The sequence below is a fragment of the Bradyrhizobium sp. CCBAU 11361 genome (assembly GCF_028128935.1).
In the GTDB taxonomy this organism is placed as follows: domain Bacteria; phylum Pseudomonadota; class Alphaproteobacteria; order Rhizobiales; family Xanthobacteraceae; genus Bradyrhizobium; species Bradyrhizobium niftali.
Genome location: NZ_LBJZ01000199.1, coordinates 301588 through 407510, shown reverse-complemented (window position 1 = coordinate 407510; position 105923 = coordinate 301588). Strand labels below are relative to the sequence as shown.

Genomic DNA, 105923 nt, shown 5'->3' with positions numbered 1-105923 from the left:
TGATCGGGTTCAAGCGGCCGATTGCGTCGTCGAAATCCAGCTCTCGTTTTCCTGCACCACTGTTGCTCCGCCGATCGCCGTCCCCGCCGCGACCTCGCGCGTGAGGCTCTGCCCCAGTTCACGGGCCAATACCTCGCGATCGCAGGCATCCTCCCACAGCGAAATGGTGATGGCCGCGACACAGTTGCTGATCATGCTGGTCAGCGCCCGCGCCTCCGACATGAACCGGTCGATGCCGACGAGCAGCGCCACGCCGGTCACGGGCAGATCCGGCATGACGGAGAGGGTCGCGACAAGCGCAACGAAGCCGCTGCCGGTGACACCTGCCGCCCCTTTGGACGTCAGCAGCATCAGTCCGAGCATCGCCGCGATCTGCCCCCACGATAGATGAATGTCGCAGGCTTGCGCGATGAAGATGGACGCCAGGGTGAGGTAAATGGCGCTGCCGTCCAGATTAAAGGAATAGCCCATCGGCAACACGAGCCCTGACACGCCTTTCCGGCATCCGAGCTGCTCCAGCTTGCGCAACGCGCCCGGCAGCGCCGGCTCCGACGACGACGTGCCGAGCACGATCAGCAGCTCTTCCTTGAAGTAGCGGATCGTCTTCCACAGGCTGAAGCCGTTCAGCCGCGCCAGCGTCCCAAGCACGACGACCACAAAGACGGAGCAGGCGATATAGAAGGTCAGAATCAGCAGTCCGAGCGAGCCGATCGATCGGATGCCGTAGCGCCCCACGGTGAACGCCATCGCCCCAAAGGCGCCGAGCGGAGCGAGCTTCATGATGAAGCCGAAGGACACAAACAGAACTTGTGAGAACGACTCGACCGCCTTCGTCACCACAACGCCGCCATCGCCGACGCGGCTCAGGCCAAAGGCGATCAGGATGGAGACGAGCAACACCGGCAGCACGTCGCCATCGGCGAACGCTCCAAAGAAGGAGTGCGGGATGATGTGCAGCATGAAGTCCGCAAATCCGGTCGCACCTGCCTGCTTAGTAAATTTCGCGGCCACCGACGGATCCAGCGTATTGACGGACACATGCATGCCAACGCCCGGCTGGATCAGTGACACGGCGATCAGCCCGGCCAGCAACGCGAGCACGGTCAGCAGGTAGAAAAGCGCCATGGATTTCACCAGCGTGCGGCCGACCTCGCGGGAATCGCTGATGCTGTTGATGCCGCTCACGATGGTGCAGAATACGATCGGCGCGATCATCATCTTGACCAGCTTGACGAAGCCGTCGCCAAAGGGCTTCAGCGCGGCGCCGAATTCGGGCCAGAAATGGCCCGTGAGGACACCCAGCATGAGACCGATCAGCACCTGGACGTAGAGAATCCGGTAGAACGGCTTTCGCGGCTCGCTGCTCGCGGACCCAGCCGGCGCTCGCATCTGCATTCTCGTTTCTCCCTTGTGTTATTCTTGCGGTTTAAGAGCAGTCCGGCTTCAGGCCGCCAGCACCAAATGAGGCACGTGCGATCGACGGGCGAAGACGTGGCCCTCGAAGATTCGGCGGGCCGTCCGCAGCACCCGGGCGACCGGGCCGGGCTCCAGCAGAACCACGAGCTGGCCGGAGGGATGGGCGAGGGTGATCGGCACCGGCGGCGCCAATGGTCCGACCATCTCTGCCGCGATCGTCCCGGGCGTGACGCATGCCGTCGCGATCGCGACAGCGCCGGTCACCGCCAGCGCGTTATGGCACTCATGCGGCATGAAATACCTGGTGTTCAACGTCGCCTCGCCTCCGCGCGCAATCAGAACCGGCTTCGGAATCACCATGGTCGCGGAATTTGGAAAGCCCATCCGGCGTCCGGCCTCGATGCGCAAAGCTTCGAGACGCGCGCGAAAGCCGCCGTCGGCGAAGTCGGAGGGAGCCTCACGGCCGGACCACCCCAGATCCGCCGCGCGGACCAGCATGACGGGCATCGCCGCGTCGATGCAGGTCACATCGATCCCTTCGATGCGATCGACCGGTCGTCCGGTGGGCAGGAGACAACCAGTGAGTGCGCCGGCCGCGTTGGGAAACGACAACTCGATCGGCGCGGCCGTTCCCGGTACGCCGTCGATCCGCGCCTCACCGTCGTAAGTCACGCGCCCTGCGGGGGTCGGAACGGTCGCGTCAATCAGCTTGCCGGTGTTGACATTGTGAATCCGCACATGGGTGCGATCCGCGGCGGCGGCGACCAGGCCGGCTTCGATTGCGAATGGCCCCACCCCCGCGAGCATGTTTCCGCAGTTCGGGGAGGTATCGACGATGCCTTCACGAACACGCACCTGGGCGAACAGGTAGTCGACATCGGCGCCTGGCACCGATGCCGGTCCAACGATCGCGACCTTGTTGATAACGGCATTGCCGCCGCCGATCCCGTCGATTCCAAGATCGTGCCCCCCTCCCATCACAGATAGCAGGATCGCGTCGCGCAGTTTGGGGGCGGCCGGAAGATCGCGGGCCAGGAAGAACGGTCCGCGCGAGGTGCCCCCGCGCATGACCACACAGGGAATGGCAATCTGATCGTTCATGGTGCTGTTCCGTTCGCGACAACTTCGCTCAATCCGGAGCATCCCTCGACCGAACTATTTTGTGAAATGCAAATATCTGATGTATTATTCCGATTATCGATACAATGGAGCGTGCCATGAACGCAGAGCTTCTCGACCTCAAGGCGTTCATCACCGTGGCGGAGACGGGAAGCTTCGTGCGCACCGCCAGGGCGCTGAACCTGTCGCAGCCTGCGCTGAGCCGACGCATACAGAAGCTGGAAGAAAGTCTCGGTGCGCCGCTGCTCGAACGCTCGACGCGTCACGTCAATCTCACCATGACCGGCCGCGATTTCCTGCCGAAGGTGCGCCGCCTCATCGACGAGTTCGAGACCTCGGTGCTCGCCATCCACGATATCGGCGCGCGAAGTTCCGGCCTGGTCTCGGTGGCTGCGGTGCCGACAGCCGTGTTCTATTTCCTGCCGCGTGCGATCGGCAGGTTTGCCGAAGCGTATCCGCGCATTCGCATCCGGATCCTGGACATCGGCGCCAATGAGGGATTGGAGGCGGTCGCGCGCGGAGAAGCCGACTTCGGCATCAATTTCATCGGTGCGTCGCATGCCGAAATCGAATTCGAGAAACTTGTTGAGGATCCCTTCGTCCTGGCCTGCCGCCATGACCATCCGTTGGCGTCGCGCAAACAGGTCAGCTGGTCGGAGATCCTGTCGCACCGGGTCATCACCGTCGGTCGCAACAGCGGCAATCGCGCGCTGATCGACAATGCGCTGGCGCGACACGGCCTGCAGCTGAACTGGTCCTATGAAGTCGCTCACCTCTCCGGTTCGCTTGGCCTCGTCGAAGCGGGACTCGGCATCGCCGTGCTTCCGAGGCTCGCGACGCCGGCGGCCGGTCACCCCATCATTCACACCGTTCGTTTGATCGAGCCGGAAGTGTCGCGGACGATCGGAATCGTGCGCAGGCACGGGGCGACGCTATCTCCCCACGCCAGCCAGTTTCTCAAGATGCTCCTCGAGGCGTGGCACACGCCTTCCGGGGCGCGCAGGCAAGACAAGCCGAAGCCCCGATCCGCTCAGGCCAATTCGAACGCCGTTTCGGCGGGCCTGAAGAGGAAGAGCTGATAGCTCAGCAACGCAGCGCTGCAAGACCGTTCCCCTGTCGAACCGGAAGTTCCTCGGATCAGCCCCGCCGTGTTTTCAGAGGCATTTTGGGTCCTCCGGCCGCAGCACCGTGGTGTGGCCGGCCGACTGCGCTGCGTTCAGTCCTCATACCGCTTGCAAAGCCGGGCTTCGCCAGTCCCGAGCAGGTACGGATGCGCATGGTCAGGCGATCAGAACGCAGAACCCGAATTGATTGCCGCGAATTGATGCAGCGATTGGATCGATGCGCACATTAAGCATCTCCTCCGGTGCAAGGCCCACGACCTAGGTCTGACAAGATGCCGCTAGATCGGCTGGCGGCCATGCGCTAGTGTTTTATACGACCGGTTAAAAACACCGGCCGTTTGAGGGAGAAAAACGTGAGATCCAAGGTTATTGGCGCAGTTTCACTGGCGGTCGCTGCGGCGGGGCTGTTCGCAGCCGCTGCACCCGCATTTGCGCAGCAGAAGACGATTACGGTCTGGTGGGGCAAGGGATTTTATCGGTCCGAAGACGACGCGCTCATCGAGACGATCAAGAAGTTCGAGGCCAAGACCGGCATCAAGGTCGAATTGTCGCAGTACGCGATCCAGGACATGATTCCGAAGACGGTCGCCGCGCTCGACTCGGGCACCGTGCCGGACGTTGCCTATGCCGACACCTACGACGTGCAGGTGCAGGGCAAGTGGGCCTATGAGGGCAAGCTCGAGGACCTCACCGACATCATGGAGCCGATCAAGGATCGGTTCGTGCAGAACACGCTGGATGCGTCGATCCTCTATAACGACGTCACCAAGAAGAAGGCCTATTACGGCTTCCCGCTGAAGCAGCAGAGCATGCACGTCCAGATCTGGAACGACATGCTGGACAAGGCCGGCTTCAAGCAGAGCGACATCCCGAACGACTGGGAAGGCTACTGGACGTTCTGGTGCGACAAGGTGCAGCCGGGGATCCGCAAGGCCACCGGCCAGCGCATCTACGCCGTCGGCCAGCCGATGGGCGTCGAATCCACCGACGCCTTCCAGTCGTTCTACACCTTCATGGACGCCTACCACGTCAAGCTGGTCGACGACGACGGCAAGCTCCTGGTCGACGATCCCAAGGTTCGCGAGAACCTGATCAAGGCGATGAAGGACTACACCGACACCTACATCAAGGGCTGCACCCCGCCCTCGTCCACGACCTGGAAGGATCCGGACAACAACGTCGCGTTCCACAACAAGACCATCGTGATGACCCACAATTTCACGATCTCGATCGCGGCGAAATGGTTCGAGGACTCCAACAACCAGACGCTGACGCCCGAACAGCGCGCGGCCGGCAAGAAGGCGTATGAGGAAGACATCATCACCGCCTCCTTCCCGAAGGCGCCGGACGGCACGACGATCCGCTACCGCTCCGACGTCAAGACCGGGCTGGTCTTCAACGTGGCCAAGAACAAGCCTGAGGCCAAGCAGTTCATCGCCTTCCTGCTCCAGGAAGAGAACGTCCGGCCCTATATCGAGGGTGCGCTTGGCCGCTGGTTCCCGGTGACCAAGGAAAGCCAGGAAAGCCCGTTCTGGCAGGCCGACCGGCATCGCAAGGCGGTCTATGCGCAGTTCAAGGGCGGCACCGCCGCGTTCGACTTCACCAAGAACTGGAAGTTCACGATCCTGAACAACGAAAACGTCTGGGCCAAGGCGATGAACCGCGTGGTCAGCGAGAAGGTGCCGGTGGACAAGGCGGTCGACGAGCTGATCGCCCGCATCAAGCAGGTCGCGGGCTAAATCATCCTTCCCCTCTCCCCGCTTTGCGGGGAGAGGTATAAGAACAACACCGGCCGCGTTTCGCGGCCGGCATCTCTTTGAAGAGTTCGAAAAGAATGGCGATCACGCTCTCTGGCGATCAGGCAATCCCCGCGCCGCCCTTGTCGTCGCGGCTGACCCCGGCGCAGGTCTGGGGCATCGTGCTGCTCGCGCCCTATCTGCTGGTTTTCCTCGCCTTCGTCGTCTATCCCGTCTGCTACGGGCTGTGGCTGGCGCGGGCGCCGGCGAACTATGTCGCGCTCTACAACGACCCGATCTTCGCGCGCGCCGCTGTCAACACGCTGATCTTCCTGGTCATCGGCATCAACATCAAGATGCTGATCGCGCTGTTCCTGTCCGGCTTCTTCGCCCAGCAGCGCACCTGGATCAAATGGCTCTCGGTGATCTTCATCCTGCCTTGGGCGGTGCCGTCGATCCCGACCATCCTGTCGGTGCGTTTCATGCTCAATCCCGAATGGGGCGTGATCAACCACCTCATCTTCTCGTTCACCGGTGACGACGGCCCGAACTGGCTGAACGACCCGACGGTGGCGCTGACCATGGCGATCGGCGTCCACATCTGGAAATCGCTGCCGTTCTGGACGCTGATCCTGATCACCGGACGCCTTGCGATACCGCACGATCTGTTCGAGGCCGCCGAGGTGGATGGCGCGAGCTGGTGGCAGAAGTTCCGCTTCATCACCTGGCCGTCGATGCAGACGCTCTATGTCACCTGCACGCTGCTCTCGATGATCTGGACGCTAGGGGACTTCAACAGCGTCTATCTGCTCACTGGCGGCGGCCCGGCTGACCTGACGCATGTGCTGTCGACGCTCGGCATCCGCTATCTCCGGCTCGACCAGCTCTCGCTCGCGATGGCTTCCATCGTCGTCGCGATGCCACTGGTGCTGCCGCTGGTCTATTTCATGATGAAACGGTTGTCGCGATGAAGCTTCCCACCCTCCGCGAAGTTGGCAACGAGGCCAAGCTGCTGCTGATCGGCATCCCGGTCTTCATCTGGACCATGATTCCGATCTACCACATGTTCCTGTTCGCGATCTCACCGAAGGAGGACGCGTTCTCGGGCAAGCTGTGGCCGGATCATCCGACGCTGCACAACTTCCACATTGTTTTCTACCAGGAGCACTATTTCCTGCGCGACTTCTGGATTCAGTTCTGGAATTCGACCGTGATCGCGCTGGCCGCAGGCGGGCTGACCTTGTTCATCGCGACCGCCGCCGCATTCTCGATCTCGCGGCTCAAGGTGCCGGGCGGCCGCTGGGTGATGAACCTGGCGCTGTTCACCTATTTCATCCCGGCGGCGTTCCTCGCCGTGCCGATGTACCGCACCATGGGCAATTACGGCCTCCTGAACAATCACTGGGCGCTGATCCTGGCCATGGTGACGATCGCCAGCCCCTACGCGATCTGGGTGCTGAAGCAGGCCTCCGACAAGCTGCCGGTCGAACTGGATGAAGCCGCCGTGATGGACGGCGCGACCACGCTGCAGCTGTTCCGCCTGGTCTATCTGCCGTTGATGATGCCGTCGCTGGTCGCGATCGGCACCTATGCGGTGCTGCTCGCCTGGAACGAGTATCTCTACGCATTCCTGCTGCTCTCCAAGGACACCAACATCACGCTGCCCGTGGCCCTCGGCAACTTCCTCGCCGCAGACGACTCGCCGTGGGAGCTCTTGATGACCACCGGCTTCATCTACGCGCTGCCGCCGGCCGCGATCTATTACGCCTTCAAGCGCTACATGGTGGGCGGGCTCACGGCGGGTGCGGTGAAGTCCTGAATGTCAGATGCGCGCTTCCCGCGGTGCGCCCGTAGAAGGGCAGCCGCGGGGAGATGCTCTCACCCCGCCTTGCGCACGGTCTGCAAAAACTCTGCGACGTCTTTCTTGAGCGCACGTGCCTGATCCTGCAAGGCCGAGGCGGCCGTGAGTGCGGCTTCGGCGCCGGCATCGGTCTCGCCGGCGACGGTGCGGACGGCGCCGATCTGGTCGGTCACGGCCGATGTCCCGTTCGCGGCCTGCTCGACATTGCGCGCGATCTCGCTGGTTGCCGCTCCCTGCTCCTCGACGGCTGAGGCAATCGTCGTCGCGATCTCCGTCATCTCGGCGATGGTTCTGCCGATCTGGCCGATCGCAGCGACCGACTGTCCGGTCGAGCCCTGTATCTCGGCAACGAGCCCCGCGATCTCCTCGGTGGCGCGCGCGGTCTGGGTTGCGAGGCTCTTCACTTCGTTGGCGACCACGGCAAAGCCCTTGCCGGCATCGCCGGCCCGCGCCGACTCGATCGTGGCATTGAGGGCCAGGAGGTTGGTCTGGCTCGCGATCGCCTGGATCAGCTGGACCACCGTCCCGATCCGCTCGGCAGAATCCGACAGCGCGCGCATCAGCGCCTCGGTCCGCGACGCTTCACCCTTTGCCTGATCCGACACCGATACGGAGCGCGAGACCTGGCTCGAAATCTCCTTGATCGAGGCGGCGAGTTGATGCGTCGCCGCCGCAACGGTCTGCACATTCGAGGATGCCTGGGCCGATGTCGCGGCGACCTGCTCGGCAAGCGAGCGACCCCGCTCCGCGATGCGAGCAAGACTTCCGGCGCTCTGCCCCATCTCTTCGGCACGACTCGAGACGCCGCCAATGACGCCCTCCATGCCGCGATCGAAGCGGTCGGCGAGTTGCGTCATCATCGCCGCGCGTTCCGTCTCGGCTGCGGCGCGCTGCGCCGCAGCGTCCTGCTCCATGCGCCGGACGGTCTGCGCGCTCTGGCGGAACACCTCGACCGCGCCGGCCATGTGACCAATTTCGTCGCCGCGCTCGCCGCCCGGAATCGCCTCGTCGAGCTCGCCCGCCGCAAGGCTCTGCATGCGCAAGGTCATCTGGCCGATGGGGCGCGACACGCTGCGTCCGATCAGCCAGGCCAGCAATGCGCCCAGGACGAGCGCGGCAGCGGCCACCGTGAACACGAGATTGCGGGTTTGATCGACCGACCCAGCCGTCAGCCGGCTCTGCTCGGTGCGCGTCGCGCCGAGCGCCCGGCTGATCTCCGCAACCTTGGCATCGATCGTGCTGCTGGATTTGACGAGATCGGCCTGCGCCTTGCGCAGCTCGCTCATCGCGGCGGACAGCTCCGTCAGCGTCGCCGATTGATCGGCAAGCACCTTCTTGAGGGCCGCGATCAGATTCTTCAGTCGCGGCGCCTCGATATCGGCGATCTCCGCCTCGCTATCGGCCACCGCGGCCAGCGCATAGCCGATCGTCATCCCAGCATCGTCGGCGTCTACCTGGGCCTGAGTAGTGGTGAAACGCAGCATCGAGACGCGCATCGCATCGACCGTACCGGCCAGACGCAGCGGCTGGAGCAGACGGTCGGGCTGGTTGGCAAGCGCGACGTTGATCGCGCCGACGTCGAGGCCTGCCGAGGCGCCGAGGGCCTCGCTCTTGGTGCTTGCGCTGCGCAGGCGATCGACAGCGGCGGCGACCGCCGTGAAGGATTTTCGATAGGTCCCGAGCGCATCCACCAGCGCGCTACGACCGGCGGCAATCGCCGGCAGGCGGGCGAATTGCTGGTCGACCTGGTCAAAGGTCTGCCCAAAGCCGTCGATCGCCTTCATGGCGCTATCGCGGTCGCCGAGATTGCGCGTGCGGATGAATTTTTCGACGGTGACATTCGACGAAAGCAACGCGGCGTGCACCCTCGCCATGCCGGCATCGCCATCGGCGCTGGTGACGAGATCACCGACGGTGCCGCCGATCTCGGACAGCCGCATGACGGCAAGCAGCGCCAGCACGCAGAGGAAACCCAGGACCAGCGCGAAGCCGCCGAAGATGCGCGGGCGGATGCCGATGCGCGACAGGAGCAATGACAGGTTCATGATGTTTCCCGCGATTACGGCGTAGCCCGGATCCGGGCGAGCAGATCCTTGCCGAAGCGCTTCTCGAATTCGGGCTCCAGGGGCTTCACGGCCTCGATGAATGGCTGGCGATCCACCTTCTCGATGATCTCCATGCCGGCCTTGCGCAGCTCCTCGAGCTTCTTTGTCTCCTCCGCGACGCCACTCTGCCAGGTCGCCTCCGCACCAGCCTTGGCTGCGGCGACGATGGCGGCCTGGTCGGCGGGCTTCAGGGCCTGGAACACGTCGCGATTGGCGACGAAGGCGATCGGCGCGAAGAAATGCCCGGTCAGGCTGGCGTATTTCTGCACCTCCTCGAGATGGCTGGTGGCAATCGTCATGACCGGGTTCTCCTGCCCGTCGATGCGGCCATCCTTCAGCGCAGAGTACACCTGCGTGAACTCCATCGGCACGACCTCGGCGCCGAGCGCCTTGAAGGTCATCTGATAGACGTCGTTCGGCAGCACGCGGATCTTCAGGCCGCGGAGGTCAGCAGGAGAGTGAATCGGCCGCTTCGAATTGGTGACGTTGCGAAAGCCCTGCTTGCCGATCGCGAGCAGCACCAGCCCCTTGTCGGCAAAATGCTTGGCGAACAGTGCGCCGACCGGCCCCTCTGCGACCGCCTTGGCCTGCGCCGCATCGCGGAACAGGAACGGCACGTCGAAAACACCGAATTCAGGCACGGCCGAGCTGACCACCGAGCCGGACAGCGTCGCCATGTCGACTACACCACTGCGCATCGCGGCAAGGATCGCCGTCTCGCTGCCGAGCGCGTTGCCAGCGCGCGCATCGAGGATGATGCGGCCTTGCGCAGTCTCGGCGAGCTTGCGGCGGAATTCGTCAGAGCCGATCTGCTGCGGCGACTGCGGCGAGCCATTGTACAACAGCGACACCATCTGCGTCGCACCGGCCGAAGGCTGAACAGCGAGACAGAGTAACGCCAGAACCGTGCTGGCCACACCAATATAAAGCCGCTTCATCGCCCTCTTCCCCAAGCGAGGCGACGATAGCGAGATAAGCTATATGAATTGTTAACCTAGATTCCGGGCGGTGCCCGGGCGCCATACACGAAACGTCGGATGGCTACAACGGCGCCGCGCTCTCGCCCTGCGAGCTCGACAGCTTCGAGGCGAGCGAGGCGATGACGATGACCACCGCAATCAGGCCGATCACCAGCGTGCAGATCGCGTTGATCTCGGGCTTCACGCCCAGCCGCACCTCGGAATAGATTCGGATCGGCAAGGTCGCCGAGCCGGGACCGGTGGTGAAGCTCGCGATCACGAGATCATCGAGCGACAGCGTGAAGGCGAGCATCCAGCCCGCGACGATCGCGGGCGCGATGAGCGGCAGCGTGACGGCGACAAACGCGCGCACCGGGTTGCAGCCGAGGTCCATAGCAGCCTCCTCCAGCGAGCGGTCGAGCGAGCCGAGGCGGGACTGCACGACCACGGCGACGAAGCACATCGTCAGCGTGGTATGGGCGATCGTCACCGTCCAGAAGCCGCGCTCGGCGTTCAGCGCGACGAACAGGAGCAGCAGCGACAATCCGGTGATCACCTCCGGCATGACCAGCGGCGCGTAGAGCATGCCGGAGAACAGCGTCCGGCCGCGGAACCTCTCGCCGCGCGACAGCGCCACCGCGGCGAGCGTGCCGAGCAGCGTGGCGATGGTCGCCGAGGAGACCGCGACCCGCAGGCTCATCAAGGCCGCCTCGATCATCGCGCGATCATTGAAGAACTCGTGATACCAGCGCAGCGACCAGCCGCCCCACACCGTCACCAGCCGCGAGGCGTTGAAGGAATAGATGACGAGGATCAGGATCGGCAGATAGAGGAATGCCAGCCCCAGCGCGAGCGAGGCGACGTTGAAGCGGGACAGGCGAGAGACCTTGCGCATCGGCTCACCGTCCCTGTTCCAGTTGCCGCTTCTGGAGCCGTTCGTACAGCAACAGCGGCACCAGCAGCACCACCAGCAGCACGATGGCTGCGGCGGACGCGACCGGCCAGTCCTTGTTGGTGAAGAATTCAAGCCACAGGGTCTGGCCGATCATCAGCGAATTGGAGCCGGCCAGGAGGTCGGGGATCACGAACTCGCCGACAATGGGGATGAAGCACAAGAGCACGCCGGCGCCGACGCCGGGCAGCGACAGCGGGAAGGTGACGAGCCAGAACACCCGCCAGGGCGGCGCGCCGAGATCGGAGGCCGCCTCCTCCAGTGCCGGCTCCATCTTGGCGAGCGTGGCATAGAGCGGCAGGATCATGAACGGAAGATAGGAGTAGACGATGCCGATATACATCGCGGTATCGGTGGAGAGCCACACCACCGGCTGGCTGACCAGATGCAGCGCGAGCAGGATCTGATTGAGCAGGCCGTCGTGCTGAAGGATGTTGATCCAGGCATAGATGCGGATCAGGAACGAGGTCCAGAACGGCACGATCACCAGCACCATCGCCACCGCCTGCCAGCGCTTCGGCAACCGCGCCATGCCATAGGCGACGGGATAGCCGATCAGGAGCAGCAGTGCCGTCGCCGTGACCGCGACGGTGAGGCTGCGCACATAGGCGTACACATAGATGTCATCGGAGCCGAGCAGCCTGAAATTGTCGAACGACAGCGCGGCAAAGGCCGTCTTGAGCGATTCCCACCCCGCCGTCAGGTCGAACACCGGCTCGTAAGGCGGCTGCGCGATCGCGGTCTGCGACAGGCTGATCTTCAGCACGAAGCCGAACGGCACCAGGAAGAACAGCGCCATCCAGACATAGGGAGCGATCGCGGCAAAGCGCGCCGGCCGCGCGAAGATGCGGCGGGTGCTCATGACGGCAGCACCATGCAGTCGTCAGGCGTGAACCAGGCGACGACGTTCTGGTTCACGCTGTAGGCGTCGACGTCGAGGCGCGCGCTGTTGGCGACGGACGCCTGCACGATCCCGCCGGTGTCGAGCTTCACCTTGTAGGTGGTGGTGCCGCCGAGATAGCAGATGTCCGCGATCACCCCGTCCAGCCGGTTGATTGCCGTTTCACGGCCGGCCTCGCTCACCGGGCCGCGGCGCGACAGCTTGACCTTCTCGGGACGGATCGCGACCGACAATTTTCCCGCGCCGACCGGCTCGCGCGGCTCGGCTACCACCAGCGTACCCGCATCACGCGTGCCGATGACCAGACGATGGCCGTCGCGCAATCTGGACTCCGCGTCGAACAGATTGACGTCGCCGACGAACTCCGCGATCCAGCGCGAGCGCGGCGCCTCGTAGAGCTCGCGGGGGCCGGCGACCTGAGCGAGCTTGCCGGCCTTCATCACGCCGATCCGGCTCGCCATCGTCATCGCCTCCTCCTGATCGTGGGTGACGATGACGAAGGTCATGCCGAGCCGGCGCTGGAGCTCCATCAATTCGCCTTGCGTGCTCTCGCGCAGCTTCTTGTCCAGCGCTGCAAGGGGCTCGTCGAGCAGCAGCAGTTGCGGGCGGCGTGCCAAAGCACGGGCCAGCGCCACGCGCTGGCGCTGGCCGCCGGAGAGCTGGTCGGGCTTGCGCTTCTCGAGCCCCTCGAGCTTCACCAGCGCAACCATCTCCGCAACGCGCGTGGCGATGTCGGCGCGCGCCATGCCGGCACGCTTCAGGCCGAAGGCGATGTTGTCGCGCACCGAGAGGTGTGGAAACAAAGCGTAGTTCTGGAACATCATGTTGATCGGGCGCTCGTGCGGCAGCGCCTGCGCGATGTCCTTGCCGCCGAGCAGGATGCGCCCCTCGTCCGGCGCCTCGAAGCCGGCGAGCATGCGCAGAAGCGTGGTCTTGCCGCAGCCGCTCGGGCCAAGCAGGGCAAAGAACTCGCCGGCCTTGATGTCGAGTGACACGCCGTCCACGGCCCGGAACGTCCCGAACGCCTTGGCGACGCCCTCGATGCGCAGCAAAGGCTGACCCGCTACGGGAAATGCATCTCCGGCGGCCGTATCGGCCGCGACGTCCGTTCCGGGCAACTCTTCCGCCATGGTCCCTGCCAACCCCGATTCCGCAGCACGCTAGCGGCCGATCGGCCTTTGCTCAACCGGTTCGGGCCGATCGTTCACATCCGCCATGAACGCGGCCAGCGCGTCGCGGTCCGCTGCCGGCATGGTCAGACCGAGCTTGGAGCGGCGCCACAAGACGTCCTCGGGGAAGCGTGCCCATTCGTGGCCCATCAGATAGCGCACCTCGGCGCCGGTCAGTTCGGGGCCGAAGGCGGGACCGAGTTCGTCACGGCTCTTTGCCTCGCCGAGCACCATCGGCAGTCGCGAGCCGTAGGCCGCGACCAGGCGCTGGGCCTCCGGCTCCGAGAGAAAGCGCCAGCGGTCGCGTGCGAGGTCGACTTCAGTATCGAATCGATCCCAGGCGAAATCGCCGCCGGGCAGCGCCGCCCCGGCGGTCCAGCGCGGCGACATCGGATAGAACGGCGTCAGCCGCGTCACCGCCCGCTCCGCGCGCAGGCGCGAGGTGGTGACATCACCGCCGAACATCGTGATCAGCGGCGCCTTGCGCCGGCGCGCATGGAACAGCGTCGTGCCGTCGCGTCCTCGCGCGGACGCCAGCGTCAGGTTGACGCCCGAGACCGTGCGGACCACGTCGGTCGGGGCGACGCGCTCGCGGAAATAGCGGCTGGCCGCTTCGCAGAGATAGCTGACGTCGGCGCCCGCCATCGCGACGATCGCTGGATCTCCGGTGAAAGCATGCGTGACCGTGCCGATCAGCGTGAAGTCGCGTTCGAGGGGCCGGGCGAAGATCAGCCGTCCATCATTGTTCTGGAAGACGTAGACGTTCTCGGAATCGAACAGCCGCGGCACGATGATCTGGCTCATCTGCATGGCGGCCATGGCGGGCAGCGGCTGCCGCAGCACGGTGTCCGCCACCATCGACGTCCAGCCGCCCGTGGCGCTGGCGAGCGCCCGGGACGTAATCGTGCGGCGATGGCCGCGATCGACCACCGCAAGGCGCCATGTGTCGGTTCTGTCAGCGCGCACGCAGCGTGCCCCGGTATGGATCGCGGCGCCGCGTTCGGCGGCATCCAGCGCCGTGAGCACCACCAGCCGGCAATCATCGACGACGCAGTCCGAATATTCGAAGGCTGTTCCGAACGGGCGCTTCAGCGCGTTGCCGACCGGATGATGCGTGATGTCGAGGGTCGCTGATGGCGGCAGGCCACCCCGGTTCGTGAGGCCGTCATAAACATACAGGCCGGCCCGCAGCAGCCAGGGCGGGCGCTCGTCGGAATGGGCGGGAATCACGAAGCGCATCGGCCGGACCAGATGCGGCGCGATCCGGAGCCAGGTGCGGCGCTCGGCCAGCGCCCGGCGCACCCGCCAGAACCCGCGGCGCTCCAGCACCGACAGATCGCCATGGATCAGCCGCGGTGTCGCCGACGAGGCGGCACCACCGAGATCGCCCTGTTCGAACAGAATGACCCGCAGGCCGCGGCCGGCCGCATCGCGCGCGAGGCTGACACCGTTCAGGCCGCCGCCGATGATCGCAAGGTCGTAATCCGCCATGAAGCCGTCGAGAAGGAGCGAAACGAAGCGCTCTCATCACTAGAGCCATTTCCGTTCCGATGGTATCGGAACGCGGCTCCGGATTCCTGTTTTGACGCGTTTTCTTGACGCGAACCGGTGTCCACTTCGCTCGAAAACGCCCTAGCCGGTCTTGAGCGCGAGCTCCACGGCTTCGGCGCGGCCGACGAGGCCGGCATACTTCCCGATCGGCAGCGGCTTGCCGAGCAGATAGCCCTGCACGCCATCACAGCCCTCCTTGGCGAGGAAGGCCAGCTGGTCGAGCGTCTCGACGCCCTCGGCGATGATGGACATTTCGAGGCCGTGGCCGAGATCGATCACGGCGCGCACGATCGCCGCCGATTGCGGGTTGCGGCCGAGATTGATGATGAAGGCGCGGTCGATCTTGATCTTGTCGAACGGGAACGCCTGGAGATAGCTCAGCGAGGAATAGCCGCTGCCGAAATCGTCCATGGAGATGCGCACGCCGAGCGCCTTCAGCCGGCGCAGCAGCGCCAGGCCCCGGTCGAAATCCTCGATCAGCACACCCTCGGTGATCTCCAGCTCGAGCCGGCCGGGTGCCAGCCCCGTCTCGATCAGGATCGAATGGACCAGCCCGACCACGTCGCCGTGCATGAACTGCGCCGGCGACAGATTAACCGCGACCTGGAGCGGCTTGGGCCAGGACGCCGCCTCGCGGCAGGCCTCGCGCAGGATCCACTCGCCCATCTCGACGATCAGGCCGCTTTCCTCGGCGATCGGGATGAATTCGGCCGGCGAGACCTGGCCGCGCACCGGATGCTGCCAGCGCGCCAGCGCCTCGAAGCCGATGATCTCGCTCTCGGCGACACTATGGCCGGCGGCGCCCTGCGGCTGGAAGGCGAGCGAGAGCTCACCGTTCTTGATCGCCATCGACAGGTCCTGATGCAGCACGCGGCGATCGCGGATCTGCTGGTCCATCTCCGGCTGGTAGAGGCTGATCGTACCGCGCGATTTCTGCTTGGCGCGGAACAGCGCCGCACCGGCATTGGCGAGCAGCGAGGCGCCGTCGGCGCCATTGTGCGGGAAGATCGACATGCCGGTGGTGACGCCGGCGCGGACCGGCCGGCCGTCGATCTGGAATTCCTGCGCGACGGCCTCGCCGAGCTGCTGCGCCAGCGCAAGACCCGCCTCCGGCTGCTTGCCGTCGATGATCAGGCCGAACTCGTCGCCGGACAGGCGTGCCACCACCCCGCCGCGCGCGGAATCCTGGAGCCGCTGGGCGACCTCGACCAGGAGCTTGTCGCCGAGTGCATGGCCGAAGACGTCGTTGACCTCCTTGAGGCCGTCGAGGTCGACGCAGAGGACGGCGAACTCCTCGCCGGTGCCTTCGCAGGCCTCGATCATCTGGGTCAGCGCCTGAAGGAAGGCGGCGCGGTTCGGCAAATCGGTCAGGCCGTCGTGATAGGCCATGTGCGCCATGCGCGACTCGGTCTGCCGGCGGTCGGTGACGTCTTCGTGGGTCTTGATCAGATATTGCGGCTCGCCGGCATCGCTGAGCACGGTGGCGCGGCGGGTCAGGAACAGCCGCAGGCCGTCCTTGGTGGAGATCGGATGCTCTTCGGTGATCATCCCGCGCTTCTTGATCGCGGCCTCGTCGCGCGCGATGATCAGCTTGGCTTCCTTGGGATTGAAGATGTCGGACGCGGTCAGGCCCGTCGCTTCCTCGCGCCTGCGGTTGAGGATCGACTCGGCGCTGCGGTTGGCGAGCAGATAGCGGCCGTCCTTGACCTGCTCCACGATCAGCGCCACCGGGATGTTGTCGACGACGAGTTCGAGGAATTTCTTGGTGCTCTCCAGCTCCTGCGACAGCGAGCGGCGGTCGGTGATGTCCTCGAACACGAGCATCAGGAATTCGGGCTTGTTGTTCTCGTTGCGGACCACGATCCGGATCGAGGCTACCATGCGCCGTTCACCGCCGCGGTCGACCTCGAACTCGTTGCGGAACTGACCGTCCGGCGAATTGAGCGCGGCCTGGTCGGTCGCCTCGATTCTGTCCGCCGAGACGGGGGCAAACAGCTCGCGCGCGTTCTTGCCGACGACCTGGTCCCGCGAGAAACCCCAGAACCGCTCATAGGCGCTGTTGGCGAAGATGTAGCAGCCGTCCTCGATGTTCTTCGCGGCGACGCAGGCCGGCACGTTGTCCAGCACCGTTTCAAGAAACTGCTTGGTCGAGGCGAGTTGCCGCGACAGCCTGCGCTCCTCGCTGACGTCAAGATGCGTCGCCACCGAGCCGCCGTTCGGCAGCACGAAATATTTCACCAGGATGGCCCGGCCATCAGGCAGTTCGGCGATCAGACCGTTGGCGCTTGCCGCCTTCTCGTAGAACTCCTTGTCGGAGACGCCACCGAGGACCCCGCGCTTGCGTCGCAGCTCGAGGAGGTCGTGGCCGTTCATGTTGGCCCACAGATCCGACCGTGACAGGCCATAGATCTCGAGATAGCGGTCGTTGCAGAAGATGACGCGCCGCTGCGCATCGGTCATCACCACGCCCTGGTTGAGATTGTTCATGGCGGAGGAGACGAAGGCGTTGCGCCGCAGCTGCAACCGCCTGGTCCGGCGCAGCGCGGAGTGGATCCACAACGCGATTGCCACCAGGAACGCGCAGACGACGATGCCCCCGATCAGGGCTTCCCAGATCAGATTGGGATCGAGGTTGTCGAGCGAGCTCGGCGGAGCGAAGCTGTCCGACAGCGCAAAGGCACGCGCAGGCGCGACCGTGCCGATCAGGCACACGACGGCCTGCACAGCAATCGGCATCGTGCTGTCCGCGTGCCAGTTCTTCTCAGCCATCAGCCACCCGCGATTTCAACGTCGGATTGTCTGGCTTCACGGGTTTGGATCGGGTAAACGCCTGTACGCGCAACAGAAAAAATCTGACGTGAAATACGGCAATTGCCCTGACATGATAAATGCTTCCTTAACGGAAAATGCCCCCGCGCCGTCGTTCTCAGGCTTGATGCCACCGGCGCTTCCAGCGGACCTCCTGCACAACCATGGATAGGGTCGACTGCATCGTCATCGGAGCCGGCGTGGTCGGGCTCGCGGTAGCTCGAAAGCTGGCCCAGGCCGGGCGCGAGGTCATCGTGCTCGAGGAAGCCGAGGCCATCGGCACCATCACCTCCTCGCGCAACAGCGAGGTGATCCATGCCGGCATCTACTACCGCGCCGGGAGCTGGATGGCACGCATGTGCGTCAGCGGCAAGCACGCGCTCTACCGCTACTGCGGCGAGCGTGGCATCCCGCACAAGAATTGCGGCAAGCTGATCGTCGCGACCAATGCGAAGGAAACCGAGAAGCTGCAATCGATCAAGGCGCACGCCGAAGCCAATGGCGTGCTCGACATGCAGTTGCTCACCGGTGAGGCCGCATGCGCGCTGGAGCCGGCGCTCGCCTGCGACGCCGCGCTGCTCTCGCCCTCGACCGGCATCATCGACAGCCACGCCTACATGCTCTCGCTGCGCGGTGAGGCCGAGGAAGCCGGCGCGGCCTTCGCGTTTCACACCCCGCTGATCCGCGCCAAGGCGGCCGCCGGCCTGATCGAGGTCGAGGCCGGCGGCGAGGCACCGATGGCGCTGCAATGCGGCCTGCTCGTCAACGCTGCGGGCCTCGCGGCGACAACGGTCGCACGCAACATCGACGGCATGCCGCTGGACCGGATTCCGCCGGCCTATCTCGCCAAGGGAAATTACTTCAGCTGCAATGCCAAGGCGCCGTTCTCGCACCTGATCTATCCGGTGCCCGAGCCCGGCGGCCTCGGTGTGCATCTGACGCTGGACATGGCTGGGCAGGCGCGCTTCGGCCCCGACGTCGAGTGGATCGAGACGATCAACTACGAGGTCGATCCGTCACGGGCCGAGCGCTTCTATCCGGCAATCCGGCGATACTGGCCGACGCTGCCTGACGGCGCGTTGATGCCGAGCTATTCGGGCATCCGCCCGAAGATCGTGCCACCGGCAGTCGCCACGCAGGATTTCCTGATGCAGGGCCCGCGCGATCACGGCGTCGCAGGCCTGATCAACCTGTTCGGTATTGAATCGCCGGGACTGACGTCCTCGCTCGCGATCGCGGATCACGTCGCCGAGCTCGCAGGAATCTAGGGCGCCGCGCAATTGTCTTCGCGGTTTTGCACCTTCCAACAGGGATGAGCGCAACGGCTCTCACCCCTGCCTGAAAGGGTAAGATCAAACTTTACACTGTTACGGGGTTTACTAGTGAAGCGTGTCGCTAGTTTGCTTCAGACGTTCGATCTGGTCCTTGACCATCAACTTCCGGCGCTTCAACTCAACAATTTGCAGGTCGTCTGTTGAAAGGTGCACGAGAGCTTCGTGCAATTCGTTTTCGAGAGTTTTGTGCTTCCGTTCCAATTCAACCAGATGTGCCTGAATTGTCATTCGAAACCTCCTCGGTAGGGGTGACCTTGGATTCGATCCGGACGAGCAAGTGTACATCACCGATTCGTTCTGTCGACGAATATCCGTCGTCGCAATGTCATTTTTGAAAATTCATATGTAACGAAGCGTGAGTAAGGAACCACGCTGGGAAAAATCCATGATATCAATGTGCTTGCGCAGCGCCGCAGCGAACCGTTGAAAATATCTTGCGAGAGATCGGTGAGCGACGGCCCGAGATCGCTTGCGGTCACGGCGCGCAAGGACGATAATTTCCACAGGGCATCCACAGCCTTAAATCTCACGCCATCGGTTTTTCGGCCACCGCAGACATGACCCATGAAGACGAGCGCGAGCTCGAAGCCGAGCTCGCCCGGTTGCAGCAGGAACACCGAGATCTCGATGCCGCGATCGATGCGCTGCATCAATCGCCTGCCCCCGACCTATTGCGGTTACAGCGGCTGAAGAAGCGCAAGCTGTTGTTGCGCGACCGCATCGCCTTCATCGAAGACCAGATCACGCCCGACATCATCGCCTGATCCCCAGCGGGCTTTTCGCGGCAGGGCGCCGCAGGTGAATCCGCTTGACTCCAAAAGAACAAAATAGGAACATTCCGACATCCAACGCCCCCAGGAAACGCCCAGAGAAGCGCCCAAGGAACCAGCAAGGACAACGCAGATGTCGGCAACCGCCCTTTTGGACAACAGCCATTATGAACAGGCCTGCGATCAGGCGATCGCGATGTGCGACGGCAATCTGCGCAGCACCATCAAGGCGCTGATCATGGCCAACGAATATCTGGAGGCGGAGCTCGAGGAATTGCAGGCGGCGATTTCAGCCGGCTGCATTCCGGAGACCTCTCGCAGCAAGGCGCGGAGCAGCGCCGCCTAATGTTGATGACCGGAGCAACGCCATGTCGGACGTCACCTACTACGTTGCAATGCCCTTCCTGATCGATGACGACGGATCACCGGTCGCGGGCGCCGCGGAGGAATGTCAGTCCTCGACGGCCGCGCTGCGGCGCGCCGAGATTCTGGCGCGCGGCGCCGGCCACATCGGCGCGATCGCGTTTTGCCGCAGCGGTGATCCCATGACCGGCGAATTCGGTGACGCTACGCTGCTGCGCAAGTTCGGCAACGTGCCGGAAGATCTGGCCACGTTGTAGGGCATTTATTGTTTGAGCATGATCTCCGCGCAAACGCGTTTCGCGTTTGTCGCGAGGAAAACCGCTGCACACTTTGCGCTAACGCGGCCCTTCCGGTCCGGATCATGCTCAGTTGCTGACGAGCCTGATCCGCGGCTCGTGCCGCCGGCACGCCTTGCGCACATACATTGCGGCGTCCGCCTCCTCCAGGGCGCGGCCCGCGTCGGATTGCGCCCCCAGCAATGCGACGCCGGCAGAGGCGCCCGCGGTCACATGCTGGCCGCGGAAGACGAAGGATAATTCGTCGATCGTCTGCTCGAAGACCGCGGCCTTCGCCTTGGCATCGGTCTCGTTGAGATTCCATAGCAGCAGCGCGAACTCGTCGCCGCCGAGCCGGCCGACCACGTCGGAGGCACGGACCTGCCGCGTCAGCGCGCCGACGATCGCCTTGAGCACCTCGTCGCCGGCGGCGTGGCCGAAGGAATCGTTGATCGGCTTCAGCCGATCGACATCGAGGACGATCAGCGCGCCGCTGGCGTGATATCGCTTCATGTAGGCAATGGCGCGCGTGAGCTCGCGCTCGAAGCCGCGCCGGTTCGGAATCTCGAGCAGGAAATCGGTGTCGGCGGCCGCCTCGAGTTCGGCAACGCGCTGCAAGGCCTGCTTGAGCTTGGACCGCAGGCCGCGGATGACCTTGGCACCGTCGTTGCCCCCATCATCGGCCGACGCTCCGCGCCGCGGCGCCTTGACCCCACGCCTGACTGAACGCTTGGGGGCGGCTTTGGATCGGCTGGCACTGGTCTTCCGGCCCTTTTTGGCCTTCGCAGCGCTTGCCCTTTTTGGTTTCTTCATGGGCATCCTGCTCAATGAAGGCTTGCGGGGATTCACCAAGACAGGATAGTGCATTCCCTTCTCCTTGCCACCGCCTTGCGAGCCGCCGGCCGGAACCGTTAATCTGGCCTATGTTTCTGTTTTCCCGAGCACAATTAACGTCATGACCGCGCCGATCGCCATCATCATGGGAAGCCAGTCGGACTGGGACACGATGCGGCATGCCGCCGACACGCTTGAAGCGCTCGGCGTTGCCGCCGAGACCCGCATCGTTTCGGCCCACCGCACCCCCGACCGGCTGGTCGCTTTCGCCAAGGGCGCCAAGGCGGCGGGTTACAAGATCATCATCGCCGGCGCGGGCGGCGCTGCACATTTACCGGGCATGGCGGCGGCGCTGACGGAACTCCCCGTCTTCGGCGTTCCCGTCGAATCGAAGACGCTCAAGGGCGTCGATTCGCTCTATTCGATCGTGCAGATGCCCGCGGGCATCCCGGTCGGCACCCTTGCCATCGGCAAGGCTGGCGCGATCAACGCGGCGCTGCTGGCTGCCGCCGTGCTGGCATTGTCCGACCCGGCCTTGTCCGACCGCCTCGCCGCATGGCGCAAGGCGCAGACCGAGGCGGTTGCCGAGCGCCCGGAGGACAAGGCGTGACTGACGCAAAGCAGGTGAAGCTGAAGCCCGGCGACACCATCGGAATCCTCGGCGGCGGACAATTGGGGCGGATGCTGGCGATGGCCGCGGCGCGGCTCGGCCTGCGCTGCCAGGTGTTCTCGCCCGATCCTGACTCGCCGGCCTTCGACGTCGTGCTGAACGCGACCTGCGCCGAATATGCCGACGTCGAGGCGCTCGAGCTGTTCGCCAACGACGTCGACGTCATCACCTACGAATTCGAGAACGTGCCGGCCGCGGCCGCGATGGTGCTGGATGCGCGCCGCCCCGTGCTGCCCAACCGCAAGATCCTGGAGACGACCCAGGACCGGCTCGCGGAGAAGGATTTCGTGACGCGGCTCGGCATCGGCACCGCAGCCTATGCCGACGTGACCTCCGTCTCCTCGTTGCGCGAGGCGATTGTGAGGATCGGTCTTCCGGCCGTGCTGAAGACCCGCCGCTTCGGCTATGACGGCAAGGGCCAGGCCATCATCCGCGAGGGCGACGACATCGCCAAGGTCTGGACCAGCCTCGCCACCAAATCGGCGATCCTCGAAGCCTTCATCCCCTACGAGCGCGAGATCTCCGTGATTGCGGCGCGGTCGGCGACGGGCCAGGTCGAGTGCTTCGACGTCACCGAGAACGAGCACCGCGACCACATTCTGAAGATATCCCGCGCCCCCGCACTGATTCCGGATGCGCTCGCGGAAGAAGCGCGCAGCATCGCCGGCAAGATCGCCGGCGCGCTCGATTATGTCGGCGTGCTCGCGGTGGAAATGTTCGTGCTCGCCAACGGCACCGGGCCGAAGGTGCTGGTCAACGAGATCGCCCCGCGCGTGCACAATTCCGGACACTGGACTCTCGACGGCGCCTCCATCTCGCAGTTCGAGCAGCACATCCGCGCCATCGCCGGCTGGCCGCTCGGCAAGCCGGTCCGCCACGGCGAGATCGTCACCATGACCAATCTGATCGGCGACGAGATCAACGATTACGAGAAGTGGCTGAGCGTTCCGGGCGCGACCATCCACATCTACGGCAAGGGCGGACCGCGCCCCGGCCGCAAGATGGGCCATGTCACCGAAGTCCGGCCGCCCCGGGAGAAGTGACGGGACCGCGGCAACCGCCGCGATCCCGTTTGCCGACTAGGTTTGTTTTGACGCGTTTTCCTGACGCCAACCGGTATCCACTTCGCTCGAAAACGCTCTAGGCCGTCTTCACGCCTGCGACGACGCCGGCGGGCTCCTCGCTGAGCCAGCGATAGATCACCCCGCCGAGCGCGCCGCCGATCAGCGGCGCGACCCAGAACAGCCAGAGCTGCGCCAGCGCCCAACCGCCGACGAACAGCGCGGGGCCCGTGCTGCGCGCCGGGTTCACCGACGTGTTGGTGACGGGAATGCTGACGAGATGGATCATCACCAGCGCGAGCCCGATCGCGAGCGGCGCGAAGCCCGCGGGCGCGCGGCCGTGAGTTGCGCCCATGATGACGAACAGGAACATCATGGTCATCACCACCTCGGTGATGAAGCAGACCACCATGCTGTACTGGCCGGGCGAATGCGCGTCGTACCCGTTCGACGCGAAGCCCTTGGTGACGTCGAAGCCTGGGGCGCCGCTGGCGATGACGTAGAGCAGTTCGGCGGCAACGATCGCACCGCAGACCTGCGCGATCACGTAGGGCAGGATCTGGCCGGCCGGAAAGCGCCCGCCGGCGGCAAGGCCGACCGTGACAGCCGGATTGAGATGACAGCCCGAGATGTGACCGATCGCGTAGGCCATGGTGACGACGCTTAAGCCGAACGCCAGGGACACGCCGACCAGGCCGATTCCGACCTGCGGGAAGCCGGCCGCGATCACCGCGCTGCCACAACCTGCGAATGTGAGCCAGAAGGTGCCGATGGCCTCGGCAGCATATTTCTTCATATCCATGTGTCGTCCCCTGATTTCAAAGTTTCCGGAACGAAGCTCCGGTCGCAGCCCCGTCAAAGACGCCAAATCTCCCAAATCGGGGCCACACAGAGGTCTTTTCGCCTTATTTAATGGCTGAACTTGGCCCGAAACCCCGCTTGGCAGGTGGACATCCAGGGTTTTGTCTGATACATCCGCGCGCTCAAGGCTAAGGGCTTGTGCGTTTTGCCATCCCCTTTGGCTTACCAGAATTCAAATCCTGTCCACTGAAGAGGATGCCGCGTGCAGGTTCTCGTTCGCGATAACAATGTCGATCAAGCCCTCAAGGCGCTGAAGAAGAAGATGCAGCGCGAGGGTATTTTCCGCGAGATGAAGCTCCGCGGTCACTACGAAAAGCCCTCTGAGAAGAAGGCTCGCGAAAAGGCCGAAGCCGTGCGCCGCGCGCGCAAGCTGGCCCGCAAGAAGCTCCAGCGTGAAGGCCTGCTGCCGATGAAGCCGAAGCCGGTGTTCGGCGCTGGCCCCGGTGGTGAGCGCGGCGGCCGTGGCGGCCCGGGTGCAGGTCCGCGCGGACCGCGCTGATTTGCCGAGTTTTTAAGACCTCAGTTTTCGATAACGCGGGCCGCTGGCCCGCGTTATTGTTTGTGAGCGGTGCCTTTCTGGGAAGGGGCACTACCGATGCGGCGCTAAAGCGCGATGAGGTTGGTCATCGCGCTTTAGATTGTTGTTTGAGCATGATCTTTTCGGAAAACCGCGGCACACTTTTCCGGATCATGCTCTAGCGCGAGCGAACCGTAGATGGCCTCCCCTTTCCCCGAGCGTGGCTTGGCGCGACTGCGCCAGATCTGGCGGCAGCCGCTCGCGCTGGCCTTGATGGGGATCGCACTGTGCGGCTGCTCCTTCGATCTGGGATCGCTGATGCCGGAGAAGGAAAAGCCGCAGGAGGCGCCCAAGCCGGCGGTCGCCACGGAGAGCGCGGTCAGCCCCGGCAACGTCACTGAGGCCCAGGCCCGCACCGCAAAGGCCCAGACCCTGGCCAAGTCAGGCGAGACGGCAGCAGCGCTGGACGAATTCAATCGCGCGGTCGGGCTGGATCCCTACAACGCGCAGGCGCTCTATGGCCGCGCGTTGATCTATCAGGGCAATAACGAGCACAATTTCGCCATCGCCGATTTCACCGCCGCGAGCGGGCTCAACCCGCAAAAGGCCGAGCCGCTGCTCGGCCGCGCCATCAGCCATCTCGCCCTCGGCAAGATCAGGGAGGCTGCGGCCGATCTCGACGAGGCTTCCGAGGCCGATCCGCACAACGCCCAGGTCTGGACCGCGCGGGGGCAGGCCTATGAGCGGCTGGGCGACAAGGCCAAGGCGGCGGCCTCCTACACCAAGGCGGTCGCACTTCGTCCACGCGACGATGCCGCCCGCAGCGGCCTCGCCCGCGTCGGCGGCTGACAAGCAGCTATCGCTTCGGTTCTGACTGGATCAGACCCCGTGGGATCTCGGTTTGAGGGGTTTTCTTCACGCGGACCGGTGGTCCACTTCGCCCGAAAACGCTCTAAGCCACCACCCTAATCGGGGGTGGAGCTCTTCGGCAAGACGGAGTGGAACATCGACTTCATGCCAGACAGCATCTCGTCCGCGACGTTGGTCTTCTTCGGCCGGGGCATGGTTGCGCCGGCATCGGCACGCAGGTCGAGCGGCGGCGCGATCACCGGCACGGGAATGTCAGCCGGAGGCGTGATCCGGTTCGGGTCGTCATTGCCGACCGAGGCCGTGTAGGACGGCGACGAACCGCCATTGCCATACGCCTCGGTTGAGGGCGTGGACACCGTGATCGGCGGCGGCAGCGGACGGACCGCGGACGGCTCCGTCGTGACGACACGCGGGGCCTCGGGGACGCGGGTGGCTTCGCGAACCGCGGGCTCGGGGGTCCGCTCGACCGGCTTGGTCTCGGCGGCTTTGGCTTCGGCAGCCTTTTCGGCAGCCTTGCCCTCAGGCGACTTGCGAAGACGCTCGATGGCGGCACGCGCCAGATCGTTGGCGTCGGGGGTCGCAGCCGGGGACGCCGCGGCCGGCGCAGAATTGGCCTCCACCACCGGGGCGGTAGCTGCCGGGATCGACTTCGCGGCCGCCTTCTCGCGCGCCGGGGGGCGGCCATGCGAGGCGGTGTCGGCGGGAGCGACGTCCGCAGCCTTGGTCTCAGGCTTGTCGGCCGCAGCCTTCTCCGTCGCACTCTTCTCGGAAACGCTCTTTTCGGAGACGCCCTTGGCCTTGACGCCGGGCGCCGGCAGGTTGGCGACGTCGGCGGGCTTGCCGTTCTTGCCGGCCTCGGCAGGTGCCACCACGGCCGCAGGGGTATCGGCCGCCGGCTTGGCGTTGATGTAGTGGTTAACGATGTACGCCCCGATGATCGTCGCGAGCACCGAGGGGAAAATATCCATCGAGATTTTAGCGAGGTATTTCAGCATTTCTCGGCCACTCCCCGCGCGATCTGATGCGGGAACTTTGGGGCATTGTAAGGGATCAACTGCGACGGATCGATGGCAAACGGTAAGCCAGACTTACGGCTTCAGCTCGATCTCAAGGAACACGATCTCAGTTGAGGTTTCGTTAAGTACGTCGTGTTGGACGCCGGCCTTGCGAAAGTAGGATTTTCCGGCCGCAAGCTGCGCCTTGGAGCGCTCGCCGCCGGGTGCCACGATGGTCATTTCGGCGGCAACGACGGGAACAATCACATAGTCCATCCCGTGGGTGTGGTGCCCGGTCGCGCTGCCCGGGGCGAGCCGCCATTCGGTCACCCGGACCTCTTCGTTGTCGATCTGAACCTCGGACTTGGCGGCAAGCATCGGAAATCTCCTGGAGAATCGCTTCAGGGCACGAAAACCATGAACACGTAGACGGCAAATACCACCATATGGACCAGGCCGAACAGGACATTGGTCCTGCCCGTGCCGAAGGTCAGCATGCTCAAAAAGAAGGTCAGGAGCAAAAGGACGCTGCCCTGGCCGCTGAGGCCGAGCTCGAGCTCCTTGTCGAAGGCGTAGGTGGCGATGCCGACGGCCGGGATGGTGAGGCCGATGGTCGCGAGCGAGGAGCCCAGCGCCAGGTTGATGCTCTTCTGGAGATCGTTCTTGCGGGCCGCCGCGATGGCCGAGACACCTTCAGGCATCAGGATCAGGAGTGCGACCAGAAGCCCGGCGAAGGCCGGCGGCGCGCCGATCCTAGCGGCCACGGCATCGACCACGAGCGAGAACTTCTTGGCCAGCAGCACGACTGCCAGGAGCGAGACCAGGAGCAGCCCCACGGTGAGCGCAAGCGCCCCGACCGACAGGTGCGCCTCGCCGCCCTCGCCCTTCGCCCGTTCATGAACGAAGTAGTCCTTGTGCAGGACGGTCTGGGTGTAGAGAAACACCGCATAGAGCGCGAGCGTCACCACATCGACGAAGCCGAGCTGAACCGCCGAATAGACTGGGCCCGGCGTGGTGGTCGTGTAATTCGGCATGATCAGCGTGATGGTCGCGAGTGCGAAGAGGACGCTGAGATAGACGTTGGCCCCGGAGAGCTGAAACCCCTGCTCGCGATAGCGCAGGCCGCCGATAAAGATGCAGAGCCCGACGAGGCCGTTGCAGACGATCATGACGACGGCGAACACGGTGTCGCGCGCCAGTTCCGGCGCCGGCTTGTCGCCCAGCATGATCGTGGTGATCAGGGCCACCTCGATGATCGTCACCGAGAGCGTCAGCACCAGCGTGCCATAGGGCTCGCCAACCCGCTCGGCGATCACTTCGGCATGATGAACGGCGGCAAACACCGTGCCGAACAGGATGACCAGAAGGACGACGGCGAAGACGAGCCCGCCCAGCGAGAGCGTGAAGACGTAGCCCGTCGCACTGACGGCCGCGAACATCAGCACGGCCAGCGCCGGAAATATCCAGGCCGACCGGGGCATCGGATTATGCGCGCTCATCCACCGGCTCCAATTGTCAGCCGAGCAGTAGCAAGCCCGCAGATTCAATGCCAGTGCAGGAACGGCGCGACCGGCAGCACGGTCAGCAGCAGGAACAGCGGGATCAGCACGGCGCCGGCGCGCAGGAAATAGCCGAAAAAGCTCGGCATCTCGACGCCGTTCTCGCTGGCGATGCTGGCGACCATGAAGTTCGGCGCATTGCCGATATAGGTGAGCGCCCCCATGTAGACCGCGCCCATGGAGATGGAGGCGAGCGTGCCCGAGAGCGTATGCATCAGCACCTGCGGGTCGCCGCCGGCGAGCTCGAAGAACAGCAGGTAGGTCGGCGCATTGTCGAGGAACGCCGACATCATGCCCGTGAACCAGAAATAGGCGACCTCGCGCGGCGTTCCGTCCGGTGCCGTGACGGCGGACAAAAGCCAGGCGAAGGCGCCGTGATGCCCGGCATCGAGCATGGCAATGACCGGGATGATGGCGACAAAGATGCCCGCGAACAGCTTTGCGACTTCGCGGATCGGCTCCCAGGTGAAGCCGTTGGCCAGCCTGTGCTCCTCCGGCGTCAGCCACACCGACAGGGCGGCAATGGCGAGCAGCGCGACATTGCGGGCGATGTCTTCCAGCTCCAGCTTCGTTCCGAGAATGTCGAAGGCTATGCCGGGCTTCCACATCGCGGAGGCCAGCAGGCTCGCGACGATGGCGGCGATCAGCACGAGGTTGATGAGGCCGCGAATCCGCAGCGGCTTCGCGGGGCCGGCGTCTCCCCGCACCGGCTCGCTACGGAAGCGCCAGACGTCGATGACGACGAAGATCGCCAGCAACAATCCGGCAACGATCGCCGTCTGCAGCCAGATGGTCCGGGTGGTCCAGAAGAAGTCGACGCCGTGCAGGAAGCCGACGAACAGCGGGGGATCGCCGAGCGGGCTCAGCGCACCGCCGACATTGGCGACCAGGATGATGAAGAAGACCACGACGTGGGCGTTGTGGCGCCGCGGCCGGTTGGCGCGGATCAGCGGACGGATCAGGATCATGGCGGCACCCGTGGTGCCGACGATGCTCGCCATGAGCGTGCCGAGCGCGAGGATGCCGGTATTGGCCGACGGCGTAGGCCTGATGTCGCCCGTGATGAGAATGCCCCCGGCCACGACATAGAGCGAGAACAGCAGCACGATGAAGCCGAGATATTCGGCAAGCATGGCATGGACCAGTGCGGCCAGCGTCGCCATGCCTCCTGCGAGCCAGACCAGCGAGCCGAGCGCCAGCAGCGACCAGGCCGCGGCGATCTTGCCGTAATGATGGTGCCAGAATTTTGCAAACAGCAGCGGCCCGAGCGCGATCGACAGCAGGAGGCCGGCAAAGGGCAGCGCATAGGGCCAGCGCATCGCCGCGCCGTCGAGCCCTGCCGCCGCCCATGCGGGCTGCGGCAACATCGCCAGGATCGCGGCGGCGGGCACGCCGCCGCGCAGCGTCACGAGCCGTCTAGGAAGCAATGAAGCGCTTTGCTGTTTCGATCGCACCGAAAGCATCAAGGTTGTCGTGTCCGCCGCCCGCCAAGCGAACGAACTGCTTCGGTTCATGCGCGAGCGCGAACAGACGCTCTCCGAACCCGATCGGAATGGCAAGGTCATTGGTGCCATGCATCACCAATAGCGGCACCGTGACGCGCGCAATCCGCTCGTCGGAGCGAAACTGATCGCGCATCAGGAGGCGAACGGGAGCGAAGCGGTACAGCGAGGCGGCGACATCGACCGCCGACGTGTATGGCGCCTCCAGGATCAGTTTGCGGACCGGATGTTCGGAGGCGATGGCGACCGCAACGCCCGTTCCGAGCGAAAAGCCCCAGACGACGATTCGTTCCGCCGCGTAGCGCGCCGTGGTGAAGGCGTAAGCCGCTGCCGCATCGCGCAGCAGACCCTCCTCGCTCGGCGCGCCGGAGGAGCCGGCATAGCCGCGATAGGACAGCGCGACGAGGCCGGTGCCGTCTGCCGTCATCGCCTTGAAGCGGCTCACACAGCCTGCGAGAGAATCACCATTACCAGGGAAATACAGGATCACGGGGCGGCCGGGCCTGGCCGGCACGTGCCAGACGATGACCTTCTCGCCATCGGACGTGGTCAGGACATGCTCTTCCGCCTCGGGCAGGCCTGCGGCATCCGGAGCGGTGCGACCGACGGGCGGGATCGGAAACAGCATCTCGCGCTGCCGGACATACAGCACGACGAGACCGGCGCAATAGACGGCCGCGAGCAGGATGGCGATCCACTTGACTATGGTCATGATGATGCGGCCGGTCTCCGGCTCAGGGCTTGCGCCGGCTCCGCAGCAATTTCATGACGTCGAGCCGGATGCTCGCGGGGACGTCGCGGCAGCCGCACGCCGCCGCATGCGCGGCGTGCCATTTGACGCGCTGCCCGCGCGTCGCTTTGGGCGGCATGCGATGGGACCGGTGCCATTCCTTGTTGATGGCCACGGTCCCACTTCCTTCGCGCGCTACATCGCCTTGACGATGTTCTCGGTGACCTTCTTGGCGTCGCCGAGCAGCATCATGGTGTTGTCGCGATAGAACAGCGGATTGTCGATGCCGGCATAGCCCGAGGCGAGCGAGCGCTTGATGAACATCACGGTGCCGGCCTTCCAGACCTGGAGCACCGGCATGCCGTAGATCGGCGAGGTCTTGTCCTCTTCCGCGGCCGGGTTGGTGACGTCGTTGGCGCCGATCACGAAGGCGATGTCGGCCTGCGCGAATTCGGAGTTGATGTCCTCGAGCTCGAACACCTCGTCATAAGGCACGTTGGCTTCGGCCAGCAGCACGTTCATGTGGCCGGGCATGCGACCGGCGACGGGGTGAATGGCGTACTTCACCTCGACGCCTTCCTTCTTCAGCATGTCGGCCATTTCGCGCAGCGCGTGCTGGGCCTGCGCCACCGCCATGCCGTAGCCCGGCACGATGATGACCTTGGAGGCGTTCTTCATGATGAAGGCGGCATCGTCCGCCGAGCCGAGCTTGGCGGGCTTCTGCTCGCCTGTCGCCCCGCCGGCCGCGGCGGTCTCGCCGCCGAAGCCGCCGAGGATGACCGAGATGAAGGACCGGTTCATCGCGTGACACATGATGTAGGACAGGATCGCGCCCGAGGAGCCGACCAGCGCGCCGGTGATGATCAGCGCGGAGTTGCCGAGGGTGAAGCCGATGCCGGCCGCGGCCCAGCCGGAGTAGGAATTCAGCATCGAGATCACGACCGGCATGTCGGCGCCGCCGATCGGGATGATCATGAGCACGCCGAGCGCCAGCGCCAGGATGACGATCATCCAGAAGTCGAACGCGCTGCCGGTCAGGACGAGACCGACGATGAAGAACACCAGCGCCACGGCGAGCGCGATGTTGATGATGTGGCGGAACGGCAGGATGATCGGTGCGCCGCTCATCCGCGCGGACAGCTTGAGGAACGCGATCACCGAACCGGTGAAGGTCAGCGCGCCGATGGCGACGCCGAGCGACATCTCGACCAGGCTCTGCGCATGGATGTTGCCGGGCGTGCCGATGTCGAAGGCCTCGGGCGCGTAGAACGCGCCGGCGGCGACCAGCACCGCGGCCATGCCGACCAGCGAGTGGAAGGCGGCGACCAGTTCCGGCATCGAGGTCATCGGCACGCGGCGCGCGATGACCGCGCCGATGGCGCCGCCGATGGCGATGCCGACGATGACGAGCACCCAGGCCAGGCCATCGGCCGGCGGATGGTTGGCGAGCGTGGTGGCGACCGCGATCGCCATGCCGATCATGCCGAACAAATTGCCCTGGCGCGAAGAGGCCGGGCTCGACAATCCCCGCAGCGATAGGATGAACAGCACCCCCGCCACGAGATACAAGAATGCAGAGAGATTGGCGTTCATCTCAGGTCCCCATTGATCCCTTCAGCCCGAGGTGGCCGCTTACTTCGACTTCTTCTTGTACATCGCCAGCATGCGCTGGGTGACAAGGAAGCCGCCAAAAATGTTCACGCAGGCGAAGACCAGCGCCACGAAGCCGAAGGCGCGTGCCCAGCCCGAGCCGCTCGAGACGTTCGCGACGCCGCCGGCGAGCAGCGCGCCGACCACGATCACCGAGGAGATCGCGTTGGTCACGCTCATCAGCGGCGTATGCAGCGCCGGCGTCACCGACCACACCACGAAATAGCCGACGAAGACGGCGAGGACGAAGATCGACAGCCGGAAGACGAAGGGGTCGACGACCTGTGCTGCATGCTCCATGGCGGTTCTCCTTAGACCTTCGGCTGGAAGTTCGGGTGGATGACGGCGCCGTCCCTGGTCAGCGCGGTGGCCTTGACCAGTTCGTCGTCCCAGTTCACGGCAAGGGCCTTGCTGCCCTTGTCGACCATGGTCTCGATGAAATTGAACAGGTTGCGCGCATAGAGGCTGGAGGCGGATGCCGCGACGCGGCCGGCCACGTTGGTGTAGCCGACGATCTTGATGCCATCGAGGTCGACGACCTCGCCCGGCTTCGCGCCCTCGACATTGCCGCCGCGCTCGACCGCGAGATCGACCAGCACCGAGCCGGGCTTCATCGACTTGACCATCTCGCCCGAGACGAGCTTGGGCGCCGGCCGGCCCGGAATCAGCGCCGTGGTGATCACGATGTCCTGCTTCTTGATGTGCTCGGCAGTGAGCGCGGCCTGCTTGGCCTGGTACTCTTTCGACATTTCCTTGGCGTAGCCGCCGGCGGTCTGCGCGTTCTTGAACTCCTCGTCCTCGACGGCGAGGAATTTTGCGCCGAGCGATTCGACCTGCTCTTTCGTCGCGGGCCGCACGTCGGTCGCGGTGACGATGGCGCCGAGACGGCGCGCGGTCGCGATCGCCTGAAGACCGGCGACGCCGACGCCCATCACGAACACCTTGGCGGCGGGCACGGTGCCGGCCGCGGTCATCATCATCGGGAAGGCGCGGCCGAAGGCTTCGGCGCCCTCGATCACGGCACGGTAGCCGGCGAGGTTGGCCTGCGAGGACAGCACGTCCATCACCTGCGCGCGCGTGATGCGCGGCATCAATTCCATCGCGAAGGCGGAAACGCCGGCATCGGCCATCGCCTTCAGCGCGGCATCGTTACCGTAGGGATCCATGATGGCGATGACGAGCGCCCCACGCTTGTACTGCGCAAGCTCCGACGCCTCGGGGCGCTTCACCTTGATGATGATGTCGGCGTCCTTCAACGCATCGGCGCTGACGGTGGCGCCGACCGCGGTGAACTCGGAATCCGGCAGCCCTGATTTGAGGCCGGCGCCCGGCTCGACGGCGATCTCGGCGCCGAGCGCTTTGAACTTCTTCACCGTATCAGGCGAAGCGGCAACGCGCGGCTCCGACGGATCGATTTCCTTGGCAACGGCGATCTTCATAGGCCCTCCGGCGACGCGGGAAAAAGCGCGCACGCGAACTTAGCGTTACTCCCGCAACGTTGGATACCGGTTTTCAATCCGGCTTGAATGCAAATTTTATGGGCACCGACGACGCTGGCGGTGCGGCAGTCGATGGATCAGGTGAGGAAGATCGCCATCAGGATCACGATGAGCGCGACCGAGGCCGTGCCGTATTTCACCAGCTTGATGAAGCCCTCATAGGTCTGCTCGTGGGCAACGTAGTCGTTGCCGTCGGCAGTGGTGTACGCCACTTCGCTATGGTCAGCCATGGATTGTCCCCAGTCGAAAGTCGAATTCCCGGCTGGCAATAGCGCAAACCGCCGGGCAGGGCAACGGCAGGCAGGCGCGGTTTTCCCGCAAATCAGGTCATTTGGAATTCCGATTGCCGGGAATCCGGCTCTGGCGCCGCTCAGCCCTGGTCGATCATCGTGGTGGCGGCGCTCGCGGTCGGTCGCCGGGGTTCCGGAAGACCGAGCGCCTCGCGGACCGCGTCGATCGCCTTCTCGCCCGCCTCGGTAAATCGCGCCATGCGCGGATTCGTGCCGGGACCGACCGCGACGGAATGGTCGCCGGCCAGGAAACCATGGGTCATGTGGAACCCCAATGCACGATAGACCTCGAACTGCTCCTCCGAGAAGAACTGATCGCCGGTGGTCTCGTGGGGGAAGGTGTCGTTACGCCGCGCGTAGTCGAGGATGTAGTCGTTCTCGTCGCGGGAGAGCGAGGACTTGATATAGACGAGATAGCCCTTGTCATCGCCGCCATAGTCGATGATGCCGATCGCCACGTGAACATGGTCCTTCGCGGCCTCGTCCGATGTATCGGGGGATGCTTGTGCGGACTTCCCGGCATTCTCCGCCATGATGGCGCGCGTGCGGTCGCGGATCGGCGTCCAGGGCAGATCGATCCGGACGCCGAGGTCGATGCGCGCATAGCGCTGGAGCTTCATCAGCGAGGAGAAATTCATCGGCGCGTCGGCTTCCGCGTCGACCGCGACGATCACCTTGCAGCGCCGGCGGAGCAGCTCGTAGACGCCGAGATTTTCGATGTGGCCGCCGTCGGTGAGATAGACGCCGTCACTGTTCTCGTAGAGACGGCCCGAGATTTCCGACCACAGGAACAGCGGCGTGGAGCGGCGCTGCGGCCGGGCGGTGGCCCCGACATAGCGCGGGTTGCTCAGCCAGTAGCCCAGCCGCACGTTCAACAGCGCCAGCGTCGGCGTCAGCGCCCTGATCGAGTTCGAGCCCATGTTTGACGACGCCGCCGCCCCCGAGATCGCCATGGCGGTGGCGAGGTCGAGGCTTTGCTCCAGACGCTCGACCGCCGGGGTCCTGGCGTAGCGCGTCGCCTCGCTGCCGACATAGAGCGGCGAGAAGACGAAGAAGTCCGCATTGCGACCGCGCCGGTTGGCGAAGTCCGACCCCTGGATGTTGAGCGCCGTGTTGATGAGATGATAGGGCGCCCGCAGCTTCGGCGCGGCCGGCCCATCGTTCGTCGTGGCGCCATCGTCGGCGACCACGAAGAGCTCGCTCAACTTCATGCGATCGAGCGGCTTGAGATCGCGCCCCTGGTCGAGGCTCGCCTCGGCGCGGGCGATATTGCCGTCTGCCGAGCGGCCGGGGTCGAACAGGAAAGCCTTGCTCAGCCGATCGCGGTACAGGCGATGCAGCGAATTGGCATTCGGCGTCAGCGACCAGGAGATCGCAAACAGCAACATGCCGACGAGCGTATACAGGATCACCACGGGCAGGCTGTGCGCGTAGCCGGAGCCTCGATCCGTCCAATCGAATTGTCTTGCGACATTGCCCGCGGCAAATACGAGCCAGGCCGGAACGTGGGATACCGGCGTCAACCAGTCCGTCGCCGCCGTCGTTACGGCGGGCCTTGGCGTGATCTCGGCCGTGAAGGTGCTGGCAGCAGCGTCAAACTCGATCTTGCCCGACAGGTTTCCCGACACGGGCACGGTCGATTTGTTGGCGGCGAGACAGCCTTTCTGCGCAATCGCGGTCAGGGGCGCCTGACATTTTTCGATCGGATCGTTGGCGATGCCCCAATAGGACAGATAGAGATAGGCGACCCAGATGATCAGCGGCAGCGCCAATCCAGCGATCCACAGCGCGATCTTGGCGATGATCGCGAGCACCAGCGAGCCCCATTGCGAAGAAACGCTGTTGCCCTTCAGGAATTCGGCGAACTGCTGCCTGAAGGCAGTGACGAATACGCCGATCGGCGCGGCAATTGCGGCGAGCGATTTGATCCAGGTGACGGCGACGCCGCCGACCGGCCCGCCGATCGTGTTGCTGTCGACGACATCGAACATCTGCGACAGCATGAAGGGCTGGAACTCGAAGAACGCGATCACGGCAAGCAGCACCAGGAAGGTCGCGCCGGCGGTCGGCCAATGCGAGCGAAACTCCTGGCGTTTCTCGGGACTTGCAAACGACTGCTTGAGCGCCCAGCCGAAGAACAGGGCGACGCCGATGATCGCCGTTGCCAGCGTCAGCGCGAAATTCCTGATCTGAAGGATGCGGGCGAAGTCGCACGCGATGCCGAGCAGGAACGCGATGCCCGCGGCATAGGTCAGGAAGACGGTTGGGCCGATGCCCCGCTCCGCCCGTGAGCGCAGATAGGCAATTCCGCCGCAGGCAAGCAGCGCCAGCGCGACGATCGCGCCGATCGAGGTGAAGCCGAAACGGTCCGCGATCCAGCCGAAATGGTGCAGCTCGCATTGCGGCGAAGCGCCGTCGGCAAGATCGACACCGAAGAAGTTCGCGACGGTCAGGCAGCTCCGGAGCGGCGTCGACCAGATGGTGACGGCGGCGAGCAGCAGCACGGCCGGCAGCGTCAACCCGATATTGGCGATCAGGCCGCGCGCCACGATTGCAATCCCGGTCAGGAGATCGCGGAAGCCGGCCGGAACCAGGTAGTTGGAATAATTCCTGATGTGCCCGACCGAGGGCGTATCGCTGATCTCGCTGGCGGTCACGGTGTCCCCGGCCGGCCGCTCGCCGAATACGAAACGCCCTGTCACCGTCATGGTCGTGCTGAGCGAGGTGCCGATGTAGCCGCCGCCCGATACGGTGGAGAGATAATCGATCCGCCTGATCAGATCGTGGTGGTTCAGCGCCTGGAGCACGCCGAGACACATGGCCGAGGAGCGGATGCCGCCGCCGGACAAGGCGAGCCCGACGACGTCGAGCATCTGGCAGGCGACGATGCCGTCGGGGTCGAGCTGCCGGGCTTCTTCGCGGCGCGTGTTGATGGCCTCGATCTCGTCGCGAACGATCTGCTGATGCTTCTCGCACCAGGGCGTTTCCTCCTCGAAGGCTGCCGCGTTCCGCGCCGCTCCAGGTCGCGGGACCTGTCCCTGATCCGGCATGCGAGCCTCCCCCGAGCAATAAAAGGCAATCGGCAATCAGCGGTTGAAAAAGTCAATCAAGTATCTACAGGATTAGTCTTGCCTCTGGTTCGAACGTTCAATGCCGGCGAGCAGGATCTCGAGGCCGGTCTCAAACGTCGCGTCAAAATGCGCAGGCTGAAAATACGGCGCAGCGGCCGCAAGATGCTTGAAGTTCGCGGCGATGGTTTCGTCCGGGACCGGTTCGGCCGAGGAAGGACCGCGGGCGTAGCCCGCCGTCTCATCAAGCGCCGCACCCGTGAGGTAATAGCCGAGTTCCCGGAAATAGATGGCCGCCTCGCGGTCGGAAAAGCCGGCGTCGCGCAGGATGCCGATGATGCCGTCGATATAGGCGACACCGGCAGCCGTGTTGAGCCGATGCACCGCGAAGAACGGGAAGAACGCAGGGTGCTTCAGCGCCATGGCGCGGAAGCCGTGGGCGGCTCGGCGCAGGCGCTCGCGCCAGTCCCATTGCGGCTCCATCGCAACCTGCGCCTCCGCAAGCATCAGGTCTACAAGCGCATCCATCAGGTGCGCCTTGCTCGGGAAGTGATGATAGATGCTCATGGCCTCGCAGCCGAGCTCCTCGCCGAGCCTGCGCGTCGAGAATTGGGCCAACCCGTCGCGATCGACCAGCGCCATCGCGACGGCCGCAATCCGCTCGCGCGACAGTCCCCGGCCCCCGTGGCCCGCGGCGCGACGCTTGCGCGGCGCAGGCGGAGCTTTCCGGCGCGCTTTGGCTTTCTTGATCATGACATCCGAATCGAACCCGCTTGCAACCTTACACCGAAAGGCTGTATTGTGAAGTATGGCTTACACTGTAAGGTTGGAGCTGAGGCGATGTCTGCGATTGACCTGTTCAGCCTGCTGGTGCCGGTGACCTATCTCGTGATGCTCGGAATCGAGCGTCTGATCCCGGCGCGGCAATTCCCGGATATTCCCTATTGGCGGCTCAGGGGCTTCTGCTTCCTGACCGTGCAGGGCCTGCTTGCTACGTTGACCCCATTACTGATCCCGGAAGCCTGGCTGGAGCGGCACAGGCTGATGGACCTCACCGGCCTTGGCGTCGCCGGCGGCGCGGTGCTCGGTTATGCCGTGCTCTCGCTCGTCAATTACGGCTGGCACCGCAGCGCCCACACCTTTCCCCTGATGTGGCGACTATTCCACCAGATCCATCACAGCCCGCAGCGCATGGACATGTCGGGCGCGGCGCTGTTCCATCCGCTGGAGACGATCGCATTCTTTGCGATCGCATCCGTGGTCACGACGCTGGTGCTCGGGCTCGATCCGGTCGCAGCCGCCGCGACCGGCTACATCGCCGCCTTCTACGGGTACTTCCAGCATATGAATGTGCGCACGCCGCAATGGCTCGGCTTCATCATCCAGCGGCCGGAGGCGCATTGCATCCATCACCAGCGTGACGTGCACGCCTTCAACTATGGCGACCTGCCGATCTGGGACATGCTGCTCGGCACCTTTCGCAATCCCGCGAGCTTCGAGGGCGCGGTCGGCTTCGACAAGCCGGCGACCGACCGGTTTGGCGCGATGCTCGCCTTCGCCGACGTGAACGAACCTGCGGCCGGGCAGAATAGCCTCGGCCGCAGGGCCAACCCGACCAACTAGCGGGAAGCGTCCGCGCCGCTCAGCCCATCGCCTCCAGCTCGTCGATCATGCCGGCGATGACCGAGAGGCCGCCGTCCCAGAATTTGGGATCCTTGGCATCGAGCCCGAACGGCCGCAGCAGCTCGGAGTAATGCTTGGTGCCGCCGGCGGCGAGCATGTCGAGATAGCGCTCGGCAAAGCCCTCGGCCGCGTTCTCGTAGACCGCGTAGAGCGAGTTCACGAGGCAGTCGCCGAAGGCATAGGCATAAACGTAGAACGGCGAATGGATGAAGTGCGGGATGTACATCCAGTAGTTCTCGTAGCCGGCCTTGATCTCGATCGCCGGCCCCAGGCTCTCGCCCTGTACCGACAGCCAGATCTCGCCGAGCCGCGTCGCGGTGAGCTCGCCGTTCTTGCGCTCGGTGTGGACCGCGCGCTCGAAGGAATAGAAGGCGATCTGCCGGACCACGGTGTTGATCATGTCCTCCACCTTGCCGGCGAGCAGCGCCTGGCGCTGCTTGGCGCTCCTGGTCTGTGCCAGGAGCCGCCTGAAGGTGAGCATCTCGCCGAACACGCTCGCGGTCTCCGCGAGCGTCAGCGGCGTCGGCGCCATCAGCGCGCCGTTCTTGGCCGCCAGCACCTGATGCACGCCATGGCCGAGCTCATGGGCGAGCGTCATCACGTCGCGCGGCTTGCCCTGGTAGTTCATCAGCACATAGGGGTGCGCCGACGGCGTGGTGGGATGCGAGAACGCGCCCGGCGCCTTGCCCGGACGCACCGGCGCGTCGATCCAGCGGTCGGTGAAGAAGCGCTCGGCGATGTCGGCCATTTTGGGCGAGAAGCCACGATAGGCCGTCAGCACCATGTTGCGGGCATCGGGCCAGCCGATGACGTCGGTCGCCGCAAACGGCAACGGCGCGTTGCGGTCCCAATAGGCCAGCCGCTTCTTGCCGAACCACTTCGCCTTCAGTGCGTAATAGCGATGCGACAGCCTTGGATAGGCCGCGCGCACCGAGGCGACCAGCGCATCCACCACCTCGCGCTCGACGCGGTTGTTGAGGTGGCGGGAATCCGCGACATCCTTGAAGCCGCGCCAGCGGTCGGAGATGTCCTTGTCCTTGGCCAGCGTGTTGGTGATCAGTGCGAAGGTGCGCTCATTGGCCTTGAAGGTCTTCGCCAGCGCCTCTGCCGCGCTCTTGCGCTTGGCGCCGTCGCGGTCCTGCAACAAATTGAGCGTCGGCTCGATCGCGAGCTCCTTAGGCCCGACCTTGAAGCGCAGGCTGGAGATGGTCTGGTCGAACAGCCGGTTGAAGGCGGAATAGCCGGTCTGCGCCTTCTCCAGGAAAAGCTGCTCGAGCTTGTCGTCGAGCTGATAGGGCTTCTCCTTGCGCAGATCCTCGATCCAGGGGCGGTAATACGCCAGCTCCGGCGCCTGCATCGCGCGGGTCAACAAATCGTCATCGACACGGTTGAGCTCGAGCGCGAAGAACAGAAGATGGGTGGACGCCGCCGTCAGCCGCTCGGAGACATCGCCGTAAAACTTTGAAATCTTGGGATCAACGCTGTCGCCGGCATGGACGAGGCCGGCATAGGAGCCGAGACGGCCGGCGAGATCGTCGATCGCCTCATAGCGTCGCACCGCCTCGGCGAGCCATTTTCCGCCATCTTCGTTTGCTGTCCCTGTCGCGAGCTTGCCCTTGTAGTCGGTCGCGAACGCGACGCAATCGGCATCCATCCTTTCGAGATCGCGCGCCACTTCCGGCGCGTCGATCCCGGAATAGAGATCGGCGAGGTTCCATTCAGGAAGCCTGCCGGCCTTGCTCGCAGGCTTGGCGGGTGAAGACTTGGCAAGTGACGACTTGGCGAGTGAAGACTTGGCGAGTGAAGACTTGGCGAGTGAAGATTTGGAGGGCTTTGCCTTGAGGATGGATTTCTTGGCGGCGGATTTCCTGGTGCTCGGCTTGCGGAGAGCGGGTTTGCTGGGAGCGGGCTTCTTCAAGGCAGATTTGGAGCGCGAAGTCATTCTGTGGGAAACCTGTGTTCAACAAGCGCGACGGCGGGCGGGGGCATCAAGGTTTAAGAGTGCGTTAATCGGCTTCGGCCAGAGTGCCCCGATTCGAGACAGATAGTAGTAGCGTGCGGGGAACACCATGGCTGCCAGTATTTTGATCGCCGACGACGACGCTGTAGCCCGCCGGCTGATCGAGAACATGGTGCAGAAATGCGGCTATGAGACGGTCGTCGTGGACTCCGGCGACGCCGCGATCGCCGCCCTCACCGCCCCCGATGCACCTGCTATCGACGGCGTCATCCTCGATCTCGTGATGCCCGGCCTCGACGGCATGGGCGTGCTGGCGAAGATCCGCGAAGCCGGCCTCAGCGTGCCCGTCATCGTGCAGACCGCCCATGGCGGCATCGACAACGTGATCTCGGCGATGCGTGCAGGTGCTGCCGATTTCGTGGTCAAGCCGGTCGGCATGGAGCGGCTCCAGGTCTCGCTTCGCAACGCGCTCAACGCCTCCGCGCTCAAGGGCGAATTGCAGCGCATCCGTCACAGCCGCGAGGGCCGGCTGACCTTCTCCGACATCATCACCCGCGCGGAAGCAATGGCGGGCGTCATGCGCACCGCGCAGAAGGCGGCGAACTCCTCGATCCCCGTGCTGATCGAGGGCGAGTCCGGCGTCGGCAAGGAGATGTTCGCACGCGCCATCCATGGCAGCGGCGAGCGCAAGGCCAAGCCGTTCGTCGCGGTCAATTGCGGCGCGATCCCCGACAACCTCGTCGAGTCCATCCTGTTCGGCCATGAGAAGGGCGCCTTCACCGGCGCCACCGAACGCCACACCGGCAAGTTCGTCGAGGCCCATGGCGGCACCCTGTTTCTGGACGAGGTCAGCGAGCTGCCGCTGGCTGCACAGGTCAAGCTGCTCCGCGCGCTGCAGGAGGGCGCGGTCGAGGCCGTCGGCGGCCGCAAGCCCGTGAAGGTCGACGTCCGCATCATCTCGGCAACCAACCGCAGGCTGCTGGAACGGGTGAAGCAGGGCCATTTCCGCGAAGACCTGTTCTATCGCCTGCACGTGCTGCCGCTGACGATCCCCTCGCTGCGGACCCGGCGCGAGGACATCCCGCATCTGCTCCGGCATTTCCTGGCGCGCTTTGCCGCCGAGGAGAACCGCCACATCACCGGCATCAGCGGCGAGGCCGTGGCGCACCTCGCCCAGCTCGACTGGCCCGGCAACATCCGCCAGCTCGAAAACGCGGTCTACCGCGCGGTGGTGATGAGCGAGGGCGACCGGCTTGACCTTGCCGACTTCCCCCTGCTCACCTCGCAGCCGCATCCCGCGACCGACATTCCGACCGCGCCGCTGATGCTCGAGCCGATCGCGGCGCCTTCGGTCGTGTCGTCGGGTAGCGAAATACCGATTGCACCGCTTCCCTCGGTGGGAACTCTTCCCATGCTCACCGCGACCGGCGACGTCCGCCCGCTGGAGGACATGGAGAACGAGATCATCCGCTTCGCGATCTCGCATTATCGCGGGCAGATGTCCGAGGTCGCCCGCCGCCTCAAAATCGGTCGGTCCACGCTCTACCGAAAACTCGACGAGGCCGGGGTTCCCGGACATGGCGGGAAAAGCGGTGAGGAGACGCACTGAGCCTGATGCGAACGGAGGTTCGCGCGACGGCACGGTGACGCTGTAAGCCGTTCGCATGACGACAGAATTCGACTGCGATTTGAACCGTGACCTGGAAGTGACAGACAGAGGGAAAAGCGTGTGGCCAAGGCCCACAATCCGTTGCCAAGAGGCTCCCTTGAAGTCAGTTTGTCGTGAGTTGTCCCGGGTAGCGCTGGCTGCAAAACCGGGGCCTGTATATCGTCTGCGTATGAATCGTCGCGTGCAGGCGTGCAACTTTCGAGAGGCCGGCGCGGTTTAGCCGAAGCTCAATTAGGCGATAACAAAGCTGTTCCACGAGGGACAGTTCACCCGAGGGGTGCGACACAATGCGTGACTGTTTGAACCACCGTGCAGGCTTCGACCGTGTCTTGATGACGGTCGCGGCAACCTTCCTCACGGTGTCGGCCAGCTCAGCCCTGGCGCAGGATCAGGTGCGCAGCAGCGCCGCCGAGCTGGCGATCGAAGCCGCGATCCCGCGTCCCGAGCCCGCCAACGTCCCGCCCCCGACCGCGTCCGACATCAAGCTCGACACCACCGCCACGGTCCAGGATTCCGCGAAGGAGCCGGCCAAGGAAGCTGCGAAGGCCGAAGCCGCACCTGCGCCCGATAAGGTCGGGACCAAGCCTGCCGACGTCGCCACCACGCCCGCCAGCGAGGCGCCGAAGAGCGAGACGGCCAAGACCGAGCCGGCCAAGGCCGATACTGCGACGGCCCCCGCCGCCGCAGCGACTCCGGCCGAGCCGCCAAAGGACGTCGCAAAGGAGCAGCCGGCCTCCGAGCCCGTGAAGGCCGCGAGCGCCGTTCCCGCCGCCGACCAGCCGGTCGCGGACAAGCTCAAGGACATCATCGGCGCCAAGACCTCGCGCCATTTCGACCGGAAGAACGAGCGCGCCGCCATCGAGAAGTTCTACGGTGCGCGCGACTTCGCCCCGGTCTGGACCCAGGGCGGCAGCCTGACCGCCGCGGCCAAGGGCGTGATCGCGCGGCTGAAGGATGCGGCCTCCGACGGCCTCAATCCGGCCGACTATCCGGTGCCGGATTTCGCCGCCGCCACGAACCCCGATGCGCTCGCCGACGCCGAGCTCAAGCTCACCGCCAGCATGTTCGACTATGCGCGCCAGGCGCAGAGCGGCCGCATGCACTGGTCGCAGGTCAGCGCCGACATCCTCTATCCCGAGCACCCGGTCGACCCGAGCGAGGTGCTCACCAAGGTCACGACCGCGGCTGACGCCTCCGCGGCGCTCGACAGCTACAACCCGCCGCAGAAGCTCTACAAGGAACTGAAGGCCAAGCTCGCGGAGCTCCGCGGCCAGGGCAACGGCCCGGTGATCGAGGTCGCCGACGGTCCGGCGCTGAAATATACCCCCGCCGGCAAGAAGCAGGCTGAGGTCGTCGTTGAGGATCCGCGCGTGCCGCAGCTCCGCGCCAAGCTCGGCATCACCGAGAATGCCAGCGACACCCGCTATGACGCCACGGTCGCCGAAGCCGTGCGAAAATTCCAGAACAGCGCCGAGCTCAAGGCGACCGGCGTCCTCGACGACAAGACGGTCAAGGCGATCAACACGCCGAAGCGTGACAGGCAGATCGACACGGTATTGGTGAACATGGAGCGCTGGCGCTGGCTGCCGCGCGACCTCGGCGTGCCCTCGCTGGGCGATGCCTATGTCATCCTCAACATTCCCGACTACACGCTGAAGGTGATGCAGCGCGGCCAGCAGGTCTGGACCACCCGCGTCGTCACCGGCAAGCCGGGCCAGCACGCGACGCCCCTGCTCACCGAAACGATGAAGTACATCACGGTCAACCCGACCTGGAACGTGCCGCCGTCGATCGTCTACAACGAATACCTGCCGGCGCTTCAGCAGGACCCGACCGTGCTTCAGCGCATGGGCCTCAAGCTCGAGCAGAACCGCGACGGTTCGGTGCACATCTCGCAGCCGCCCGGTGAAGCCAACGCGCTCGGCCGCATCCGCTTCAACTTCCCGAACAAGTTCCTGGTCTATCAGCACGACACGCCGGACAAGAACCTGTTCGCCCGGGACGAGCGCGCCTTCAGCCACGGCTGCATGCGCGTGCAGAACCCGGATCAGTACGCCTCCGTGCTGCTCAACATCGCCATGCCGAACGAGAAGTACACGCCGGAGCGCGTGCGCAGCATGTACGGCAAGAGCGAGATCGACCTGAAATTCCCGACGCCGATCCCGGTCAACATCACCTACCAGACCGCGTTCGTGGACGATGGCGGCAAGCTGCAATTCCGCAAGGACGTCTATGGCCGCGACGCGACCATGATCAACATCCTGAAGAACGGCCGCGGCAAGGACCTCGAGAACATCGTCGCCCACTCCCAGCCGAGCTATTCGCGCCCGGCGACGACGCTGCCCTCGGGCGTGGCGGTGGCCAACAATGGCGGCGGCTTCGGCTCGTCCGGTCCGAACTTCTTCGAGCGGCTGTTCGGGGCCCCGACCCCGCCGCCGGCTCCGGTCGGCCGCCGGCCGCCGCAGCGGGTGTTCACCCGCTGAGCCTGGTCCGGCCGCTTGTTTCCTAAAATTATGCAATGAAATCAGCGACCCCGTCCCCTGGATGGGGTCGCTTAACGTTAACCACTCCCCCACCTGGCCTCCGGCAGCGGGCGTTTTTTTGCCACACTCAACCGGTTAGGTTTGTATTCTGACTTGGTTTGGGCGCGGGAAGGTCAACCTCGAATTAACCTTCTCGCTTTAAGAAAGCGTTCATCCTCTTTCGCGCGCTAACGGGGTTGGCGGGAGAGTCCATTTGAACGCTCGTCGACTGGGTGGGCTCATACGTGCTGTCTGGACTCGCACGCCAATTCGCTGTGCTGTCGTCGTCCCATGCGGGAGTGAAGGCCGGATCCCGGATCGGCCTCGCTGCCGTGTGGCTGCTTGCTGCCGCGGGTTCGGTCCATAACGCCGCCGCGCTGAACGAGACCAAGACGCTCTCCTTCCACCACACCCATTCCGGCGAAGACCTCACCGTTACCTTCAAGCGCGACGGCCGCTACGACGAGGCGTCGCTGAAGCAGCTCAACCACTTCCTCCGCGACTGGCGCACCCAGGACGAGACGGTCATGGACCGTCACCTGTTCGACATCCTCTGGGAAGTCTATCGCGACGTCGACGGCAAGCAGCCGATCCAGATCATCTCCTCCTACCGCTCCCCCGCCACCAACGCGATGCTCCGCCGCCGCTCCTCCGGCGTGGCGCGCTTCAGCCAGCACATGCTGGGGCATGCGATGGACTTCTACATTCCGGGCGTGCCGCTGGAGCAGATCCGCTTCGCCGGCCTGCGCCTCCAGCGCGGCGGCGTCGGCTTCTACCCGACCTCCGGCTCGCCCTTCGTGCATCTGGATACCGGAAGCATCCGGCACTGGCCGCGCATGACGCATGACCAGCTCGCCCGCGTGTTCCCGGACGGAAAGACGGTACATCTGCCGACCGACGGCACGCCGCTGAGGGGCTATGAGCTCGCCAAGGCCGAGATCGAGCGCCGCGGCAACGGTGACGATTCCGGCAGCAAGCCGAACTTCTTCGCCGCCCTGTTCAAGAGCAAGTCGGCCCCGCCCGCCGCCACCAGCGACGAGGATGACGAGGGCGCACCTGCCCCGGCCGCCAAGCCCGTGGCGCCCACCGTGGTCGCCGCCGCGGCCAAGCCGGCCGATCCGGTGCCGACACCGCGCGCCAAGCCGCAGATCGCCGCTACGCTCCAGCTCGCCTCGGCCGATGCGCAGATCGTTGCGCCACCCAAGCCGAAGCCCGTGGCCGACAAGCCGGCCGCCGGCAAGCCTGAAACCCCGGCTGACATCATCAATGCCCGCGGCTTCTGGGACATCCCGGCTACGCCGCAGCAGGCGACACCGGCGCAGGTCGCCGCGTTGAAGGCCCGCCAGGCGCTTGCGGCCGCGACCGATCCGCAGCCGACCGCGAGCGTCTCCAACGCAGCCTATCAGGCGCTGGCCTATGCGCCGGCCGCCGCCTCCCCGGTCGACCGCGCCAACGTCGTCGCCGCCTCCGCACCGATCCCGCGCTCCGCCCGTCCCGCCGCCGCGTCGCGCAACCTCGCTCAGGCAACCGAGATCAACACGGTGGTCGGCAAGAGCGTCGACGGCATGGTCGCAACCGCGACTCGGCTCTCCGCAGCCAAAGGTGAGAGCATCTGGCTCAAGATCGTCATGCTGTCGCCGAGCGCCAGCCGCGCGATGTCGGTGACGCTGATGGGCGAGCTCGATATGGCCGCGATGCGCGGCTATTTCGTCAAGCCGCAGGCCGTGATCGCGATGGGCTTCACCGACGATCCGATGCAGGGCCTGTCCTGCGACAGCTTCTCGGGCGCCGCAACCGCGAAGCTCGAGACGACCTCCTTCGTCATGCGCACGGCGGCGTTGCGCTGAGGCCGATAACCTCCGTCGCTTCCAGGAATTCAGTCTCGTAGCCCGGATGGAGCGCAGCGCAATCCGGGAACGGTGCCGTGTGGCGAGACATCCCGGATTTCGCTGCGCTGCATCCGGGCTACAGTCACCTCCTGGCTTTCGCCAGGACGACGACGCTATTTCCGACCCCGCCGGTCCAGATGATAGCGCAGCGCCGCGACAGGCAGATCGACAGCGGCTGCTTTGGCAGCGCGCCGGATACGGGCAACAGCAATGCCCTCGTCTGCCGGTATTCGAACTGATCGGGAAAGCGCTCGCGGAACGTGTCGACCAAGGTCGTCTTGCAGTTGAACAGAATGGCCGGCTGCTCGGCGCCCTTCACGCGCCCGAGCCGAATCGTAGAGCCGCTGCCGGTCTCATCGGTCAGGTAAGCGGGCTCGCCCCATTTCAGCGTCTCGGTGAGCCGGCCGACGTCGTCATGCGCCGCAGCGGTCGCGAAGATCAGCGCACGCACCTGAAGCAGCCGCTTGCCGATCGACGCCGGAAGAGCGTCGAAGGCGCAGCTCACCTCACGCGGCAGCGGCGGCGCGGTCACGACGGTCTCCCTCGATGGACCCACAACACCGGTGTCGTCCTGGCAAAAACCAGGACCCATACCGCGGAATCTATCGGTGTCGCGCGCTACCGATCGCGCACGACGATAATGCAACTGCCGGCCTTCGCAACAACCACATCCTGTGGCGATGGGTCCTGGCTTTCGCCAGGACGACAGCACAGGCCTTAGATCATCCCCAGCGCCTGCATGTAGGTCTCGAGAATGGTCTCGGCCTCGGCGCGCTCGTTGGGGTCCTGCTTGCGCAGGCGCACGATGGTACGCAGCGCCTTGACGTCGTAGCCATTGCCCTTGCTCTCGGCATAGACGTCGCGGATGTCGTCGGAGATCGCCTTCTTCTCTTCCTCCAGCCGCTCAATGCGCTCGATGATGGATTTGAGCTGGTCCTTGGCAAATTTCGTCGCGGGCTCGTCGTCGCGGACGGCGGCGGAGGTGGCCATCTTGGTACTCCCAATGGAACTGGCAAAACGAGGTGACGCCGGCATCCCTCACCGCGCGTGCTGGAAGACCCTTAGGGTTGGTGCCCCCCGCGTTCAAGCAAGCATCACGCTCGTCCACAGCGCGCCCACACCTTCGTGCGGCTGCTCGAAGAAAGCTGTTGTGTGGTGCGACTCAGCCGATGCGCGCCGGCGCCGTTCAGTGCCCGTGAGGATGGACCTTCTTCATGGCCTCGAGCTGCTCCGGCGTGGCCCTGCCCTGGTATTTCGATTTCCAGGTCTCATAGGGCATGCCGTAGACAGCCTCCCGGCTCTCGTCCTTGCTCAGGGCGACGCCTTGGGCGTCGGCGGCGTCCTTGAGCCAGTTGGACAGGCAGTTGCGGCAGAAGCCGGCCAGATTCATCAGGTCGATATTCTGGACGTCCGTCCGCGTCTTCAAATGATCGACCAGGCGCCGGAAAGCGGCCGCTTCGAGCTCCGTTCTGGTTTTGTCGTCGATTGCCATAGCTGAATTCCTTACGCTCCGACCCGGCTCTGACCCCGATGGCGGTTACCCTTACGGAATCAGGTGGGGTCCTGTCACAGATTTTGCCACATCGCGGCGCAAACGGGCGCAAGCCCGGCTTTGGGGCAGTTCCCCGCCTCTACGCCAAATCGTCAATGATCTGATATAGCTTCCGCGACAATGATCGCCGAATCTCCCCGCGCTCCCCTTCGCCTGCTCGCCCGGTTGGTCCCGGTGCTGGCGATTGCCGTGCTGTGTCTCTGGACCAGCCCGGCCTCCGCCGATTTCCGCCTGTGCAACAACACCTCGAGCCGGGTCGGCATTGCGCTCGGCTACAAGGACGCCGAGGGCTGGACCACCGAGGGCTGGTGGAACATCTCCTCCCGCTCCTGCGAGACCCTGCTGCGCGGAACGCTGGTCGCCCGCTACTATTACATCTACGCGATCGACTACGACCGCGGCGGCGAATGGTCGGGCCAGGCCTTCATGTGCTCGCGCGACAAGGAATTCACGATCCGCGGCACCGAGGATTGCCTCGCGCGCGGCTACGACCGGACCGGCTATTTCGAGGTCGACACCGGCGAGCAGCGCGCCTGGACGGTTCAGCTCACCGACGCCAACGAGCAGCCGTCACAGCAGCAGCGCGTACCCGGCCTGCCGGGCCCTGTCGGCCCGGGTGGTGGCGTTCCGGGTTTGCCCAATAGTCCGCCCGGTGGTACGCCCCCCGCCGCGCCTGGCCTTCCGCCAGCCCCCTCGCCACCGTCTGGAAATAAGCCATGAGGCGTCTTCGCCGTATCAAGATTCTCGCGACCCTGGGACCTGCCTCTTCGGACCTCGCGATGATCCGCCGCCTGTTCGAGGCCGGCGCCGACCTGTTCCGCATCAACATGAGCCACACCCCGCATGACAAGATGCGGGAGCTGGTGGCGACGATCCGCAATGTCGAGAGCAGCTACGGCCGGCCGATCGGCATCCTGGTCGATCTCCAGGGCCCGAAGCTCAGGCTCGGCGCCTTCGCGGAAGGCGCGGTCCAGCTCCAGAACGGCCAGATCTTCACGCTCGATTCCGACAAGACGCCGGGCGATGCCACGCGCGTCAATCTCCCGCATCCGGAGATCCTGGCTGCGCTCAGGCCCGGCCATGCGCTGCTGCTGGATGACGGCAAGGTACGGCTGATCGCCGAGGAGACCTCCAAAGAGCACGCGGTGACGCGCGTCGTGGTCGGCGGCAAGATGTCCGACCGCAAGGGCGTCAGCCTGCCCGACACCGACCTGCCGGTCTCGGCGATGACGCCGAAGGACCGCGCCGACCTCGAGGCGGCGCTGGTCACCGGCGTCGATTGGATCGCGCTGTCCTTCGTGCAGCGCGCCGACGACGTGATCGAGGCCAAGAAGATGATCCGCGGCCGCGCCGCCGTCATGGCCAAGATCGAGAAGCCGCAGGCGATCGACCGCCTCGCCGACATCATCGAGGCCTCCGACGCGCTGATGGTGGCGCGCGGCGACCTCGGCGTCGAGCTGCCGCTGGAGCGCGTGCCGAGCCTCCAGAAGCAGATGACGCGCATGGCGCGCCGCGCCGGCAAGCCAGTGGTGATCGCAACCCAGATGCTGGAATCGATGATCCAGTCGCCGGTGCCGACACGCGCCGAGGTCTCGGACGTCGCCACCGCCGTCTATGAAGGCGCCGACGCCATCATGCTGTCGGCGGAATCGGCGGCCGGCAAATTCCCGGTCGAGGCGGTCTCGACCATGAACCGCATCGGCGAAGAGGTCGAGCGCGACCCGATTTATCGTTCCGTGCTCACCGCGCAGCGCCCCGCGCCGGAATCCACTGCCGGCGACGCCATCGCGGACGCCGCGCGCCAGATCGCCGAGACGCTCGACCTGCCGGCCCTGATCTGCTGGACCAGCTCGGGCTCGACCGCGGTGCGCGTCGCGCGCGAGCGACCGAAGCCGCCGATCGTGGCGATCACGCCCAACATCGCGGCCGGACGCCGGCTGGCGGTAGTCTGGGGCGTGCATTGCGTGGTGGCGGAAGACGCGCGCGACCAGGACGACATGGTGAGCCGCGCCGGCCAGATCGCGTTCCGGGACGGCTTCGTCCGCGCCGGCCAGCGCGTGATCATCGTCGCTGGCGTGCCGCTCGGCATCCCCGGCACCACCAACATGGTGCGCATCGCCTCGGTCGGCCCCGAGGGCGGCGCGGATATCTAGGTCCGCGGGCGTTCGGCAAACAAAAACGTCGAAAACAACCCCATGCACAGTAGCCGGCCGGTCCGGCGAACCTGCTCGGATTGTTCGAAAAGGCGCGTTCGGACAACGGCCTGAGCGCGATCAATCCGCCGCCCCGGCTGCACCCTCGATTTAAGCCCCAACCAGCGCCTTCGTGGTCGGGAGCAGCGTCTGCTGCACCACCAGGCCGCGGGCGCGGGCGTCCATGACGCCGACCGCGCGCAGCGCGAGCAGCGTCACGGTCTGCACCGCATCGCGCATCTTGACGGGATCTTCGAGATTGTCAGGCGCGAGCGGCCCGACCAGCGCCTCATGCAGCGCACCGAGCAGCGCGGTGGCGGCCAGCGCCGTGTCCTGCGCCGGCAGGTGACCGGCGCGCACGGCCGCATCGATCCGGCCTGCGATCTCGCCGGCGATCTCGCGCCGGCTCGCCAGACGCGAGGCGCTGACATCGACATCGACCGGCTCGGCCAGGATGCCCCAGGCCAGCCTGCGCTGCGACAGGGTATGAACCGCCACCGTGGTGACGGCGGCAGCCAGCGCCGAGGACGGCCCCGGCGCGGCATCGGCCGCCCTGCGGATCGCTGCGAGCTCGTCGCGGGAGACCTCGGCGATCAATTCGGAGATCAGCTCGGCCTTGGAGGGAAAGTAGCGGTAGACCGTGCCGGCTGCGACATTGGCCCGGACCGCGACCGGCGCAATCTGCACCGCCGCCATCCCGCCTTCCGCCGCGGCCTCCCGCGCCGCCGCCAATATCGCGCTGCGCCGGGCCGCAAGGCGCTTAACCACTTGATGCGTCCGCCGATAAACCATGGCGCGCTTCCTGTCCCACACGCCTGCCGCACGCCCTGCGGCCGAACGCTTCGTCACTGCAGTAATTGCAAATCGCCCCGCAAGGACTGAACAACTATTCAGGGGGGATGACAAGATGCATTTGCACGAAGCGTCATACCAAAGCGGCGAGACGGATTCGCTCAAATGCACAGAGCCGGTTGGCAAACGGCTAACCACAATTGTTACCGCGATCTTAAAGCAGCCCGGCGACTGTACCGCAGTACTGCGATCCCTCCTCGGTGCAGCATGATCGACCCGGACGCCCGGACCGCCTGGCAACTCTTCAATCTGAATTGGCTTCCTGTCGCGGCCATGGGCGCCCTGCTGGCGCTCGGCCTGCCCCTCACCGGTCTGAGCCTCGAGCCTGTTGCCTACGGCATCACGGTGGCGATCGCGGCCGTCCTGGTTGCCGTCGCCTATGGCTACCGGCTCGCCAAGGGCGAGTTAGCCGATCCGAAACTGGTGTTCTCGCTGGGCACGATCGGACAGGTCATTCTCACCTGCGCCATCGTCGGACCGCTCAGCTATGTCGCGGGCAAGCTGAACTGGCCGCTCCAGGACGACGCACTGCTGGCGATCGACCGGGCGCTCGGCCTCGATCCCGAAGCGATCGCGCGCTACGTCAACGACCATCCCTGGCTCGCCGACTGCCTGGCTCGCGGCTACGGACTGATCAAATGGCCGCTGCTCGGCATCCCCGTCGTGCTGACCCTGACAGCGCGCCACGTGCGGCTGCAGGTGTTCATGCTCGCGATGAGCCTTGCGCTCGCGGTCACCATCGCGATCTCCGCCGTCGTGCCGGCGATCGGCACCTATTACGGGCTGCAACTGCCGGCCGCGCATTTCCCCGAGATCAACACCGCAGTCTATGCCGGGCAGTTGCGCGACATCCTGGCACTGCGCGACGGCAGCCTGCACGAGCTCCGGCTGTTCTTCCTCTCCGGCATCGTCTCGTTTCCGAGCTTTCACGCCGCATCCGCCGTGCTCTACATGTGGGCGCTGTGGCCGGTGCGCGGCATCGGCGGCATCGCGGCCGCGCTCAACCTCCTGATGATAGCGGCGACGCCGGCGATCGGCGCGCATTACCTCATCGACGTCGCCGGCGGCATCGCGGTCGCCGCCGCATCGATCTGGGTGACGACATTCTATGTTCAACGGCTCGGCCGCACGGCGCCCGTGTCTGCCGCACCTGAGCTATCGCCAGTCTGGCAGACCAGCCTCGCAGAATGACGGCGCGATCGTCGCGGTCAGAAACGAGTTGCCCTAGGGCGGGCAAAGGCGCGTAGCGCCGTGCCCACGAGCAATTTTCAATATCCCGAAGTCTCGATGGTGGGCTCCGCCTTCGGTCTTCAAGCCATGACGGAGCTCTGCCCATCTCCGAACTGAAATCGCCGACCAAAAGAAAAGAGCCCCGTCGAGGACGGGGCTCTCAGAATTCTCAGGTCGTCCGGCCTTACTTGAGGCTGGTCGAGATCGAGGTGAACTTGGTGTTCAGCGTGGTGCCGAGGTTGTTGACCACGGTGATGATGGCCAGCGCGATGCCGGCAGCGATCAGGCCGTATTCAATGGCGGTGGCGCCGGATTCATCCTTCACAAAGCGCGCAACGAGGTTCTTCATAGAGTGCTCCAAATGGGTACACGAGGCTACAACTGATCTGGTCTTTTCGGCTTCCCAGCGCCGCCCGACCATGGAACCGAACGTAGTGGCAAAGAATTGCGCCGCAGTTAATTCGACTGCGTAAACACAGAGCGGTTTGCACGTATTCGCCGATGGTAAACCGAAATCCAAAACAATCCGTTAAATTGTCCGGACATGAAACGGCGCCCGCCGCCGGTTTACCCGAAGTTATGACCGCCGTGGTCCAATGCCCGCCGCTCGGCCAACCGACAAGAACAACAGGACGACGAGGCGGAATGTCCCTTTCCTTTGCCAACAGCATCGCGATGCAGAGCCGCGCGCGAGCCCTGGTGCCGCTCTGCGTCGGTGTCGGCGCCTATCTCTTCTTCCTCCATGTCGGCGACACGCTGCTTCAGGACTCCGACTCGTTCTGGCAGATCAAGATCGGGCAATGGATCCTCGATCACGGCACTGTCCCCACCACGGACTTCTATTCGTTCACGCGGACGGGCGCGCCGTGGATTTCGACGTCGTGGCTGTCGCAAGTGCTGTTCGCCTTCTCCCATGCGCAATGGGACTGGGCAGGTCCCGTCATCCTCACCGCGATGGCGGTCGCGCTCACGGCCGCTGTCTTCGTCTATCTGCTCGACGCGCAGATCGAGGCGCCGCGTGCAGTGCTGTTTACGATGCTGGCGCTGCTGCTGTCGCTGCACCACGTCCTGGCGCGTCCGCATATTCTGGCGCTGCCCGTCATGGTGGCGTGGGTCGGCCTGCTGATGTCGGCTGCCGACCGCAGGCGTGCGCCGTCCTGGTATTGGCTGCCGCTGATGGCGCTATGGGCGAACCTGCATGGCGGCTTCGTGCTCGGCCTGGCGCTGATCGGTCCGATCTCGCTCGAAGCCGTCGAGCACGCGGAAAAAGGACGGCGGCTTCAGCTGTTCATGCGCTGGGTGCTGTTCGGCATCGGCGCGCTGATCGCGAGCTGCTGCACGCCCTACGGCTGGAAGACGCTGCTGGGCGCGACCAACATCCTCAGCCTCGGCGAGCTGCTGTCGCTGATCTTCGAATGGATGCCGGCGAACTTCGCCACGTTCAGCTCGTTCGAAGGCGCGCTGCTCGGCCTGATCGCATTCGGTTATTATCGCGGCCTCGTGCTCTCGGCGCCGAGGATCTTCCTGATCCTGTTCCTGACCTGGAGCGCATTGACCCATGTCAGGAGCATCGAGGCATTTGCCTTCCTGGTACCGCTGGTGCTCGCGAAGCCGCTCGGCCAGATGGTTCCGCGCCCGCAGCCGGACGCCACCGGCACCGACCGCTGGCCGGCCCGCTATGTCACCGCGCTTGGCGCATTGATGATCGTGGCCGCGGGCTGGACCTCGACCTCGCTCTACATGGGGCACCACCGCTTCACCTTCACGATGACGCAGACGCCGGTTGCCGCCGTCGACCTGCTCGAGCAACGCAAGGCCCAGCGCATCTTCAACGCCTATCAGTTCGGCGGCTATCTGATCTCGCGCGACATCCCTGTCTACGTCGACGGCCGCGCCGAGCTCTATGGCGAGACATTCGTCATGGACTTCTTCAAGGCGACGGAGGGCAAGAAGCCCGAGCTGCTTCCGCGCCTGCTGGATGAGTACAAGATCGACGCGACGCTCCTGGTCGCCGATGCGCCGGGCCCGCAGATCCTCGATCAGCTCAAGGGCTGGAAGCGGATCTATGCGGACGACATTGCGGTGATCCATGTGCGAACCGCCGACGCACAGGCCGGTGCGGCGCCGCAAGCGGAAACATCGAGGGAAGCTTTCAAGTGAGCGTGTCCGTTCAGCGGCCGATGCCCGGACCATCGCGCAGCTGGAGCGGGATTCCCCTCATGCTCCTGCCGGCGATGGCGATCGCAACGCTGTTCGGCTGGGGTATCCTGATCTCCACCCTCGTCCATCCCGGCTGGATCGGCCTGAACCACATCGGACCCGGCACCGACTGGATGGTGTTCTACGGCGCCGTCAGGTCGATGCTCGCCGGCAATCTTGCGCTGGTCATCGATGGCGACGCGTTCACCGCCTATCTCAACCGGTCGTTCGCGTCATGGCTGACGGTGCCGCTGGAGTTCCGTCCGTGGTTCTATCCGCCCAGCTTTCTGGTTCTGCTGCTGCCCGTCGCGCCGCTTGGTTTTGTCGGTTCCTATGTCGCATTCCAGGCGGCGACCGCAGGCTTCCTGGCCTGGGCGCTTCGCAACCGGGCCGATCAGCCGCAGCTGACGCCCTACATCATCGCGGCGGTTCTGGTCTCGCCAGCCGCAGCCCTCAACCTGGCCGATGGACAATGCGCCTTTCTCGTTGCCGCGCTGCTGGTCGCGGGTGTCAGGCTGCTCGGACCGCGGCCGCTCCTTGGCGGCGCAATCCTCGGGCTCCTGAGCTTCAAGCCGCAATTCTTCCTGCTCGTCCCGCTCGCGCTGTTGGGTTTGCGCCAATATCGCAGCCTGTGCGCTGCTGCATGCTCGGCATTCGCATTGGCGGTTGCGAGTGCCATGATTTTTGGCGTCGAATTGTGGCTGTGGTGGATGCCGCAGGCGCTCAACAATCTGGTCAGCCCCGATGCGAAATGGCTGGGCTATGGCCGCATCTGGGGTCACAGCGTCTGGGCCTGCGCGGTGCTGCTGGGCCTGCCGGAACGGCTGGCCTCGATGCTGCAACTGGCCGCGATCCTCTCGAGCGCGGCGGCGACCTTGGTGGCGTTTCGCTCCTCGCTCAGCACCGACAACAAGCTGATCGTATTGCTTGCGGCAACCGTGCTGGCGGCCCCGCATTCGGGCCCCTATGATGCGACGCTACTGGCGGTCGCCGTCGTGCTGTGGCTTGCCCCGTCGATCGATGCTTCGCGCCTTCGCGACTGGCTGATCGGGCTCGGCATCTGGATGGTGCCATTGCTCAGCCCGGCCGTCTATGTCCCGGCGGGACGGCTATCACCGCTCCTCACCGTCGCTCTCATTGGCCTCGTCTTCGGCGCGCTGCGCAGCCCGGCGAGATCCGGCGGGCCGGCAATTCCCGCGTCGACGCGGGGAGCGTAAGGCTGAGGCGCGTCCCACCCTCGTCCCCGGACGTGCTTCACCGCGTTGGGAAGTGACGCACCCGTCTGCCGTGCGGTAATAGCCGATGGTTGAACAGGAGAGCACGTCATGCTGCTTCGCAGTCTCGTCATTGCGCTTCTCGTCACGGTCTCGCTCAGCGCCGCCGACGCGGCGCCACGATGGCTGAACCTGCCGCCGACACCGACATTGCCCAGGGCAACGCAGAGCGGCTTCGCGCCCGTCAACGGCATCAAGGTCTGGTACGCAATGTTCGGCCGGGGTCAGCCGGTCCTGCTGCTGCATGGCGGCCTCGCCAACGGCAACTATTGGGGCCACCAGGTTCGCGCGCTGCAACGGCGCTATCAGGTCATCGTCATGGAAAGCCGCGGGCACGGGCGCAGCAGCCGCAACCAGGAGCCGTATGGCTACGATCTGATGGCTTCGGACGTGGTCGCGCTGCTCGACCATCTCAAGATCAAGAAGGCGGCGATCGTCGGCTGGAGCGACGGCGCGATCATCGGCCTCGACATCGCCATGAAGCACCCGGAGCGGGTGAGCAGGCTGTTCGCCTTCGCCGCGAACTCGGACCCGTCAGGCGTTGCGGATATCGCGACGAGCGACGTCTTCAACACCTACATCACCAGGGCGGGAGACGAATACAAGCGCCTCTCGCCGACCCCGACCGAGTACAAGAGTTTCGTCGCCGAGATCACCAAGATGTGGGAGAGCCAGCCGAAATGGACGGCGTCGGACCTCGCGACGATCAAGGTCCCGACCTGGATCGTGGATGGCGATCACGACGAGGCGATCAAGCGTGAGAACACCGAGTTCATGGCGGCGAACATTCCGGGCGCCGGCCTGCTGATCCAGCCGGAGGTCAGCCACTTCTCGTTCCTGCAGGATCCGGAGCAGTTCAACGACGATGTGATGCGTTTTCTTGAACGTGGCGGTGAGGGGGCCGCGAAGTGAGAAGATCGTAGGGCGGACAAGGCGCAAGCGTGCCCACCATCGTCAGCACGGGCACGGCGCAACTACAACGTCATTGCGAGCGCAGCGAAGCAATCCAGAGTCTTTCCGCGGAGACATTCTGGATTGCTTCGCTGCGCTCGCAATGACGGAGCTTGCGGCTATAGCGCGCCTCTCTCTCGTAGCCCGGACGCGCCGTAGCAAGGGTGGGCGCGGCGCCGGTGCTATTTCGCCCCCCTGACGCGATCCTTCACGGGGATCACGAGCTTCAGGCCGGACCAGACGTCGTCGACGGCGCAGACCTTGATGTCGACGAGACCGTTTGCGAGCGCGGTCTCGCGCACCAGCGTTTCCGTCACGTCCGTGACGACACCTGAGGCCTTCTTCGGCCATGATGCCCAGATCATCCCGTCGGGTGCGATCGCCTTGCGGTAGCTGCGCAGCTTGACCGCAAAGCCCTTCGCTTCGGTCGCGAAGACATGCACCATGTCGAGCGGCGCCTTGGCGGTCCTTGCGATCTTCACGTCATCAGGCAATTCACCGACGACATCGCGATAGGCCGTCGAAAGGCCGTCCACAAAAATACAAAAGCCCGGCTTGATGCCGAGCTTTTGCACTAACGGTTTGCCGGAATAGCCGGCCACGGCGCGAAAGGCTTTACGCCTGCGGCTGCGGCTCCAGGCCCGGATCCGGATCAGGCCGCGGGCGCGACTTGCCGGCCGGGGGCACCGCGGAGGCGCGCGGCGTGGTCGGCTCGAGCACGGACTCGCGGTTCGGCTTCTTGCCCTTGAGCAGATCGACGATCTCGTCGCCGGAGAGCGTCTCGAACTCGAGCAGGCCCTTGGCCAGCGCCTCGAGGTCGGCATGCTTCTCGGTGAGGATGCGGGTCGCTTCCTTGTAACCTTCCTCGACCAGACGCCGGATCTCGGAGTCGATCTTCTGGACGGTCGCTTCAGAGGCGTTCTGCGTGCGCGACACCGACATGCCCAGGAAAACCTCGTCCTGGTTCTCGCCATAGGAGACGGTGCCGAGCTCTTCCGAGAGGCCCCAGCGCGTCACCATCATGCGGGCAAGGCGCGTCGCCTGCTCGATGTCGGAGGCGGCACCCGAGGTCACCTTCTCGCGGCCGAAGATCAGCTCTTCGGCGACACGGCCGCCCATCATGATGGCGAGGCGCGAGGTCATCTGCTCCAGCGACATCGACAGCTTGTCGCGCTCCGGCAGCTGCATGACCATGCCCAGCGCGCGGCCGCGCGGGATGATCGTCGCCTTGTGGATCGGATCGGTCGCGGGCACGTTGAGGCCGACGATGGCGTGGCCGCCCTCGTGATAGGCCGTCAGGAGCTTCTCTTCCTCGGTCATGACGAGCGACTTGCGCTCGGCGCCCATCATCACCTTGTCCTTGGCCTCCTCGAACTCGGCCTGGGTCACCATCCGCTTGTTGCGGCGGGCGGCGGTGAGCGCGGCTTCGTTGACGAGGTTCATCAGGTCGGCGCCGGAGAAGCCCGGGGTGCCGCGCGCGATGGTCTTGAGGTTGATATCGGGGGCCAGCGGCACCTTGCGGACGTGGACCTTGAGGATCTGCTCGCGGCCGACGACGTCAGGATTGGGCACCACGACCTGACGGTCGAAGCGGCCGGGACGCAGCAGCGCGGGATCGAGCACGTCGGGACGGTTGGTGGCGGCGATCAGGATCACGCCCTCGTTCGCCTCGAAGCCGTCCATCTCGACCAGCAGCTGGTTCAGCGTCTGCTCGCGCTCGTCATTGCCGCCGCCGAGACCGGCGCCACGGTGACGGCCGACGGCGTCGATTTCGTCGATGAAGATGATGCAGGGCGCGTTCTTCTTGGCCTGCTCGAACATGTCGCGGACGCGGCTCGCGCCGACGCCGACGAACATCTCGACGAAGTCGGAGCCCGAGATGGTGAAGAACGGCACGTTGGCTTCGCCCGCGACCGCACGCGCGATCAGGGTCTTACCGGTGCCGGGAGGGCCGACCAGCAGCACGCCGCGCGGAATGCGGCCGCCGAGGCGCTGGAATTTGCCGGGGTCGCGCAGGAATTCGACGATCTCCTGCAGGTCCTGCTTGGCTTCGTCGACGCCGGCGACGTCCTCGAAGGTGACGCGGCCATGCGCCTCGGTGAGCATCTTGGCGCGCGACTTGCCGAAGCCCATCGCCTTGCCGGCGCCGCCCTGCATCTGCCGCGACAGGAAGATCCAGACGCCGATCAGCGCGATGAAGGGCAGCCAGGAGACCAGCAGCGAGACGAACCAGGGCACGTTGTCGCCCGGCGGCTTCGCGGTGATCTGGACCTTGCTGTCATAGAGGCGCTTGACCAGCGTCGGGTCGTTCGGCGCATAGGTCTGGAAGCTGGAGCCATTGGTGAAGGTGCCGTGGATGTCCGGCCCCTGGATCACGACGTCGCGCACATTGCCGCGGTCAACCTCGCTCAGCAGCTGGGAGAAGGCGATGTCCTGCGAGGAGGCGCGCTGACCCGGATTCTGGAAGAGCGTGAACAACGCCAACAGCAGCAAGACAATGATGACCCAGAGGGCGAAATTGCGCAGATTGGCGTTCATCGATCTTCCTTCGTGGTCGCGCGGATCGCGGCCTGAATCCTTGGGCAGTACGAGGAAATCCCCAAGGAATCCTCTCGGTTAGACGCATACAATTTAGGTGCCGCCCCGGTCGCTGCCAAGGGAACGAGATGGGACTATTTATCCCATCTTAGGGCGATTCCGCTGAAATAATGGCGACCTACCCGGGGTTTTTCCTGCCTGGTTAAGGTGACCTGACGGCGCTGCCTCGAAACAGCCGGTGTCATGATCCGCCCTCATCTGTCCCTGCGCCGCCGGGCCGGCGCCGGTGCGATCTGGATACGCCCGCCGGCAAGGCTGATCAAGGCTCCCGCAAGGGTCTGCTTCAGGACCGGGCGGCCGTTTGCGGCTGCGCGGGGGCTCGCGGCCATGTCCTGATCAAGGATGGCTTGATCGAGCACGGCCATCAGGGTCTCGACCTTGCCGAGTTCCGCCGGCCCTTCGTGCCCGAGCGCGTTGATGGCCCGCAGCAGGAGCCGCAGCCGGACCTCCTCCGGCAGGGTGGCGAAGGCACCAGCCTCGAAACTTCGCATGCCCGGCCCATGCGGCGCATCGTCGCGATCCCTCAAGCGAAGGAAGCGCTCGGCCCCATCGGTCAGCACCTCCACCGCCGCATTGGCGCGCGCCAGCCTGCCTGCGAGCCGCGCCAGACTGCGGGCGTCGCCGCCCTCGGCCGCAAGCTGCGGCAGCAGCGCACGCAGCCGCGGCCGGGTGAAGGTCGTGTCGCGGTTGGTGGGATCATCGGCAAAGTCGATCTTCGCGCGCTTCAGGGTCGCGATCAGCTGCGCCTTCGGGACGTCGAGCAGCGGGCGCGCCAGCACGATGCCGTCGCGTGGCGTGAGGCGTGCCATCGCCGACAGCCCGGCAAGTCCGCTGCCGCGGACGAGGCGCATCAACAGGGTCTCGGCCTGGTCGTCGCGGGTATGGGCGGTCAGCACATGGCTCGCACCGGCGCTGCGCGCGGCCTGCACGAGCAGGCGGTAGCGGGCCTCGCGCGCGGCCGCGGGCAGTCCCGTCTTCGGCTTGGCGCCGCGCCAGCGCAGGGTCCGGTGCGGCAAGCCGAGCTCGGTGGCGAGCCGCTTCACCTCGCGCGCCTCGCGTGCAGCCTCGGATCGCAGGCCATGATCGACGGTGACGACGGTGAGAAGCGGGCCGCGCGCGAGGCTGCGCCGCCAGCGCGCCGCGAGCCACATCAGCGCGATCGAGTCAGGACCGCCGGACACCGCGAGCACCAGTGCGGGCGCACTTTTCAACTCGGCGAAGAGCTGCTTCGCCTCGCGCACCGAGATCGGAGAATTATCGTCGTCTGACATGGCGCTGCCCAGCAATCACCACCGAATGGCGGGCACGTTTTAGCGCAGCGCCGTCCGCGTTGTCAGCGAGCAACGCCGCGTGGTCAGCACTTCACCCGCTTCTGCTCGCGGTCGACGGCGGCTTTGACGCCGGCGGAGGCGCGCGGATATTTGCGGCCGACCTCGCCGAAGGCGGCGCAGGCGGCCTCCTTCTCCTTCAGCGCCGCCAGCGACTGGCCGAGCCGCAGCAGCGCGTCCGGCGCCTTGGCCGACTTCTCGTATTTGGTGGTGACGGCGAGGAAGGCTTCCGCGGAGTCGCGATATTGCTGGCGCTGGAAGTAGCTCTCGCCGAGCCAGTATTGCGCGTCCCCGAGCAGCGGGTCGCTCGGATATTTCTGCGCAAAGTTCTTCATGGTCTGCTCGGCGAGCGCGTAGTCCTTGCGCTGCATGTAGCCGATGCCGAGATCGAACTCGTCGCGCGGCGTTGCCGAGGGCGGCAGCGTGGTCAGGCCAGCGCCTGCGGCAGGCGCGGGATAACCCTGTTGGGCCGGCGGATAGCCGGGTTGGGCTGCGGGGGGCGCGGCCTGCGGCTGATAGCGCGGGCTGGTATTGGCGAGATCGAGCGGCTCGCCGGCGTTGCGCCCGCCGGGGGCTCCTCCCTGCATCGGCTGCTGGCCGCCGCCGAGGGCGCGCGGCGCGCCGGGCGCGCTCGGATTCTGGCTGGGGTCAAAGGCATCGCCGCGGCGGCGCGAGCCGGGAGCGCCGGGCGCCGGCTGCTCCTGAACGATCGGCGCGGGAGAAGCGATCTGCGGCTGCTCGTAGTTCGGCTGGCCGGGCTGCTGCTGCTGGCGATAGCCCGGCGCGCCTTGAGAGGGCGAAATTTGGGCGGGCGGCACGGCTGCGACATTGGGCTGGACCGGCGCCTGCCCGGGTGCGGCTTGCGCACCGCCTTCGAGCGCCCGCAGGCGCTCCTCGAGCTGGCGGTTGCGGTATTGCAGTTCTTCGTTCTGGCCGGTGAGCTGGCGCAGCTGGTTCTCCAGCCGCTCGATCCGCATCTCGGGATCATCGTCCGTTTGCGCGAAGACGGGCGAGCACAAGGAGAGCAGCGCGGCGGTCGCCACGGTGCCGGTTAATACCTTAAATCTGGATGACATCTTGCCCTGACGACGAAAGCGAAATGGCCTGCGACGGAACATTCGACGCGCCACACATTGAAGGGGAGTACGCCAAAAATGTGACTGCTACAAAGGGGTTTCTGTCACAGATCGCTGAAACGAAACCGGCGCCCGTGAGGGCGCCGGCATGATCGATTCCTGAAGATGAACGGCGCCTGACTGAACGTCAGGAGCTCGCGTTCAGCACGGTCACAGCGCGACGATTCTGCGACCAGCAGGAGATATCGTTACAGACGGCGACCGGGCGCTCCTTGCCGTAGGAGATCGTGCGCATGCGGTTCGGATCGATGCCGCGCGAGGCGAGGAACGAACGCACCGACTGGGCTCTGCGGGCGCCGAGGGCGATGTTGTATTCGCGGGTGCCGCGCTCGTCGGCATGACCTTCGATGGTGAAGCTGTAGCGCGCATAGGTCTGCAGCCACTGCGCCTGCTTCTCCAGCGTCACGATCGCCTGCGGGGTCAGATCGGTCTGGTCGCTTTCGAAGAACACGCGGTCGCCCACGTTGACGACGAAGTCCTGCTGGCTGCCCGGCGTCGCCGCGTTGGCCATCGCATCCGTAGCAGAGTTCTTGTTGGCGCAGGCGCCCATCGACAGCGCGACAGCAAGCACCGCGGCCAGCTTCAATCCCTGGAGGATACGCATAGGATGTTTCATTCCGGAGCCTCCACGCTCACGTTAGTCCACTGCTGTCCGGTCTACAGGGGGTTGGTTAAGCGAACGTTCCGTCAACCTTGATGGGATGTTGCCAGAGCCGGTCAAATGCCCCCCACCGGCCAAAAGCACCCGTCATGGTTAATGGGTTGTAAATGTGGCGCGAGGGTGAAGGCAAGCCGCGTTAACCGGCAAAATGGCTGGACTTGCTTGAATTTTGGCCTGAGTCCGGGAAATCCCGGAGCGCCTTCGATCAGTCGGCCTCGCCGGAATCAGGCGTGAGCGGCATCCGGCACCAGCAGCGGCTGCTGCTGCGGCGGCAGCTGGCGCTGCGCGCTGCGCCCGAACAGCATCCGCCGCTCGAAGGCGGTGGACCGCATGATCGGATAACGCTCGAACACCTTCTTGCGGAAGGTCGGGAAATCCGCCGCCATCAGTCCGAACGGCTTGGTGAGACCGGGAACCAGCCTCGGCTCGGCGATGGTCTCATGCAGAAACACCCGCCGGTAGAAGGCCTGATGCTCGGGACGCACGATCGCGAGGCCGAGATCGGCATTGAAATGCTCGCAGGCCATGTAGGCGAGCCGGGTCGTCAGATAGGGCAATTCCGGAACCCGCTTCACCTGGTCGGGATCGGCGACGAACCGCGTGGGGTCGATCATGACCTCGCCGCGATCGAGTCGCGGCAGCAGGATCTCGGGAAAGACATCGGCCGAGGTCGACTGCCGCCATTCCGACGTCAGCACGCTGATGCGCACGGAGCTGCAAAGCTCGCCGTGGAGATAGACGCCGAAGGTCCACGCGTTCGGCAGTTCGTCATACTGGTCGGTGACGCGCGCGTCCGCAGATTCCTTGACGGCACCTTCGCGCAGATAGGCGCGGTAGCGGAGATTGTAGATCTTCTCCTTCTCGGCCGCCGTGTCGGCGAGATGATAATCGACGTCGGTCAGGAGCTCTGCACCCCGTCCAACAGCCGAAATGATCGCTCTGGCTGAGGACTGCATTCCAACTCCTTACCCATCACCACTCAACGCATGCGCGCGGAACAACCTCCACGCGCGTGATGATTTATTAACAGCTTCTTAACAATGAAGCAAAGCAATCGAAAGGTTAGGGTTAACTCCCCGTAGCACTACGGTGCCGGCAACAGACTGAAATGACGGGAAAATCTTGGAAGCGGCGTTAGGCGAAGGAACGCGAGCCGACGACCTGGAGCACGGGTTCGTCGCGCCGGCCATGCGAGGCGTTGAGGAGCTGGCGCATCCGCACGGCGGGCACCGGACGGCTGAACAGATAGCCCTGCGCCTCGGAGACGGTGCCGTCGGCGCTGATCAGCTCGAGCTGCTCGTTGGTCTCGATCCCCTCGACCACGACCGCCATGCCGAGGTCGGCGGACAGCCGCGCCACGCCGCGCAACAGCGTCAGCGGCCGGTCGGTGTCGATGCCTTCGAGGAAGGAGCGGTCGATCTTCACCTTCTGCATCGGGAAATTATGCAGGTAGCTGAGGCTCGAATAGCCGGTGCCGAAATCGTCGAGCGAGATGCGCACGCCGAGCGCATGCAGCTGCGACAGGATGTCGTGAGTGAGCTGGGTGTTGCGCAGCAGCGAGGATTCGGTGATCTCGATCTCCAGCCGATGCGCCGGCAGGCCCGAGACCTCCAGCGCGTAGCGGATCTCGCTCAGCACGTCGCGCTGGTGGAATTGCTGCGGCGAGAAGTTAACGGCGACGCTGACGCCCTCCGGCCACTTCATGCATTCCATGCAGGCGCGGCGCAGGATCCAGCGGCCGAGATCGACGATCAGGCCCATGTCCTCGGCGACCGGGATGATGTCGACCGGCGACACCGTGCCGCGCACCGGATGATTCCAGCGCAGCAGCGCCTCGCAGGTGGTGATCTTGCCGGACTTGAGATTGACCAGCGGCTGGTAGAACAGCTCGAACTCCTCGTTGGCGAGCGCCTTGCGCAGGTCGAGCTCGAGGATGCGGCGGGCCTCGACGGTCGCCGCCATCTCGTCGCGGAAGAAGCAGAAGGTGCCGCGGCCGTCGGCCTTGGCGCGATACAGCGCCATGTCGGCGTTCTTGAGCAGCGTATCGGCGCTGATGCCCTCCGGCGAGGTCAGCGCGATGCCGACGCTGGCGCCGATCTCGACCAGGTGATTGTCGATGCGGTAGCGCTCGCTCAGCCGCTCGACGATGCGACGGGCAAGGCTCGCGGCATCCTCGGGCGTGCTGATGTCCTGCTGGAACACGACGAACTCGTCGCCGCCGAAGCGGGCGACGAAATCCTCCGGCCGCAGCATCTCGCGCAGGCGGTTGGCGACCGCGCACAGCAGCTGGTCGCCACAGGGATGACCGAGCGTGTCGTTGACCTGCTTGAACTGGTCGAGGTCGATGAACAGCAGCGCGGAGAGCCGTTCGGCATGGTGCGAAATCGCCAGCAGCCGCTCGATCTCGTCGCGGAAGGAGACCCGGTTGGGCAGCGCGGTGAGCTCGTCATAGCGGGCGAGATGGCTGATCCGGGCTTCCGCGTTGGTGCGTTCGGTGATGTCTTCCAGCAGCAGCACGGTGCCGCCGCCGGTCATCGGCTGGAAGGTCCAGGAGAGGGAGCGGCCGCGCGCGGGATTCGGATCGGCGGTGACGATCTCGCGGATCCGCGCGTGCTCGATCTCGGCCAGGATCTGCTTGCCGCTCTCCGCCGAGATGGAGCCGGCGGCGACGCAGGCCGACACGATGTCCGCGGCGGTGGCGCCGCGCTTGACCAGGTCCTCGGGCAAGCTCATCAGTTCGCCGAAACGATGGTTCATCACCGCAAGGCGCCCGTCGGCGCGAAACATGCAAAGGCCGTGCGGCATGTTGTTGAGCGCGGTATCGAACTGGCTCGCCAGCGCGGATTCGCGGAAGCTCGAGGTCAGCGCCTTGACGAAGATCGCATGCAGGCTGAGGTTGATGTTCTTCAGGCCGATGAAGAAGAACACGAGCAGAATGGCAAGACCGATGTGATAGAAGCCGCCGTGCAGGAGCAGCGCGAGCGACATCGGACCGCAGGCGAGCGCGACGTGCCACTGGATCACCCGGGGCTGGCCGTAATTGCGGGCGGCGCCGCCGGCGGTATAGCCGATGCCGATGGCGACACAGAGCATGTCGGCCACCGGATCCTCGTTGTTGTAGATGACGACGAAGGCCCAGATGCCGAGCACCGCCGCATAGCTGAGCGCGCCGATCCAGTAGCGCGGCTCCAGATGCTTGGCTTCTTCGAATGACAATGGGCGCGTACGGTTTTCGTATCCGCGCATCTGGAACGCGCGCGCGGTGCCGATGGCGATCAGCAGAAATGCGAGCGGCCACAGCCAGACATCGCCGGTCTTCAGCGCAGTCATCACCGCGGCCACGGCCGCGGAGGCCGAGCCCAGGAAAATCGCCCAGAAATTCTGCACCATAGAGTTGATGAGAGCGGCGTAGAGAATCGGCTCCAGCTCGTCTCGATCGCTCTGCTTCTGGTCGGCCAGCTGCATCGGCTTGTTACGCGTCCTGTTTAGCGCGTACTTTTACCCAGCCCAGGTGAAGCTTTCCTGAGGGAACATCGTTAAAGGCGGGTTGTTTTTCGGCAATAGCGAACCTGTTTCTGCTGAAATATCAATCAACTAGGCAAGCCTTGCCGGGCGCAAGGTGAAGGAAAGCTTGCCGTCCGCCCAGAAACCGAAAAAATCGGTGTGATTTTTCGAAAAGATCGCGCGTCCGAAGACGCGATCTATTGACCCGCCGTCGAAGACAATAGCGGCGACCATGCCGGGTCGGAGGCGAAGCCCGGCGTCGGCACCTTCAGCTCGTTGCGGCCGGAGATGTCGACGGAGTACAGCGATGGCCCGCCATTGCCGCCGGGATCGCGGAAGAACATCAGCACGCGGCCGTTCGGCGAGAAGGTCGGGCCCTCGTTGTGGAAGCCGGAGGTGAGGAGCCGCTCGCCGGAGCCGTCCGGCTTCATGACGCCGATCGAAAACTGCCCGCCGCCTTGCCTGGTGAAGGCGATGTAATCGCCACGCGGCGACCATACCGGAGTCGAATAGCTGGCGTTGGTGTCGTCCTTGGAGAAGGAGATGCGCTGCGCAGCTCCCCCGCCCGCACCCATCACGTAGATCTGCGACCTGCCGCCGCGATCGGACTCGAAGCAGATGCGGGTGCCGTCCGGTGAGTAAGACGGAGAGGTGTCGATCGCCGGCGTGTCGGTGAGGCGCGTGGTCGAGCGCGAGCGCAGATCCATCACGAACAGGTTGGAATTGCCGCCCTGCTGCAGGCTCATGATGACGCGCTGGCCGTCGGGCGAGAAGCGCGGCGCAAAGGTCATGCCGGGGAAGTTGCCGACGATCTCGCGCTGGCCGGTCTCGATGTTGAAGAGATAGACCTTCGGATCGCCCTGGCCGAACTCCATATAGGTGATCTCTTGCGAGTTCGGCGAGAAGCGCGGCGTCAGCACGAGGTCGGAGCCGCGGGTCAGATAGCGCACATTGGCGCCGTCCTGGTCCATCATCGCGAGCCGCTTGACGCGGCGCTCCTTCGGCCCGGACTCGTCCACGAACACCACGCGGCTGTCGAAATAGCCCTTCTCGCCGGTCAACTTCTCATAGATCTGATCGGAGATGATGTGGGCGATGCGGCGCCAATATTCCGGCGAGGTGAAATATTGCTGGCCGGCGAGCTGCTGGCCGGTGACCACGTCCCACAGGCGGAATTCGGCCTTGAGGCGGCCGTCCGGCTGCCGCGTCATGCGGCCGGTGACGAGCGCCTGCGCATTGAGGGTCTTCCAGTTCTCGAATTGCGGCGCGACGTCGATGTTGCTGATGCGCTCGATGAAGGCGGCCTGGTCGATCGGGGCAAACAGGCCCGAGCGCTTCAGATTGTTGGTGATGACCTGCGTGACGCCGTTGCCGACGTCACCGTCGGCGGGCGAGCCCGGCACAAAATTGCTGATCGCGATCGGGATCGGCCGAAACTCCGTGGGATCGATGCGAAGCCGTCCCTGCGGCTGCTGAGCGAAGGCCTGTCCGCCCCCGAGCATCGCGAGCGTCGATCCTGTCAGGGTCATGAAGCGGCGGCGGTTCATCGAGCAGACGTCATTCATTGCAAAGTTCTTTTGTTCGGATGTCACAACATATCTTTCAGGCCGAAAGTCATCGGAATGAGCTTCCAGCTCTCGTACTGCTGCTTCGGCATGAATGAATAGACCTGGCACTGCACGATGGCGCGCTTGGCGCTCTCGGCCACCGCCTGGGCGATCGAGCGCGACGGCCCCCGCACCGCGACGACGACGGGCTCGGACGCGAGCGAGCCGTCGATCTTCATGGGAATGTCGATGTCGGCTTCGTACTGGTCGGCGTCCTGCCCGTTATAGGTCGGCGTGAAGCAGCGCTTGACCGCGCCCTGGAATGCACCTCGCCAGGTCGCGACGTTGTTGGCGGCCGTCCCGGTCGCCGATCCCAGCGCGGCGGACGCATTCAGCGCCGAGCCGGTGAGCTCGTGCCGGGTCGCAGCGCGCTTGTCGAGATCGCGCTGGATCTGCGCGGGATCGAAGCTGCGCTCCTTGGGCTTCGGCTGCTGCTGCGGCTGCACCGCGGCGACCTTCTGCTCCACGGGCTTGGGCGGCGGCTTCTTGGTGTCCAGCTTCTTCTGGAGCTCGGCGATCGGATCTTCCTTGGCCGGATCAGGCTTCTTTTCCTGCGGCTTCGGCTCTTCCTTCGGTTTCGCCTCGGCCACGGGCTTCGGCGGCTCGGGCTTCTTCTCGACCGGCTTCTCGACGGGTTTGGGCGGCGGCTCGGGCGTCGAGTTGGTCTTGATCAGCTCTTTCTTCTCGGTGACCTTGCCGACGGCGTCTTCCTCGGGCTTGGCTTCCGCGATCTTCTCGACCTTGGGCTTCGGCTCTTCCTTCTTGCCGGTCTTCTGCCCCGCCATCATCTTGGCGAGCTGATCGGAGGAGATGATGTCGACCGGGAGCGACTCTTCCGGCGCGACATAGGCCTTGCTGCTAAAGGTGACGAGGCCCCATCCAAGCACGAGGACGTGGAGGGCAATCGACGCAACGAGTGTCTTGTCGACGTTCACCTTCACCGGTTAGGACCCCTGATCCGCTTCGGTGACGAGCGCCAGCTTCTTGAATCCGGCCCCGGACAACAGGCCCATGACCCTGGCTACCGTGCCGTAATCCGCCTTCTTGTCGGCGCGCAGATAGATGCGCTCCTCGAGCCCGCCGCGCGCATCCGTGATCGCCTTCAGCTTCGGCACCAGCTCATTGATCGCGACCTCGGCGTCGTTGATGAAGACCTTGCCCTTGATGTCGACAGACATCTGAAGCGGCTTCTGGTCGTTGTTTTCGAGGCTCTTGGCCTGGGTCTGCGGCAGGTCGAGCGGCACACCGACCGTCAACATCGGCGCCGAGACCATGAAGATGATGAGCAGCACCAACATCACGTCGACCATCGGCGTGACGTTGATCTCGGCCACGACGGGCTTGCGCCGACCACGGCGCCCGCCGCCTCCGGACGAACTGGCTACGTTCATCGCCATGATCGAATGCCCAAATTGCCCTTCACACTATACATGCCGTCCGTCAGCCCCGCTCGTCGATCTGACGCGACAGTATGGCTGAAAATTCATCGGCGAAGCCTTCGAGCCGCTGGGCCTGCCGGTTCACCTCGGATGTGAACTTATTGTAGAAAATAGTGGCAGGAATGGCGGCGATAAGGCCGACGGCGGTCGCAAACAGCGCCTCGGCGATGCCGGGGGCGACCACCGCCAGGGAGGTATTTTTCGACGCCGCGATCGACTGGAAGCTCGACATGATGCCCCAGACCGTGCCGAACAGGCCGACGAAGGGACCGGCGGATCCGACGGTGGCGAGCACCAGCAGGCGGCGCTCCAGGCGCTCGACCTCGCGGGCGATCGAGACGTTCATCACCTTGTCGATGCGCATCTGAAGGCCCGCGACCGAGCGGGCGTGGCTCTCGAACGAGCGCTTCCACTCGCGCATCGCCGCCACGAAGCAGGCCGCCATGGAATGCGTCGGCTTGGCCGAGAGGGTGCGGTAGAGCTCCTCGATCGACTCGCCGGACCAGAAGGCCTGCTCGAAACGGTCCATCGAGCGGCGGGTGCGGGCAAACAGGAAGATCTTGTCGATGGCGATCGCCCAGACCCAGACAGAGCAGGACAGAAGTCCCAGCATCACCGCTTTCACGATCCAGTGAGCCTGCCAGAACAGCGCAATCAGCGACACGTCCGCGGAAGCGGCAACCGGAAGGGCTGACTGAGCCACGTCGGCCGGGTTCATAAGCAGTATCCTCTCAAGGCGATCGTTACCTGATGCTCCGCGGCAGCAAATGACCGCCGGTTCCCCAACTGCCGCGCTAGAACCGGCGCGGCCGGCAAGCCCGCTCAAAGCCTTGTCTTTCTGGGGTGCAGGGGGCTCGTCCAAAGCCAGCCGCCTGCATTCCCTGCCAAGATGTCAAAACTATGGGCCTCGACGACGGCTATGGGCGCGATTGTCCGTCATTACCAGAGCCCGGCGATAGTTAATGCGGGGTTACCGGAGCTGAATTTGGCTGCGGGAAAGGTAGGCGGTGCAGGCGGTTGGCCGCTTTGGGCGGTGCATGGCGGCCGACGGACCGGAGCCGGACCTCGCTGGCGAGGCCGGTTCCCTCCACCCTTGCGGGCGAAGGCTAGGGGGTGACGAAGAAATCGGACGCGCACGACGGACAAACCATTTCCTGGGCTACCCCTTGCCCTCCCCCGCAAGGGGGGAGGAAGCGCAGTGGGATTCGTGGCGCTACGACACTGCGCAACCGACGCCCCTTCTGGAACCTCCTCCCCCGCCCAGCCCGAAATCGCAGGGAGCGTCGTGTGCGCCACAGCTACACCACGCCCACATGCTCCATCTCGCATCTCACGGCGGGCACGAGCTGATAGCTGAGCTCGCGGACAACAATGTGCCGGCATCACCGGCCAGCCCGAGGAGCATCCCATGTCGAAACCACAAACCAATATGCGGTGGATGGCCGCCGCGATCGTATCGGTCGGCCTCGTCACGTTCGGCGCCGCGCGCGCGGCATCGGTCGCGCCGGTCGCCGCGCAAAACGGCATGGTGGTGTCCGCGCAGCATCTGGCGACCCAGGTCGGTGTCGATGTGCTGAAGCGCGGCGGCAATGCCGTCGATGCCGCTGTGGCCGTCGGTTATGCCTTGGCCGTCGTCTATCCGGCCGCCGGCAATCTCGGTGGCGGCGGCTTCATGACGATCCAGCTCGCCGACGGCCGCAAGACCTTCCTCGATTTCCGCGAGACGGCGCCCAAGGCAGCGACGGCCAACATGTATCTCGACAAGGATGGCAACGTCATCAAGGGCATCTCGACCAAGGGGCATCTCGCTGTCGGCGTGCCAGGCTCCGTCTCGGGGATGGAATATGCGCGCGAAAAATACGGCACCATGAAGCGCGCCGACCTGCTCGCCCCCGCGATCCAGCTCGCCGAACAGGGATTTGTGCTCGACCAGGGCGACATCGACCTGCTGCGCACGGCAACCGACGATTTCAAGGACGATCCGGCATCGAGCGCCATCTTCCTCAACAACGGTCAGCCGTTCCAGGTGGGTGAGAAGCTGGTGCAGTCGGAACTCGCCAAGACACTGCGCGAGATCAGCAGCAAAGGCACCGACGGCTTTTACAAGGGCTGGGTCGGCAGCGCCATCGTGGCATCGAGCCAGGCCGGCAAAGGCCTGATCACGCAGGACGACCTCGACGGCTACAAGACGCGCGAGCTCGCACCCGTCGAATGCGACTATCGTGGCTACCACGTGATCTCCGCGCCGCCACCGAGCTCGGGCGGCGTCATCATCTGCGAGATCCTGAATGTCCTGGAGGGCTATCCGCTGAAGGAGCTGGGCTATCATTCCGCGCAGGCCGTGCACGTGCAGATCGAGGCCATGCGGCACGCTTACGTGGACCGCAACAGCTATCTCGGCGATCCGGATTTCGTGAAGAATCCGCTCGACCGCCTCCTCGACAAGAATTACGCGACCAAGATCCGCGCCGTGATCGATCCGAACAAGGCCGCGATCTCCAAGGACATCAAACCGGGCGTCGCGCCGCACGAGGGCAGCAACACCACGCATTATTCAATCGCGGACAAGGACGGCAACGCGGTATCGGTGACGTACACGCTGAACGATTGGTTCGGCGCCAAGGTGACGGCGGCCAAGACCGGCGTGCTCCTGAACGACGAAATGGATGACTTCACCGCCAAGGTCGGGGTGCCGAACCTGTATGGCCTGGTGCAGGGCGAGGCGAATGCCATCGCTCCGGGCAAGCGGCCGTTGTCCTCGATGAGCCCGACCATCGTCACCAAGGACGGCAAGACCGTCATGGTCGTGGGCACGCCCGGCGGCAGCCGCATCATCACGGCCGTGTTGCAGACCATGATCAACGCGATCGATTACGGCATGAACGCACAGGAGGCCGTCGACATGCCGCGCATCCACCAGCAATGGCTGCCGGACCTCACCAACGTCGAGAACTATGCGCTGTCGCCGGACACGCGGAAGATTCTAGAGGGGATGGGGCACAAATTCGGGCCGCCGCAACCGGCGAACCACCTCGCGGTCATCATCGTCGGCGCGCCGTCGCTGAACGGCGAGCAAGTCGGCAACAATCGCTACTACGGGGCCAATGATCCACGCCGCAACAGTGGACTGGCGGCCGGGTATTGATTCGTAGCCCGCATGAGCGGAGCGACATGCGGGATTTTCGGGCGGTCCCGGATATCGCTTCGCTCATCCGGGCTACGGCGCCCTGCCCTCACCACTTCTCCTTCGAGGTCCGCACATCGAGCTCGAACGACCAGGCTCGTTCGGGCTGGCGGTAGAGGAACGCGAAGCCATCGACGATGCCTTCGATGTCGATCAGGCTGTCTTCGCGGCTCGCCGCATCGGGAAAGCGCGAAATAATCTTGTCGCCGGCGATCGCACCGTCGACCACGACATGGCCGACATGGATGCCGTCGTTCGCATATTCCTTGGCCATGGCCTGCGCCAGCGTGCGCAGGCCGGCCTTTGACGAGTTGAAAGCACCATAGCCGGGGCGTCCGCGCAGCGAGGCGCTGGCGCCGGTGAAGAGCAGCGTGCCGGCCTTCTTCGGCACCATGCGACGCACCGCCTCGCGGCCGAACAGGAAGCCGCCGAAGCACACGACGCGCCAGGCCTTCTCGAAATAGTCGGCTTCCATCTCGATGATCTTGCCGGGCGTATTGTTGCCGGCATTGTAGATGGCGAGATCGAGGTCTTCGCCGGCGGCATCAAACAGAGCGACAATTTCGCTCTCGCTGGTCGCGTCCGCGACGATGGGCACGGCCGCTCCGCCCGCCTTGATGATGTCGTCTGCAACCGCCTGCAACGCGGACAGCGTGCGGCCCGCGACGATCACCTTGAGGCCATCGGCCGCAAAGCGCTTGCAGAGCCGGGCCCCGAGCCCGCGGTCCGGGCCGACACCGATCACGATTGCCGTCTTCATTGGGGTGGCTCCGTACAATGATGGGATCAGGCCGCCGAGGCAGGTTCGGGGCAGTTGGTCAGCCGCGCGGGATTGCCGACGGCCGTGCAGCCAGCGGGCACGTCTGACGTCACGAGCGCGTCGGCGCCGATCTTGGCGAAATCGCCGATGCTGATGTCGCCGAGGATGGTCGCACCGCCGCCGATGTAGACGCCGCGGCCGATCCGCGGCGAGCGCGTCGGCAGTTCACTGCCGCGGCCGATGCTGACGTTCTGGAGGATGGTGACCTCGTCGCCGATCACCACGTTGGCGCCGATCACGATGCCCGTGGCATGGTCGAGATAGACCGACGATCCGATGCTGGCGGCCGGATGGATGCTGACCTGCAAGGCATTCGAGGCCTCGTTCTGGAACAGCAGCGCCGCATCGCGATGATCGTGCTGCCAGAGCCAGTTCGAGACGCGCCAGGCTTGCAGCGCGACATAGCCCTTGAAATGCAGCAGTGGCGGCAACAGGTCGGCGATGGCGGGATCGTGGATCGCGATGGCCTGCAAGTCGCGGCTGGCCAACTCGATCAGATCGGGCGAGCCGCGAAAGGCAGCAAGGGAAAAGGCCGAGACGCGCGCGCGCTCGGCTTCACTGCCGCCGAGCCGACGTCCGATCAGATCGGACAAGGCCGCGGCGAAATCATCATGAGCGAGAATGGTGCCGGCAAGGGCCCTGCCGAAGACGGGATCGGCGTCCGCCACGCGCTGCGCCTTGCCGCGGACCTGCTGCCAGAGCCTGTCGCTCGTCATGATCGCAGCTTCCGCCATTGCAGCCTCCGGCCCATCCGCGTTTGTAGCTGCGAATATAGGCGGTCCGCATCAAGGCGCCAGCCTTCCTGCGGGGACGCGTTTGCTCTCGCCCGCGAACTCAGGCCGGGCCCGCTTGCGCAGGCTGAGGGCGCAAAGCCAGCCACCCGCCGCGACCAGGGCGGGCAGGACATAGAGTGCGAAATCCCGGAGCAGGATCATGGTTCGATACTCCGCTTCGCGAACGAGACCGCACGACTGAGTGCGAACGACGCAAGCCAATAGAAATAGAGGCTGAGAAAGAACCGCCAGGACTCGCCGACCTGCCACTGCGGATAAAGCTGGACCTCCGTCGGCCATCGATTGAGGAACGCGATCGCCATCGGCACAAGGGTTCCGAACCGGTCGAACAGCGCCGAGGCGCGCTCGAGGAGCGCGATACGCTGGCTGATCTCTTTGGGCTCGGCGGCGGTCATGGTCGCACCCGTTGGCGCGCACGGGAGGCGCGCTGTCAGGGCTTGGTCGGGCCTGGCGCGAATCGGGTTCTACCGGTCCTGCACATGTGCGTGATCAACGCCACATAGCGAATGCCGGCCGGGACACAGGCGGAAATGGCAGTCGGGATCGGACGCGCAGCTGCCATAGACGACGCTGATGTAGCCCAGCACCGCGAAGGCGGTCACGCCAAGCAGCAGGCGGGTCCAGAGGTCCATGATGCGCCTCGTCCATGCAAGAGCAGCGCGGCCCGGTGAGACAGCGCGCGCAAGTCTTGGTGTCGCTGAACCGTGCGCCGGTTCTGAATCAAAAGCGCTGGCCTATCTATCCACGCCTTGCCATGCGGTACGAAGAACGTGGATGCCCGGGACAAGCCCGGGCATGACGACCTCTCATCTGCGTGGAACGGAGCTCTCCCCAAAATCAAACCGCCCGCCTGCGGGCTACGCAGGCGGGCGGCTCGGGGCCATCAGGACTTTGGGGGCATGCGCCTGAAGGCTTTGAGAAGTGTCCAGATCAACCCTGCTGCTGGTCGGTCGGCGGCGGGGTCGGACGCGTCTTGTGCTGCGCCATGAACTGGTCGAACTCTTCCTTGTCCTTGGCGTGACGCAGACGGTCGAGGAAGTTCCTGAACTCGACCTGCTCCTCCTCGAGCCGCTGCAGCGTCTCGGTGCGGTATTCGTCAAAGGCGCGGTTGCCGCTGGAGGGCGGGCCGAAGCCGAAGCCGAAACCGCGGCGCTCCATGCGACCGCGCATGCGGTCCATCTTGTACTGCATCCGCTCCATCTTGTTCTGCCAGCGATCCTGGTGGCTCCAGCAACCCATTTTTCTGCTCCCGAGTGTGAAAAAGAGAAGGGCAAGTCCGATCGGCCACCAGATGATGAAGCCGAGGATGGTCACGGCGATCCAGCCGGGATGCCAGGGCGTGTCGAGCATATGGGGGCGCTCATAGTGTTCGTCCGAGGAACCGCGCCATCGATTGACATCAGCGGTGTAGGCCATTTCCATCTCCATCACGGCACCAGCGCCGTTGTGAATGTAAATAACATTTACATAGCTAGCCCATCCCGCGATTTTGTCAAGCCGGCCGCCTGACAGGGTCGCGGAATTATTTGCGCAATTTTATTTCGGCTTGCCCCAGGGGCCACCGGGCGGCACGCCAGAACCGGAGGACGCCTCCGGTGGCACCGGCGGCGGCTCAGCGCTTTTCGCGGGCGGACGGCGATCGGTCGGGAAGCCGAGACCGCGCAGATAGATCAGCACCTCGGCCTCTAACAGTTCGTCCGGCGACATCGGCAGTTTTCGTCGCGCAGCATCGCCACGCGAGAACAGCGAGGCCACGCCATGCGCCATCGACCAGATGTGCAGTGCCATCATCATCGCTGGCGGCCGTGGTGTGCCGGGGGGTGCGAGTGCGGCAAGGCGCTCCGCAGCGGCGCGAATGATGTTGAAGGCACGTTCGCTCGCGGCCTGGAGCGCCGGATTGGCATCGACCGGCAGGCCGGACTCGAACATCGCGTTGTAGAATGCCGGCTCCTCGCGGGCGAAGGCGAGATAGGCCCTGCCGACCCGCTCGAACGCGGTGACCGTATCGGGCCGGCCGTCGTCCCAGGCCGCGGTCAAGCGCGCCTCGAACTGCTCGAAGCCGCGCTGGGCGATCGATGACAACAATTCGTCGCGGTCGCGGAAATGCCGGTAGGGCGCCGCCGCGCTGACGCCGGCCATGCGCGCGGCGTCGGCGAAGGTGAAGCCGGCCGCGCCCTTCTCGGCAATCAACCCGAGGGCAGCCTGCAACAAGGCTTCCTTCAGATTGCCGTGGTGATAGCCGCGCTCGGCGCGGCGCGTCTCCTTGCGCCAGCTCATGTGAACGGCTTTTACATGAGCCGGGCGTGAAGGTCACTAGCGCAAGCTGGATTTGGTGAACCCGTATTTTCACTGTCATTCCGGGGCGGCTCGAAAGAGCCGAACCCGGAATCTCGAGATTCCGGGTTCGCGCTTGCGCGCGCCCCGGAATGACGAAGCTGACTAACCGCCCGGGATCGGCAGCACCGGCATGATCTCGACGCGCTCGCCGGGGAAGATCGCGAAGTGCGGGTGGTTCTCGAACATCTTCGCAGCCGCTTCATGGGACGCGGCGCGGACCACGGTGAAGGCGCCCATCTCGTTGGCGGTGTCGGCAGTACCCTTGTCATCGACCCGCTTGGTCTTGCCGAGCGGACCGCCCATCGCCTGGATCGCGCCTTGATGCTTCTCGACCCAACCCTTCCAGGCCGCGATGCCCTCCAGCTCCTTCGCCTTGCGCTCGGCGTCCGACATCGCGTTCCATGCAGCCCATTTCGGGCTGGTCTTGCTGCCGAGGAAGACGGCGAGATAGGTGTCGGTGCTCATTGGTTCTCTCCTTTGTTGGTGACTTTGTTGATGACGGCCGCGAATTCCAATCGCGACCGCTCTGGCTAGTTCTTCAGACCGTCGAAGCCGGCGGCCGCGGCCTGCACGTCCGGCGGAAGGTCGGCCATCTCCTGCACCTGCCGGATCTCAATGACTTCATTGGCCGAGGCCGGGCACTGCTTCGCCAACGCAATCGCCTCGGCACGCGAATCGACCTCGATCATCCAGTAGCCGCCCAGCACTTCCTTGACTTCAGTGAAGGGGCCGTCGGTCACGACAGGCTCGCCGGTCGCAAACGACACGCGTGCGCCCATCGAGGGCGGATGCAGGCCGTCAAGCGTGATCAGGACGCCGGCATCGTTCAGTGCCTCGTTGTAGCGCATCATCGCGGCGACGCGCTCGGGATCGAGTTGCACGTCCGGCGGTGTGGTCTCGTAGCCGAGCGGGATCATCAGCATCATGAATCGCATGGGCAGTTCCTTGCTTACCTGGTCCGTCAGCTCTGCGGGCTGCCCCGGAAGGACGAGGGAGATGGGCGGGCCGAGCCAGCCCGCTCTCCCCTGTTAGACGAATGCCTTGCTATCGAATCGACACCGTGACGAAAATTATTTCGGAGGTCATGCTTGGGAGGTTCCTGCGTCAGCGCGGCTGCGGCAGGAACCGGCCATCCTGGAACGCAGCGCCGAAATAGACCTCGATCCGGCGAACCTTGCCGCCGGCGAAGGTGAAGAACTCGGTGTTGCGAAAGCTCCTGCCATCGGTCGCAAGGCAGCGATAGGTGACAAAGGCCTCGTCGCCGACGACGAAGATTCGCTCGATATCGTGGCGCGCGATCCAGCCGGTGTCCCGCCAGCAGCGTTCGAAATAGGTCGCCTTGTCGAGGTCGTCGTCGAACGGGCTGGTGAAGCGGAAATCGTCGGCGAGCGCCTCGCTCACCCGTTGCCGGTCGTTGCCGAGATAGGCTGCGAAGAGGTTTCGAATCAGTCGCTCGCGGTCGTCAGACATTGATCGGTCTCCGCAGGGAAAATCCTCTTGAAGACGATGTACGCACGCTTGCGCCGACATTGCTTGCCGAATTTCGCCGAGACGATGCGAAATTGAACAATTCCGGGGAACTTCAAGTGTTCAATTTCAGCAGCAAGGCCAGGATCCAGCACGCGCTCGCGTGACCTCCGACATGTCGTCGAACATGCAGCGCGCATCGGCGGAGCTGGCGTAAGCTCTGGCTTTATCACTATCCCCGTCATCCTTCGAGGGCCGCTGAAGAAGCGGCCACCTCAGGTGACGGCGATAGACAACGACGCCCTTACCCTACTGCTCCCACCGCCGCGTCGCTTCAGTCGCCCCTTCCGGCAGCGCCTCGAAGACCGGCGCGGCCAGCACGGCATGCACGTGCAGCGTCGCCGTGCCCGAATTGCGGAATCCGTGCTTGCGGCCGGCCGGAATCAGCAGCGACTGGCCGGCCCTCACCGTGACGCGCTCGGCCTCGATCCACATCTCGGCCTCGCCGTCACGCACGGTCAGCACCTCCTCGACCGGATGGCTGTGCGTCGGCGCGCCGGCGCCGGGGGCGACCCATTGCTCGAAGATGCAGAGCGCGGTCGCGCCATTGCGCGCGGAGGTCACCATGCGGGTCGTCACACCGGGCCGCCATTCCTCGAGCGGGGTCGCGCCGGGATCGATGGGCATGGCTTCAGGCCCTTTCTTGTGAGGACGAAAGCGAAGTAAAAGGGGCCGGCCCTCGCGTGGGAACAGCCTTTCGAACACAGGACAGATTAGCAAATGCCGCAGGCCCCGCAAAAAGTCGCCCTCGTCACCGGAGCCGCGCGCGGCATCGGGCTTGCGACCGCGAAGAAGTTCCTTGGCGAGGGCTGGCGCGTGGCGCTGCTCGACATCGAGGGGGAGTTGCTCGGCCGCGCGGTCGCCGAGATCGGCCAGGACGAGGCGACGCTCGCGCTGACCTGCGACGTCTCCGACGCGGCCGCGGTCGGCGCCGCGATGACGACGATCGAGCGGCGGTTCGGCCGGCTCGATGCGCTCGTCAACAATGCCGGCATCGCCGTGTTCGCGCCGCTGATGGAGACGTCGGATACCGACTGGCGCCGCGTGCTCGAGGTCAACCTCACCGGCCCGTTCCTCTGCACCAAGGCCGCGGTGCCCTTGATGCGCGACAGCGACGGCGGCGCCATCGTCAACATCACCTCGATCTCGGCGGTGCGCGCCTCGACCTTGCGCGCGGCCTACGGCACCAGCAAAGCGGGGCTCGCGCACCTGACCAAGCAGCTCGCGGTCGAGCTCGCCTCGCTCAACATACGCGTCAACGCGGTTGCGCCGGGGCCGGTCGACACCGCGATGGCGAAGCAGGTGCACACCAAGGAGATCCGCGCCGACTATCACGACGCCATTCCGCTCAACCGCTACGGTCTCGAGGAGGAACTCGCGGAGGCGATCTTCTTTCTGTGCTCGGGAAGCGCGAGCTACATCACCGGCCAAATTTTGGCCGTCGATGGCGGCTTTGATGCAGCCGGCATTGGCCTGCCGACGCTGCGCGGGCAACGGCGCAACGGGTAGGCACGGGATTTGTGGGATGGGCAAGGGCGCGACGCGCCGTGCCCGCCACCTTCTGCGGATTTGTGGTGCCATTGATTTGTGGTGCCAATGGTGGGCACGCGGAGCCTGTCATCGGGCGCGCATTCGCGCGACCCGGTGGCTTTGCCCACCCTACGACGTCGAATGTGCGGAGAGTACGATGCAACGTGCTGCTTTGGTCAAAGCCCTGATGCTCGCGACCGCCCTGCTCGCCTCCACACCCGTTGCCGCCGAAATCCGCATCATCCAGTCACCGGGCGGACAGGTCGGGCCGTTCCTCGACCTGTTCGAGAAGGTGCGCGACAGCGGCGAGCGCGTGGTGATCGACGGCCCCTGCCTGTCCGCCTGCACGCTGGTGCTGAGCATCGTGCCGGGCGAGCGCATCTGTGTCACCAAACGCGCCGTGCTCGGATTCCATGCAGCGCGTTCGGTCGACCGGCGCGGGCGCTTCTATGCCGAGCCGGAAGCCTCCGACGCGGTGCTCCAAGCCTATCCGGGGCCGGTGCGCGACTGGATCGGCCGCCGCGGCGGCCTCACCTCACGGTTGCTGTTGTTGAAGGGGCGCGACCTCGCCGCGATCTATCCGCGCTGCCGGTGAGGATCGGGCGGCCATCGGCCGTGTGAGCAGCTTGAGCCCGTCGCTGTCCGACGATTGAGCAATTTTGCGGAATTTCGCCTCTCCGGACGCTGAATCCGCTCATCCGCTTCGCAATGCCTGCACAATTTACGCGGTTTGCAGCTTTTCCCTGCAGTCTATGATGGTTGCGGCCAGACTGAGGCTGCGGCGGCGTCACAATCTCAGTAATGGTCATAGACGAGAATGGTTCGGCCTTTTCAAGATTACTCATTTTCAAATGGGGCGCTTGCCATGCAGCCCATCGACTTTCGCTACCGCCTGTCGGACCAGGGACGGATCGTCCTCGGCCAACTGAGCTCCGAGGAAACCGTCGAATTCGAACTCCTGTCACGGCGCGACCGCGAGGGCCTGATGGACCTTCCGTCCGAGCTGCGGCTGCTCGAGCTCTACGTGAAGTATGTCGGCTCGGGCGCAGAAGCCGGGCGCGCGCCGACGGAACCCGCCTGGCATCAGATCGCGCCGTCGCGACCGAAGAGACCGCCGCCCTCGCGGACGGCGCGGCCGCGCGGCTACGTCGTTTCGATGATCGTGATCGCAAGCGTCAGCTTCACGCTCATCGCATTGCTTGTGAGCTAAAGGCGCTCGTGAGCTCGCACGCAAGCACGCCAGCGAAATTGCGCCGGTCTCGCGCGCCGTCGGGTTCTAGAAGAACCCCTGGATCATCTGCGCCAATTCCATGCTCGCGCAGATGAGCATACCCCAGAGTGCAAAGTTGATCTGTAGCGCCGCCGCCATCGGTCGCTCCCCTTCCAAGTCACGCCCATCCCAGTTTGTACAATTTATGAAGGAATGATTAGCGATTCTGACGCGCCGTTCACAGCCTATTATTGCGCCAGTTGTTGTGCGATGCGGTCCCGATCATTTCACGAAGCGGCCCCACTGCTCGCGCAAAGTCATGCGAATCGAGACTCCATATTCGGCCGTGCCGGCCACGCCTTTTCCCTTAGGTTCCATTTAACCGACGCGATGCAAAGTCTCTCACGCGGATTTTGCGTGTCGCGTACCGCACTGAGGGTTCGGCATGATGCGACACGGCTTGGTCTTGCTCACTTTTTGCGCAGCGCTCATGGGCTGCGCGGCGGCGCCGGCGCAGGAGCGTCGTCCGATCGCATGGGACGGCCTCGGACAGAACCCGAACCGGCCACCTGTCACAAAGCGGCGCGCAGCGAACCCCGCACCTGCGCAGGAAAATCCCAACCAGGAACGGGAAAGAGTGCTCGGCACCTTGCGCCCCTACTCCGAAGCGTGGTGGGCGGTCCATGACGAAATCGAGGCGGAGAACGACAGGCAGCTCGGCACGAAGCTCGTGATCTGCCCTCGTTGCGTCCAGTCGCCGTCACCCGGCGAGGATGTGACCGGATCGGTCCGTTGAGACAGCGAGTGGCCGATCCGGCGATGGCGTGACCGTCTTGGGCGTGACCGTCTTGGGCGCGCCCCTCACCCGCAACAATCGAGGGAGGGGCGCCACGTATCAGGCGGTCGCGCCTGTCACATGCCTTCCGCCGGGCAGTTCACCATCCAGGGGATGCCGAACTTGTCGACGCACATGCCAAAACCCTTGGCCCAGAACGTCTTGCTGAAGGGCATGGTGACGGTGCCGCCGTCGGCGAGCGCGTTGAACTTGCGCTCGGCGTCCGCGACATCGGCGATCGTCAGCGAGATCGAGAAGCCCTGCGGCTTCTGGACATGCTCGGGCGGCGCGTCGGAGGCCATCAGCACGCTGCCGCCGGGCAGCGACATCCGCGCATGCATGATCGTCTTTTCGCGGCCGGGTGCGGCCGGCATGTCCGGCGGCGCGTCCGAGGCGCGCATCATCGCGTCGATCTTGCCGCCGAGAACCTTGGCGTAGAAGTTGAACGCCGCTTCGCAGGTGTCCTGATAGAACAGATAGGGATTGAGCATCGTTTCTCTCCTTTTCTTTCCTTGGGCAGTGAGGCTCATTTCTTCTCGGTGAGCTTCTTCAGGCTGGCGAGGCCGGCCTCGAAGTCCTTGCCGATCATGTTATCCATGTTGATGAACACCTGCATCACCTTGGACATGAACGGCGCCGGACCATACATCGCCCATGTGACCAGTGTGGCATCGCCTTGCGGCACAAAGGTGAACTCGGCGGTGTTGTGGCCTTCGAAGGGGCGCTCGAAATCGAGCTTGATGCGGAGCTTCGACGGCGAATTCGCCTCGAGGATCTCCATATGCCCGGCGCCGACATTATTGTTGCCGTCCCAGGCATAGGTCGCGCCCTTGCCAGACGCGGTTCTGCCGAAGGTACGCTTCATGGCGGGGTCGCGATCCTCATAGGGCGACCAGGCGGTCCAGCGATGGAAATCGGCGACCAGCGGATAGATCGCATCGGCCGGCGCCTTCAGGGCGAGCGAGCGCTCGACACGGAAGATGTCGGGTTTTGTCAATGCAAAGACGAGGACGCCCGCTAGTCCGACCGCGAGCACGATGGCGATGATGGCAATGGCTTTCAGCATGAACGGCTCCCTGGATATGGGCTAAGGACGAAGGGAGGAGGCTGGGGCCGACAAGACGGGGATTTTTTTTGGTCGTCATTCCGGGATGGTCCGAAGGACCAGACCTCAGGTGCGCAATTGCGCACCGGGGAATCTCGAGATTCCGGGTTCACCCTTCGGGTGCCCCGGAATGACGGGGCGCCCTATTTCACCTTCGCACCCTGCCTGGCGCTCCCGTTGCCGCTCTTCGGCTGGCTGTCCCGGATCAGGCGATCGATGTGCATGCGGATGTGGGCGGCTTCCGCCGAGGTATTGGCGAGCGCGATGGCGCGGTCGAAGGCGATGCGGGCTTCGTCGTTGCGGCCGAGCTGCATCAGGAAGGCGCCGCGCACGCCGTAGAAATGGAAGTAGTTGGCAAGCTTCGGCGCCAGCGGCTCGATCAGGTCGAGCGCGGCTTGCGGCCCGCGCACCTTGGACACCGCGACCGCACGGTTGAGCGTCACCACCGGCGAAGGCTGCACCAGTTCCAGCGCGCCATAGAGCAGGTCGATCTGGGCCCAGTCGGTCTCCTCCGGCGTCGCCGCTCGGGCATGCAGCGCGGCGATCGCGGCCTGGATCTGGTAGGGCCCGCTACGGCGATGGCGCATCGCCTTGTCGATCAGCGCCAACCCTTCCGCGATCATGGTGCCGTTCCACAGGGAGCGATCCTGGTCCTCCAGCAGGATCAGAGAACCGTCGTTCGCAAACCGCGCGGCGCTGCGCGCATGTTGCAACAGCAGCAACGCCGCCAGCCCCATGATCTCCGGCTCGCTCTGGAACAGCCGCAGGAGCAGCCGCGCCAGCCGGATCGCCTCCTCGCAGAGCGGCTTCCTGATCTCGGCGGTGTCGCCGCTCGCCGAATAGCCCTCGTTGAAGATCAGGTAGATCATCGCCGCGACAATGGCGAGCCGCTCGGAACGTTCGACTGCACCGGGCGTTTCGAAAGGCGCCCCGGCTTCCGCGACCTTCGCCTTGGCGCGCGTGATGCGCTGCTCCATGGCCGCATCCGAGACCAGGAAAGCACGGGCGATCTGCTTCACCGTGAGGCCGGAGACGATGCGCAGGGCGAGCGCGATCTGCTGCGTCGCCGGCAATTGCGGATGGCAGCAGATGAACATCAGGCGCAAAATGTCGTCGCGATAATGCGAACCGTCGAGCCGCTCGGCGAGCGCGCCCTCGGCATCGCCGAGATCGGAGATCGCCTGATCGTCCTCGGGCAGCGGCTGCTGCTTGCGGGCGCGCCGCACCTCGTCGATCGCGACATTGCGGCCGACCATGATCAGCCAGGCCGCGGGATCGCGCGGCGGCCCGTTCTGCGGCCAGGTCTTGAGCGCGCGCAGGCAGGCGTTCTGGAACGCTTCCTCGGCGGTGTCGAGATCGCGGAAATAGCGCAGCAGCGCGCCGACCGCCTGGGGTCGCGCCGAAGTCAGCGCGGTCTCGATCCAGGCGGTGTCGGTCTCGCTCACGTCAGGTTTCCTCCCGGCCTGAACACGCCGACGGGGCGCACCTCATAGGCACCGCCGGGATTGGAGGCGCCGAGGTCGCGCGCAACGTCGAGCGCGTCGTCGAGGTTCTTGCAATCGACGATATAGAAGCCGAGCAACTGCTCCTTGGTCTCGGCATAGGGGCCGTCGAGCACCAGCGGCGGGTCCTCCTTACGCAGCGTCGCCGCCGCGGTGGTCGGCAACAGCCGCGCCACCGGACCGAGCCGGCCCTGGCTCGTGAGCTTCTCCTGCACCACGGCGAGCTTCTTCATCACCGCCTCGTCCTGGTCCTTGCTCCAGGAGCCGACGAAGTCCTCGTCATGATAGCAAAGGATCGCATAAAGCATGGGCAGTACCTTCCCTGACCTCTTGTTTGGAAGACGATCCACTATGCCCTGCCCCGACAGGGCTGCGGAAAAAAATTGCAAGAAAAATCCGGCAGATCGTGCCAAGGAGAGCCCTCAAAAGCGGAACCGACGAGGCACTTCGAATGACCAAAGGCACACTGGCCGTCCTGATCAACAGCACGCAGCAGAACTGGCTGCCGGAGCGCTGGAAGGCCCGGTTCGATTCGGTCTGCGGCGGCCGCCGCGTGGTGCTGCTGCCCGATGCCGGGCTCGATTCGGCCGAGGTGCACTATGCCGCGGTGTGGAAACCGGTGCCGGGCGATCTCGGCTCGTTCCCCAATCTGCGCGCGATCTTCAATCTCGGCGCCGGCGTCGATGCGCTGATGGCGGACAAGAGCCTGCCGGACGTGCCGCTGGTTCGCGTCGCCGTGCCCGACCTGACCAATCGCATGACCGAATATGTCGTGCTGCACGTGCTGATGCACCACCGCCAGGAGCTGTACTTGCGGCAGTCGCAGCGCGAGAAGCGCTGGGAGCCGAAATATCAGTGGCCGGCGAGCGCGGTGACTGTCGGCGTGATGGGGCTGGGCACGCTGGGAGCAGATGCGGCCGACGTGCTGCGGCGGCTCGGCTTCCGTGTCGTCGGCTGGAGCCGCAGCCCGCGCACGATCGACGGTGTCGAATGCTTCCATGGCGTCGCCGGAATCGATGCGTTCCTGCGCGCGACCGACATTCTGGTCTCGCTGTTGCCGCTGACCCCGGACACGCACGGCATCCTCAACCGCGACGTCTTCACAAAGCTCAACCGCAAGAGCCCGCTCGGCGCACCCGTGCTGATCAATGCCGGCCGCGGCGGCTTGCAGAACGAGGCCGACATTCTGGCCTGTCTCGACGACGGCACGCTGGGCGCCGCCTCCCTCGACGTCTTCGTGCAGGAGCCACAGCCGGCCGACAGCCGCTTCTGGACCCATCCCAAGGTGCTGCTGACCCCGCACAACGCCGCGGACACCGACGCGGAAGCGATCTCGGCCTATGTCGCCGAGCAGATCGCACGGTTCGAGGCGGGCGGCGCGCTGGAGAACGTGGTGGACCGGGCGCGGGGGTATTAGGGCGGCACGCGGCCGCCTCACCCTCGGCGTCGTCCTGGCGAAAGCCAGGACCCATTACCCCAGGGAGCAGTCGTGGTGCGAAGTGGCAACCACGAGTCTTCGCCAAACTACGTCCGGTGGTTATGGGTCCTGGCTTTCGCCAGGACGACATCGGAGTTCTGGCACGCGCCCACCGTTTCACTCGCACCGCACCCCACAACCACCCCGCTCCGCCGGTATCCCGTTCACCCTCTCTTAGCGAGAAGTTGATAAGCGTTGTTAACCAACGCTCAAAGAACGAGTCGGACATGCGGACGAGTCTCGGCCTCAGGATGCGGATCACGGTTGCGCTGGCGGTGACGGCGGCGGCGACCGCGCTGTTTGCCGTGCTGGGCGCGATGTGGATCATCGCCGGCATCATCGACCGCGCCGACCAGCGCGAGCTGCGCAGCCATTACGACGCCCTGCAATCGCGCATCGCCGAGGAATCGCACCGCGCCGCCGCGATGAGCGCCGTGGTGGCCGCGATGCCGGCGACGCAGGAGGCGATGGCGAAGCAGGACCGCGAGACGCTGGTGCGCCTGTTCGGACCGGTGTTCACGGCCATCAAATCCGACTACGGCGTCGACCAGTTCCAGTTCCACGTGCCGCCGGCGACGTCCTACCTGCGGGTGCACCAGCCGGCCAAATTCGGCGACGACCTCTCCGGCTTCCGCAAGACCGTCGTCGTCGCCAACCAGGACCGCAGGGTCGTGGTCGGGCTCGAGGGCGGCGTGGCCGGGCTCGGCATCCGCGGCGTGGTGCCGATCGCGCAGGACGGCAAGCACCTCGGCACGGTCGAATTCGGCCTGACCTTCGGCCAGCCCTTCCTCGACGATTTCAGGAACAACCGCCATGTCGACGTCGCCTTCCATCTCGCCGACGGTTCGGGATTCAAGCTGTTCGGCGGCACGCTGAAGGGCAAGACCTTCTTCGATGCCGCCGACTACGGCCGCGCCGCCGGGGGCAGCTTCACGGTGCGACGGGCCAAGCTCGACACGACGCCGGTCGCCGCGCTGCTCGGACCGATCAGGGACTTTTCCGGCAAGCCGCTCGGCGCGGTCGAGCTCGTGATGGACAATGCCGATTACGAGGCCTCCGCCGATCGCGCCTGGCTGCTGGCGATCGGGATCGCCGCGCTCGGGCTCGTTCTCGCGGCGATCGTCGGCTATCTCATCGCCCGCAGCATCTCGCGCCCGATCCTGTCGATCACCAACGTGATGCGCGAGCTCGCGGACGGACGTCTCGACGTCGCTGTACCCACCAGCAAGTCGAATGACGAGGTGGGCGCGATGGTGAAGGCGGTCGCGGTGTTCCGCGACAATGCGGTGAATTTCGGCAGGCTCCAGGCCCAGCAGCTCGAGGCCAAGGCGCAGTCCGAGGCGGAGAAGCGGCGCGTCTTCGCCGCGCTTGCCGACAATTTCGAGGCCAGCATCCGCGAGGTCGTCACCACGGTGTCCGCGGCCGCGGTCGAGATGGAGCACACGGCGCGCTCGATGTCCGATATCGTCGAGCAGTCGCGCGAGCAGACCCGCACGGTGTCGTCGGCCTCGGCGCTGGCCTCGGAGAACGTGCAGACGGTCGCGGCCGCAGCGGAAGAACTGTCCTCGTCGATGACCGAGATCAGCCGGCGCCTTGCGCACGCGACCGAGGTGGTCGGCAAGGCCGCGAGCGACGGACGGCAGTCGAATGCGCGGGTACAGAGCCTGGCGGATGCCGCGCAGAAGATCGGCGACGTCGTCGCCTTCATCAATGGCATTGCCGGCCAGACCAATCTGCTGGCGCTCAATGCGACGATCGAAGCGGCGCGCGCGGGCGAAGCCGGTCGCGGCTTTGCCGTGGTCGCCTCCGAAGTGAAGGCGCTGGCGACACAGACCGCGAAGGCGACCGAAGAGATCGGAGCGCAGGTCACGGCGGTGCAGGGCGAGACGACCGGCGCGGTCGACGGCATCCAGTCGATCTGCGCGACGATCCAGCAGGTCGACGAAATCTCGGCCGCGATCGCCGCCGCCGTCGGCCAGCAGGGCACCGCGACGCAGGAGATCGCGCAGAACGTCCAGCAGGCCGCCGCCCGCACTGGCGAGGTCTCGCAGAACATCTCCGGCGTCACCGCCGGCATCGCCGCGACCGGCACGGCAGCCGAGGAAGTGCTGGGCTCCGCGATCGAGCTGTCGAAGCAGTCGCAACGCCTGCGCGACGAGGTCGATCGCTTCCTGGCGCATATCCGGGCGGCGTAGCCGGGCGAAGACTGGCGCCTCAGCGAAAGGTGTCGTCCTGGCGAAAGCCAGGACCCATTACCCCCAGGGAGAGGTTACGGCGCGAAGTCGTAACTCCGAGTCTTCGCCAAACCAAATTCGGTGGCTATTGGTCCTGGCTTTCGCCAGGACGACGTCGGGGAGATAGTTCGCACCGCATACTCCGTGTCGTCCCGGCGAAGGCCGGGACCCATAACCCCAGGGAGAAGTTGCGGCGCGAGACTGATAACTCCGAGCCTTCGCCAAGCCACTCCCTGTGGTTATGGATCCCGGATCGGCGCTCCGCTTCGCTGCGCTTGTCCGGGACGACAGCTAGGGCTTGACTTCCAACATCACATCAATCGCACCCTTCACGATCGCTTCCAGATCTTTCCGTGAGACGCGCGCGCGCGAGCGGATGGCGATCGAGTGCACTGTCGCTGATGCGAGCTGGGCCAGCACGGCCGGGTCCGCGCTCTCCGGCAGTTCGCCCTTCTCCCTGGCGCGGCGGAAGCAACTCGCAAACGCCTTGTCGAGCTCGGCGAGACCGTCGAGCACCATGGCGCGGATGTCGGGATCACCGACAGCTTCGGACGCCGCCGTCACCACCGTGAAGCAGCCGCGCGGGCCCGTCTCGCCGGAGAGATAGATGTTCAGCGCGGAGGCGAAGATGCGCTCCAGGCGCTGGCGCAGCGGCATCTCCTCGCGAAAGATTGCGGCCATGGATGCCCGCGCTTCCTCGCGGTAGCGCTGGTAGCTCTTGATGTAGAGCTCGCGCTTGTCGCCGAAGGCCCCGTAGAGACTCGGCCGGTTCATGCCGGTGGCTTCGCTCAGATCGTCGAGCGAGGTCGCGGCAAAACCCTGTTTGCGGAACAGGTCGAGCGCCTTGCCGAGCGCGACCTCGGGCTCATAGGCGCGCGGCCGGCCACGGCGCTTAGGTTCGCCGCGGCGCTCGGGCTCATTGGCAGCAGTTGGCGGTTTCGATTTTTGTACCATTTCGCAATTTAATCCTTGACCCTCACCATATTATGCAAGATGGTACAAAAATCAATCTGGCCAGGTTGAGCGACACCGAAAGAGGAACTGCCCAAGGAGGCTACAGATGGATCTCTATTTCTCGCCGCTCGCCTGCTCGATGGCGACCCGCGTCGCGCTGTACGAAGCCGGCGCCGACGCGAACTATCTCGAAGTCGATCCGCCGACCAAGAAGGTCCTGAACGACGGCACCGACTTCCGCACCGTGAACCCGATCGGCCTCGTGCCGACGCTGCGCACCGACGAGGGCGTGGTGCTGACCGAGAACGCGGCGATCCTGCAATATGTCGCCGACCGCTTCCCGCAATCCGGCCTCGGCGCCGCAGCGGGCATCGAGCGGACGCGGCTGCACCAATGGCTCTGCTTCATCGGCACCGAGCTGCACAAGGGCCTCTTCATCCCCGTGCTCGACCGCAAGGCGCCGCAGGAGACCAAGGCCTACGCGCTGGAGAAGAACCTGTCGCGGCTCGACTATCTCGACAACTACCTGAAGGGACGCGACTTCCTGCTCGACCATTTCAGCGTGGCGGATGCCTATCTCGTCACGGTCATCAACTGGACCATGGCGACACCGCCGATCGAGCTCGCCAAATGGCCGAACGTGAAGGCCTATTACGAACGCCTGCGCCAGCGGCCGTCGGTGGCAAAGGCGATCGCGGAGGAGTTCGAGCTGTACAAGGCCGAACTCGCCAGGAAGAAGGCTGCGGCTTAAGTCAAGACGGCGACGTCGTCCCGGCTGGGCCGGGACGACGTCGTTCCTTCGTTGCAATTCGACTATCTCGGCGCTTGCAGCGCGATCCCGTAGCGACCGTAGATCCGATCGATCGTGCCGTCGCTGCGCAGCCGCTCCACCGCTCCGTCGATGGCTTCGCGCAACGCATCATCGGGGCGAATCATGCCGACGGCGACATTCCAGTTGAGATCGGCCACGCTCTCGTCGCGATCCAGGATCCGGAGCGCCTTGTCCGGATGCGTCAGATTGAAATAGCTCGCCGCAGTGGGGGTGACCGCTGCGGCATCGATCTCGTGATTCGACACGGCGTCGAGGCTGTCGCTCTCGAAGCCGAAGGTCGATATAGGCACGTGCCGCTGACCAATGATCATGGCCGCGACCGATCCAACCTGCACTCCCACTTTGGTGGCTTCGTTGAGGCTTTTGAACGAGCTGAGCGTGCTGGATGACGGCACCGCGAGCGCGACGCCCGTGCGATAGTACGGCTTCGATATCCTCAGGCGGGTTTCGCCTTGCGCTTCGCGATCGGCGATGACGTCCAGAAGAATGTCGCAGCCGGCACTGCGCATCTGGTACTGCGTGATGATCCAGTCGAGCCGCAGCGAGACGCCGAGCTCGCGTGCCAGCGCCTGACCGAGCTCGACCTGAAAGCCGGGCGGATCGCCCGCCTTGCGCGCAAAGGGAAGCGAGTTGGGATGCGCGCACAGCCCGATCGCGCCGCTTGAGCGGATCGCGTCTAGGGTTCGCGCCTGCGCCGGTCCGGATAGTCCGATGGCGGCAACGGCAATGAGCGGGACAAATGCCTTCATTCGGCGTTCTCATCTGGATGGATCGCGCCGTGCGCTTCAGCCCTCGCGCGGCTTCAAGGCGCGGATGTATCTGACGATCTGGTCGATCTGGGCGTCGGTGAAGGCGCCGTCGAATGCCGGCATCGCCCCTTGCTTGCCGTGCTTGATGCGGTCGCGAATGAAGGCGTCGTCGCGCGGCGAGTTCATCAGTTGCGGCCCCTTGCCGGGCGCCCGGCCACCGTCGGAGTGACAGAAGCCGCAAGTCCCCGCGAACACCGGTTCGACCTCGAACGACCCGTTCTCGGGCGCGGGCGTGGTGGATTGTGCTTGAGCCGTCACAGCGCACAGCAGCGCGGCACCCAGTCCGGCAGGAATCGTTTTCAAATGCAGTCTCAACACGTCCGCTCCATTCCTGAAATCACGCGTCGTCGCTTCGATCGGTCATGGTGCGGGTTTGCGCCCCGCTCCATGACCGAACGTTTGCGGCAGACTATTTCAGGCTGAAGACGATGAGCGCGCCGTCGTCACGCGGCATGCTCTTGTAGGCGCCGCCGAAGTTTGGCGCATACTCATCCGCCAGCATCCCGCCGAAGCCTGCGACCACTGCGATGTATTGCTTGCCCCCGACGGAGTAGCTGACGATGCCGCCTTGATGGCCGGTGCCATTGTTGTGTTTCCACAGCTCAGCGCCGGTTTCGGCATCGTAGGCGTGAAGGACGCCGCGGGAGTCGGGCACGAATACGAGATTGCCCGCGGTCGACAGTACGCTCCCAAGCGGCGGCTCGGGATAGCGGACCTCCCATTTCTTCGCTCCCGTTATCGGATCGCGCGCATCGAGATGTCCGTAGATCTCGCCGCCCGGAGGAGGCGCCATCTTGAAGTCGGCGCCGATGTTGAGCTGGACCTGCGGCGCGGTGACCGGCGTCGTCTTCTGGACTTCCAGCGTCATGCACCATTCCTGGCCGATCTTGTAGTAGAGACCGGTCTTCGGGCTGTATGAGCCGGCATTCCAGCTGACGCCGCCGCCGATGAACGGACACAGCGGTTCAGCGACTTTCCCGGCCGCGAAATCGCGTCGACCGATCAGCGCGCCGGTCTTGGGATCGATATCCTTGACGAAGTTGATGTTCTCAACCAGCCGCCAGACGTTCTTCACACCGAGATTGCGGTCGTAGACGAAGACGAAGCCGCCCTTGTTCGGATGAACCACATATTTCTGGCCGTCGCGTTCGAGCATCACGAACTCGCCGACGGCGCTGTCGAAGTCCCAGGCGTCGTGCGGCAGTTCCTGATGGTAGGATTTCAGCTTTCCGGTATCGATATCGAGAGCGATGACCGAACTCGTATAGAGATTGTCGCCGGGACGCGCACCTTGCGTCTTGTAGTCGGCGCCCGACCAATCGTAGAGCGGCGCCGGGTTCGCGGTGCCCCACAGGATGGTGTTGGTCTCGGAATCGTAGGTCCCCGGCATCCAGCCGCCGCCACCGCCGGTGCGCCAGGAATCGTTGCCCCAGGTTTTCATGGCCTCGTCGGTGCCTGCGACCGTCAGGAACTCCCACTTCTTCTTTCCGGTGGTGGCATCAAGCGCGAAGATCGGGCCGCGGCCCGGCCATTCGCCACCTTGCGAGCCGATGATCACGCTCCCTTTCGCGTAAAGCGGCGCACCGGTGAAACCGACCGTGAGCTTCTGCGAATCGATCAGCCTGGTCTCCCAGAGGACCTTTCCCGTCTTCGAATCCAGCCCGAAGACACGACCGTCCATCGTGCCGACGAAGACCTTGCCTTCACCGAGGGCTACGCCGCGATTGTAGGGCGAGTGGGTCTGCCGGCTGATGAGCGCCTCATCGAGCTCCGGAAAGAACGACCAGATGACCTCGCCCGTCGCGCCGTTCAGCGCAAAGACCCGGCTGTAAGAACCCGAGTAATAGAGCACGCCATCGGCCACGAGCGGCATCGACTGCAGGCCGCGCGTCGATCGTCCGGGAATGTGCATCCAGGCTACGCCCAGATTGCCGATGGTGTTGGCATTGATCTGCGCGAGCGGGCTGTAGTGATGCGACTTGTATGAGCCGTGATAGGTGAGCCAATCGTTCTGACCGGCGGCCTCGATCCGGGCCGTATCCACCGATTGAGCAAACGCCGCCGACGCCGCAAGTGTCGCGCCGACAAGAACAGGTAAACCCGAGCTAAGCCACTGCGTCCTCATATGCACTTCCTCCCGCTTCTGTGTGATTGCGTCTTATGAGCGCCGCCGCGAGGGATGTTTGCAGTTCAGTGCGCGTCGATTGTTTTCCATCGAAGATGAGCTGCCAACAGATGTCCCCCTCTCCCGGCGCATGTCGCCAAAGGAGCTACGTTCACTGGAGTGGTTGCTATTGCACTTCTGCTCGCAGTCACAGAGTACGCCGGATCATGGGCAGTGCAAAGACGGAATGCACCCACGGCGTGAAGTTGACGCACGAGGAAAATTGAAACGGCAGTGGCACTGACCGTTTCGTCCCAATCGACAAATCTTCAAGGCCGGGGCGGCGCGACTCTACCCGTACAGCAGCCGCGGCAGGATCGCGACGATACCCGGCCACAGCGTCAGCAGCAGCACGAAGCCGATCATGATCATCAGATAGGGCAGCGTGACGCGTGCGATGTCCTCGCACGACGCCTAACGCGTCACCGCGTGTACCCATAAACTGCAACCGCGTTGTCCGCAGACACGAGGCCGCTTTCGATGTCGTCATTGACGGCCGAGCGTGCCCGCTCGGTCGGATCGCCGATACCGGCGCCGCCGGGCGTCAGCACCACCAGCCGGTCGTCCGGCGGCACCTGCTGAAAGCCCTTGCCACGCAGCTTCTTGCCGGATTTGAGACCGACATAGCCGGCCTCGCCGTTCCGGCCGCCGTCACGACCGCGCGGCGGATGATCGATGCGGTCGAACGCCGCCAGAATGTCGAACGGCGCATCGACGCCGCTGCCGACCTCGATGATCTGGCCGAGGCCGCCGCGGGTGCGCCCTGCCCCGCCGGAATCCGGGCGCAGCTCCTTGCGCCAGAAGATCAGCGGCGTCTGTGTTTCCGCGATCTCGACCGGCGTGCCGCGCACGCCGCTGGGATAGGCGGTGGCCGACAGGCCGTCCTTGCCGAAGCGCGCACCGGTGCCGCCGTTGCTGGTGACCGCCATCGAGAACCCGTAATTGCCGCCGACGCCACTTCGCGTCTGTCCGCGCACGTTGAGATTCCACAGGCACGAGGTGCCTTCCGCCGGCACGCGCTCGGGAATGATCTGGCGCAGGCAGCCGAACACCACGTCGGGCAGCATTTGGCCGATGATGTGGCGCGAGGCGACCGGCGCGGGCTTCGGCGCATTGAGGATCGCGCCGGCAGGCGCCGACACCGTCAGGGGCGAGAGCGAGCCGGCATTGTTCGGGATCTGCGAGGCGACGACACAGCCGAGGCCGAACACGGTGTAGGCCGTGGTATAGGACAAGGGCACGTTGATGCCGAACTTCGAGGCGGCCGAAGTGCCGTCGAAATCGACGTGAATGCCCGCATCCGAGATCGTCAGCGTCGCGGCCAGCGTCACCGGCGCGTCGTAGCCGTCAACGACCATGGTGTTGCGCCAGCTGCCCTTGGGCAGCTTGGCGATCTCGGCCAGCACGGCCTCGCGCGAGCGTTCGCAGATGTAGTCGCCGAGCTCGTCCAGCGTGTCGATGCCGAACTCGGTCATCATCTCGACCAGGCGCTCGCAGCCGACGTCGTTGCAGCCGGCGAGCGAATAGGTGTCGCCCTCGGTGTCGATCGGCAGCCGCGTGTTGGTGCGGATCATCGCCATCAGCGTCTCGTTGACGACGCCCTGGTCGATCAGCTTCAGCATGGGGATGTAGAGCCCCTCCATGAACACGTCGGTGGCATCAGGCCCGAAGCCGATGCCGCCGATGTCCATGAGATGGCTGGTGCAGGAGAACAGCGCGACCGGCTTGCCGTCCTTGAAGCACGGTGTGGTAACGACGAAGTCGTTGAGGTGGCCGGTGCCCATCCAGGGATCGTTGGTGATGTAGGCGTCGCCCTCCTTCATCGTCTCGATCGGGAAGTGGTCGATGAAGTGCTTGACCGATTCCGCCATCGAGTTGACGTGACCGGGCGTACCCGTCACCGCCTGCGCCAGCATTCGCCCCTTGAGGTCGAACACGCCGGCCGAGAGGTCGCCGCATTCGCGCACGATCGGGCTGAAGGCGGTGCGGAGCAGCACTTGCGCCTGCTCCTCGACCACGGCGATCAGCCGGTGCCACATGATCTGAAGGTCGATCAGGCTCGCGCCATTTGCCTTGCTCATGATCAGGCTGCCTTCCGTTCCATGACGATGCTGCCGGCACCGTCGATATGGGCGTCAAAACTGGTGGAGACGAAGGTCGAGGTCTCATCCTCCGCGATCACGGCGGGGCCGGCAATCGTCGCCCCCGGCGCCATGTCCTCGCGGCGATAGAGCGGAATCTCGATCACCTCGCCGGCCCGGCCGTCGAAGAATTTCCGGCTGCCGGTGGCCTTGCCCGCAGGCATGCGTGCAACGGCCGCGACGACGGACGGATTGCGCGGCTCGGTGGTGGCGAGCACCGACCAGCTCAGGACCTCGATCGCGGCACCCGGGATCGGGCGCTCGAACATCGCCGAATAATCCGCCTCGAACTTCTGGCGCAGGCCGGCGAGATCGGCTGACGTCAGCGGCCGGTTCGGCAGATCGACGCTGATCTCGTGGCCCTGACCGACATAGCGCATGAAGGCCGCGCGGCGTTCGCGCACCGGGGCACCGGCAGCACCGGGCTCGACCAACGCACGCGCCTCGGTCGCCATCTCCTGCAAGAGGTCGGAGACCGCGCCGGTGTCGAAATCGTCAAGCCGGACGTGACGGCTGCGCACCAGCTCATAGGCGATGGGCGCCGCAAGGAATCCGACCGCCGAGCCGACGCCGGCATTCGACGGCACGATCACCCGGGAGACACCGATCTTCTCGGCGACGCGCGCCGCATGCAGCGGCGCGGCACCGCCGAACGCGATCAGCGTATGCTGGCCGACCACGGCGCCACGTTCGACCGCATGCACGCGGGCCGCACTCGCCATGTTCTCGCAGACGACCTCGTGCACGGCATAGGCCGCGGTTTCCGCCGACAGGCCCAGCGGCTCGCCGACGCTGCGCAGCAGCGCCTGCTTCGAGAGTTCGGGGTCGAGCTTGATCGTGCCACCCGCGAAGGCGTCGGGATCGATCATGCCGAGCGCAACGTCCGCATCGGTCACGGCCGGACGCTGGCCGCCGCGGCCATAGCAGGCCGGGCCCGGCTCGGACGACGCGCTCTCGGGGCCGACGGTGACGCGCTTCATGGCGTCGACATGCGCGATCGAGCCGCCGCCGGCGCCGATCTCGACCATCTCGATCACGGGAATGCGCACCGGCAGACCGGAGCCTTTCAGGAAGCGCGCGGCGCGATCGACCTCGAACACGCGCGAGGTCTCGGGCTGGTATTTCTCGATCAGGCAGATTTTTGCGGTGGTGCCGCCCATGTCGAAGGAGAGCACCTTGCTCTCGCCGAGACGCGCCGCGATCTGCGCCGCGAAGATCGCACCGCCGGCAGGACCGGATTCGACAAGCCGCACGGGAAAACGCCGCGCCGTCTCGATCGAGGTGACGCCGCCGCCGGACGTGACGAGATAGATGGCGCCGCGGAACTGCTCGACCTGCAGGGCATCGGCCATGCGGGCGAGATAACCGTCGATCAGCGGTTGCACATAGGCGTTCGCGACCGCGGTGGACGTGCGCTCATATTCGCGGATCTCCGGACACACGGCCGATGACACCGTCACGGAAATTCCGGGCATCTCCTCGCTGAGGATCGCGGCCGCGCGGCGCTCGTGCTCGGGATTGGCGTAGGAGTGCAGGAAAGCGATCGCAACGCTTTCAACCTTCAACTCACGCAATTTTGGCGCGAGTGCACGCACCGAGGCTTCATCGAGCGGGAGACGGACGGCGCCGTGCGCGTCGATGCGCTCGGGCACGGTGAAGCGCAGGCTGCGCGGCGCCAGCGGCGTCGGCTTGTCGATGGCGAGATCGTACTGGTCGTAGCGGCTCTCGGTGCCGATATCGAGCACGTCGCGAAAGCCCTCGGTCGCAATCAGCGCCGTCTTGGCGCCGCGGCGCTCGATGATCGCATTGGTCGCGAGCGTCGTGCCGTGAATGAACACGTCGATGTCGCTCATATGCGCACGCGCGTCAGTAAGAATGAGACGCATGCCATCCAGCACCGCCTCCTCGGGCCGCTGCGGCGTCGTCAGCACCTTGCGCGTCTTGCGGTCCTGCCCCACGTCCAGCACGATGTCGGTGAACGTGCCACCGATATCAACGGCAAGCCGCACCTCGGCTCCCTCAAGCATTCCAAATTCTCCGTGCTGATCGTCAAGATTGGGGACAAAAACGCAGCAATTTCCGTGCCATCAGGCATGCCGGCAACGCCGCGCCCGGCCATTCTGCTTGGCACCCATGCAATAGGCAAGGCGTGTTCGCCTCGCAGGAGATCAGAGCAGGAATGCAAGCGCCGCTTCGCAGCGCTCCTCGACCTTGAGCGTCAGGAGATCGTCGGCGCGGGTGCGCCCGAGATTGACCGCGGCGATCGGGATCTGCCGCTGCGCGGCAGCCTGCACGAAGCGGAAACCGGAATAGACCATCAGCGAGGAGCCCACGATCAGCATCGCGTCAGCCTGCGACAGATGGTCCTGTGCGGTGGCGACGATTTCGCGCGGCACGTTCTCGCCGAAGAACACGACGTCGGGCTTGAGGATGCCGCCGCATGCGTCGCAGGCGGGCACCTTGAACGAGGAAAAATCCGCGTGCTCCAGATCGGCATCGCCGTCGGGCGCATCCGCAGCATCGAGCGCGAGCCACTCTGCATTGGCGCGGCCAAGCCTATCCTGGAATTCGTTGCGCGGCGTCTTCGTCCCGCAGCCCATGCAGCGGACCAGATCGAGCCGGCCATGCAGGTCAATCACCTGCCGGTGGCCGGCGGACTGATGCAACCGGTCGACATTCTGGGTCAGCAGCATCCCGCAGCGCCCGTTCGCCTCGAGCCGGGCCAGCGCATGATGCGCATCGTTCGGCCTCGCCTGGCCGAACCGCCGCCAGCCGATCAGGCTGCGCGCCCAATAGCGCCGGCGCGTGTGCTCCTCCGACATGAAGGCCTGGAAATTGACCGGCTGGGTCCGCTTCCAGTTGCCATGGCTGTCGCGATAGTCGGGAATGCCGGAATTGGTGCTGCAGCCGGCGCCGGTCAGCACGAACAGACGTTCGTGCCGGGCGACGAAATCCTGGAGCGGTCGATTTGCCAGCGGAGCATTTGACATGGCGCAGATGTAGTCCGTGCTGCGACATTTTGCCAGATCACTCCCGGACCGGCGGCTCGAAGCCGGCGATGGGTTGATCCGTGCCGGAGACATGCCGGCGGCGAATGCTCGCGCACCAGCTTGTCCCGCCCGAACACATCACCCGTCAGATCTTGCTGGGATCGGTGTCATGCCGATGCTTGTGAAGAAACCGGGCGATCTGCCCACGGAGTGCCGCCGTGTCCAACAATGTTCCGACCGATCCGGCGGTGTCGAAGATCTCCCGCTGAAGCGTCGTCGGCAGAGAATTCCATTGCATGATGACGGCCGCGCCGAGACATCGCAAAACGCGCTCTTCCTCCGCCGCGAGGGCTGCGCCGCGCAGTCGCTCCGTCTGCCCGGCGTTGACTGCATCCACGTATTGGTCCGCGAGGACCTGCTCGTTGTCCGCGCGCGATGCAAGGCTGTCCTGCAACTTCTCGAATTTGCGGGTGTCATCCTTGCCGGACGAGCTCCTGGCCAGTTCGCCGTATGCGGCCGCTCTTGCACGATACTGCAGAAATTTGAACATGCCGCCTCCTTTCGTTGAAACTCTCCGCGCATTTCGACCCGCCGGCTAGGCCGGCGTCGGGACACTCAGAGAAGCCAATGGAGCCTCGAACGTGTATGCGAAGCCCCTCTCCTCATAAGTCAGTTGCACGTCGCCCTGGAGCTGGCGACCCAGCGTCTCGATCAATCGCGTTCCGAAGCCGCGCTTTGCGGGTGAATGGATCAACGGACCATTCTTCTCGATCCAGGTCAGGCGCACGCGTTGCGTCTGCGGATCGATCGTCCAGTGGAGATCGACGCACCCCTTTGGAGCCGAAAAGGCACCATACTTCGTGGCGTTTGTGCAAAGCTCATTGAGCGTCATCGCGACGGCGATCACGGCACCCGAATTGATCCGGATATCGGGTCCCGAAATCGAGAACTTCGATTCGGCTGGATCGTCGAAAGCTTCGATGGCGCCGCGGACGACCGCCCCGAGGTCGGCATTCGACCAGCTCGCCCGCACAAGGAGATCGTGCGCGCGGCCGAGTGCCAATAGCCGACCCTCGACGGCCTGCTGTGCGTGTTCCACACCTTGCAGGTTGCGCAGGCTCTGGGAGACGATGGCGGCAACGATCGCGAGCGTGTTCTTGATGCGGTGGTGCAGCTCTTCAAGGATCAGATTTTGCAGCTTGTCGGAGGTCTCTCGCTCCCTTGCATCGATGCCCGCCCTGGCGAGCAGACCCCTCGTGTTGATCTCGGCCTGGGCAAGGAGAAGCCGCAGGCTGACATTCTCGGCCGCCAGAGCATCCTCATGCGATTCTCTGTCGCCGGGATGCTGGCCCGTGCGGAGATCGATCTCGAGCGTTGGCGACTGTATCACGAGGGTTGGCTGCCGAACCTGATTTCAGTGGAACGTTTCGTCACGAAGGCGGGATTTCAGCGGCGTCGCGATCTTGCTTCGGCGCCTTCGTTGCTGAGAAATATGCGTGGATTTCGGCGGCATTTCCAAGAATCGCCGCCCTGCGCATTGCCGCCGTGCGCTTATTTCCTGACGGCAATTCGCGAGCGCGACGCAAGGCGTCGATCGCCCTGGAGTTCAGCTCGCAAGCCAACGACGGCTGAATTGAATCCGATGAGGTGCTTGCCTGATCCGACGGCGAAGGCGCGCCGAAACCGACTACCATTGAATCAACATCGAAGCGGCGATCACCAGCACGAAGAAGATGGGCAGCAGGACCGGAGGTACGAGCCACTCGCGAAGGATGAATCCGGGGGAATCCGACATATTGACCGCCTCTTGGTCGCGGCGGGAGCGCAATGCTCTCAGTCACCGATAACGGCCGAGGGGCGAGCGGTGATAACCGGGATATAGTCACCTTTCGCCGAATAGCGAGGCTCGCGAAGAACTATTTGTCGCGATCGGCCCCGAACCGGATTGTAACCCTGTCGTCAAAGCATCATTTGAAAGAGGCGCAACCGGCTCGCTCTTGTCAGGTCTCGACGAAACGTCCATGTTCCTGACGTACGCAAGCCGAGCGTCGGCCACCCAGCGTGCCCCCGGCTCAAACGGCGTGAAGGCGCACGGCACCTGCAACCTGATCGGCCCGAACCATGATTGATTTTCCAAATCACAGTCGCTCATATGACCGGACACGGCATGCCGTGCGGTTCTGGGGATACGACAGCGCCATCGAAGCCTCGTTCTTCATCGATGAAGGCGCGTTGAAGCAGATTCAACCGGGCGCCCATGCCACAGAATCGGGATTCCTGAACGCGTTCGATTGCAATCGCGACTTGATATGTGCCACCGCGGCCAGGAAGTATGTCCGCGGCAGCAGAGGCTCCTACGATCTGCTCGCAGCAGATTTCTGAAGCGCTCGGCACGGGGTGATGAGTCCGTGATTTCGCCCGTGAGCCTACGTTTCTAGCTTGCCCAGTTCTCGCGGAATTCCGGGAACAGCGTCAAGCCACCGCAAGCATAGATCGTCTGCCCGGTGATGTAGCTCGCATCCTCCGAGGCGAGGAAGGCGAACACGGCGGCGATCTCCTCCGGCGTTCCGACGCGCCCGAGCGGAATGTGGCTGGTGACGACGCCGCGCTTTTCCGGATCACCGGTCCAGGCCGCGTTGATCGGCGTGTCGATCGCGCCCGGACCGACCGCATTGACACGAATGCCTTGCCCGGCAAATTCGAGCGCGAGCGTGCGCGTCAGGTTGGCCATGCCGCCCTTGCTGATCGAATAAGCGAGATAGGAGGGCTTCGGAATGATCTGGTGGACGCTGGAGCAATTGATGATGCTGCCGCCTCCGCCGCGCGCGACGAAATGCGCCAACGCCTTCTGCGCGCAGAGCACGGCGCCGTTGAGATTGACGTCGATGATGCGGCGATAGGTTTCCACGTCGAGCGCATCGCTCGGCGATTCCCGCTGGAAGCCGGCATTGTTGACGAGACAGTCGAGGCGCTTCCAGCGCGCCAGGATGGTCTCGAACATCGCGGCGATGTCCTGCTCGTTGCCGACGTCAGCCTTGACGACGACATGATCGAGCCTGCCGTGGCCGCGATCGGCCGATGCCGTCCGCGCCAGCGCGAGCGTCTCTTCGGCCTTCTGAGGGTGATCGAAATAGTTGATGGCGACGGTCGCGCCTTCCTGGGCGAGTCGGATGGCGACGGCACGGCCGATGCCTTGCGAGGCGCCGGTCACCAGCGCGTATTGGCCAACGAGGCGCGAGGGAAACGGGATCGAGCGGTCGGTCTGTGGCATGAGCTTTCTCCGGAGTGCCTCATCATCGACGGAGGCGACGTTTTGTTCCATCCCACCAGCGCAGCCCTGGGATTCATTCCGCGTGTTGCGCAAGGGAAGAGGTGAGGATCTGATAGAGGATGATGGCGCCGAAGGTCGCGGTTCCGATCCCGCCGATCGTGAACGCGCCGAATTTGAGCGTGAGGTCGCCAGCGCCCGCGGTCAGCGCCACGGCCACGGTGATCAAGTTCGCAGGATTGGCGAAGTCGACCTTGTTCTCGACCCAGATCCGCCCTGCCATCGCGGCGATCAACCCGAACAGCACGATCGAGAGACCGCCGATGACGGGCCCCGGGATCGACAGGATGAGCGCGCCGAATTTCGGCGAGAAGCCGAGCAGGATCGACACCAGGGCGGCGACGGCGAACAACAGCGTCGAATAGACCTTCGTCGCCGCCATGACGCCGATATTCTCGGCATAGGTGGTGACGCCGGTGCCTCCGCCGCAGGCTGAAGCGATCGTGGCAAGGCTGTCACCAAGGAAGGCGCGGCCGAGAAAGCCATCGAGGCTCCGCCCCGTCATCGCGCCGATGGCCTTGATGTGTCCGAGATTCTCGGCGACGAGGATGAGCGCGACCGGCGCGATCAGGACGATCGCATCAACCTGGAAAGTCGGCGTGGTGAAACCCGGCAGGCCGATCCACGGCGCGGCCGCGAGCTGGGTGAAGTCGATCGGCTTGCCGAGACCGAAGCCGTTGGCAAGCAGCCAGTACAACAGATATCCGCCGATCGCACCGAGGATGATCGGCAGCCGGCGCCACATCCCCGGCGCCGCAACGCCGATCACACCGATGACGAGGACGGTCACAAGCCCGATCCAGGTGTCGAACGTACCAGCACTCACCGACTTGACGGCGACCGGCGCGAGATTGAGGCCGATGGCCGCGACCACGGCGCCGGTGACGACCGGCGGCATCAGGCGCTCGACCCAGCCGACTCCCGACCACATCACGACCAGCGCGATCACGCCGTAGAGCACGCCGGCCCCGATGATGCCGCCGAGCGCGACCGGAAGATTCGGGTTCGGTCCGTGCCCGGCATAGCCGGTGGCGGCGATGACGACGGCGATGAAGGCGAAGCTCGAGCCGAGATAGCTCGGCACGCGCCCCGCCACGACCGCGAAGAAGATCAGCGTGCCGATGCCGGAGAACAGCAGCGCAACATTGGGATCGAATCCCATCAAGAGCGGCGCGATGATCGTGCCGCCCGACATCGCGACGCCGTGCTGCAGACCCGCGACGATCGTCTGGCCCCAGGGCAACCGCTCCTCGGGCATGATCACGCCGGAGGTCTTCAACGTCCAGCGCGGAAAATAGCCTTGTGAACGGCCCTGCGCCTGCCCGTCGGAGCCTGTTGCAGTCGACATGTTCCCCCCAATTGCGGTGCAGCGATTGATCTTCGTGCGATCCGACAAAAATGTGATTGTTGCTTCTGCGGCGGCCATCACATGATGCAAATCATGCAAGATCAATACGTTCCGGGATCTACATTATGACACAGATCGCGATCCAGCCAGCCATCCGTCGCCGGCACCAGCCCTGGTACAAGATCCTCTACATCCAGGTGCTGATCGCGATCGCGCTCGGGGTACTCATCGGCTATTTCTATCCCGATTTCGGCAAGGAATTGAAGCCGCTCGGCGACGGCTTCATCGCACTGATCAAGATGATGATCGCACCGGTGATCTTCTGCACCGTGGTGCACGGCATCTCCTCGATGGGCGATCTCAAGCGCGTCGGCCGGGTCGGGCTGAAGTCGCTGATCTATTTCGAGACGGTCTCGACCGTCGCGCTCGCGGTCGGCCTCCTGGTCGGCGAGGTGCTCCAGCCCGGACACGGCTTCAACATCGATCCCGCCACGATCGATCCGAAATCGGTCGCGACCTACGTTACCAAGGCCAAGGAGGAAGGCATCGTCGCCCATCTGATGGCGATCATCCCCGACAGCTATGTGGGCGCCATCGCACGCGGCGATTTACTCCAAGTGCTGCTGATCTCGATCCTGTCGGGCTTCGCCATCGCTTTCCTCGGCAAGGCCGGCGAGCCGATCGCGGAGGCGATCGACAAGGCCGCGAAGATGTTCTTCGGCATCATCCGCATCATCGTGCGCGTCGCGCCCATCGGCGCGTTCGGCGCGATGGCCTTCACCGTCGGCGCATATGGCCTCGGCTCGCTGCTCAACCTCGCCGCCCTGATCGGCACGTTCTACCTCACCAGCATCCTGTTCGTGCTGATCGTGCTGGGCGCGATCGCAAGGCTCGCCGGCTTCTCGATCCTGCGTTTCATCGCCTATATCAAGGACGAGCTGCTGATCGTGCTCGGCACGTCGTCGTCGGAGACCGTGCTGCCGCAGATGATCCAGAAGATGGAGCATCTCGGCGCCTCCCGCTCGGTGGTCGGCCTCGTCATCCCGACCGGCTACAGCTTCAACCTCGACGGCACCAACATCTACATGACGCTGGCGACGCTGTTTCTGGCGCAGGCGACCAACACGCATCTGACGATCTGGCAGGAGCTCGGCATCCTCGGCATCGCCATGATCACCTCGAAGGGCGCCTCGGGCGTGACCGGCGCCGGTTTCATCACGCTCGCCGCGACACTCTCGATCGTGCCCGACATCCCGATCCAGTCGATCGCGATCCTGGTCGGCATCGACAAGTTCATGAGCGAGTGCCGCGCGCTGACCAATCTGATCGGCAATGGCGTCGCCTGCGTCGTCATCAGCATCTCCGAAGGCGAGCTCGACCGCGACGCGCTGCACGAGACCATGGCCCATCCGCTGGAGATCGGCGAGGCGCTGGAACCGGGTGGCGGCGGGTAAGCGACACAGATCGACGGCAGGAGCAACCCGATTCCGACGCGGTAGTTTCCCGGAGTGGATAATTGGTGAGATACGCGCCACAACAATGGCGTTGGGATCACCGATTGATAATCAATGTTTCCGCCCGACGCGCTGGGGGCAGGGCGTCGGGCTTTTGATAATCACTGCGAGCGGCGACGCGCCAGGATGGTGCGGCGCCGGTGGCCGGGATCGGCATGATCATTCCGCAGGACCGAACGGTCGGCTTCAGCCCGCAAGGTCGCCGCCAAGATCGAGCCGCCGCGTAATCCCTATCGCCTGCAAGAACGTCTCGTCATGACTGACGACGAGCAACGCACCGTCATAGGCCCGCAAGCCTGCTTCGACGGCTTCGATGGACGCGATGTCCAGATGGTTGGTCGGCTCGTCCAGGATCAGCAGTGAGGGCGGCGTCGTCCCGCCGAACACGCAAGCAAGGCCGGCACGAAGCAGCTGTCCGCCGCTCAGGCTCCCGACGATCTGCAAGGCAGCGTCGGCGCGAAACATGAAGCGCGCGAGAGCGGCATGGCATTCATTCGTGCCCGCGTTTGGATTGCGACGCCTGAAATTGTCCAGGATCGAGATCGCGGGATCGAGCAGGCTGACCTTCTGGTCGAACAGCGCGAAGTCGGGCCTGACCCTCACGGTGCCCACAAGGGGGCACATCTCGCCGGCAATGAGTTTCAGCAGCGTTGTCTTGCCTGAACCATTTGGTCCGACCACCGCAACGCGCTCCGGCCCGACGATCGTGAACGACAGACCCCGCAGGATCGCGCGCTCCGGATGATAGCCGGCGCTGACCCGATCGAGCCCAACCACCTCCCTGCCCGCCGGCAGGTTTGTCGGCGGCAATTTCACGGACAGCGGCTGGAGAATCTCGATGCGCCGGCGCGCCGTGTCGACCGCCTCGAGCGCCTCCGCGCGCCGCCGCTCGGCGACTTGCGCAGTCTTTCCGCCGGTGTCCTCGCTGCGATCCTTGCGTGCGCCGGCCAGGATGCGCGGCATGTCGCCCTTGGCACGCTTCTTCCTGCCGCCGCTATCCTTGCGCGCCTTCCTCTCCACGGCGTCCTGCGCCTTGCCGTCGATCTCGGACAGCTGCTTCTCGGCATGCGCAAGGTCGTGCCGGACGGCAGCGAGCTCGACGGCCTTCTGCTCGCGGTACCGGCTCCAATTGCCGCCGTATCGCGTTGCTCCGAGCGACGTCAACTCCACGATCGCGTCCATCGTTTCGAGCAGGCCCCGGTCGTGGCTGACGATGATCGCGCCGCCGCGCCAGGCGGCGAGGAGATTGATCACGGCCTTGCGTCCGTCCTGGTCGAGATTGTTGGTGGGCTCATCCAGCAGCAGGAAGTCCGGCTCGGCGAACACCAGCGCGGCAAGACGAACCCGCATCGTCTGGCCGCCGGACAGGCAGGACAGCTCCGTATCGGGCGCAAGATCGAACCCGACGCGCGCCAGCGCGGACGCGAGCCGCGCTTCGAGGGTCCAGTCGATCGCGGCGATGTCGTCGGCGGAGGTATCGCCCCGCTCCGCGCGGCCAAGCAGCGCCAGCGCTTCCCGCACACCGAACAGATCGGCCACGGTGGCACCCGCGAGCAGCTGAACGTCCTGGCGCAGCAGGCCGACGGTTCCGTTGGTCAGAATGCGCCCGGACTGGGGAACATGTTCCCGGCAGATCGACGCCAGCAGCGTGGTCTTCCCGACGCCGTTGCGGCCGACGAGACCGGCTCGCTCAGCCGCGAATGTCAGATCGACATTGGAAAAAAGAGAACGGCCGTCAGGCGTAGACAGCGACAGGTTCGACAGGACGATGGAAGCAGGCATGGAATTCCCCGTGAGCAAGGCGGATCGGCATTGCGGTCGGGGTAAAATCCATGGCTGCGAAGTTCCTGATTGAGATGCCTCTAACTAGTCCGGCAGAGGCGCAAGATCAAGCCAAAGGGGACGACAGCGCGTCGCGCGCTGACATCCCCCATCGGCAGATGCCGTCAGCCCTTGAGCGCGGTGACCACGACTTCGATCAGCGCGCTGCCACCGAGATCGGCGACGCCGACGGTGGCGCGGGTCGGCAGGTTGTCGCCGAAGAACTCGGTCCAGGCCGCGTCCATCTCCTTCTTCTTGGAGAGATCGGTGACGAAGATCGAGGCTCTGACGACGCGGCTCTTGTCGGTGCCGGCCTCCTTCAGATAGCCGGCGATCTTGCCGAGGATGTTGCGGGTCTGATCGCCCATGGAGACCGATGTGTCGTCGGCAATGGTGCCGCCGAGGAAGACGAAGCCATTGGCCTCGACGGCGCGGTGCATGATGGGCGTGCGGATGCTGCGGGTGATGCTCATGATGTCCTCTTGTTGCTAGAGCGTGGAAGGATGGAAGCGGTCGATGCCGAGATCGCCGATGCGGGTCTGGGTGCCGCCGTTGACGATCAGCTCCGCCATCACGGCGCCGGCGCCGGGGCCGAGCTGAAAGCCGTGCAGCGAGAAGCCGAACTGGTGGTAGAGGCCCTTGTGCCGCGAACTCGGCCCGAACACGGGGATG

The 105923-nt window shown here is 64.9% G+C and carries 101 protein-coding genes and 1 pseudogene (1 of these 102 running past the window's edge); 33 read left to right on the top strand and 69 right to left on the bottom strand.

The features are described 5' to 3' along the window. Positions 1–9: 9 nt before the first annotated feature. On the bottom strand, positions 10–1389 hold the full coding sequence (gene dctA, locus XI08_RS43445; protein WP_271579129.1) for a C4-dicarboxylate transporter DctA: 1380 nt from the start codon (positions 1387–1389) through the stop codon (positions 10–12). Positions 1390–1443: 54 nt separating this feature from the next. Continuing rightward, entirely contained in the window at positions 1444–2517 is a 1074-nt protein-coding gene (locus XI08_RS43440) for a 4-oxalomesaconate tautomerase (protein WP_271579117.1), read from the bottom strand. Positions 2518–2633: 116 nt separating this feature from the next. Between XI08_RS43440 and XI08_RS43435 the strand changes: the two genes are divergently transcribed. The 4 genes from XI08_RS43435 to XI08_RS43420 all read left to right on the top strand — a co-directional run bounded on the left by XI08_RS43435 (position 2634) and on the right by XI08_RS43420 (position 7214). Continuing rightward, a complete protein-coding gene (locus tag XI08_RS43435) occupies positions 2634–3614 on the top strand; it encodes a LysR family transcriptional regulator (RefSeq protein ID WP_271579116.1) in 981 nt (326 codons plus the stop codon). A 398-nt stretch (positions 3615–4012) separates the two neighbouring features. Next, positions 4013–5398, top strand: coding sequence for an ABC transporter substrate-binding protein (locus XI08_RS43430; RefSeq protein ID WP_271579115.1), 1386 nt, complete (start codon positions 4013–4015; stop codon positions 5396–5398). A gap of 95 nt (positions 5399–5493) precedes the next feature. Continuing rightward, positions 5494–6366, top strand: a complete 873-nt coding sequence (locus tag XI08_RS43425) for a carbohydrate ABC transporter permease (RefSeq protein WP_027545529.1) — start codon at positions 5494–5496, stop codon at positions 6364–6366. Continuing rightward, positions 6363–7214: a carbohydrate ABC transporter permease gene (locus XI08_RS43420; protein ID WP_027545530.1), complete on the top strand. Its 852-nt coding sequence runs from the start codon at positions 6363–6365 to the stop codon at positions 7212–7214. Before XI08_RS43425 ends, XI08_RS43420 begins: the two co-directional genes overlap by 4 nt. A 59-nt stretch (positions 7215–7273) precedes the next feature. Here XI08_RS43420 and XI08_RS43415 read toward each other — a convergent pair whose 3' ends face one another. The 7 genes from XI08_RS43415 to XI08_RS43385 all read right to left on the bottom strand — a co-directional run bounded on the left by XI08_RS43415 (position 7274) and on the right by XI08_RS43385 (position 17662). After that, positions 7274–9301 (bottom strand): methyl-accepting chemotaxis protein, encoded by a 2028-nt coding sequence (locus XI08_RS43415; protein ID WP_271579114.1) that lies wholly within the window; start codon positions 9299–9301, stop codon positions 7274–7276. A gap of 14 nt (positions 9302–9315) precedes the next feature. Continuing rightward, the gene (locus XI08_RS43410; RefSeq protein ID WP_442869927.1) at positions 9316–10299 is read right to left on the bottom strand and encodes a TRAP transporter substrate-binding protein; all 984 of its coding nucleotides are present in this window, start codon (positions 10297–10299) and stop codon (positions 9316–9318) included. A gap of 103 nt (positions 10300–10402) precedes the next feature. Next, positions 10403–11215, bottom strand: a complete 813-nt coding sequence (locus tag XI08_RS43405) for an ABC transporter permease (protein ID WP_271579113.1) — start codon at positions 11213–11215, stop codon at positions 10403–10405. A gap of 4 nt (positions 11216–11219) precedes the next feature. Further along, positions 11220–12134, bottom strand: a complete 915-nt coding sequence (locus tag XI08_RS43400) for an ABC transporter permease (protein ID WP_271579112.1) — start codon at positions 12132–12134, stop codon at positions 11220–11222. Further along, a complete protein-coding gene (locus XI08_RS43395) occupies positions 12131–13303 on the bottom strand; it encodes an ABC transporter ATP-binding protein (protein ID WP_271579127.1) in 1173 nt (390 codons plus the stop codon). The genes XI08_RS43400 and XI08_RS43395 overlap by 4 nt, the downstream gene beginning before the upstream one ends. 30 nt (positions 13304–13333) lie before the next feature. After that, the gene (locus XI08_RS43390) at positions 13334–14833 is read right to left on the bottom strand and encodes a glycerol-3-phosphate dehydrogenase (RefSeq protein WP_271579111.1); all 1500 of its coding nucleotides are present in this window, start codon (positions 14831–14833) and stop codon (positions 13334–13336) included. 141 nt (positions 14834–14974) lie between these two features. Beyond that, positions 14975–17662 (bottom strand): sensor domain-containing protein, encoded by a 2688-nt coding sequence (locus tag XI08_RS43385; protein ID WP_271579110.1) that lies wholly within the window; start codon positions 17660–17662, stop codon positions 14975–14977. A 203-nt stretch (positions 17663–17865) separates the two neighbouring features. Between XI08_RS43385 and XI08_RS43380 the strand changes: the two genes are divergently transcribed. Next, on the top strand, positions 17866–18969 hold the full coding sequence (locus XI08_RS43380; RefSeq protein WP_271579109.1) for an NAD(P)/FAD-dependent oxidoreductase: 1104 nt from the start codon (positions 17866–17868) through the stop codon (positions 18967–18969). A gap of 111 nt (positions 18970–19080) precedes the next feature. Here the strand turns inward: XI08_RS43380 and XI08_RS43375 are convergent, their stop codons facing one another. Continuing rightward, positions 19081–19263, bottom strand: a complete 183-nt coding sequence (locus XI08_RS43375) for a YdcH family protein (protein WP_027545540.1) — start codon at positions 19261–19263, stop codon at positions 19081–19083. A 329-nt stretch (positions 19264–19592) separates the two neighbouring features. On the opposite strand from XI08_RS43375, the gene XI08_RS43370 reads away from it, so the two are divergent. From XI08_RS43370 to XI08_RS43360, 3 genes are all read left to right on the top strand, one after another. Next, positions 19593–19799, top strand: a complete 207-nt coding sequence (locus XI08_RS43370) for a YdcH family protein (protein WP_027545541.1) — start codon at positions 19593–19595, stop codon at positions 19797–19799. Between the two features lie 139 nt (positions 19800–19938). Then, the gene (locus tag XI08_RS43365; protein ID WP_027545542.1) at positions 19939–20151 is read left to right on the top strand and encodes a hypothetical protein; all 213 of its coding nucleotides are present in this window, start codon (positions 19939–19941) and stop codon (positions 20149–20151) included. A gap of 22 nt (positions 20152–20173) precedes the next feature. After that, positions 20174–20425, top strand: coding sequence for a hypothetical protein (locus tag XI08_RS43360; RefSeq protein ID WP_027545543.1), 252 nt, complete (start codon positions 20174–20176; stop codon positions 20423–20425). 108 nt (positions 20426–20533) lie between these two features. Here the strand turns inward: XI08_RS43360 and XI08_RS43355 are convergent, their stop codons facing one another. After that, positions 20534–21256 (bottom strand): GGDEF domain-containing protein, encoded by a 723-nt coding sequence (locus XI08_RS43355; protein WP_271579108.1) that lies wholly within the window; start codon positions 21254–21256, stop codon positions 20534–20536. A gap of 142 nt (positions 21257–21398) precedes the next feature. Between XI08_RS43355 and purE the strand changes: the two genes are divergently transcribed. Together purE and XI08_RS43345 are read left to right on the top strand one after the other, a co-directional pair. After that, positions 21399–21887: a 5-(carboxyamino)imidazole ribonucleotide mutase gene (gene purE / locus XI08_RS43350; RefSeq protein WP_011089851.1), complete on the top strand. Its 489-nt coding sequence runs from the start codon at positions 21399–21401 to the stop codon at positions 21885–21887. Then, a complete protein-coding gene (locus XI08_RS43345) occupies positions 21884–22990 on the top strand; it encodes a 5-(carboxyamino)imidazole ribonucleotide synthase (protein WP_271579107.1) in 1107 nt (368 codons plus the stop codon). The genes purE and XI08_RS43345 overlap by 4 nt, the downstream gene beginning before the upstream one ends. Positions 22991–23087: 97 nt before the next feature. On the opposite strand, the gene aqpZ is transcribed toward XI08_RS43345, so the two are convergent. Further along, complete coding sequence (gene aqpZ / locus XI08_RS43340; protein WP_271579106.1) at positions 23088–23810, bottom strand: aquaporin Z; 723 nt, start codon at positions 23808–23810, stop codon at positions 23088–23090. Positions 23811–24071: 261 nt separating this feature from the next. Between aqpZ and rpsU the strand changes: the two genes are divergently transcribed. Then, positions 24072–24368, top strand: a complete 297-nt coding sequence (rpsU, locus tag XI08_RS43335) for a 30S ribosomal protein S21 (protein ID WP_027545547.1) — start codon at positions 24072–24074, stop codon at positions 24366–24368. Positions 24369–24584: 216 nt separating this feature from the next. Next, the gene (locus tag XI08_RS43330; protein WP_271579105.1) at positions 24585–25235 is read left to right on the top strand and encodes a tetratricopeptide repeat protein; all 651 of its coding nucleotides are present in this window, start codon (positions 24585–24587) and stop codon (positions 25233–25235) included. Between the two features lie 116 nt (positions 25236–25351). Here XI08_RS43330 and XI08_RS43325 read toward each other — a convergent pair whose 3' ends face one another. The 12 genes from XI08_RS43325 to XI08_RS43270 form a co-directional block, all read right to left on the bottom strand. Next, on the bottom strand, positions 25352–26251 hold the full coding sequence (locus XI08_RS43325; RefSeq protein ID WP_271579104.1) for a hypothetical protein: 900 nt from the start codon (positions 26249–26251) through the stop codon (positions 25352–25354). Positions 26252–26344: 93 nt separating this feature from the next. Beyond that, the gene (locus tag XI08_RS43320; protein WP_027545550.1) at positions 26345–26629 is read right to left on the bottom strand and encodes a cupin domain-containing protein; all 285 of its coding nucleotides are present in this window, start codon (positions 26627–26629) and stop codon (positions 26345–26347) included. Between the two features lie 23 nt (positions 26630–26652). Then, on the bottom strand, positions 26653–27750 hold the full coding sequence (locus tag XI08_RS43315; RefSeq protein ID WP_271579103.1) for a calcium:proton antiporter: 1098 nt from the start codon (positions 27748–27750) through the stop codon (positions 26653–26655). Between the two features lie 44 nt (positions 27751–27794). Beyond that, positions 27795–29273, bottom strand: coding sequence for a sodium:proton antiporter (locus XI08_RS43310; protein ID WP_271579102.1), 1479 nt, complete (start codon positions 29271–29273; stop codon positions 27795–27797). After that, positions 29227–30024 (bottom strand): alpha/beta hydrolase, encoded by a 798-nt coding sequence (locus XI08_RS43305; RefSeq protein WP_271579101.1) that lies wholly within the window; start codon positions 30022–30024, stop codon positions 29227–29229. The genes XI08_RS43310 and XI08_RS43305 overlap by 47 nt, the downstream gene beginning before the upstream one ends. 22 nt (positions 30025–30046) lie before the next feature. After that, positions 30047–30217 carry a hypothetical protein gene (locus tag XI08_RS43300; protein WP_271579100.1) on the bottom strand — a complete coding sequence of 57 codons (171 nt, stop codon included), beginning with the start codon at positions 30215–30217 and terminating at the stop codon, positions 30047–30049. Positions 30218–30237: 20 nt separating this feature from the next. Beyond that, entirely contained in the window at positions 30238–31635 is a 1398-nt protein-coding gene (locus XI08_RS43295; RefSeq protein ID WP_271579099.1) for an NAD(P)(+) transhydrogenase (Re/Si-specific) subunit beta, read from the bottom strand. A 39-nt stretch (positions 31636–31674) separates the two neighbouring features. Continuing rightward, entirely contained in the window at positions 31675–31992 is a 318-nt protein-coding gene (locus XI08_RS43290) for a proton-translocating transhydrogenase family protein (protein WP_271579098.1), read from the bottom strand. 11 nt (positions 31993–32003) lie between these two features. After that, the gene (locus XI08_RS43285; RefSeq protein ID WP_271579097.1) at positions 32004–33131 is read right to left on the bottom strand and encodes a Re/Si-specific NAD(P)(+) transhydrogenase subunit alpha; all 1128 of its coding nucleotides are present in this window, start codon (positions 33129–33131) and stop codon (positions 32004–32006) included. Between the two features lie 137 nt (positions 33132–33268). After that, positions 33269–33421 (bottom strand): aa3-type cytochrome c oxidase subunit IV, encoded by a 153-nt coding sequence (locus XI08_RS43280; protein ID WP_008136857.1) that lies wholly within the window; start codon positions 33419–33421, stop codon positions 33269–33271. Positions 33422–33561: 140 nt separating this feature from the next. After that, entirely contained in the window at positions 33562–36531 is a 2970-nt protein-coding gene (locus XI08_RS43275) for a patatin-like phospholipase family protein (protein WP_271579096.1), read from the bottom strand. 72 nt (positions 36532–36603) lie between these two features. Beyond that, the gene (locus tag XI08_RS43270) at positions 36604–37302 is read right to left on the bottom strand and encodes a TetR/AcrR family transcriptional regulator (RefSeq protein ID WP_049823589.1); all 699 of its coding nucleotides are present in this window, start codon (positions 37300–37302) and stop codon (positions 36604–36606) included. Positions 37303–37389: 87 nt separating this feature from the next. Between XI08_RS43270 and XI08_RS43265 the strand changes: the two genes are divergently transcribed. Further along, a complete protein-coding gene (locus tag XI08_RS43265) occupies positions 37390–38172 on the top strand; it encodes a sterol desaturase family protein (RefSeq protein ID WP_271579095.1) in 783 nt (260 codons plus the stop codon). A 19-nt stretch (positions 38173–38191) separates the two neighbouring features. Here the strand turns inward: XI08_RS43265 and XI08_RS43260 are convergent, their stop codons facing one another. After that, positions 38192–40174: a M3 family oligoendopeptidase gene (locus XI08_RS43260; RefSeq protein WP_271579094.1), complete on the bottom strand. Its 1983-nt coding sequence runs from the start codon at positions 40172–40174 to the stop codon at positions 38192–38194. Positions 40175–40301: 127 nt separating this feature from the next. Here XI08_RS43260 and XI08_RS43255 point away from each other — a divergent pair, with 127 nt between their 5' ends. From XI08_RS43255 to XI08_RS43245, 3 genes are all read left to right on the top strand, one after another. Further along, the gene (locus tag XI08_RS43255) at positions 40302–41801 is read left to right on the top strand and encodes a sigma-54-dependent transcriptional regulator (RefSeq protein ID WP_271579093.1); all 1500 of its coding nucleotides are present in this window, start codon (positions 40302–40304) and stop codon (positions 41799–41801) included. A 347-nt stretch (positions 41802–42148) separates the two neighbouring features. Beyond that, positions 42149–44344: a L,D-transpeptidase family protein gene (locus XI08_RS43250; protein ID WP_271579092.1), complete on the top strand. Its 2196-nt coding sequence runs from the start codon at positions 42149–42151 to the stop codon at positions 44342–44344. Between the two features lie 284 nt (positions 44345–44628). Continuing rightward, positions 44629–46230 (top strand): DUF882 domain-containing protein, encoded by a 1602-nt coding sequence (locus XI08_RS43245; RefSeq protein ID WP_271579091.1) that lies wholly within the window; start codon positions 44629–44631, stop codon positions 46228–46230. A 155-nt stretch (positions 46231–46385) separates the two neighbouring features. On the opposite strand, the pseudogene XI08_RS43240 reads toward XI08_RS43245, so the two are convergent. The 3 genes and pseudogenes from XI08_RS43240 to XI08_RS43230 all read right to left on the bottom strand — a co-directional run bounded on the left by XI08_RS43240 (position 46386) and on the right by XI08_RS43230 (position 47764). Beyond that, positions 46386–46804, bottom strand: a pseudogene (locus XI08_RS43240) (DUF1801 domain-containing protein). 185 nt (positions 46805–46989) lie between these two features. Continuing rightward, on the bottom strand, positions 46990–47262 hold the full coding sequence (locus XI08_RS43235; protein WP_008546273.1) for a DUF2312 domain-containing protein: 273 nt from the start codon (positions 47260–47262) through the stop codon (positions 46990–46992). 196 nt (positions 47263–47458) lie between these two features. Continuing rightward, complete coding sequence (locus tag XI08_RS43230) at positions 47459–47764, bottom strand: DUF1244 domain-containing protein (protein ID WP_027545565.1); 306 nt, start codon at positions 47762–47764, stop codon at positions 47459–47461. Between the two features lie 180 nt (positions 47765–47944). On the opposite strand from XI08_RS43230, the gene XI08_RS43225 reads away from it, so the two are divergent. Further along, positions 47945–48544 carry a DUF1036 domain-containing protein gene (locus XI08_RS43225; protein ID WP_271579089.1) on the top strand — a complete coding sequence of 200 codons (600 nt, stop codon included), beginning with the start codon at positions 47945–47947 and terminating at the stop codon, positions 48542–48544. Then, positions 48541–49977: a pyruvate kinase gene (pyk, locus tag XI08_RS43220; protein WP_271579088.1), complete on the top strand. Its 1437-nt coding sequence runs from the start codon at positions 48541–48543 to the stop codon at positions 49975–49977. Before XI08_RS43225 ends, pyk begins: the two co-directional genes overlap by 4 nt. A gap of 150 nt (positions 49978–50127) precedes the next feature. Here the strand turns inward: pyk and XI08_RS43215 are convergent, their stop codons facing one another. Next, positions 50128–50808, bottom strand: a complete 681-nt coding sequence (locus tag XI08_RS43215) for a TetR/AcrR family transcriptional regulator (RefSeq protein WP_008136878.1) — start codon at positions 50806–50808, stop codon at positions 50128–50130. Between the two features lie 267 nt (positions 50809–51075). Here XI08_RS43215 and XI08_RS43210 point away from each other — a divergent pair, with 267 nt between their 5' ends. Continuing rightward, positions 51076–52059, top strand: coding sequence for a phosphatase PAP2 family protein (locus tag XI08_RS43210; protein WP_271579087.1), 984 nt, complete (start codon positions 51076–51078; stop codon positions 52057–52059). 223 nt (positions 52060–52282) lie between these two features. Here XI08_RS43210 and XI08_RS43205 read toward each other — a convergent pair whose 3' ends face one another. Beyond that, on the bottom strand, positions 52283–52447 hold the full coding sequence (locus XI08_RS43205) for a Flp family type IVb pilin (RefSeq protein ID WP_027545569.1): 165 nt from the start codon (positions 52445–52447) through the stop codon (positions 52283–52285). A 296-nt stretch (positions 52448–52743) separates the two neighbouring features. Here XI08_RS43205 and XI08_RS43200 point away from each other — a divergent pair, with 296 nt between their 5' ends. From XI08_RS43200 to XI08_RS43190, 3 genes are all read left to right on the top strand, one after another. After that, positions 52744–54258, top strand: coding sequence for a hypothetical protein (locus XI08_RS43200; RefSeq protein ID WP_271579086.1), 1515 nt, complete (start codon positions 52744–52746; stop codon positions 54256–54258). After that, entirely contained in the window at positions 54255–55514 is a 1260-nt protein-coding gene (locus XI08_RS43195; protein WP_271579085.1) for a glycosyltransferase 87 family protein, read from the top strand. The genes XI08_RS43200 and XI08_RS43195 overlap by 4 nt, the downstream gene beginning before the upstream one ends. Positions 55515–55622: 108 nt before the next feature. Continuing rightward, a complete protein-coding gene (locus XI08_RS43190) occupies positions 55623–56483 on the top strand; it encodes an alpha/beta fold hydrolase (protein WP_271579084.1) in 861 nt (286 codons plus the stop codon). 221 nt (positions 56484–56704) lie between these two features. On the opposite strand, the gene XI08_RS43185 is transcribed toward XI08_RS43190, so the two are convergent. The 11 genes from XI08_RS43185 to tolQ form a co-directional block, all read right to left on the bottom strand. Beyond that, the gene (locus XI08_RS43185) at positions 56705–57097 is read right to left on the bottom strand and encodes a DUF3052 domain-containing protein (RefSeq protein WP_245284297.1); all 393 of its coding nucleotides are present in this window, start codon (positions 57095–57097) and stop codon (positions 56705–56707) included. Positions 57098–57137: 40 nt separating this feature from the next. After that, positions 57138–59060 (bottom strand): ATP-dependent zinc metalloprotease FtsH, encoded by a 1923-nt coding sequence (ftsH, locus tag XI08_RS43180; protein ID WP_018641582.1) that lies wholly within the window; start codon positions 59058–59060, stop codon positions 57138–57140. A 254-nt stretch (positions 59061–59314) separates the two neighbouring features. Next, positions 59315–60391, bottom strand: a complete 1077-nt coding sequence (gene tilS, locus XI08_RS43175; protein ID WP_271579083.1) for a tRNA lysidine(34) synthetase TilS — start codon at positions 60389–60391, stop codon at positions 59315–59317. 83 nt (positions 60392–60474) lie between these two features. After that, positions 60475–61524 (bottom strand): tol-pal system protein YbgF, encoded by a 1050-nt coding sequence (gene ybgF, locus XI08_RS43170; protein ID WP_271579082.1) that lies wholly within the window; start codon positions 61522–61524, stop codon positions 60475–60477. Positions 61525–61711: 187 nt separating this feature from the next. Then, positions 61712–62200: a peptidoglycan-associated lipoprotein Pal gene (gene pal / locus XI08_RS43165; RefSeq protein ID WP_271579081.1), complete on the bottom strand. Its 489-nt coding sequence runs from the start codon at positions 62198–62200 to the stop codon at positions 61712–61714. A 269-nt stretch (positions 62201–62469) separates the two neighbouring features. Beyond that, the gene (locus XI08_RS43160; RefSeq protein ID WP_271579080.1) at positions 62470–63201 is read right to left on the bottom strand and encodes an N-acyl amino acid synthase FeeM domain-containing protein; all 732 of its coding nucleotides are present in this window, start codon (positions 63199–63201) and stop codon (positions 62470–62472) included. Positions 63202–63379: 178 nt separating this feature from the next. Then, positions 63380–65710: an EAL domain-containing protein gene (locus tag XI08_RS43155; RefSeq protein ID WP_271579079.1), complete on the bottom strand. Its 2331-nt coding sequence runs from the start codon at positions 65708–65710 to the stop codon at positions 63380–63382. A 236-nt stretch (positions 65711–65946) separates the two neighbouring features. Then, positions 65947–67296 (bottom strand): Tol-Pal system beta propeller repeat protein TolB, encoded by a 1350-nt coding sequence (tolB, locus tag XI08_RS43150; protein WP_027545579.1) that lies wholly within the window; start codon positions 67294–67296, stop codon positions 65947–65949. A 41-nt stretch (positions 67297–67337) separates the two neighbouring features. Beyond that, on the bottom strand, positions 67338–68297 hold the full coding sequence (locus XI08_RS43145; RefSeq protein ID WP_271579078.1) for a protein TolA: 960 nt from the start codon (positions 68295–68297) through the stop codon (positions 67338–67340). A 3-nt stretch (positions 68298–68300) separates the two neighbouring features. After that, positions 68301–68753: a protein TolR gene (tolR, locus tag XI08_RS43140; RefSeq protein WP_027545581.1), complete on the bottom strand. Its 453-nt coding sequence runs from the start codon at positions 68751–68753 to the stop codon at positions 68301–68303. 43 nt (positions 68754–68796) lie between these two features. Continuing rightward, complete coding sequence (gene tolQ / locus XI08_RS43135; RefSeq protein ID WP_018641591.1) at positions 68797–69513, bottom strand: protein TolQ; 717 nt, start codon at positions 69511–69513, stop codon at positions 68797–68799. A 690-nt stretch (positions 69514–70203) separates the two neighbouring features. On the opposite strand from tolQ, the gene ggt reads away from it, so the two are divergent. Continuing rightward, positions 70204–71940, top strand: a complete 1737-nt coding sequence (gene ggt, locus XI08_RS43130; protein ID WP_271579077.1) for a gamma-glutamyltransferase — start codon at positions 70204–70206, stop codon at positions 71938–71940. A gap of 88 nt (positions 71941–72028) precedes the next feature. Here the strand turns inward: ggt and XI08_RS43125 are convergent, their stop codons facing one another. The 10 genes from XI08_RS43125 to XI08_RS43080 all read right to left on the bottom strand — a co-directional run bounded on the left by XI08_RS43125 (position 72029) and on the right by XI08_RS43080 (position 78084). Then, positions 72029–72739 (bottom strand): SDR family NAD(P)-dependent oxidoreductase, encoded by a 711-nt coding sequence (locus tag XI08_RS43125; protein WP_271579076.1) that lies wholly within the window; start codon positions 72737–72739, stop codon positions 72029–72031. A 26-nt stretch (positions 72740–72765) separates the two neighbouring features. After that, positions 72766–73533 carry a serine O-acetyltransferase gene (locus tag XI08_RS43120; RefSeq protein ID WP_271579075.1) on the bottom strand — a complete coding sequence of 256 codons (768 nt, stop codon included), beginning with the start codon at positions 73531–73533 and terminating at the stop codon, positions 72766–72768. Between the two features lie 197 nt (positions 73534–73730). Beyond that, on the bottom strand, positions 73731–73988 hold the full coding sequence (locus XI08_RS43115) for a hypothetical protein (protein WP_271579074.1): 258 nt from the start codon (positions 73986–73988) through the stop codon (positions 73731–73733). Positions 73989–74057: 69 nt separating this feature from the next. Beyond that, positions 74058–74225, bottom strand: a complete 168-nt coding sequence (locus XI08_RS43110; protein WP_156936944.1) for a hypothetical protein — start codon at positions 74223–74225, stop codon at positions 74058–74060. Positions 74226–74523: 298 nt separating this feature from the next. Next, complete coding sequence (locus tag XI08_RS43105) at positions 74524–75009, bottom strand: DUF2852 domain-containing protein (RefSeq protein WP_027545586.1); 486 nt, start codon at positions 75007–75009, stop codon at positions 74524–74526. Positions 75010–75129: 120 nt separating this feature from the next. After that, a complete protein-coding gene (locus XI08_RS43100; protein WP_027545587.1) occupies positions 75130–75870 on the bottom strand; it encodes a TetR/AcrR family transcriptional regulator in 741 nt (246 codons plus the stop codon). A 162-nt stretch (positions 75871–76032) separates the two neighbouring features. Continuing rightward, positions 76033–76395: a hypothetical protein gene (locus XI08_RS43095; RefSeq protein WP_271579073.1), complete on the bottom strand. Its 363-nt coding sequence runs from the start codon at positions 76393–76395 to the stop codon at positions 76033–76035. Between the two features lie 65 nt (positions 76396–76460). After that, the gene (locus tag XI08_RS43090) at positions 76461–76865 is read right to left on the bottom strand and encodes a YciI family protein (RefSeq protein ID WP_271579072.1); all 405 of its coding nucleotides are present in this window, start codon (positions 76863–76865) and stop codon (positions 76461–76463) included. Between the two features lie 169 nt (positions 76866–77034). Next, on the bottom strand, positions 77035–77400 hold the full coding sequence (locus XI08_RS43085) for a nuclear transport factor 2 family protein (RefSeq protein ID WP_271579071.1): 366 nt from the start codon (positions 77398–77400) through the stop codon (positions 77035–77037). Between the two features lie 306 nt (positions 77401–77706). Then, a complete protein-coding gene (locus XI08_RS43080) occupies positions 77707–78084 on the bottom strand; it encodes a cupin domain-containing protein (protein WP_271579070.1) in 378 nt (125 codons plus the stop codon). A 93-nt stretch (positions 78085–78177) separates the two neighbouring features. Here XI08_RS43080 and XI08_RS43075 point away from each other — a divergent pair, with 93 nt between their 5' ends. The 4 genes from XI08_RS43075 (at position 78178) to XI08_RS43060 (ending at position 80993) form a co-directional block, all read left to right on the top strand. Then, entirely contained in the window at positions 78178–78966 is a 789-nt protein-coding gene (locus XI08_RS43075) for an SDR family NAD(P)-dependent oxidoreductase (protein WP_271579069.1), read from the top strand. A gap of 178 nt (positions 78967–79144) precedes the next feature. Then, entirely contained in the window at positions 79145–79582 is a 438-nt protein-coding gene (locus tag XI08_RS43070) for a hypothetical protein (RefSeq protein ID WP_027545593.1), read from the top strand. 270 nt (positions 79583–79852) lie between these two features. Then, complete coding sequence (locus tag XI08_RS43065) at positions 79853–80197, top strand: hypothetical protein (RefSeq protein ID WP_271579068.1); 345 nt, start codon at positions 79853–79855, stop codon at positions 80195–80197. A gap of 445 nt (positions 80198–80642) precedes the next feature. Continuing rightward, on the top strand, positions 80643–80993 hold the full coding sequence (locus XI08_RS43060) for a hypothetical protein (protein WP_027545595.1): 351 nt from the start codon (positions 80643–80645) through the stop codon (positions 80991–80993). Between the two features lie 116 nt (positions 80994–81109). Here the strand turns inward: XI08_RS43060 and XI08_RS43055 are convergent, their stop codons facing one another. The 4 genes from XI08_RS43055 to XI08_RS43040 form a co-directional block, all read right to left on the bottom strand. Further along, positions 81110–81523, bottom strand: coding sequence for a VOC family protein (locus tag XI08_RS43055; RefSeq protein ID WP_271579067.1), 414 nt, complete (start codon positions 81521–81523; stop codon positions 81110–81112). Positions 81524–81558: 35 nt separating this feature from the next. Continuing rightward, positions 81559–82098 (bottom strand): K(+)-transporting ATPase subunit F, encoded by a 540-nt coding sequence (gene kdpF, locus XI08_RS43050; RefSeq protein ID WP_271579066.1) that lies wholly within the window; start codon positions 82096–82098, stop codon positions 81559–81561. A 182-nt stretch (positions 82099–82280) separates the two neighbouring features. Further along, positions 82281–83582, bottom strand: a complete 1302-nt coding sequence (locus XI08_RS43045) for an RNA polymerase sigma factor (RefSeq protein ID WP_271579065.1) — start codon at positions 83580–83582, stop codon at positions 82281–82283. Continuing rightward, the gene (locus XI08_RS43040; RefSeq protein ID WP_271579064.1) at positions 83579–83947 is read right to left on the bottom strand and encodes a YciI family protein; all 369 of its coding nucleotides are present in this window, start codon (positions 83945–83947) and stop codon (positions 83579–83581) included. The genes XI08_RS43045 and XI08_RS43040 overlap by 4 nt, the downstream gene beginning before the upstream one ends. Positions 83948–84090: 143 nt before the next feature. Between XI08_RS43040 and XI08_RS43035 the strand changes: the two genes are divergently transcribed. Beyond that, a complete protein-coding gene (locus XI08_RS43035) occupies positions 84091–85056 on the top strand; it encodes a 2-hydroxyacid dehydrogenase (RefSeq protein ID WP_271579063.1) in 966 nt (321 codons plus the stop codon). Positions 85057–85343: 287 nt separating this feature from the next. Then, entirely contained in the window at positions 85344–87311 is a 1968-nt protein-coding gene (locus XI08_RS43030; protein ID WP_271579062.1) for a methyl-accepting chemotaxis protein, read from the top strand. A 330-nt stretch (positions 87312–87641) separates the two neighbouring features. On the opposite strand, the gene XI08_RS43025 is transcribed toward XI08_RS43030, so the two are convergent. Next, a complete protein-coding gene (locus XI08_RS43025) occupies positions 87642–88304 on the bottom strand; it encodes a TetR/AcrR family transcriptional regulator (protein WP_271579061.1) in 663 nt (220 codons plus the stop codon). 106 nt (positions 88305–88410) lie between these two features. Here XI08_RS43025 and XI08_RS43020 point away from each other — a divergent pair, with 106 nt between their 5' ends. Next, positions 88411–89055 (top strand): glutathione binding-like protein, encoded by a 645-nt coding sequence (locus XI08_RS43020; protein ID WP_027545602.1) that lies wholly within the window; start codon positions 88411–88413, stop codon positions 89053–89055. A gap of 62 nt (positions 89056–89117) precedes the next feature. Here the strand turns inward: XI08_RS43020 and XI08_RS43015 are convergent, their stop codons facing one another. From XI08_RS43015 to XI08_RS42980, 8 genes are all read right to left on the bottom strand, one after another. Beyond that, positions 89118–89885 (bottom strand): substrate-binding periplasmic protein, encoded by a 768-nt coding sequence (locus tag XI08_RS43015; protein WP_271579060.1) that lies wholly within the window; start codon positions 89883–89885, stop codon positions 89118–89120. Positions 89886–89921: 36 nt separating this feature from the next. Next, entirely contained in the window at positions 89922–90248 is a 327-nt protein-coding gene (locus tag XI08_RS43010) for a c-type cytochrome (protein WP_271579059.1), read from the bottom strand. A gap of 106 nt (positions 90249–90354) precedes the next feature. Then, entirely contained in the window at positions 90355–92070 is a 1716-nt protein-coding gene (locus tag XI08_RS43005; RefSeq protein ID WP_027545605.1) for a pyrroloquinoline quinone-dependent dehydrogenase, read from the bottom strand. A gap of 461 nt (positions 92071–92531) precedes the next feature. Further along, positions 92532–94190, bottom strand: coding sequence for a hydantoinase B/oxoprolinase family protein (locus XI08_RS43000; protein WP_271579058.1), 1659 nt, complete (start codon positions 94188–94190; stop codon positions 92532–92534). A gap of 2 nt (positions 94191–94192) precedes the next feature. Then, a complete protein-coding gene (locus XI08_RS42995; RefSeq protein ID WP_271579057.1) occupies positions 94193–96277 on the bottom strand; it encodes a hydantoinase/oxoprolinase family protein in 2085 nt (694 codons plus the stop codon). A 141-nt stretch (positions 96278–96418) separates the two neighbouring features. Continuing rightward, entirely contained in the window at positions 96419–97240 is an 822-nt protein-coding gene (locus XI08_RS42990) for an NAD-dependent protein deacetylase (RefSeq protein ID WP_271579056.1), read from the bottom strand. A 145-nt stretch (positions 97241–97385) separates the two neighbouring features. Further along, on the bottom strand, positions 97386–97790 hold the full coding sequence (locus XI08_RS42985; protein ID WP_271579055.1) for a hypothetical protein: 405 nt from the start codon (positions 97788–97790) through the stop codon (positions 97386–97388). Positions 97791–97835: 45 nt separating this feature from the next. After that, entirely contained in the window at positions 97836–98630 is a 795-nt protein-coding gene (locus XI08_RS42980; RefSeq protein WP_271579054.1) for a sensor histidine kinase, read from the bottom strand. 5 nt (positions 98631–98635) lie between these two features. On the opposite strand from XI08_RS42980, the gene XI08_RS42975 reads away from it, so the two are divergent. Beyond that, positions 98636–98872, top strand: a complete 237-nt coding sequence (locus XI08_RS42975) for a hypothetical protein (protein ID WP_027545611.1) — start codon at positions 98636–98638, stop codon at positions 98870–98872. 489 nt (positions 98873–99361) lie between these two features. Next, complete coding sequence (locus XI08_RS42970; protein ID WP_271579053.1) at positions 99362–99622, top strand: DUF1488 domain-containing protein; 261 nt, start codon at positions 99362–99364, stop codon at positions 99620–99622. A gap of 52 nt (positions 99623–99674) precedes the next feature. On the opposite strand, the gene XI08_RS42965 is transcribed toward XI08_RS42970, so the two are convergent. Together XI08_RS42965 and XI08_RS42960 are read right to left on the bottom strand one after the other, a co-directional pair. Then, entirely contained in the window at positions 99675–100511 is an 837-nt protein-coding gene (locus XI08_RS42965; RefSeq protein WP_271579052.1) for an SDR family oxidoreductase, read from the bottom strand. A 73-nt stretch (positions 100512–100584) separates the two neighbouring features. Continuing rightward, complete coding sequence (locus XI08_RS42960; protein ID WP_271579051.1) at positions 100585–101916, bottom strand: solute carrier family 23 protein; 1332 nt, start codon at positions 101914–101916, stop codon at positions 100585–100587. A gap of 125 nt (positions 101917–102041) precedes the next feature. Between XI08_RS42960 and XI08_RS42955 the strand changes: the two genes are divergently transcribed. Beyond that, entirely contained in the window at positions 102042–103370 is a 1329-nt protein-coding gene (locus XI08_RS42955; protein WP_271579050.1) for a dicarboxylate/amino acid:cation symporter, read from the top strand. Positions 103371–103616: 246 nt separating this feature from the next. On the opposite strand, the gene XI08_RS42950 is transcribed toward XI08_RS42955, so the two are convergent. The 3 genes from XI08_RS42950 to XI08_RS42940 form a co-directional block, all read right to left on the bottom strand. Next, entirely contained in the window at positions 103617–105212 is a 1596-nt protein-coding gene (locus XI08_RS42950) for an ABC-F family ATP-binding cassette domain-containing protein (RefSeq protein ID WP_271579049.1), read from the bottom strand. A gap of 164 nt (positions 105213–105376) precedes the next feature. Further along, positions 105377–105724: a RidA family protein gene (locus tag XI08_RS42945; protein WP_271579048.1), complete on the bottom strand. Its 348-nt coding sequence runs from the start codon at positions 105722–105724 to the stop codon at positions 105377–105379. Positions 105725–105739: 15 nt separating this feature from the next. Then, on the bottom strand, positions 105740–105923 hold the end of the coding sequence (locus tag XI08_RS42940; RefSeq protein WP_271579047.1) for an NAD(P)/FAD-dependent oxidoreductase. The gene runs 938 nt beyond the window's last position; 184 of the gene's 1122 nt are visible here — the last part of the coding sequence; its start codon lies beyond the right edge, outside the window; its stop codon occupies positions 105740–105742.

Excerpts from the sequence above, each read along its gene's own strand:
- dctA (WP_271579129.1), bottom strand. The coding sequence starts at position 1,389 with ATGCGAGCGCCGGCTGGGTCCGCGAGCAGCGAGCCGCGAAAGCCGTTC.
- XI08_RS43440 (WP_271579117.1), bottom strand. The coding sequence starts at position 2,517 with ATGAACGATCAGATTGCCATTCCCTGTGTGGTCATGCGCGGGGGCACC.
- XI08_RS43435 (WP_271579116.1), top strand. The coding sequence starts at position 2,634 with ATGAACGCAGAGCTTCTCGACCTCAAGGCGTTCATCACCGTGGCGGAG.
- XI08_RS43425 (WP_027545529.1), top strand. The coding sequence starts at position 5,494 with ATGGCGATCACGCTCTCTGGCGATCAGGCAATCCCCGCGCCGCCCTTG.
- XI08_RS43420 (WP_027545530.1), top strand. The coding sequence starts at position 6,363 with ATGAAGCTTCCCACCCTCCGCGAAGTTGGCAACGAGGCCAAGCTGCTG.
- XI08_RS43415 (WP_271579114.1), bottom strand. The coding sequence starts at position 9,301 with ATGAACCTGTCATTGCTCCTGTCGCGCATCGGCATCCGCCCGCGCATC.
- XI08_RS43410 (WP_442869927.1), bottom strand. The coding sequence starts at position 10,299 with ATGAAGCGGCTTTATATTGGTGTGGCCAGCACGGTTCTGGCGTTACTC.
- XI08_RS43405 (WP_271579113.1), bottom strand. The coding sequence starts at position 11,215 with ATGCGCAAGGTCTCTCGCCTGTCCCGCTTCAACGTCGCCTCGCTCGCG.
- XI08_RS43400 (WP_271579112.1), bottom strand. The coding sequence starts at position 12,134 with ATGAGCACCCGCCGCATCTTCGCGCGGCCGGCGCGCTTTGCCGCGATC.
- XI08_RS43395 (WP_271579127.1), bottom strand. The coding sequence starts at position 13,303 with ATGGCGGAAGAGTTGCCCGGAACGGACGTCGCGGCCGATACGGCCGCC.
- XI08_RS43390 (WP_271579111.1), bottom strand. The coding sequence starts at position 14,833 with ATGGCGGATTACGACCTTGCGATCATCGGCGGCGGCCTGAACGGTGTC.
- XI08_RS43385 (WP_271579110.1), bottom strand. The coding sequence starts at position 17,662 with ATGGCTGAGAAGAACTGGCACGCGGACAGCACGATGCCGATTGCTGTG.
- XI08_RS43380 (WP_271579109.1), top strand. The coding sequence starts at position 17,866 with ATGGATAGGGTCGACTGCATCGTCATCGGAGCCGGCGTGGTCGGGCTC.
- XI08_RS43375 (WP_027545540.1), bottom strand. The coding sequence starts at position 19,263 with ATGACAATTCAGGCACATCTGGTTGAATTGGAACGGAAGCACAAAACT.
- XI08_RS43370 (WP_027545541.1), top strand. The coding sequence starts at position 19,593 with ATGACCCATGAAGACGAGCGCGAGCTCGAAGCCGAGCTCGCCCGGTTG.
- XI08_RS43365 (WP_027545542.1), top strand. The coding sequence starts at position 19,939 with ATGTCGGCAACCGCCCTTTTGGACAACAGCCATTATGAACAGGCCTGC.
- XI08_RS43360 (WP_027545543.1), top strand. The coding sequence starts at position 20,174 with ATGTCGGACGTCACCTACTACGTTGCAATGCCCTTCCTGATCGATGAC.
- XI08_RS43355 (WP_271579108.1), bottom strand. The coding sequence starts at position 21,256 with ATGAAGAAACCAAAAAGGGCAAGCGCTGCGAAGGCCAAAAAGGGCCGG.
- purE (WP_011089851.1), top strand. The coding sequence starts at position 21,399 with ATGACCGCGCCGATCGCCATCATCATGGGAAGCCAGTCGGACTGGGAC.
- aqpZ (WP_271579106.1), bottom strand. The coding sequence starts at position 23,810 with ATGGATATGAAGAAATATGCTGCCGAGGCCATCGGCACCTTCTGGCTC.
- XI08_RS43330 (WP_271579105.1), top strand. The coding sequence starts at position 24,585 with ATGGCCTCCCCTTTCCCCGAGCGTGGCTTGGCGCGACTGCGCCAGATC.
- XI08_RS43325 (WP_271579104.1), bottom strand. The coding sequence starts at position 26,251 with ATGCTGAAATACCTCGCTAAAATCTCGATGGATATTTTCCCCTCGGTG.
- XI08_RS43320 (WP_027545550.1), bottom strand. The coding sequence starts at position 26,629 with ATGCTTGCCGCCAAGTCCGAGGTTCAGATCGACAACGAAGAGGTCCGG.
- XI08_RS43315 (WP_271579103.1), bottom strand. The coding sequence starts at position 27,750 with ATGAGCGCGCATAATCCGATGCCCCGGTCGGCCTGGATATTTCCGGCG.
- XI08_RS43310 (WP_271579102.1), bottom strand. The coding sequence starts at position 29,273 with ATGCTTTCGGTGCGATCGAAACAGCAAAGCGCTTCATTGCTTCCTAGA.
- XI08_RS43305 (WP_271579101.1), bottom strand. The coding sequence starts at position 30,024 with ATGACCATAGTCAAGTGGATCGCCATCCTGCTCGCGGCCGTCTATTGC.
- XI08_RS43295 (WP_271579099.1), bottom strand. The coding sequence starts at position 31,635 with ATGAACGCCAATCTCTCTGCATTCTTGTATCTCGTGGCGGGGGTGCTG.
- XI08_RS43290 (WP_271579098.1), bottom strand. The coding sequence starts at position 31,992 with ATGGAGCATGCAGCACAGGTCGTCGACCCCTTCGTCTTCCGGCTGTCG.
- XI08_RS43285 (WP_271579097.1), bottom strand. The coding sequence starts at position 33,131 with ATGAAGATCGCCGTTGCCAAGGAAATCGATCCGTCGGAGCCGCGCGTT.
- XI08_RS43280 (WP_008136857.1), bottom strand. The coding sequence starts at position 33,421 with ATGGCTGACCATAGCGAAGTGGCGTACACCACTGCCGACGGCAACGAC.
- XI08_RS43275 (WP_271579096.1), bottom strand. The coding sequence starts at position 36,531 with ATGCCGGATCAGGGACAGGTCCCGCGACCTGGAGCGGCGCGGAACGCG.
- XI08_RS43270 (WP_049823589.1), bottom strand. The coding sequence starts at position 37,302 with ATGATCAAGAAAGCCAAAGCGCGCCGGAAAGCTCCGCCTGCGCCGCGC.
- XI08_RS43265 (WP_271579095.1), top strand. The coding sequence starts at position 37,390 with ATGTCTGCGATTGACCTGTTCAGCCTGCTGGTGCCGGTGACCTATCTC.
- XI08_RS43260 (WP_271579094.1), bottom strand. The coding sequence starts at position 40,174 with ATGACTTCGCGCTCCAAATCTGCCTTGAAGAAGCCCGCTCCCAGCAAA.
- XI08_RS43255 (WP_271579093.1), top strand. The coding sequence starts at position 40,302 with ATGGCTGCCAGTATTTTGATCGCCGACGACGACGCTGTAGCCCGCCGG.
- XI08_RS43250 (WP_271579092.1), top strand. The coding sequence starts at position 42,149 with ATGCGTGACTGTTTGAACCACCGTGCAGGCTTCGACCGTGTCTTGATG.
- XI08_RS43235 (WP_008546273.1), bottom strand. The coding sequence starts at position 47,262 with ATGGCCACCTCCGCCGCCGTCCGCGACGACGAGCCCGCGACGAAATTT.
- XI08_RS43230 (WP_027545565.1), bottom strand. The coding sequence starts at position 47,764 with ATGGCAATCGACGACAAAACCAGAACGGAGCTCGAAGCGGCCGCTTTC.
- XI08_RS43225 (WP_271579089.1), top strand. The coding sequence starts at position 47,945 with ATGATCGCCGAATCTCCCCGCGCTCCCCTTCGCCTGCTCGCCCGGTTG.
- pyk (WP_271579088.1), top strand. The coding sequence starts at position 48,541 with ATGAGGCGTCTTCGCCGTATCAAGATTCTCGCGACCCTGGGACCTGCC.
- XI08_RS43215 (WP_008136878.1), bottom strand. The coding sequence starts at position 50,808 with ATGGTTTATCGGCGGACGCATCAAGTGGTTAAGCGCCTTGCGGCCCGG.
- XI08_RS43210 (WP_271579087.1), top strand. The coding sequence starts at position 51,076 with ATGATCGACCCGGACGCCCGGACCGCCTGGCAACTCTTCAATCTGAAT.
- XI08_RS43205 (WP_027545569.1), bottom strand. The coding sequence starts at position 52,447 with ATGAAGAACCTCGTTGCGCGCTTTGTGAAGGATGAATCCGGCGCCACC.
- XI08_RS43200 (WP_271579086.1), top strand. The coding sequence starts at position 52,744 with ATGTCCCTTTCCTTTGCCAACAGCATCGCGATGCAGAGCCGCGCGCGA.
- XI08_RS43190 (WP_271579084.1), top strand. The coding sequence starts at position 55,623 with ATGCTGCTTCGCAGTCTCGTCATTGCGCTTCTCGTCACGGTCTCGCTC.
- ftsH (WP_018641582.1), bottom strand. The coding sequence starts at position 59,060 with ATGAACGCCAATCTGCGCAATTTCGCCCTCTGGGTCATCATTGTCTTG.
- tilS (WP_271579083.1), bottom strand. The coding sequence starts at position 60,391 with ATGTCAGACGACGATAATTCTCCGATCTCGGTGCGCGAGGCGAAGCAG.
- ybgF (WP_271579082.1), bottom strand. The coding sequence starts at position 61,524 with ATGTCATCCAGATTTAAGGTATTAACCGGCACCGTGGCGACCGCCGCG.
- pal (WP_271579081.1), bottom strand. The coding sequence starts at position 62,200 with ATGAAACATCCTATGCGTATCCTCCAGGGATTGAAGCTGGCCGCGGTG.
- XI08_RS43160 (WP_271579080.1), bottom strand. The coding sequence starts at position 63,201 with ATGCAGTCCTCAGCCAGAGCGATCATTTCGGCTGTTGGACGGGGTGCA.
- XI08_RS43155 (WP_271579079.1), bottom strand. The coding sequence starts at position 65,710 with ATGCAGCTGGCCGACCAGAAGCAGAGCGATCGAGACGAGCTGGAGCCG.
- tolB (WP_027545579.1), bottom strand. The coding sequence starts at position 67,296 with ATGAACCGCCGCCGCTTCATGACCCTGACAGGATCGACGCTCGCGATG.
- tolR (WP_027545581.1), bottom strand. The coding sequence starts at position 68,753 with ATGGCGATGAACGTAGCCAGTTCGTCCGGAGGCGGCGGGCGCCGTGGT.
- tolQ (WP_018641591.1), bottom strand. The coding sequence starts at position 69,513 with ATGAACCCGGCCGACGTGGCTCAGTCAGCCCTTCCGGTTGCCGCTTCC.
- ggt (WP_271579077.1), top strand. The coding sequence starts at position 70,204 with ATGTCGAAACCACAAACCAATATGCGGTGGATGGCCGCCGCGATCGTA.
- XI08_RS43125 (WP_271579076.1), bottom strand. The coding sequence starts at position 72,739 with ATGAAGACGGCAATCGTGATCGGTGTCGGCCCGGACCGCGGGCTCGGG.
- XI08_RS43120 (WP_271579075.1), bottom strand. The coding sequence starts at position 73,533 with ATGGCGGAAGCTGCGATCATGACGAGCGACAGGCTCTGGCAGCAGGTC.
- XI08_RS43115 (WP_271579074.1), bottom strand. The coding sequence starts at position 73,988 with ATGACCGCCGCCGAGCCCAAAGAGATCAGCCAGCGTATCGCGCTCCTC.
- XI08_RS43110 (WP_156936944.1), bottom strand. The coding sequence starts at position 74,225 with ATGGACCTCTGGACCCGCCTGCTGCTTGGCGTGACCGCCTTCGCGGTG.
- XI08_RS43105 (WP_027545586.1), bottom strand. The coding sequence starts at position 75,009 with ATGGCCTACACCGCTGATGTCAATCGATGGCGCGGTTCCTCGGACGAA.
- XI08_RS43100 (WP_027545587.1), bottom strand. The coding sequence starts at position 75,870 with ATGAGCTGGCGCAAGGAGACGCGCCGCGCCGAGCGCGGCTATCACCAC.
- XI08_RS43095 (WP_271579073.1), bottom strand. The coding sequence starts at position 76,395 with ATGAGCACCGACACCTATCTCGCCGTCTTCCTCGGCAGCAAGACCAGC.
- XI08_RS43090 (WP_271579072.1), bottom strand. The coding sequence starts at position 76,865 with ATGCGATTCATGATGCTGATGATCCCGCTCGGCTACGAGACCACACCG.
- XI08_RS43085 (WP_271579071.1), bottom strand. The coding sequence starts at position 77,400 with ATGTCTGACGACCGCGAGCGACTGATTCGAAACCTCTTCGCAGCCTAT.
- XI08_RS43080 (WP_271579070.1), bottom strand. The coding sequence starts at position 78,084 with ATGCCCATCGATCCCGGCGCGACCCCGCTCGAGGAATGGCGGCCCGGT.
- XI08_RS43075 (WP_271579069.1), top strand. The coding sequence starts at position 78,178 with ATGCCGCAGGCCCCGCAAAAAGTCGCCCTCGTCACCGGAGCCGCGCGC.
- XI08_RS43070 (WP_027545593.1), top strand. The coding sequence starts at position 79,145 with ATGCAACGTGCTGCTTTGGTCAAAGCCCTGATGCTCGCGACCGCCCTG.
- XI08_RS43065 (WP_271579068.1), top strand. The coding sequence starts at position 79,853 with ATGCAGCCCATCGACTTTCGCTACCGCCTGTCGGACCAGGGACGGATC.
- XI08_RS43060 (WP_027545595.1), top strand. The coding sequence starts at position 80,643 with ATGATGCGACACGGCTTGGTCTTGCTCACTTTTTGCGCAGCGCTCATG.
- XI08_RS43055 (WP_271579067.1), bottom strand. The coding sequence starts at position 81,523 with ATGCTCAATCCCTATCTGTTCTATCAGGACACCTGCGAAGCGGCGTTC.
- kdpF (WP_271579066.1), bottom strand. The coding sequence starts at position 82,098 with ATGCTGAAAGCCATTGCCATCATCGCCATCGTGCTCGCGGTCGGACTA.
- XI08_RS43040 (WP_271579064.1), bottom strand. The coding sequence starts at position 83,947 with ATGCTTTATGCGATCCTTTGCTATCATGACGAGGACTTCGTCGGCTCC.
- XI08_RS43035 (WP_271579063.1), top strand. The coding sequence starts at position 84,091 with ATGACCAAAGGCACACTGGCCGTCCTGATCAACAGCACGCAGCAGAAC.
- XI08_RS43030 (WP_271579062.1), top strand. The coding sequence starts at position 85,344 with ATGCGGACGAGTCTCGGCCTCAGGATGCGGATCACGGTTGCGCTGGCG.
- XI08_RS43025 (WP_271579061.1), bottom strand. The coding sequence starts at position 88,304 with ATGGTACAAAAATCGAAACCGCCAACTGCTGCCAATGAGCCCGAGCGC.
- XI08_RS43020 (WP_027545602.1), top strand. The coding sequence starts at position 88,411 with ATGGATCTCTATTTCTCGCCGCTCGCCTGCTCGATGGCGACCCGCGTC.
- XI08_RS43015 (WP_271579060.1), bottom strand. The coding sequence starts at position 89,885 with ATGAAGGCATTTGTCCCGCTCATTGCCGTTGCCGCCATCGGACTATCC.
- XI08_RS43005 (WP_027545605.1), bottom strand. The coding sequence starts at position 92,070 with ATGAGGACGCAGTGGCTTAGCTCGGGTTTACCTGTTCTTGTCGGCGCG.
- XI08_RS43000 (WP_271579058.1), bottom strand. The coding sequence starts at position 94,190 with ATGAGCAAGGCAAATGGCGCGAGCCTGATCGACCTTCAGATCATGTGG.
- XI08_RS42995 (WP_271579057.1), bottom strand. The coding sequence starts at position 96,277 with ATGCTTGAGGGAGCCGAGGTGCGGCTTGCCGTTGATATCGGTGGCACG.
- XI08_RS42990 (WP_271579056.1), bottom strand. The coding sequence starts at position 97,240 with ATGTCAAATGCTCCGCTGGCAAATCGACCGCTCCAGGATTTCGTCGCC.
- XI08_RS42985 (WP_271579055.1), bottom strand. The coding sequence starts at position 97,790 with ATGTTCAAATTTCTGCAGTATCGTGCAAGAGCGGCCGCATACGGCGAA.
- XI08_RS42970 (WP_271579053.1), top strand. The coding sequence starts at position 99,362 with ATGATTGATTTTCCAAATCACAGTCGCTCATATGACCGGACACGGCAT.
- XI08_RS42965 (WP_271579052.1), bottom strand. The coding sequence starts at position 100,511 with ATGCCACAGACCGACCGCTCGATCCCGTTTCCCTCGCGCCTCGTTGGC.
- XI08_RS42960 (WP_271579051.1), bottom strand. The coding sequence starts at position 101,916 with ATGTCGACTGCAACAGGCTCCGACGGGCAGGCGCAGGGCCGTTCACAA.
- XI08_RS42955 (WP_271579050.1), top strand. The coding sequence starts at position 102,042 with ATGACACAGATCGCGATCCAGCCAGCCATCCGTCGCCGGCACCAGCCC.
- XI08_RS42950 (WP_271579049.1), bottom strand. The coding sequence starts at position 105,212 with ATGCCTGCTTCCATCGTCCTGTCGAACCTGTCGCTGTCTACGCCTGAC.
- XI08_RS42945 (WP_271579048.1), bottom strand. The coding sequence starts at position 105,724 with ATGAGCATCACCCGCAGCATCCGCACGCCCATCATGCACCGCGCCGTC.